Origin of the sequence: Rhizobium oryzicola (genome assembly GCF_030504645.1) — a bacterium.
In the GTDB taxonomy this organism is placed as follows: domain Bacteria; phylum Pseudomonadota; class Alphaproteobacteria; order Rhizobiales; family Rhizobiaceae; genus Neorhizobium; species Neorhizobium oryzicola.
In genome coordinates, this window is sequence record NZ_JAUKWQ010000007.1 from 57,265 (window position 1) to 169,775 (window position 112,511).

114 protein-coding genes (2 of these 114 only partly in view) are annotated in these 112,511 nt (G+C 59.8%); 74 read left to right on the forward strand and 40 right to left on the reverse strand.

The features are described from left to right. The 3 genes from Q2T52_RS19120 to Q2T52_RS19130 all read right to left on the reverse strand — a co-directional run. Positions 1-537: the 5' end (the start) of a CmpA/NrtA family ABC transporter substrate-binding protein gene (locus tag Q2T52_RS19120; RefSeq protein ID WP_302078430.1), read on the reverse strand. 753 nt of this gene lie to the left of the window's left edge; only the first 537 of its 1,290 coding nucleotides appear in the window; it begins with the start codon at positions 535-537; its stop codon lies beyond the left edge, outside the window. A 358-nt stretch (positions 538-895) separates the two neighbouring features. Next, entirely contained in the window at positions 896-2,182 is a 1,287-nt protein-coding gene (locus Q2T52_RS19125) for a CmpA/NrtA family ABC transporter substrate-binding protein (RefSeq protein WP_436799558.1), read from the reverse strand. A gap of 28 nt (positions 2,183-2,210) precedes the next feature. After that, on the reverse strand, positions 2,211-2,798 hold the full coding sequence (locus tag Q2T52_RS19130; RefSeq protein WP_302078432.1) for an ANTAR domain-containing response regulator: 588 nt from the start codon (positions 2,796-2,798) through the stop codon (positions 2,211-2,213). A gap of 186 nt (positions 2,799-2,984) precedes the next feature. Between Q2T52_RS19130 and Q2T52_RS19135 the strand changes: the two genes are divergently transcribed. From Q2T52_RS19135 to Q2T52_RS19155, 5 genes are all read left to right on the forward strand, one after another. Further along, on the forward strand, positions 2,985-4,013 hold the full coding sequence (locus Q2T52_RS19135; protein WP_302078569.1) for a LacI family DNA-binding transcriptional regulator: 1,029 nt from the start codon (positions 2,985-2,987) through the stop codon (positions 4,011-4,013). After that, complete coding sequence (locus Q2T52_RS19140; RefSeq protein ID WP_302078433.1) at positions 4,010-4,339, forward strand: hypothetical protein; 330 nt, start codon at positions 4,010-4,012, stop codon at positions 4,337-4,339. The genes Q2T52_RS19135 and Q2T52_RS19140 overlap by 4 nt, the downstream gene beginning before the upstream one ends. A 2-nt stretch (positions 4,340-4,341) precedes the next feature. Next, the gene (locus Q2T52_RS19145; RefSeq protein WP_302078434.1) at positions 4,342-5,265 is read left to right on the forward strand and encodes a nucleoside hydrolase; all 924 of its coding nucleotides are present in this window, start codon (positions 4,342-4,344) and stop codon (positions 5,263-5,265) included. Further along, positions 5,262-7,046 carry an adenine deaminase gene (locus tag Q2T52_RS19150; protein WP_302078435.1) on the forward strand — a complete coding sequence of 595 codons (1,785 nt, stop codon included), beginning with the start codon at positions 5,262-5,264 and terminating at the stop codon, positions 7,044-7,046. The genes Q2T52_RS19145 and Q2T52_RS19150 overlap by 4 nt, the downstream gene beginning before the upstream one ends. 120 nt (positions 7,047-7,166) lie before the next feature. Then, positions 7,167-7,532 (forward strand): hypothetical protein, encoded by a 366-nt coding sequence (locus Q2T52_RS19155; RefSeq protein WP_302078436.1) that lies wholly within the window; start codon positions 7,167-7,169, stop codon positions 7,530-7,532. On the opposite strand, the gene Q2T52_RS19160 is transcribed toward Q2T52_RS19155, so the two are convergent. Beyond that, positions 7,529-8,281: a response regulator gene (locus tag Q2T52_RS19160; protein ID WP_302078437.1), complete on the reverse strand. Its 753-nt coding sequence runs from the start codon at positions 8,279-8,281 to the stop codon at positions 7,529-7,531. The two genes, Q2T52_RS19155 and Q2T52_RS19160, sit on opposite strands and share 4 nt — an antisense overlap. A gap of 123 nt (positions 8,282-8,404) precedes the next feature. On the opposite strand from Q2T52_RS19160, the gene Q2T52_RS19165 reads away from it, so the two are divergent. Both Q2T52_RS19165 and Q2T52_RS19170 read left to right on the forward strand, forming a co-directional pair. Beyond that, the gene (locus tag Q2T52_RS19165) at positions 8,405-9,157 is read left to right on the forward strand and encodes a helix-turn-helix domain-containing protein (protein ID WP_302078438.1); all 753 of its coding nucleotides are present in this window, start codon (positions 8,405-8,407) and stop codon (positions 9,155-9,157) included. Positions 9,158-9,188: 31 nt separating this feature from the next. Next, on the forward strand, positions 9,189-11,102 hold the full coding sequence (locus Q2T52_RS19170) for a hybrid sensor histidine kinase/response regulator (RefSeq protein ID WP_302078439.1): 1,914 nt from the start codon (positions 9,189-9,191) through the stop codon (positions 11,100-11,102). Between the two features lie 9 nt (positions 11,103-11,111). On the opposite strand, the gene Q2T52_RS19175 is transcribed toward Q2T52_RS19170, so the two are convergent. Then, on the reverse strand, positions 11,112-12,893 hold the full coding sequence (locus Q2T52_RS19175; protein WP_302078440.1) for an ABC transporter ATP-binding protein/permease: 1,782 nt from the start codon (positions 12,891-12,893) through the stop codon (positions 11,112-11,114). A 311-nt stretch (positions 12,894-13,204) separates the two neighbouring features. Between Q2T52_RS19175 and Q2T52_RS19180 the strand changes: the two genes are divergently transcribed. From Q2T52_RS19180 to Q2T52_RS19205, 6 genes are all read left to right on the forward strand, one after another. Beyond that, complete coding sequence (locus tag Q2T52_RS19180; protein WP_302078441.1) at positions 13,205-14,833, forward strand: AMP-binding protein; 1,629 nt, start codon at positions 13,205-13,207, stop codon at positions 14,831-14,833. Positions 14,834-14,950: 117 nt separating this feature from the next. After that, complete coding sequence (locus Q2T52_RS19185; RefSeq protein ID WP_302078442.1) at positions 14,951-16,087, forward strand: ABC transporter substrate-binding protein; 1,137 nt, start codon at positions 14,951-14,953, stop codon at positions 16,085-16,087. 9 nt (positions 16,088-16,096) lie between these two features. After that, positions 16,097-17,017, forward strand: a complete 921-nt coding sequence (locus Q2T52_RS19190; RefSeq protein WP_302078443.1) for a branched-chain amino acid ABC transporter permease — start codon at positions 16,097-16,099, stop codon at positions 17,015-17,017. Positions 17,018-17,025: 8 nt separating this feature from the next. Continuing rightward, positions 17,026-18,000, forward strand: a complete 975-nt coding sequence (locus Q2T52_RS19195) for a branched-chain amino acid ABC transporter permease (RefSeq protein ID WP_436799559.1) — start codon at positions 17,026-17,028, stop codon at positions 17,998-18,000. Continuing rightward, entirely contained in the window at positions 17,993-18,742 is a 750-nt protein-coding gene (locus Q2T52_RS19200) for an ABC transporter ATP-binding protein (RefSeq protein WP_302078444.1), read from the forward strand. Before Q2T52_RS19195 ends, Q2T52_RS19200 begins: the two co-directional genes overlap by 8 nt. Beyond that, positions 18,739-19,425 (forward strand): ABC transporter ATP-binding protein, encoded by a 687-nt coding sequence (locus tag Q2T52_RS19205; protein ID WP_302078571.1) that lies wholly within the window; start codon positions 18,739-18,741, stop codon positions 19,423-19,425. Before Q2T52_RS19200 ends, Q2T52_RS19205 begins: the two co-directional genes overlap by 4 nt. Here the strand turns inward: Q2T52_RS19205 and Q2T52_RS19210 are convergent, their stop codons facing one another. Then, on the reverse strand, positions 19,426-20,640 hold the full coding sequence (locus Q2T52_RS19210) for a pyridoxal phosphate-dependent aminotransferase (RefSeq protein ID WP_302078445.1): 1,215 nt from the start codon (positions 20,638-20,640) through the stop codon (positions 19,426-19,428). A 347-nt stretch (positions 20,641-20,987) separates the two neighbouring features. On the opposite strand from Q2T52_RS19210, the gene Q2T52_RS19215 reads away from it, so the two are divergent. From Q2T52_RS19215 to Q2T52_RS19230, 4 genes are all read left to right on the forward strand, one after another. Then, a complete protein-coding gene (locus tag Q2T52_RS19215; RefSeq protein WP_302078572.1) occupies positions 20,988-21,761 on the forward strand; it encodes an ABC transporter ATP-binding protein in 774 nt (257 codons plus the stop codon). 30 nt (positions 21,762-21,791) lie between these two features. Further along, a complete protein-coding gene (locus Q2T52_RS19220) occupies positions 21,792-22,574 on the forward strand; it encodes a transporter substrate-binding domain-containing protein (RefSeq protein ID WP_302078446.1) in 783 nt (260 codons plus the stop codon). An 83-nt stretch (positions 22,575-22,657) separates the two neighbouring features. Beyond that, on the forward strand, positions 22,658-23,386 hold the full coding sequence (locus Q2T52_RS19225; protein ID WP_302078447.1) for an ABC transporter permease: 729 nt from the start codon (positions 22,658-22,660) through the stop codon (positions 23,384-23,386). Next, on the forward strand, positions 23,383-24,201 hold the full coding sequence (locus Q2T52_RS19230) for an ABC transporter permease subunit (RefSeq protein WP_302078448.1): 819 nt from the start codon (positions 23,383-23,385) through the stop codon (positions 24,199-24,201). The genes Q2T52_RS19225 and Q2T52_RS19230 overlap by 4 nt, the downstream gene beginning before the upstream one ends. Before the next feature lie 97 nt (positions 24,202-24,298). Here the strand turns inward: Q2T52_RS19230 and Q2T52_RS19235 are convergent, their stop codons facing one another. Next, a complete protein-coding gene (locus Q2T52_RS19235) occupies positions 24,299-25,660 on the reverse strand; it encodes an LLM class flavin-dependent oxidoreductase (protein WP_302078449.1) in 1,362 nt (453 codons plus the stop codon). Positions 25,661-25,746: 86 nt separating this feature from the next. Between Q2T52_RS19235 and Q2T52_RS19240 the strand changes: the two genes are divergently transcribed. Next, positions 25,747-26,313 (forward strand): helix-turn-helix domain-containing protein, encoded by a 567-nt coding sequence (locus Q2T52_RS19240; protein ID WP_302078450.1) that lies wholly within the window; start codon positions 25,747-25,749, stop codon positions 26,311-26,313. On the opposite strand, the gene Q2T52_RS19245 is transcribed toward Q2T52_RS19240, so the two are convergent. The 4 genes from Q2T52_RS19245 to Q2T52_RS19260 form a co-directional block, all read right to left on the reverse strand. Further along, complete coding sequence (locus Q2T52_RS19245; RefSeq protein WP_302078451.1) at positions 26,314-26,427, reverse strand: DUF2474 domain-containing protein; 114 nt, start codon at positions 26,425-26,427, stop codon at positions 26,314-26,316. Next, complete coding sequence (gene cydB / locus Q2T52_RS19250; protein ID WP_302078452.1) at positions 26,424-27,428, reverse strand: cytochrome d ubiquinol oxidase subunit II; 1,005 nt, start codon at positions 27,426-27,428, stop codon at positions 26,424-26,426. The genes Q2T52_RS19245 and cydB overlap by 4 nt, the downstream gene beginning before the upstream one ends. Continuing rightward, positions 27,418-28,836 carry a cytochrome ubiquinol oxidase subunit I gene (locus tag Q2T52_RS19255; RefSeq protein WP_302078453.1) on the reverse strand — a complete coding sequence of 473 codons (1,419 nt, stop codon included), beginning with the start codon at positions 28,834-28,836 and terminating at the stop codon, positions 27,418-27,420. Before Q2T52_RS19255 ends, cydB begins: the two co-directional genes overlap by 11 nt. A 301-nt stretch (positions 28,837-29,137) precedes the next feature. Beyond that, positions 29,138-29,863: an endonuclease/exonuclease/phosphatase family protein gene (locus Q2T52_RS19260; RefSeq protein WP_302078573.1), complete on the reverse strand. Its 726-nt coding sequence runs from the start codon at positions 29,861-29,863 to the stop codon at positions 29,138-29,140. A 120-nt stretch (positions 29,864-29,983) separates the two neighbouring features. Here Q2T52_RS19260 and Q2T52_RS19265 point away from each other — a divergent pair, with 120 nt between their 5' ends. Beyond that, entirely contained in the window at positions 29,984-30,928 is a 945-nt protein-coding gene (locus Q2T52_RS19265) for a lysylphosphatidylglycerol synthase domain-containing protein (RefSeq protein ID WP_302078455.1), read from the forward strand. Here Q2T52_RS19265 and Q2T52_RS19270 read toward each other — a convergent pair. From Q2T52_RS19270 to Q2T52_RS19280, 3 genes are all read right to left on the reverse strand, one after another. After that, on the reverse strand, positions 30,902-32,404 hold the full coding sequence (locus Q2T52_RS19270; protein ID WP_302078456.1) for a phospholipase D-like domain-containing protein: 1,503 nt from the start codon (positions 32,402-32,404) through the stop codon (positions 30,902-30,904). The genes Q2T52_RS19265 and Q2T52_RS19270 overlap by 27 nt on opposite strands. Before the next feature lie 89 nt (positions 32,405-32,493). Continuing rightward, positions 32,494-32,697, reverse strand: coding sequence for a hypothetical protein (locus Q2T52_RS19275; RefSeq protein ID WP_302078457.1), 204 nt, complete (start codon positions 32,695-32,697; stop codon positions 32,494-32,496). 33 nt (positions 32,698-32,730) lie between these two features. Then, entirely contained in the window at positions 32,731-32,892 is a 162-nt protein-coding gene (locus tag Q2T52_RS19280) for a hypothetical protein (RefSeq protein WP_302078458.1), read from the reverse strand. A 138-nt stretch (positions 32,893-33,030) separates the two neighbouring features. On the opposite strand from Q2T52_RS19280, the gene Q2T52_RS19285 reads away from it, so the two are divergent. Continuing rightward, entirely contained in the window at positions 33,031-33,537 is a 507-nt protein-coding gene (locus Q2T52_RS19285; protein WP_302078459.1) for a ferritin-like domain-containing protein, read from the forward strand. On the opposite strand, the gene Q2T52_RS19290 is transcribed toward Q2T52_RS19285, so the two are convergent. From Q2T52_RS19290 to Q2T52_RS19300, 3 genes are all read right to left on the reverse strand, one after another. Next, a complete protein-coding gene (locus tag Q2T52_RS19290; protein WP_302078460.1) occupies positions 33,538-33,732 on the reverse strand; it encodes a hypothetical protein in 195 nt (64 codons plus the stop codon). A 187-nt stretch (positions 33,733-33,919) separates the two neighbouring features. Continuing rightward, complete coding sequence (locus Q2T52_RS19295) at positions 33,920-34,141, reverse strand: hypothetical protein (protein WP_302078461.1); 222 nt, start codon at positions 34,139-34,141, stop codon at positions 33,920-33,922. 80 nt (positions 34,142-34,221) lie between these two features. After that, on the reverse strand, positions 34,222-35,289 hold the full coding sequence (locus tag Q2T52_RS19300; protein ID WP_302078462.1) for a LacI family transcriptional regulator: 1,068 nt from the start codon (positions 35,287-35,289) through the stop codon (positions 34,222-34,224). A gap of 224 nt (positions 35,290-35,513) precedes the next feature. On the opposite strand from Q2T52_RS19300, the gene Q2T52_RS19305 reads away from it, so the two are divergent. The 4 genes from Q2T52_RS19305 to Q2T52_RS19320 all read left to right on the forward strand — a co-directional run bounded on the left by Q2T52_RS19305 (position 35,514) and on the right by Q2T52_RS19320 (position 40,036). Continuing rightward, on the forward strand, positions 35,514-36,770 hold the full coding sequence (locus tag Q2T52_RS19305) for an ABC transporter substrate-binding protein (protein ID WP_302078463.1): 1,257 nt from the start codon (positions 35,514-35,516) through the stop codon (positions 36,768-36,770). An 81-nt stretch (positions 36,771-36,851) separates the two neighbouring features. Beyond that, positions 36,852-37,079, forward strand: a complete 228-nt coding sequence (locus Q2T52_RS19310) for a hypothetical protein (RefSeq protein WP_302078464.1) — start codon at positions 36,852-36,854, stop codon at positions 37,077-37,079. Between the two features lie 166 nt (positions 37,080-37,245). After that, complete coding sequence (locus Q2T52_RS19315) at positions 37,246-38,937, forward strand: sensor histidine kinase (protein ID WP_302078465.1); 1,692 nt, start codon at positions 37,246-37,248, stop codon at positions 38,935-38,937. Positions 38,938-38,974: 37 nt separating this feature from the next. Beyond that, positions 38,975-40,036, forward strand: a complete 1,062-nt coding sequence (locus Q2T52_RS19320; protein WP_302078466.1) for a DNA topoisomerase IB — start codon at positions 38,975-38,977, stop codon at positions 40,034-40,036. A gap of 63 nt (positions 40,037-40,099) precedes the next feature. Here the strand turns inward: Q2T52_RS19320 and Q2T52_RS19325 are convergent, their stop codons facing one another. The 3 genes from Q2T52_RS19325 to ku (Q2T52_RS19335) all read right to left on the reverse strand — a co-directional run bounded on the left by Q2T52_RS19325 (position 40,100) and on the right by ku (Q2T52_RS19335) (position 42,058). Continuing rightward, the gene (locus tag Q2T52_RS19325; protein WP_302078467.1) at positions 40,100-40,660 is read right to left on the reverse strand and encodes a type 1 glutamine amidotransferase domain-containing protein; all 561 of its coding nucleotides are present in this window, start codon (positions 40,658-40,660) and stop codon (positions 40,100-40,102) included. A gap of 41 nt (positions 40,661-40,701) precedes the next feature. Beyond that, the gene (locus Q2T52_RS19330) at positions 40,702-40,899 is read right to left on the reverse strand and encodes a hypothetical protein (protein WP_302078468.1); all 198 of its coding nucleotides are present in this window, start codon (positions 40,897-40,899) and stop codon (positions 40,702-40,704) included. 358 nt (positions 40,900-41,257) lie between these two features. After that, positions 41,258-42,058 (reverse strand): non-homologous end joining protein Ku, encoded by an 801-nt coding sequence (ku, locus tag Q2T52_RS19335; protein WP_302078469.1) that lies wholly within the window; start codon positions 42,056-42,058, stop codon positions 41,258-41,260. 135 nt (positions 42,059-42,193) lie between these two features. Here ku (Q2T52_RS19335) and Q2T52_RS19340 point away from each other — a divergent pair, with 135 nt between their 5' ends. Together Q2T52_RS19340 and Q2T52_RS19345 are read left to right on the forward strand one after the other, a co-directional pair. Further along, the gene (locus tag Q2T52_RS19340; protein ID WP_302078470.1) at positions 42,194-42,580 is read left to right on the forward strand and encodes a hypothetical protein; all 387 of its coding nucleotides are present in this window, start codon (positions 42,194-42,196) and stop codon (positions 42,578-42,580) included. A gap of 159 nt (positions 42,581-42,739) precedes the next feature. Beyond that, positions 42,740-42,916, forward strand: a complete 177-nt coding sequence (locus tag Q2T52_RS19345) for a hypothetical protein (protein ID WP_302078471.1) — start codon at positions 42,740-42,742, stop codon at positions 42,914-42,916. Here the strand turns inward: Q2T52_RS19345 and Q2T52_RS19350 are convergent. Beyond that, positions 42,913-43,245 (reverse strand): hypothetical protein, encoded by a 333-nt coding sequence (locus Q2T52_RS19350; protein WP_302078472.1) that lies wholly within the window; start codon positions 43,243-43,245, stop codon positions 42,913-42,915. The two genes, Q2T52_RS19345 and Q2T52_RS19350, sit on opposite strands and share 4 nt — an antisense overlap. A 139-nt stretch (positions 43,246-43,384) precedes the next feature. Between Q2T52_RS19350 and Q2T52_RS19355 the strand changes: the two genes are divergently transcribed. The 5 genes from Q2T52_RS19355 to glgA all read left to right on the forward strand — a co-directional run bounded on the left by Q2T52_RS19355 (position 43,385) and on the right by glgA (position 47,379). Further along, the gene (locus Q2T52_RS19355; protein ID WP_302078473.1) at positions 43,385-43,969 is read left to right on the forward strand and encodes a cysteine hydrolase family protein; all 585 of its coding nucleotides are present in this window, start codon (positions 43,385-43,387) and stop codon (positions 43,967-43,969) included. A 57-nt stretch (positions 43,970-44,026) separates the two neighbouring features. Continuing rightward, positions 44,027-44,221, forward strand: coding sequence for a hypothetical protein (locus Q2T52_RS19360; protein ID WP_302078474.1), 195 nt, complete (start codon positions 44,027-44,029; stop codon positions 44,219-44,221). A gap of 91 nt (positions 44,222-44,312) precedes the next feature. Beyond that, positions 44,313-44,810 (forward strand): YciE/YciF ferroxidase family protein, encoded by a 498-nt coding sequence (locus Q2T52_RS19365; protein ID WP_302078475.1) that lies wholly within the window; start codon positions 44,313-44,315, stop codon positions 44,808-44,810. A 489-nt stretch (positions 44,811-45,299) separates the two neighbouring features. Further along, entirely contained in the window at positions 45,300-45,629 is a 330-nt protein-coding gene (locus tag Q2T52_RS19370; RefSeq protein WP_302078477.1) for a DUF2934 domain-containing protein, read from the forward strand. Between the two features lie 277 nt (positions 45,630-45,906). Next, positions 45,907-47,379: a glycogen synthase GlgA gene (gene glgA / locus Q2T52_RS19375; RefSeq protein ID WP_302078574.1), complete on the forward strand. Its 1,473-nt coding sequence runs from the start codon at positions 45,907-45,909 to the stop codon at positions 47,377-47,379. 143 nt (positions 47,380-47,522) lie between these two features. Here glgA and glgX read toward each other — a convergent pair whose 3' ends face one another. The 3 genes from glgX to Q2T52_RS19390 form a co-directional block, all read right to left on the reverse strand. Then, a complete protein-coding gene (gene glgX, locus Q2T52_RS19380) occupies positions 47,523-49,604 on the reverse strand; it encodes a glycogen debranching protein GlgX (RefSeq protein WP_302078478.1) in 2,082 nt (693 codons plus the stop codon). An 85-nt stretch (positions 49,605-49,689) separates the two neighbouring features. Further along, positions 49,690-49,896, reverse strand: a complete 207-nt coding sequence (locus tag Q2T52_RS19385; RefSeq protein ID WP_302078479.1) for a hypothetical protein — start codon at positions 49,894-49,896, stop codon at positions 49,690-49,692. A gap of 14 nt (positions 49,897-49,910) precedes the next feature. Then, positions 49,911-50,165 carry a hypothetical protein gene (locus tag Q2T52_RS19390; RefSeq protein WP_302078480.1) on the reverse strand — a complete coding sequence of 85 codons (255 nt, stop codon included), beginning with the start codon at positions 50,163-50,165 and terminating at the stop codon, positions 49,911-49,913. Positions 50,166-50,276: 111 nt separating this feature from the next. Here Q2T52_RS19390 and Q2T52_RS19395 point away from each other — a divergent pair, with 111 nt between their 5' ends. Next, on the forward strand, positions 50,277-50,546 hold the full coding sequence (locus Q2T52_RS19395; RefSeq protein ID WP_302078481.1) for a hypothetical protein: 270 nt from the start codon (positions 50,277-50,279) through the stop codon (positions 50,544-50,546). Positions 50,547-50,552: 6 nt separating this feature from the next. On the opposite strand, the gene ligD is transcribed toward Q2T52_RS19395, so the two are convergent. Both ligD and ku (Q2T52_RS19405) read right to left on the reverse strand, forming a co-directional pair. Then, positions 50,553-53,078, reverse strand: a complete 2,526-nt coding sequence (ligD, locus tag Q2T52_RS19400) for a DNA ligase D (RefSeq protein WP_302078482.1) — start codon at positions 53,076-53,078, stop codon at positions 50,553-50,555. Positions 53,079-53,081: 3 nt separating this feature from the next. Then, positions 53,082-53,975, reverse strand: a complete 894-nt coding sequence (gene ku, locus Q2T52_RS19405; RefSeq protein ID WP_302078575.1) for a non-homologous end joining protein Ku — start codon at positions 53,973-53,975, stop codon at positions 53,082-53,084. 183 nt (positions 53,976-54,158) lie between these two features. Between ku (Q2T52_RS19405) and Q2T52_RS19410 the strand changes: the two genes are divergently transcribed. Further along, positions 54,159-54,662, forward strand: coding sequence for a sigma-70 family RNA polymerase sigma factor (locus tag Q2T52_RS19410; protein WP_302078483.1), 504 nt, complete (start codon positions 54,159-54,161; stop codon positions 54,660-54,662). Between the two features lie 152 nt (positions 54,663-54,814). Further along, positions 54,815-57,172, forward strand: coding sequence for a glucose/quinate/shikimate family membrane-bound PQQ-dependent dehydrogenase (locus Q2T52_RS19415; RefSeq protein ID WP_302078484.1), 2,358 nt, complete (start codon positions 54,815-54,817; stop codon positions 57,170-57,172). A 72-nt stretch (positions 57,173-57,244) separates the two neighbouring features. Here the strand turns inward: Q2T52_RS19415 and Q2T52_RS19420 are convergent, their stop codons facing one another. Together Q2T52_RS19420 and Q2T52_RS19425 are read right to left on the reverse strand one after the other, a co-directional pair. Further along, complete coding sequence (locus tag Q2T52_RS19420; RefSeq protein WP_302078485.1) at positions 57,245-57,520, reverse strand: BON domain-containing protein; 276 nt, start codon at positions 57,518-57,520, stop codon at positions 57,245-57,247. A gap of 64 nt (positions 57,521-57,584) precedes the next feature. Continuing rightward, positions 57,585-59,147 (reverse strand): PAS domain-containing hybrid sensor histidine kinase/response regulator family protein, encoded by a 1,563-nt coding sequence (locus Q2T52_RS19425; protein ID WP_302078486.1) that lies wholly within the window; start codon positions 59,145-59,147, stop codon positions 57,585-57,587. 330 nt (positions 59,148-59,477) lie between these two features. On the opposite strand from Q2T52_RS19425, the gene cysP reads away from it, so the two are divergent. The 4 genes from cysP (at position 59,478) to Q2T52_RS19445 (ending at position 63,264) form a co-directional block, all read left to right on the forward strand. Next, positions 59,478-60,464, forward strand: coding sequence for a thiosulfate ABC transporter substrate-binding protein CysP (gene cysP / locus Q2T52_RS19430; RefSeq protein WP_302078487.1), 987 nt, complete (start codon positions 59,478-59,480; stop codon positions 60,462-60,464). A gap of 72 nt (positions 60,465-60,536) precedes the next feature. After that, complete coding sequence (gene cysT / locus Q2T52_RS19435; protein WP_302078488.1) at positions 60,537-61,358, forward strand: sulfate ABC transporter permease subunit CysT; 822 nt, start codon at positions 60,537-60,539, stop codon at positions 61,356-61,358. Positions 61,359-61,360: 2 nt separating this feature from the next. Then, entirely contained in the window at positions 61,361-62,239 is an 879-nt protein-coding gene (cysW, locus tag Q2T52_RS19440; RefSeq protein WP_302078489.1) for a sulfate ABC transporter permease subunit CysW, read from the forward strand. Positions 62,240-62,244: 5 nt separating this feature from the next. Further along, positions 62,245-63,264 carry a sulfate/molybdate ABC transporter ATP-binding protein gene (locus tag Q2T52_RS19445; protein ID WP_302078490.1) on the forward strand — a complete coding sequence of 340 codons (1,020 nt, stop codon included), beginning with the start codon at positions 62,245-62,247 and terminating at the stop codon, positions 63,262-63,264. A gap of 275 nt (positions 63,265-63,539) precedes the next feature. Here the strand turns inward: Q2T52_RS19445 and Q2T52_RS19450 are convergent, their stop codons facing one another. Together Q2T52_RS19450 and Q2T52_RS19455 are read right to left on the reverse strand one after the other, a co-directional pair. Further along, entirely contained in the window at positions 63,540-64,976 is a 1,437-nt protein-coding gene (locus tag Q2T52_RS19450; RefSeq protein WP_302078491.1) for an NAD-dependent succinate-semialdehyde dehydrogenase, read from the reverse strand. A 197-nt stretch (positions 64,977-65,173) separates the two neighbouring features. Next, positions 65,174-66,361, reverse strand: coding sequence for an acyl-CoA dehydrogenase (locus Q2T52_RS19455; RefSeq protein ID WP_302078492.1), 1,188 nt, complete (start codon positions 66,359-66,361; stop codon positions 65,174-65,176). A gap of 98 nt (positions 66,362-66,459) precedes the next feature. On the opposite strand from Q2T52_RS19455, the gene Q2T52_RS19460 reads away from it, so the two are divergent. The 16 genes from Q2T52_RS19460 (at position 66,460) to Q2T52_RS19535 (ending at position 81,951) form a co-directional block, all read left to right on the forward strand. After that, the gene (locus Q2T52_RS19460) at positions 66,460-67,377 is read left to right on the forward strand and encodes a LysR family transcriptional regulator (protein ID WP_302078493.1); all 918 of its coding nucleotides are present in this window, start codon (positions 66,460-66,462) and stop codon (positions 67,375-67,377) included. Between the two features lie 12 nt (positions 67,378-67,389). Next, positions 67,390-68,067 carry a phosphoribosyltransferase gene (locus Q2T52_RS19465; protein ID WP_302078494.1) on the forward strand — a complete coding sequence of 226 codons (678 nt, stop codon included), beginning with the start codon at positions 67,390-67,392 and terminating at the stop codon, positions 68,065-68,067. An 88-nt stretch (positions 68,068-68,155) separates the two neighbouring features. Next, positions 68,156-69,202: a dipeptidase gene (locus tag Q2T52_RS19470; protein ID WP_302078495.1), complete on the forward strand. Its 1,047-nt coding sequence runs from the start codon at positions 68,156-68,158 to the stop codon at positions 69,200-69,202. 54 nt (positions 69,203-69,256) lie between these two features. Continuing rightward, the gene (locus tag Q2T52_RS19475; protein ID WP_302078496.1) at positions 69,257-70,897 is read left to right on the forward strand and encodes an ABC transporter substrate-binding protein; all 1,641 of its coding nucleotides are present in this window, start codon (positions 69,257-69,259) and stop codon (positions 70,895-70,897) included. Positions 70,898-70,908: 11 nt separating this feature from the next. After that, a complete protein-coding gene (locus Q2T52_RS19480) occupies positions 70,909-71,976 on the forward strand; it encodes an ABC transporter permease (protein WP_302078497.1) in 1,068 nt (355 codons plus the stop codon). Beyond that, positions 71,973-72,899, forward strand: coding sequence for an ABC transporter permease (locus Q2T52_RS19485; protein ID WP_302078498.1), 927 nt, complete (start codon positions 71,973-71,975; stop codon positions 72,897-72,899). Before Q2T52_RS19480 ends, Q2T52_RS19485 begins: the two co-directional genes overlap by 4 nt. Next, positions 72,896-73,729, forward strand: a complete 834-nt coding sequence (locus Q2T52_RS19490) for an ABC transporter ATP-binding protein (protein WP_302078500.1) — start codon at positions 72,896-72,898, stop codon at positions 73,727-73,729. The genes Q2T52_RS19485 and Q2T52_RS19490 overlap by 4 nt, the downstream gene beginning before the upstream one ends. Further along, positions 73,726-74,478, forward strand: a complete 753-nt coding sequence (locus tag Q2T52_RS19495; protein ID WP_302078502.1) for an ABC transporter ATP-binding protein — start codon at positions 73,726-73,728, stop codon at positions 74,476-74,478. The genes Q2T52_RS19490 and Q2T52_RS19495 overlap by 4 nt, the downstream gene beginning before the upstream one ends. Before the next feature lie 34 nt (positions 74,479-74,512). Continuing rightward, a complete protein-coding gene (locus Q2T52_RS19500) occupies positions 74,513-75,442 on the forward strand; it encodes a LysR family transcriptional regulator (protein ID WP_302078503.1) in 930 nt (309 codons plus the stop codon). 125 nt (positions 75,443-75,567) lie between these two features. Next, the gene (locus tag Q2T52_RS19505; RefSeq protein WP_302078504.1) at positions 75,568-77,103 is read left to right on the forward strand and encodes an ABC transporter substrate-binding protein; all 1,536 of its coding nucleotides are present in this window, start codon (positions 75,568-75,570) and stop codon (positions 77,101-77,103) included. A gap of 220 nt (positions 77,104-77,323) precedes the next feature. Then, positions 77,324-78,274, forward strand: a complete 951-nt coding sequence (locus tag Q2T52_RS19510) for an ABC transporter permease (protein ID WP_302078505.1) — start codon at positions 77,324-77,326, stop codon at positions 78,272-78,274. Beyond that, positions 78,271-79,092 (forward strand): ABC transporter permease, encoded by an 822-nt coding sequence (locus Q2T52_RS19515; protein ID WP_302078506.1) that lies wholly within the window; start codon positions 78,271-78,273, stop codon positions 79,090-79,092. Before Q2T52_RS19510 ends, Q2T52_RS19515 begins: the two co-directional genes overlap by 4 nt. A 15-nt stretch (positions 79,093-79,107) precedes the next feature. Continuing rightward, positions 79,108-80,505: an amidase gene (locus Q2T52_RS19520; protein WP_302078507.1), complete on the forward strand. Its 1,398-nt coding sequence runs from the start codon at positions 79,108-79,110 to the stop codon at positions 80,503-80,505. A 132-nt stretch (positions 80,506-80,637) separates the two neighbouring features. Beyond that, a complete protein-coding gene (locus Q2T52_RS19525) occupies positions 80,638-80,964 on the forward strand; it encodes an ElaB/YgaM/YqjD family protein (RefSeq protein WP_302078508.1) in 327 nt (108 codons plus the stop codon). 1 nt (position 80,965) lies between these two features. Continuing rightward, the gene (locus Q2T52_RS19530; RefSeq protein ID WP_302078509.1) at positions 80,966-81,406 is read left to right on the forward strand and encodes a hypothetical protein; all 441 of its coding nucleotides are present in this window, start codon (positions 80,966-80,968) and stop codon (positions 81,404-81,406) included. 32 nt (positions 81,407-81,438) lie between these two features. After that, the gene (locus Q2T52_RS19535; protein WP_302078510.1) at positions 81,439-81,951 is read left to right on the forward strand and encodes a Dps family protein; all 513 of its coding nucleotides are present in this window, start codon (positions 81,439-81,441) and stop codon (positions 81,949-81,951) included. 33 nt (positions 81,952-81,984) lie between these two features. Here Q2T52_RS19535 and Q2T52_RS19540 read toward each other — a convergent pair whose 3' ends face one another. Next, on the reverse strand, positions 81,985-82,743 hold the full coding sequence (locus Q2T52_RS19540; RefSeq protein ID WP_302078511.1) for a Crp/Fnr family transcriptional regulator: 759 nt from the start codon (positions 82,741-82,743) through the stop codon (positions 81,985-81,987). 152 nt (positions 82,744-82,895) lie between these two features. Here Q2T52_RS19540 and Q2T52_RS19545 point away from each other — a divergent pair, with 152 nt between their 5' ends. Beyond that, positions 82,896-83,240 (forward strand): hypothetical protein, encoded by a 345-nt coding sequence (locus Q2T52_RS19545; RefSeq protein WP_302078512.1) that lies wholly within the window; start codon positions 82,896-82,898, stop codon positions 83,238-83,240. Between the two features lie 18 nt (positions 83,241-83,258). Here the strand turns inward: Q2T52_RS19545 and Q2T52_RS19550 are convergent, their stop codons facing one another. Together Q2T52_RS19550 and Q2T52_RS26915 are read right to left on the reverse strand one after the other, a co-directional pair. After that, positions 83,259-83,825: an RNA polymerase sigma factor gene (locus tag Q2T52_RS19550; protein ID WP_302078513.1), complete on the reverse strand. Its 567-nt coding sequence runs from the start codon at positions 83,823-83,825 to the stop codon at positions 83,259-83,261. After that, on the reverse strand, positions 83,822-84,151 hold the full coding sequence (locus Q2T52_RS26915) for a NepR family anti-sigma factor (protein ID WP_436799560.1): 330 nt from the start codon (positions 84,149-84,151) through the stop codon (positions 83,822-83,824). Before Q2T52_RS26915 ends, Q2T52_RS19550 begins: the two co-directional genes overlap by 4 nt. A 22-nt stretch (positions 84,152-84,173) precedes the next feature. Here Q2T52_RS26915 and Q2T52_RS19560 point away from each other — a divergent pair, with 22 nt between their 5' ends. Next, positions 84,174-84,968: a response regulator gene (locus Q2T52_RS19560; RefSeq protein WP_302078514.1), complete on the forward strand. Its 795-nt coding sequence runs from the start codon at positions 84,174-84,176 to the stop codon at positions 84,966-84,968. 320 nt (positions 84,969-85,288) lie between these two features. Further along, a complete protein-coding gene (locus Q2T52_RS19565; protein ID WP_302078515.1) occupies positions 85,289-86,236 on the forward strand; it encodes an HWE histidine kinase domain-containing protein in 948 nt (315 codons plus the stop codon). Positions 86,237-86,497: 261 nt separating this feature from the next. Here the strand turns inward: Q2T52_RS19565 and Q2T52_RS19570 are convergent, their stop codons facing one another. The 4 genes from Q2T52_RS19570 to Q2T52_RS19585 form a co-directional block, all read right to left on the reverse strand. Further along, the gene (locus Q2T52_RS19570; RefSeq protein WP_302078516.1) at positions 86,498-87,418 is read right to left on the reverse strand and encodes an ABC transporter permease; all 921 of its coding nucleotides are present in this window, start codon (positions 87,416-87,418) and stop codon (positions 86,498-86,500) included. After that, entirely contained in the window at positions 87,411-88,421 is a 1,011-nt protein-coding gene (locus tag Q2T52_RS19575; RefSeq protein WP_302078517.1) for an ABC transporter permease, read from the reverse strand. The genes Q2T52_RS19570 and Q2T52_RS19575 overlap by 8 nt, the downstream gene beginning before the upstream one ends. A gap of 73 nt (positions 88,422-88,494) precedes the next feature. Continuing rightward, positions 88,495-90,207: a peptide ABC transporter substrate-binding protein gene (locus tag Q2T52_RS19580; protein ID WP_302078518.1), complete on the reverse strand. Its 1,713-nt coding sequence runs from the start codon at positions 90,205-90,207 to the stop codon at positions 88,495-88,497. Positions 90,208-90,227: 20 nt separating this feature from the next. Continuing rightward, complete coding sequence (locus Q2T52_RS19585) at positions 90,228-91,937, reverse strand: peptide ABC transporter substrate-binding protein (protein ID WP_302078519.1); 1,710 nt, start codon at positions 91,935-91,937, stop codon at positions 90,228-90,230. 309 nt (positions 91,938-92,246) lie between these two features. On the opposite strand from Q2T52_RS19585, the gene Q2T52_RS19590 reads away from it, so the two are divergent. From Q2T52_RS19590 to Q2T52_RS19645, 12 genes are all read left to right on the forward strand, one after another. After that, a complete protein-coding gene (locus tag Q2T52_RS19590) occupies positions 92,247-93,410 on the forward strand; it encodes a M20 aminoacylase family protein (RefSeq protein ID WP_302078520.1) in 1,164 nt (387 codons plus the stop codon). Between the two features lie 34 nt (positions 93,411-93,444). Further along, positions 93,445-95,292 (forward strand): ABC transporter ATP-binding protein, encoded by a 1,848-nt coding sequence (locus tag Q2T52_RS19595; RefSeq protein ID WP_302078521.1) that lies wholly within the window; start codon positions 93,445-93,447, stop codon positions 95,290-95,292. A gap of 111 nt (positions 95,293-95,403) precedes the next feature. After that, the gene (locus tag Q2T52_RS19600; RefSeq protein WP_302078522.1) at positions 95,404-96,357 is read left to right on the forward strand and encodes a sugar-binding transcriptional regulator; all 954 of its coding nucleotides are present in this window, start codon (positions 95,404-95,406) and stop codon (positions 96,355-96,357) included. A gap of 144 nt (positions 96,358-96,501) precedes the next feature. Beyond that, positions 96,502-97,821, forward strand: coding sequence for an ABC transporter substrate-binding protein (locus tag Q2T52_RS19605; RefSeq protein WP_302078523.1), 1,320 nt, complete (start codon positions 96,502-96,504; stop codon positions 97,819-97,821). A gap of 264 nt (positions 97,822-98,085) precedes the next feature. Beyond that, a complete protein-coding gene (locus tag Q2T52_RS19610) occupies positions 98,086-98,958 on the forward strand; it encodes a carbohydrate ABC transporter permease (protein ID WP_302078524.1) in 873 nt (290 codons plus the stop codon). Positions 98,959-98,965: 7 nt separating this feature from the next. Then, complete coding sequence (locus Q2T52_RS19615) at positions 98,966-99,796, forward strand: carbohydrate ABC transporter permease (RefSeq protein ID WP_302078525.1); 831 nt, start codon at positions 98,966-98,968, stop codon at positions 99,794-99,796. Between the two features lie 27 nt (positions 99,797-99,823). Next, complete coding sequence (locus tag Q2T52_RS19620; RefSeq protein ID WP_302078526.1) at positions 99,824-100,822, forward strand: ABC transporter ATP-binding protein; 999 nt, start codon at positions 99,824-99,826, stop codon at positions 100,820-100,822. Beyond that, on the forward strand, positions 100,819-101,595 hold the full coding sequence (locus tag Q2T52_RS19625; protein ID WP_302078527.1) for an L-iditol 2-dehydrogenase: 777 nt from the start codon (positions 100,819-100,821) through the stop codon (positions 101,593-101,595). Before Q2T52_RS19620 ends, Q2T52_RS19625 begins: the two co-directional genes overlap by 4 nt. Before the next feature lie 254 nt (positions 101,596-101,849). Then, entirely contained in the window at positions 101,850-103,325 is a 1,476-nt protein-coding gene (locus tag Q2T52_RS19630; protein WP_302078528.1) for a mannitol dehydrogenase family protein, read from the forward strand. A gap of 12 nt (positions 103,326-103,337) precedes the next feature. Beyond that, entirely contained in the window at positions 103,338-104,045 is a 708-nt protein-coding gene (locus Q2T52_RS19635) for an HAD family hydrolase (protein WP_302078529.1), read from the forward strand. Positions 104,046-104,064: 19 nt separating this feature from the next. Continuing rightward, positions 104,065-105,645, forward strand: coding sequence for an FGGY-family carbohydrate kinase (locus Q2T52_RS19640; RefSeq protein WP_302078530.1), 1,581 nt, complete (start codon positions 104,065-104,067; stop codon positions 105,643-105,645). A 77-nt stretch (positions 105,646-105,722) separates the two neighbouring features. Then, complete coding sequence (locus Q2T52_RS19645) at positions 105,723-106,469, forward strand: sulfate transporter family protein (protein ID WP_302078531.1); 747 nt, start codon at positions 105,723-105,725, stop codon at positions 106,467-106,469. On the opposite strand, the gene nth is transcribed toward Q2T52_RS19645, so the two are convergent. Beyond that, positions 106,422-107,210 (reverse strand): endonuclease III, encoded by a 789-nt coding sequence (gene nth, locus Q2T52_RS19650; RefSeq protein ID WP_302078532.1) that lies wholly within the window; start codon positions 107,208-107,210, stop codon positions 106,422-106,424. The two genes, Q2T52_RS19645 and nth, sit on opposite strands and share 48 nt — an antisense overlap. Positions 107,211-107,233: 23 nt before the next feature. Between nth and Q2T52_RS19655 the strand changes: the two genes are divergently transcribed. From Q2T52_RS19655 to Q2T52_RS19670, 4 genes are all read left to right on the forward strand, one after another. After that, entirely contained in the window at positions 107,234-107,728 is a 495-nt protein-coding gene (locus tag Q2T52_RS19655) for a DUF2244 domain-containing protein (RefSeq protein WP_302078533.1), read from the forward strand. A gap of 68 nt (positions 107,729-107,796) precedes the next feature. Further along, entirely contained in the window at positions 107,797-108,681 is an 885-nt protein-coding gene (locus Q2T52_RS19660) for a bifunctional helix-turn-helix domain-containing protein/methylated-DNA--[protein]-cysteine S-methyltransferase (protein ID WP_302078534.1), read from the forward strand. Between the two features lie 63 nt (positions 108,682-108,744). Continuing rightward, positions 108,745-109,044 carry a type II toxin-antitoxin system ParD family antitoxin gene (locus Q2T52_RS19665; protein ID WP_302078535.1) on the forward strand — a complete coding sequence of 100 codons (300 nt, stop codon included), beginning with the start codon at positions 108,745-108,747 and terminating at the stop codon, positions 109,042-109,044. Next, the gene (locus tag Q2T52_RS19670) at positions 109,044-109,412 is read left to right on the forward strand and encodes a type II toxin-antitoxin system RelE/ParE family toxin (protein WP_302078536.1); all 369 of its coding nucleotides are present in this window, start codon (positions 109,044-109,046) and stop codon (positions 109,410-109,412) included. Before Q2T52_RS19665 ends, Q2T52_RS19670 begins: the two co-directional genes overlap by 1 nt. Before the next feature lie 9 nt (positions 109,413-109,421). Here the strand turns inward: Q2T52_RS19670 and Q2T52_RS19675 are convergent, their stop codons facing one another. Next, positions 109,422-110,402, reverse strand: a complete 981-nt coding sequence (locus tag Q2T52_RS19675; protein WP_302078537.1) for a sugar-binding transcriptional regulator — start codon at positions 110,400-110,402, stop codon at positions 109,422-109,424. A gap of 174 nt (positions 110,403-110,576) precedes the next feature. Here Q2T52_RS19675 and tal point away from each other — a divergent pair, with 174 nt between their 5' ends. Further along, a complete protein-coding gene (gene tal, locus Q2T52_RS19680) occupies positions 110,577-111,536 on the forward strand; it encodes a transaldolase (RefSeq protein ID WP_302078539.1) in 960 nt (319 codons plus the stop codon). Positions 111,537-111,604: 68 nt separating this feature from the next. On the opposite strand, the gene Q2T52_RS19685 is transcribed toward tal, so the two are convergent. Continuing rightward, positions 111,605-112,511, reverse strand: the 3' portion of a protein-coding gene (locus Q2T52_RS19685) for an MFS transporter (RefSeq protein WP_302078540.1). It continues 389 nt past the right edge of the window; 907 of the gene's 1,296 nt are visible here — the last part of the coding sequence; its start codon lies beyond the right edge, outside the window; its stop codon occupies positions 111,605-111,607.

A 112,511-nucleotide genomic window follows, 5' to 3' on the forward strand; every position in this document is an offset into this window, starting at 1 on the left:
GGGGAAGGTCATGGCCACCTTGGCGGGTGCGCCTGCCGCCTTCTTCTTGGCAAAAGCTTCCTTCAGCACGCCGGAGTCGAGACCGACCTTCAAGTCGGCATAGGCGGAACCGACGGAGATAGCCTGCGCATCCAGGTTGAGGCGGGCGAGGATGACCATCGGCAGCGGCTGGTTGTTTTGCGTCACCTTGCCGGTCGAGATGAGGTAGGGCATCGGCGTGAGGATATGCGCGCCGTCGATGCCGTTGCCGGCAGAGCCGAGCACGAGGTTGTCGCGCGTCGTGCCCCACGAGGCCTGTTTGACCACCTCGACATCCGGCATGCCATACTTGGCAAACAGGCCCTTTTCCTTGGCGACGATCAGCGGTGCGCTGTCGGTCAGCGCGATGAAGCCGAGAACCGCTTTCGTGGTTTCCGGTCCTGCGCTCTGCGCAAATGCGCCAGAGGGGAATGCCGTCTTGACCGCACCCAGAAGGGCGGCCGTTCCTGTCGTCTTCAGCAGGCTTCGGCGGGTGATGCTCGTGTCCGTCTTCGTCATGCGGATGTTCCCCTTTTTGTGTCGGTCGGTTCGCTTGGGAGAAATTTGGGCACAAAAAAACGCCGCTCGGAGTTCGCGCCTGCAGGACATCCGATTTCGGAATCCGGGCAGCAAAAACCTTGCGACGTCGTTGTCGGTCAGATCGCCTTCTTGGCGGTCATCATATGCCGATCGCCGTTGATCAGCATGTATTTATGGAAGCAAGCTGCGTGCCAGTTTCGATATTCACGCGCTAGGCTATTGATACATAAAAGTATTTTGCCTGGGTATATAGGTCTGCTTATCTTTTGCAGCCTGTCCTGGCTGCTCAAGATTTGTGCTGCAGCGCAAAATTCGTGTCCTTCCGTTGAGCAGTCGCTCACGTGTCTGTATCTGCTGAGGAAGCCCGTTGGGCCAAATGGCTGCGCACCGGGAAGGCGTTGGCATAATCTTCAATGGCGGCCGGATTGAAGATGAAGCCGTCCATGAAGGCGTCGGTTTCGAGGGAGCCTTCGACGCGGAAGTCGTCCTGTCCAACGCTATCGGGCAAGCCTATCGCGTTGCGGTAAAGGTCCGGACGGTAGGCGGCTGCTGCGGAAGCTTGCCCCTTGTCGCTGAAGCCCGTCTGGCCCCAGCGGATCATCTGGGCATAGATCCAGAGCGCCTGGCTGGGCCTTGGATAGTTGGCCATGTCACCATGAAAGGTGAAATAGCGGTCGATCACGCGGCGATGGCCTTGGGCATCGAGACTGAATTCGCCTGCAAGCACATGCCTGATGATATCGACGGGTGCGCCGATGAAGCGATCCGTGGCGAGGACTTCTGCCAGGCCGTCATGATTGGCGGGATCGTCACACCAGCGGGCGGCCGCATCCAGCGCGACGATCAGGCGTGAGACGGTTTCCGGATGTGCCTCGGCCCATTCCGGCCGCATGCCAATGACCTTTTCCGGCGCCGACGGCCAGATGTCCTGCTTGGCGGCGACGATGCGCCCAACGCCGCGTTCGGACGCCACCATGTTCCAGGGCGCGCCCACGCAGAAGCCGTCGATGGCACCGGCGGCGAGCGCATCTGATGTCAGCGGCGGCGGCACCACGACCATCTTCACGTCCCTGTCCGGGTCTATACCGCCGGCGGCCAGCCAGTAGCGGAATTCGTAGTTGTGGGAGGAGAAGGGATAGGTCATGCCGAATGTCGGCGGCATTTCGCCAGCGTCTCGCATTTCGGCAAGAACGGCCGCCAGCGCCTTGGCATTGTCCAGCGCACTCGCCTGATCCGAAAGGGACGCGACCTCTTGCATGCGCCCGAACAGCCGAGTCGAGAGCGTGATCGCGTTGCCGCCCTTTCCCAGCGAAAAGGGGGTAATGGTGGGGGAGGGGTTGGAGCCGAGGCCGAGCATGGAGGCAACCGGCATGGGGGAGAGCATGTGGGCAATATCAAACTGGCGGAAGGCCAGCCGATCCCGGACATTCGCCCAGGAGACATCCTTGACCAGTTCCAGCGTGAGGCCTTCCTTGCGGGCAAAGCCGAATTCTGCCGCTGCGATGAGAACGGAGGCGTCGACCAGCGGAATGAAGCCGGCGCGCAGCACGCGACTGCCTTCCTGCGTCACAAGGGCAGGGGCACCGAGGCTTCCGTTTCTCTGGGTGATCGACATCATCCCCACTCCACTCTGTTCTTGCCGGGTTGCGCCATCACATCAGCAACCCCGCCGCCGTCACCACGCTCTGGGCGATCTCCGACATCTTCTTCTTCTCGTTCATGGCCGTCTGGCGCAGCAGTGCGAAGGCATCTTCTTCCGATAGGCCGCGCATCTTCATCAAAATACCCTTGGCGCGCTCGATGACCTTGCGCTCTTCCAAAGCCGAGCGTGCATCCGCCAGTTCCCGTTGCAGGCGGCTGAAGGCGTTGAAGCGCGAGACGGCCATGTCGAGGATCGGCTTGACGCGCTCTTTCTTCAGTCCATCGACGATGTAGGCAGAAACGCCTGCCTCGACCGCCGCCTCGATCGAGGCGGTGTCGGAGCGGTCCACGAACATGGCGATCGGACGGCTAACCGTGCGGGTCAGCTGGAACAGGTGTTCCATCATGTCGCGGTTCGGATTTTCCAGATCTATGATGATGACATCGGGCTTCAGAGTCTCGATGATGCGCGCCACCCCATTGACCTCATGGATCACGGTCACGCGGTCATGGCCTGCCTCACGCAATCCTTCCTCGATGATCGAGGCGCGGATGGCGTTCTCATCAATGACAAGAATGGTGAGGTTCGGCTGCAGCATGTTCTATGTGATGACGCAGAAGCGGACGCAAGGCAAGGTCTTCAGCCTAATTTTCATGCATCCATATTTTACGCATAAATTATAATCATATTGCCTGTTTAGGCTGCATTGCGAGATGGATCGGTTCTCTGGACAAGGTCGAAAAACGCGGCTAGAACGCTTAAACGATTAATCATGTCCGCCACGATGAAAAGCCCCAAGCCCAAACTGGCCGTTATTGCCCAGACGCTCGGCGTCTCGGTTGCGACCGTGTCCAATGCCCTTTCGGGCAAGGGGCGCGTGTCCCCTGAAGTTGCCGAGCAGATCCGTTCGACGGCGAGCGCCCTTGGCTATGTGCCGAGTGTTGCGGGACGAGCCTTGCGCACCGGGCGCAGCGGCGTTTTGGGGCTTGTTCTGCCTGATATTGCCAATCCGCTTTTCCCGCAGATCGCACAGGCAATGGAGCATGCTGCTGCCAGCGCCGGTTACGGCGTGCTGATCGGTGACTCGCGCGGTGACGTGGAAATGCAGACGCAGGCGATTGACCGACTGATCGAGCGGGGCGTGGAAGGCCTTATCGTCATCCCCCGCCGCGGCACGCGGATTCTGGACGTCGGTTGTCCGGTCGCGGTGGTCGATACCCCGTCGACACCCGGCAACACGGTCGCGTCCGATCATTGGGATGGCGGGCGACAGATGGGTAGCTATCTTTCGTCGCTTGGACATCGTCGCATCGTGATTGTCGGCGGCAGCCCGCTGTCGAACGTGCAGGCCGATCGCGTCGGTGGTTTGAAAGCTGGCTTCGGGGCTTCGGTGCAGGTGGATTTGCTCTGGATCGAAAAGCTGGAGGCGGAGAAGGGGCAGGGTTGCTCGCTTGGTCTTGCGGAACAGGTCGAGCAAGGTGTGACAGCCTTTGCGGCCTTGTCCGATCTGACAGCGCTTCGGGTGCTGACCGAGTTGCAGAGGCATGGCATCAACGTACCCGATCAGGCAAGCGTCACAGGCTTCGATGATCTGGTGTGGGCGTCGGTGGTTACGCCGGGCCTCACGACGATGCGTATGGATATGGCGCGCGTCGCCCATCTCGCGGTCGGCGCTCTGGTGGATGCCATTGCGACAGTTCCCCGCTTTCCGGGCGGGCAACTTGGAACCGTTGTGGCAGAACAGGAGCGCGTGCCGATGGAACTGGTTGTTCGCCAGTCTTCCGGCCAAGTGCAGCGAGGTGGTGGCGCATGATGTTGGCCATCATTGATTGCAGCGGAGCCTCACCTCTTCCGTCAAAAGAGCAGGTCTCATCACGCAAATGTTTGCAAGGCTTTGCAAGCTGCCGTATTTCTGCCGCTGTTGGCGCCTTTTTGGAAAGCCTCTTTCGCATTTCCAGTGCCCATGTCCGCCGGATGTTTCCCGCGGTTTTCCTTTCTATTCCGGAACAGTCCCACAAGCGGCGGGACTGTGCTGGCAGCCGCGTGCGGTTTTCCCCGGTTCAGGTCCTTTCGGGGGAGCCGTGCGCGGCGCATTCTTTATTTGAAGGCATTAACAACATGTCGAAAAGGGCGTTTTGACCATGGGCGCCTGGATCGATACAGATGTCGGCTTTGATGACATTGCCGCAGTGCTTGTCATGCAGCATCGCGCTGGCGGCATTGATGGCATGTCGCTGGTGTTCGGCAACGCCCCCATGGCGCAGGTCGAGAAGAACGTTGCTGGTGCTGCATCCGCTTTCAACTGGACCTTTCCGATTCACCGGGGACGCGCGTCTCCGGTGCTAGGCCGTCTCGAAACGGCCCAGAGCATCCTCGGCGATCACGGCATGCCAACGGCGGGTCTTCACCTGCCGGAGGTTCCCGTGGTCCTGCACGTCGAGGATGCTTTCCATTCCCTCTGCCAATGGCTGGAGACCGGCACGAACCGTCGCATCCTGGCGCTTGGCCCGCTGACCAATCTGGCGGCAGTCGCCCTTGCCCGGCCGGATCTGTTGCCGGGCATCGGTGAGATCGTCTGGATGGGTGGGGGCGTGACGACCGGCAACCACACCGCCTCCGCGGAATTCAACGCCTTTGCCGATCCGGAAGCGGCGGCAATCGTTTTTGCCCACGATCTCCCCATCCGCATGGTGGATCTCGATCTCTGCCGCAAGGTGTTGGCATGGCCCGCTGATGTAGCGCCGATCCGCTCAGCCGGCGGGCGCAATGCCGCTTTGATCGCAGATCTGCTGGAAGGCTTCATCAACATCGCCATTGAGCGAGGCCGACCCGCCATGGCGCTTTATGATGCGATCGCGGCGGTGGCGTTCGTGCAGCCTGATCTCGTCACCTGGCGCGAGGCTCGTATTGATATCGAGCTTGCCGGTACCTTCACACGCGGGCGAACCGTGGTGGAGCAGCGCTCCGGCCGCGCACCGTTCAATGCGGCATTTGCCGCCGATATCGATGTCGAGGCTGCACGCGCCATGATCCTCGACGTTCTCAAAGAGGAAGCTTCGCGTTGACACGCCCCTTTGAACTTTTCGACCTCAATCTACCGGAACTGCGCCGTCGCGCCGTACAGGCGGCACGCGGGGAAGCGCCCTTCGATGTTCTCGTGGTGGGTGGAACCGTTGTCGATGTGATCACCGGCGAGTTGCGCGCTGCCGATATTGGTCTCGTTGGTCCGCTGATTGCCAGTGTGCACCAGCCCGGCACCCGATCGGATGCGGCAAGCACGATCAACGCGCGCGGTAGCTTCGTGTCTCCGGGCCTTATCGATACGCATATGCATATCGAAAGTTCCATGGTGACGCCCCAGGCCTATGCGCAGGCGGTCGTACCGCGCGGCGTCACGACGGTCGTTTGGGATCCGCATGAGTTCGGTAATGTCTGCGGCATGGCAGGTGTCGCCTGGGCGGCGGATGCCGTGATCGATCTTCCGCTGCGCGTCATCCTGCTGGCGCCGTCCTCGGTTCCTTCGGCGCCGGGTCTCGAACGCGCCGGCGCCGATTTCGGGCCGGATGCGCTCGAAAAACTGCTGGCCCGTCCCGACATCGCCGGCATTGCCGAGATGATGAACATGCGCGGCATCATTGAAGGCGATGCGCGGATGGAAGGTATCATCCAGGCGGGGCTTTCCACGGAAAAGCTGATTTGCGGGCATGCGCGGGGTCTGAGTGGATCCGATCTACAGGCTTTCATTACCGCCGGGGTGACCTCCGACCACGAACTGGTCTCGGGCGCAGACCTCATGGAAAAGCTGCGGGCGGGGCTGACCATCGAACTGCGCGGCTCGCATGACCATCTGCTGCCTGAGTTCGTTGAGGCGCTCAACACGTTGGGCCACCTGCCGCAGACGGTGACGTTGTGCACGGACGATGTCTTCCCGGATGATCTCTATGACAAGGGCGGGTTGGACGATGTCGTGCGCCGTCTCGTGCGCTACGGGATGAAACCGGAATGGGCGCTTCAGGCCGCGACCGTTAACGGTGCGCGGCGTTTGGGTCGGCAGGATCTTGGCGTCATTGCGCCGGGTCGCCGTGCGGATTTGGTGCTGTTTGAGGATCTTCAGGAGTTTGCTGCCCGCCGTGTCATCGTGTCCGGCCGCGAGGTCGCTGCCGGTGGTGCTCTGCTTTCGCCGCCGTCTCCGGCAGAGGCAAGCCCGCTTCTGGATACGATGCGGATCGACCCATTGTCGGCCGATGACTTCCGCGTTGTCTCGTCTGGGCAGCGGGTTCGTCTTGCCACCATCGACAGGCCTCGCTTCACCCAATGGGGCGACATCGAAGCCGATGTGCGCGATGGGTTTGTTGTTCGGCCGGAGGCCGCGACGCTCATTGCCGTTGCCCATCGTCATGGCCTGGCAGATGCAAAGCCGAAGGTTGGCTTCCTCACCGGCTGGGGTGTCTGGAAGGGTGCCTTCGCGACCACCGTTTCCCACGACAGTCATAACCTGACCGTCTTCGGTCAGGATCCTCATGATATGGCCTTGGCGGCAAATGCGGTGATTGCCGCAGGTGGCGGCCTGGCTGTTGCCGCGGATGGTGAGGTGAAGGCGGTGCTGCCGCTTCCTCTCGCAGGCCTCGTATCACCGGCTGGTCTGGCGGAAATCGCGTCCGGCTTTGCCGCGATCCGGTCGTTGATGGATGAGCTTGTCACCTGGCAGCCGCCCTATCTGGTGTTCAAGGCCTGCTTTGGCGCAACGCTTGCCTGCAATGCAGGTCCTCACCAGACGGATATGGGCATTGCCGATGTTGTGACCGGCCGCTTGCTGGAAACGCCGGTACTTTCTGTTCTCGAATGATGCCGTTCTTGATCCTGCGCAAGGCCGGACGCTAAAGCCTATGCTAATAATATGGTTGAGCCTGGGCAGGGAAGGGATCCCGCAGGCATCGTGGAGGGAGTTTTCCCTTGGAGGACAACCATGGACGCCGCTTATACTGTCAGCGAACTCTCTGCTTCGCAGGTTGATCGTGCATTTCCTTTGGCGAGTGCGGCGGATCTTGCCGGTAACATTGATGACTGGCGTCTCTTCTGCCTGGACAGGTTGGGGCAGGTGGATACGGCCGAAGAAGGCGAGCAGGTTCTGGTCTGCCTGAACCCGCTCGGTTATCTCAAGGGCCTCTACGTCATCCGCACCCGAAAGACACATGATGGCACTGTGCTGGAGGTGCCGTTACATGTGGTTGCCAGCGTTGTCGATGAAGAAGGTGTGCGCATGGCCTTCCAGCAGAAACTGGATCTGATGGCGGCCGACAAGGGCTGTCCGCGGGTCGAGTTCGGTGGTTAGTCGGCACCGGCAGCGGATTTTGCTGCGCTGGAGTCGCCGGTGAAGATATAGCCCACCCCGCGCACGGAGCGAATGAAGGTCGGGTGCGCCGGATCCGGCTCGATCTTCTTTCGCAGTCGCGCGATCTGCGCATCGATCGAACGGTCATAGGCTTCGAACTGTCGGCCGCGCGTCTGGTCCATCAACATTTCGCGGGTCAAAACGCGGCCGGAATTGCGCACCATCACTGCCAGCATGTCGAATTCGCCGGTGGTTAATTCCACTTCCTGCTCGCCGGGGTTCAAAAGGCGTCGACGGCTGATCTCCAGTTTCCAGCCATCAAACTCCAGAACCTGGCCGACGTCCTGGGCGACCGGTTCAACTGGCTTGCGGCGGCGCAGTATGCTGCGCACGCGCGCCAGCACTTCGCGCAGATGGAAAGGTTTCGGAATGTAATCATCCGCACCGACTTCGAGGCCGATGATGCGGTCCAGCACGTCATCGCGTCCTGTGAGCATGACAATCGGCACATCGGAACCGGCACGGATTTCCCGCGCAAGCGAAAGCCCGTCCTCGCTGTTGGGCAGAACAAGATCGAGCAAAATGAGGTCGATCACATTATCGGAAAGCGCCTTGCGCATGGCCTGGCCATCGCTTGCACCAATGACAACAAAGCCTTCATCCTCGAAATAGCGGGTCACCATCTGACGGATACGCGAATCATCATCGACAATGAGAATACGCTCGGCCCGCTTTTCAGGTCTGGACATACTATTATCCGGCTAATTTTGCTTGTTACAAACCGTTACATAATTCAACCCTCCGTAACACGCGCGGCATCCTTCTGTCACCGCTCGCAGCGAAAACTCCCTCAGCAAGAGAGAGGGACTCACATGCTTTCCACTGTTAACCACGCTCATTCAGCCTTTGCCGCAGTCGCCGGCATGAAGCCGCAACTGTCCACGCTTGATGAAGTTTTCGCGAGCGTTCCGCGGGAGAGCCTGGAAGTGGGCGAAGGCCTGTTCTGGCAAGGTGATCGCGCCCAGCACGTCTTTGAAGTGACGGAAGGTGTTCTGCGCATTTTCAAGATCATCGGCGATGGCCGCCGGGTCATCACCGGTTTTCTGTATGCGGGCGATATGGTGGGACTGTCGCTCAAGGATATCTACATCTACAGCGCCGAAGCGGTCACGCCGGTCAAGGTTCGCCGCCTCACCAGAAAGGCTTTTCAGGACGCGATCGAGAACGCGCCGGAGCTTCGCCCGCAACTCTTCGCTCTTCTGTGCGATGAAATGGCTGCCGCCCAGGACCAGATGGTGCTTCTGTCGCGCAAGAGTGCCGAGGAGCGCGTCTGCAGCTTTCTGATGCTGATTGCGCGCCGGATGCATGGCGCGCAGCAGATCGGCCGAATCATCCAGTTGCCCATGAGCCGTCAGGACATGGCCGACTATCTGGGGCTGACGATCGAAACGGTATCGCGCACCATCACCCGCCTGATCTCGCGCGGCGTCATCACCCCCAATGGTCGTCACGCATTTGATATCGCAAAGCCCGGAAAACTGCTTGCGCTGTGCGGTGACGGCGATAGTTATGAGGATCTTTGCGAAGGCTCCCTGAAAACGCGACAGGCTGTCTGGCCGCATTAATTGATTTCATCACGTGGGCTATGAGGGCCGAATGGGCGAAACCAACGAGCTGAGTGCAACACTGTCTGGACTTCAGGGCTTTTTGGGCCTGCTCGCGCCTCTGAATATCATTGTGCATGATGGGCTCGGGCGTATCGGCCATTGGAGTGCCGGCTCGGCGGAGCTGTTCGGTTGGTCCAAGTCCGAGGCGATCGGCCAGAACGTGATGCGCTTGCTGTTGGTGGACGCGCCGTCCTTGAACGAAATTCTGGCTTCGGTGGATCGAAACGGCGCCTGGAAGGGCAATCTCGATTATCGTCACAAGGACGGTCACACAATTTCGGTGTTGAGCCGCTGGGTGCCTGCAGGGTTGACGCCCGATGGCGTGCCGCTCATCTTGCAGGTCAACGAGGATTTCCGCGCGGCGCAGACGGTGCAGGAGCATCTGGCTGTGCGCGAGGCGCATTTCCGCTCCATCCTGCAGACGGTGCCAGAAGCGATGGTCGTCATCGATGAGCGTGGTACCATCACCTCCTTCAGCTCGACGGCCGAAGATCTCTTTGGTTACGAATCCTCCGAAGTCGAAGGTCATAATGTCCGCATTCTCATGCCGACGCCGGACCGCGAGAACCACGATCGTTACATCACCAATTACCTGACGACCGGCCAGCGGCGCATCATCGGCCTTGGCCGCGTGGTCAAGGGGCTTCGCAAGGACGGCTCCACCTTTCCCATGGAGCTGGCGGTTGGTGAAGCGATCTCCAACGGTCAGCGCATCTTTACCGGCTTCATCCGGGATCTCACCAGCCGTCACAAGATCGAGGAAGAGCTTCGCCAATCTCAGAAGATGGAAGCGATCGGCCAGCTGACCGGCGGCCTTGCGCATGACTTCAACAACCTGCTCACCATCATCAGCGGCAATCTCGAGATGATGGAAGCGAAGATCCATGATCCGAAGGTTCTGACGCTATTGCAGGAGGCGCAGGGCGCCACGGACGATGGTGCAAAGCTGACCGGGCAATTGCTGGCTTTTGGACGTCGCCAGCCGCTCAATCCCCGCATGACCGATCTCGGGCAGATGGTGTCGAACTTTTCCGAACTCATCCGCCGCACGATTGGCGATCGGGTTGAGCTTCGCACGGTCATTCGCGGCGGCGGGAACGAGGCGCTGGTCGACGGGCCACAGTTGCAGAATGCGCTGCTGAACCTGACGCTCAATGCGCGAGATGCCATGCCGGATGGTGGGCAGCTTTCGATCGAGGTCAGCCGCGTTCATCTCGATTTTGATTACGCGCAGATGTACCCGCAGGTGCGCGCCGGCAATTACGTGCTGGTCTCAGTCACGGATACCGGCAGCGGCATGACGGAAGAAGTGAAGCAGCGGGCTTTCGAACCTTTCTTCACCACGAAGACCATGGGGGCCGGCACCGGCCTTGGCCTCAGCATGGTATATGGCTTTGTGCGCCAGTCCGGCGGACATATCCAGATCTACAGCGAGGAAGGGCAGGGCACGAGCATTCGCCTCTTCCTGCCAGCCGCATCGGCCGCGACAGGAACGGTCGGTTCTTCGTCAGACCAGACGTCGGCGATCCCATCGATCCCGGGCGGCACCGAAACCATCCTGGTGGTGGAAGATGATCCGCGGGTCCGTCGCGTCGCCGTCGCTCGCCTCGAGAGCGCAGGTTACACCGTATTGGAAGCAGGCAATGCGGCCGAGGCGCTGATCGCCTTGGACCGTCATCCCGAAGTGGCACTGCTGTTTACCGATATCGCCATGCCCGGCATGCCGGGGGATCAGTTGGCCAAGGAAGTGCGCCGTCGACGGCCCGACATTAAGGTATTGTTCACGTCCGGCTATGCCGAGCCTGAAATCGCCGGCAAGGAACTGGCGGAAGATGGGTTATGGCTGAAGAAGCCTTATACGGCCCGTGAACTTGCCGCCCATCTGCGCCAGTTGCTGGACTGACAATTCTTATCAGTGCGGTTCTGCCGAAGGCGTCAGAGCCTGCAGGTGGATGGCGCGCGGCGAGATCGACAGGAAGACTTCGGACCGGCCGATGTAGATGATGGCCGCATCCGTGAAGCCATTCAGGAGCTTCAGGATTTCATGCTGGGTCTGTGGGTCCAGCGTTTCGAGCGCATCGTCCAGCACGATCCATTTGGGCGCGATCAGAATTGCGTTGGCAAGACGCAGGCGCATCTGGTCTTCTTCGTCCAGGGTGCGTTCCCAGCGGTCACGCGCGGAAAGCTTTTCGATGAGGCCATGCAGTTCCACGCGGTCGAGCGCTTCGATCATCTGCTCTTGCGAATAATCATCCGGCGAATTGGGATAGGCCAGCACCTCGCGCAATGTCGCATCCGGCAGATACCCCTTCTGGGCAATGAACAGCATGTCCGAGAGACCGGGAAGGCGGATCTCCCCCTTGCCCCAGGGCCAGAGCCCTGCCAGCGCGAGGAACAGCAGATGGCGGTTGGCGCGCGGATCGCCATTGACCATCACGCGCTCGCCCTGCGTGATTTGCGTTTCGCCGGTCAGGATCACGCCGCGCTCGGCACCGGTCGAGGCCGTACCCGGTCGCAGTTCGATGTCGCGAAGAACGATGCTGCCGCCTTCACTGTGAGAAATGGAAAGCGAACTTCCGGGAATATCCGTGAGGTCGTCCATCTGCAGCAGGGCGCGACGGAAGACGGAGACGCGGTAAAGCGCTGCCTTCCAGTCGGCAATCGGGCGGAAGTTGTCGATATACCAACGCAGTGCCGTGTTGACCTGGTTGAAGGCTCCGACCGCCATCATCAGGCCGCCGAAGGTGAGGTAGCCGCCGAAATAGGCGGGCGCCGCGATCAGGATCGGTGCAATGGTGGTCAGCCAGCCGAAACCTGAGGAGACCCAGGTGAGATTGGTCATGGCGAGCGCAAGGCGGCGCAGGATGATGAGAACCGCCGTGACGGATTGCTGGATGCGTCGCCGCTCGTTTTCCTCGCCATTGGTCAGCGTGATCGGCATCAGGTTTTCGTTGGCATGCATCAGCGCGAAGCGAAGCTCGGCTTCCTTGGAATAGCGCTCCGTGTTGAGGCGCGGCATGCGTCGGCCGACGAAATTGCTGAGCGCTGAGGCGCTGCCCGCATAGATGAGGGCAGCCCAGACCATGTAGCCGGGGATGACCACTTCCATGCCCCAGAGCCGAAGTGCGAAATCAGACGAGATGGCCCAAAGCACGCCGACGAAGCTGATGAGCAGGATCGTGGCGTTGACGAGACCGATGCTGAGATTGGTGGTGATCTCCGCCAGATTGCGGGCGTCTTCATGCAGGCGCTGATCCGGGTTGACGCCGAGCGGGCTGGAATTCGCCAGCTTCAGGGCGCGGCGGGGGCGCATCCACTGGTCGACCAGATCGCGGGTGAGACCATCGCGCATGTTGAGCGAGGTCATCTGGTTCAACCAGGCCTGGATGACATTGAGCACCAGCAGTGAACCGGCGATGACGGCAAACACCTTCAACTGCTCGAAGAAGGCGGGAAGGTTGCGTTGCTCCAGCGCATTGTAGAAGGGCGTGTTCCATTGGTTCAGGCGGTACTGCATGTAGACGGTCAAGAGGATGATCGTCAGCAGGGCTGCGGCCAGGCACAGAAGCCTCGTGCGTACATGCGAAGACCAGAAGGCCGAGCCCATCATTTTCAGCTGGGCGAAGAAACTGAAGTCAGCCGTTTCGGTCTCGAACTCCGACGTCTTGTCTGCTGTCTGTGCCGGCTCTGCCATTCACCATTCATCCGCATTCGTAACTCTGGCCACCATCCAAAAGATGGCAACTTCAGGTTCTACATTCAAAATCTAAAGCCTTGCCTTCCGCAACGCATCTTGGCGTGAAGAATTCGCGCATTTCCCGCAGACACGGTGAAAAAGGTGACAATCACGGCTTTCCCAGAATTATTACAAACTTAAAATTTCTGTCTTGCCAGACGGTGCAGCTGGTGCAATTCTCCTCATTACAAGGAGCGGCAACAGCTCCAGAAAATGTCCTTGTCGGGGAGGAAACCGGCAAGCGGCGTTCACATGAAGGGAACAGAGAAATGCTGGGACCGACGGGTCATCTGGACACGTTCACGCGTGACAATCTTCCGCCTTTTGACGAATGGCCGGAGCTTCTTCTCGACGGCTTCGACTATCCCGAATACCTCAATGCCGCTGTCGAACTCACGGACCGCATGGTGGAGAAGGGGTTCGGGGACCGCATTGCGCTGATCGGCAATGGCCGTCGCCGGACCTACAAGGAACTCGCCGACTGGACCAACCGCATCGCCCGCGCGCTGACCGAGGATTACGGGTTGAAGCCCGGTAATCGCGTGCTGATCCGCTCCGCCAACAATCCCGCCATGGTCGCCTGCTGGCTGGCGGCGACGAAGGCCGGTGCCGTCGTGGTCAATACCATGCCGATGCTGAGGGCCGGCGAGCTGGCGAAGACCATCGACAAGGCCGAGATCTCGATGGCGCTTTGCGATACGCGCCTGATGGATGAGCTTGTGGCCACCGCAAAGGAAAGCGCTTTCCTCACCCAGGTGATCGGTTTTGACGGCACCGCCAACCACGATGCGGAACTGGATCGTGCGGCGCTCAACAAGCCCGTGCAATTCGAGGCAGTGCGTACGGGCCGCGATGACGTTGCATTGCTGGGCTTCACGTCCGGTTCGACCGGCATTGCCAAGGCGACCATGCATTTCCATCGCGACCTGCTGATCATCGCGGATGCCTATGCCAAGGAAGTGCTCGCTGTCACACCTGACGATGTCTTCGTCGGCTCACCGCCATTGGCCTTCACCTTCGGCCTCGGCGGGCTGGCGATCTTCCCGCTTCGCTTCGGTGCCGCCGCCACGCTTCTGGAACATGCAACGCCGCCGAAGATGATGGAGATCATCGAGACCTACAAGGCGACGATCTGCTTTACCGCCCCCACCGCCTATCGCGCGATGCTGGCGGCTATGGATCAGGGCAAAGCGGATCTCTCCTCGCTGCGGATCGCCGTCTCTGCCGGTGAAACGCTTCCCGGTCCCGTCTTCGAGGAATGGACGACGAAGACCGGCAAGCCGATCCTCGATGGCATCGGCGCGACCGAGATGCTGCACATCTTCATCTCCAACCGTCTGGGTGAAGCCAAGCCATACTGCACAGGCCGCCCGCTGACGGGCTACAAGGCCAGGATCGTAGACGAGGCAATGAACGAAGTGCCTGTCGGTACTGTCGGGCGGCTGGCAGTCAAGGGACCGATCGGCTGCCGCTATCTCGCCGATCACAGGCAGAAGGACTATGTCCGCGATGGCTGGAACCTGACGGGCGACAGCTTCATCCAGGATGAGGACGGTTATTTCCATTTTGCCGCGCGTTCAGACGACATGATTATCTCCGCCGGCTACAACATTGCCGGGCCGGAAGTGGAGGCAGCGCTTCTAAAACACGAGGCGGTGCTGGAATGCGCCGTGATCGGCGTGCCGGATGAGGAGCGTGGCCACATCGTGCAGGCACATGTGGTGCTGGCCGATAGTTCGCAGGCCTGCGATGCGCTGGCCAAGCTTCTGCAGGAGCATGTGAAATCGGTCATCGCGCCCTACAAATATCCACGTTCGATCATCTTCACGGATGCGCTTCCTAAGACGGAATCCGGCAAGATCCAGCGGTTCAGGCTGAAGCAGCCGACGGCTGCTTGATTTTCGAACATCCACCTCTGGATGTTTCGCATTGCTTATGAAAGGGTGGCCAAAAACAAGAAGCCACCCGGCAGACATAACAACAGGAACAGCAGCTTAACGAACGGGAGAGTACGGATGAAAGCGATTTTGAAAGCCGCCACCATGGCGCTGGCGCTGGGAAGCTCGACGCTTGCCATGGCGGAACCGATCAAGGTGGGCCTCATCACCACGCTGTCCGGCGGCGGTGCGGGCCTTGGCGTCGATACGCGCGACGGCTTCATGCTGGCGATCAAGCAGTCCGGCAACAAGGACATCACTGTCGTCACCGAAGACGATGCGCAGAAGCCGGAACTGGCCGTGCAGATTGCCGACAAGATGATCCAGAGCGACAACGTGGATATCCTGACCGGTATCGTCTGGTCGAACCTTTTGATGGCCGTGGTGCCGGGCGCTGTTGCCCAGGGAAAGCTCTACATTTCCACCAACGCTGCCCCTGCAGCTTTGGCCGGTGAAAAGTGCGATCCGCTCTATTTCAACGCCGCCTACCAGAATGACAATCTTCATGAGGCCATGGGCGAATATGCTAACAAGGTCTACAAGAAGATGTTCATCATGGCCCCCAACTATCCGGCGGGCAAGGATTCGCTGACCGGCTTCAAGCGCTATTACAAGGGCGAGCTTGCCAAGGAAGTCTACACGCAGGTGGGCCAGACCGATTATGCCGCCGAAATCGCGCAGATCCGCGCCTCCGGCGCTGATGGGGTCTTCGTCTTCTTACCCGGCGGCATGGGCATTTCCTTCATGAAGCAATATGCCCAGTCGGGCGTGAAGATCCCGGTCATCGGTCCCGGCTTCTCCTTCAGTCAGGATGTTCTGCCGGCCATCGGTGATGCAGCACTCGGTGTGAAGGCCTCCGGCCAGTGGTCGAAGGATCTGGACAACGAGGCGAACAAGAAGTTCGTGGCCGGTTTCCAGAAGGAATATAACCGCCTGCCTTCGCTCTATGCGCTGCAGGCCTATGATGCGGCCCAGCTGATCCTGTCGGCATCCTCCAAGGCCAGCATCAAGGATGTGAAGGCTTTCGCGGCCGCTCTCAACAAGGCCGACATCCAGTCGCCGCGCGGCAAGTTCAAGTTCAACAACAACCGTCACCCCATCCAGGACATTTATGTGACGGAAGTGGTGAAGGAGAACGGCACGCTGACCAACAAGATCGTGGAGAAGGTCTTCACCGATCACGGCGATGCCTATGCCAAGGACTGCAAGAAGTAAGGCCCATTCGTGACCTTCTCTCTCGTTCTCGAGCAATTGCTGAACGGCGTTCAGCTCGGTGTGATGCTGTTTCTGATGGCAGCCGGGCTGACGCTCATCTTCGGCGTCATGGGCCTGATCAATCTGGCCCATGGTTCGCTCTACATGGTGGGCGCCTTTGCCTGCGCGGTCGTGGCGGCAGCCACCGGTTCCTTCTGGCTCGGCCTTGCCGCGAGCCTCGCCTTTGCAGCTGCCGCCGGCGCGCTGATGGAAGTCGTGGTCATTCGCAGGCTTTACGGCCGTGATCACCTGGACCAGGTGCTGGCCACCTTCGCGCTGATCCTGATCTTCTCCGAGGGGACGCGCTGGGTCTTCGGATCCTTTCCGCTCTACCTCGATATTCCGCAATTGCTGCAGGGCGCGGTGCCGCTGCCCGGTGGTACGGCCTATCCGCTCTATCGTCTGGCAATCATCGTAACCGGCGGGCTTGTGGCGATCGGGCTCACGCTTTTGATCTCGCGGACGAGGCTCGGCATGCGCATCCGTGCGGGCGAAAGCGACCGTGAAATGATTGCCGCACTCGGTGTCGATATCCGCACGCTCTACACGCTCGTCTTTGCGCTGGGGTCCGCCCTTGCGGGGCTGGCCGGCGCCATGGTCGGTGCGTTGCAATCGGTGCAGGTCGGCATGGGTGAGCCGATCCTGATCCTCGCTTTCGTGGTGATCGTGATCGGCGGCATCGGTTCGATCAAGGGGGCCTTGATTGGCGCGCTGCTGGTTGGCGTGGTCGATACGATGGGCCGTTTCCTGCTGCCGCAGATCGTCGGGCTCTTCATGTCCTCCGCGCAGGCTGGCCCCGTAGGAGGCGCGATTGCCTCTATGCTGATCTATCTTCTGATGGCGGCGATCCTGGCGATCAAGCCGCGCGGCCTCTTCCCGGCGCAGGCATGAGGATGGCCATGATATCCCGCGAGTTCCTGATCAACGGCGTGCTGGCTCTGCTGCTTTTGGCCGTGCCCTTCATTGCCAGCGCAGTCGGCCAGCCCTTCACCATCACGCTTGCAACCCGCATCGCCATCCTGGCGCTGGCCGCAACCGGCCTCAATATCGCGCTCGGGCTCGGTGGCCTCGTCTCCTTCGGCCATGCCGCCTTCTTCGGTGTCGGCGGCTATGTGGCGGGCATTCTGTCGTCGCATGCCTTTTCCGGCGATCCCATGATCTTCGGCTTCGAAGGTAGCAAGCAGATGCTGCTGATCTGGCTGACGGCGGCCATCGTGGCCGGGCTGCTGGGCCTGTTGATCGGCGTCATCAGCCTGCGCACCTCGGGTGTGTACTTCATCATGATCACACTCGCCTTCGCGCAGATGGTCTATTACTTCGCCATCTCGTGGCCTGCCTATGGTGGCGAAGACGGTTTGTCGATCGTGGTGCGCAACCAGTTTCCCGGTGTCAACACCATGCGGCCGCTTACCTTCTTCGGCGTGGCCTATGGCGCCCTGATCGTCGGGCTCGGTCTGTTTGCCATGATCCGGGATTCGCGTTTCGGGGCGGCGCTGCAGGCGGTGCGCCAGAACGAGGTGCGCGTGGCCTCTGTCGGCATTTCGCCGCTGCCCATCCGGCTCACCGCCTTTGTGCTTTCCGCCATGATGACAGCGCTGGCGGGCTGCCTCTATGCCGATCTCAACCGTTTCGTCAGCCCGTCAATGCTATCCTGGCACATGTCCGGTGAGTTGATCGTACTGATCATTCTGGGCGGTACGGGGCGCCTGTTTGGGCCGGTGGCGGGTGCCATGCTCTATGTGGTGATCGAATCTGCTCTCGGGGGTATCACCGAACGCTGGCAGTTCTTCCTCGGACTCATCCTGCTCGCCACGGTTCTGTTTGCCCGTGGCGGCGTGATCGGCCTTCTGGCCGGAAAGGCGCGCCATGGCTGAGCCGGTTCTTGATATCAAGGGTTTGCGGAAAAACTTCGGGGCGCTGAAGGCGACGGACGATGTGAGTATATCGCTCTATCCGGGTGAGATCCATGCGTTGATCGGCCCGAACGGGGCGGGCAAATCCACGCTCATTCACCAGATCTGCGGCACGCTCAGGCAGGATCAGGGATCGATCCGTCTGGCAGGAAAGGAGATCGGTAATCTCGGCGTGGCCGAGCGGGCGCGCAAAGGGCTGGGGCGAACCTTCCAGATCTCCTCGCTCGCAGTTGAATTCTCGGCGCTACGCAATGTCATGCTGGCGGTGCAGGCGCGACAGGGTTCCAGCTTCCGCTTCCTGCGACCGGTTCGGAGCGACCGCAACCTCGTGGACGAAGCCATGGATCGCCTTTCCCGTGTCGGGCTTGCGGAGCGGGCGCATATTCCCGCCGGTGAGCTTTCCCATGGCGAAAAGCGCCAGCTGGAAATCGCCATCGCGCTGGCGCTCGATGTGAAGGCCTTCCTGCTGGATGAACCCATGGCCGGCATGGGGCCCGAGGGTTCCAAGGTGCTGACGGGCTTTCTAGCGAAGCTTCGGCAGGAAGCGCCGATCCTGTTGGTGGAGCATGACATGGATGCGGTCTTCGCACTGGCGGACCGGATTTCCGTGCTGGTGTATGGCCGCATCATTGCGACAGGCACGGTCGAGGAGATCCGCCGCGACCCTGTCGTGCGCACCGCCTATCTGGGGGATCATGCCTGATGCTGCTCGACGTCCATGACATCAGAACCTTTTACGGCAGCGCGCAGGCACTGTTCGGCATCACATTCCAGATTGAGGATGGTGAAGTCGTGGCGCTGATGGGCCGAAACGGCATGGGCAAGTCGACCACGATCAAGTCGATCTGCAACCTGATGCCGCCGAAGGGGGGACGCATCAGCATTGCTGGCACGGCGACCGATCGGCTGCCTCCGCACAAGGTGGCGCGGCTCGGCATCGGGCTCGTGCCGGAGGGACGCCGCTGCTTTCCCAACCTCACAGTGCATGAGAACCTCGTCGCTGCGGCCAGGCCGGGACAATGGACGCTGGCGCGGGTCAACGCCTTGTTTCCGCGCCTGGTAGAGCGGCGGGATCAGCTGGCGCGCTCACTCTCGGGCGGCGAGCAGCAGATGCTGGCGGTGGGGCGGGCGCTGATGACCAATCCGCGCCTGCTGATCCTTGACGAAGCCACCGAAGGTCTGGCGCCCGTCATCCGGCAGGATATCTGGCGGGCGATCCGCACGTTGAAGGCGGAGGGCCTTTCTATCCTCGTGGTAGACAAGACGCTCTCCGAACTCCTGCCCGTTGCAGACCGCTGCGTGGTGCTGGAAAACGGGCAGGTGGCCTGGACAGGGGTGCCGCAGGACCTGACCGCCGATTTGCAGGATCGCTATCTCGGCGTTTGATCAGGCCCGCAGTGCTGCCCGCTCCGCCCTCTGTTCCGGGGGCATGCCAGCAAGCCGGTGGCTGAGGCTTGCCATCCGCTCCACCGCCGTCTGCAGCGTGTCTTTCGGCACGGTCAGCGAGATGCGAATGAAGCCCGCGGCCTGATCCCCGAAGGAAGAGCCTGGCATGACGGCCACCTTTTCCTCCCGCAGCAGTTCCCAGGCAAATTCTTTGCCGCCAAGGCCGGTGCCGGTCACGTCGACCACCACGAACATGCCGCCTTCGGGCATCATCGGCTTCAGCAGGTTGCTGCCGGCGAGGGTTTTCTCCACGATCGCGGCACGGCGCTGATAATTGCCGCGCATGATATCGGCCGTTTCGAACTTTCTGGATAGCGCCAGTGCCGTCATGTCGGCGATAAATGGCTGCACGCCGAACAGCATGGTCTCCGAAACCGGCAGAACCTTTTCACAGAATTCTTCAGGCCCTGCCGCCCAGCCGCTGCGGAAGCCCGGTGCGGCATGCGATTTGGAAATGGAGGAGACAACAATGGTCCGATCGGCCAGTTCCGGCATATCGAAGGGCGAGGCAAAGCCTTCCGCGAAAATCAGCTGCTCATAGACTTCGTCGCAAACGATCCACAGATCATGCTTTCGGCAGATCTCACCGATGGCCGCGATTTCGGCGGCGGTCAGCACCGCACCGGTCGGATTGTGCGGCGTGTTGAGAAGCAGCACCCGCGCTTCCGGCGTGATCGCACGCTCCAGATCGGCGGCTTTGAGGTGGAAACGGTTTTCCGGGCGCAGCGGTACAGGAATCATGTGTGCGCCGGTCGAGGCGATGACGCCTTCGTATGTCGCATAAAGTGGATCGCCCACCAGTACGCCGTCACCTGCTTCTACAAGCCCCATCATCACGGCGTAGAGCGCGCTCTGCGTGCCGGGAAAGCAGAGGAAGTTTCTCTCCGTCACGCCTGGACGGCGCTTTTCATATTTCGCCACCAGCGCCTTCAATACGGAAGGTTCGCCGCGTCCGTTGGAATAGCGGGTTCGGCCCGCATGCATGGAGCGCGAGCATTCCGCCAGCAGCGCTTCGTCTGGGGGAAGATCCGGTTCGCCGATCGTCAGCTCGATAATGGGTTCGCCCGCGGTCTTCATGCGGCGGGCCGCCAGATGCAGGGCCCAGCGGCCGGAGCCGAGGTGGGCGAGGCGATCGGTGATGGAGGCGTAGCGCATAAAATTCTCCCTGTATCGGAACGAGTTCAGAGAAGGGGGATAGCCTCTCCCTGCCGCAGAATTCGCGTTGCACGGGATGTATCCGATGCGGAGGTAAAAGCGAAGCCCGCGTGTGACGGGCCGGGATACTTCTGGGCGTGGCAGCGGAGCGAACCTCTGTTTTCGCGTGCTTTTCTGAGATCCGGTGGCCATCTCACCCTAAGCGCGTACAACAGGCTTGAGTAATCGGTGCACAAGTGCAAAACTAAAATCTAATCTTGCGGCGCCAGCTCCGCGGTATAAAGAAGAAAAGCTGGGGGGACAGTCATCAGTTGATCGAGCGACAAACGTTCGGCAGTGAAGGTAATATGGCGGAAACGGCGCAAGCCATTGAAGTGCGGGATCTCCACAAGCGTTTTGGTCCGCTGGAGGTTCTGAAGGGTGTATCTCTCAGCGCAAAGCAGGGCGATGTCATTGCTCTGATTGGCGGAAGCGGTTCGGGCAAATCAACATTCCTGCGTTGCATCAACATGCTGGAACTGCCAACTGCCGGCAGTGTCACTATTCATGGTGAAACCATTGAACTGAAGAAGGATGGCAATGGCGGACTGATGCCGGCCAATCGCCGTCAGGTTCAGCGCATCCGCACCAAGCTTGGCATGGTCTTCCAGAGCTTCAACCTCTGGCAACACATGACGGTTCTTCAGAACGTCATCGAAGTGCCGGTGCATGTTCTCGGCCAGCCGCGCGATCAGGCGATTGAAGTGGCTGAAGCCTTGCTGCGCCGCGTTGGTCTTTACGAAAAGCGGGATGCCTACCCGGCCTTCCTGTCCGGCGGGCAGCAGCAGCGTGCGGCCATCGCCAGGGCGCTGGCCATCCAGCCGCTTGTCATGCTGTTCGACGAGCCTACGTCTGCACTCGACCCGGAGCTTGTCGGCGAGGTTCTCTCCGTCATTGGCGACCTTGCGCGCGAGAAGCGCACTATGATCCTGGTGACACATGAAATGAAATTCGCACGACAGGTGGCAAGCCATGTGGTCTATCTGCATGGCGGTGTCATCGAGGAACAGGGGCCGCCGGAGCAGATTTTCGGCGATCCGCAATCGGAGCGGCTGAAAAAGTTCATCAGCTCCATTCACTAAAAACAATCAGTATTATCGAAAGGGGAAATCATGACCAACATTCTGAAGACGGCCGCGATTGCGCTCGCTCTTGGCGTCGCTGCCATCACCCATGCTGCCGCCGAGGACATCAAGATCGGCGTCGATTCCGGCCCATATCCGCCGTTTAGTTCGCCGGATGCCAGCGGCAAGTGGGTTGGCTGGGAAATCGAAATGATGGACGCATTCTGTGCCGAAGCAAAGCTGACCTGCACGCTGTCGCCGATCGCGTTTGATGGCCTGATCCCGGCCCTGAACGCCAAGAAGATCGATGCCATCATGAGCTCGATGTCGATCACCGACGAGCGCAAAAAGGCCATCGATTTCTCGGACAAGTACTACAACACACCGACCGCGATCATCGGCCCGAAGGGTGTGAAGTTCGAGCCGACGGCTGAAGGCCTGAAGGGCAAGGTCATCGGCGTTCAGGTCTCGACCATCCACGCGGCCTATGTCCAGAAGTACTTCGCCAAGTCCGTTGCCGAGGTCAAGGAATACCAGACGCAGGATGAGGCCAACAACGACCTCGCAGCCGGTCGTCTCGACGCGATCCAGGCCGACCTCGTGACCTTGAACGACTTCTTGAAGACCGATCAGGGCAAGGCCTGCTGCGAACTGAAGGGCAATGTGCAGGATGATCCGGCCATTCTCGGCTCGGGCGTCGGCGTCGGCGTTCGCAAGGAAGACACGGCGCTGAAGGATAAGTTCAACGCTGCGATCAAGGCTGTGCGTGCCAACGGCACCTACGACAAGATCTCGAAGAAGTATTTCGACTTCAACATCTACGGCAAGTAAGACAGTCTCGGCTGTCGCCGCCGGACCCCTGGTCATTCAGAGGTCCGGCGTTTTCTGTGCCAGCCGCACGGAGCTGATCCCGCATGGGTCCCACCAGTTTTGATTTGAACCTTCTGTCCCTCTGGTCTCCGGGCTGGGGCGGTGTGTTGCTGGCCGGCCTGATGCGCTCGCTGGAAGTGGCCGTGGGCGGTTTTCTGCTTGGGCTTTTGATCGGCATCGGCGGCGCTTCGGCCAAGCTGTGGGGCGGCAAGGTGCTGCGTGATCTGCTCGAGGTCTATACGACCGTCGTGCGAGGTGTGCCGGAACTCATCCTGATCCTCATCCTCTATTATGCCGGCACCGATGCGGTAAACAAGCTGATGCTGGTGCTTGGGCTTCCTTCGGTGGATATCAGCGGTCTTGCCGCCGGCATCTTCGTGATCGGCGTAGTGCAGGGCGCCTATTCGACGGAGGTGCTGCGCGGGGCCATCAAGGCCATCCCGGCGGGACAGCTGGAGGCCGCGCGCGCCTATGGCATGTCGCCGCTCCTATCGCTTCGCCGCATCACATTGCCCGCCATGCTGCCCTATGCCATTCCGGGTCTGTCTAACCTTTGGCTAATCGCCACGAAGGATACGGCCCTGCTGGCCGTAGTCGGATTCAGCGAGCTGACGCTCGTCACCCGCCAGGCTGCTGGTACAACCAAGGCCTATATGATGTTCTTCCTGGCGGCCGGTGTGCTCTATCTGCTCGTCACGCTGCTCTCCAATGTCATTCTCGGCGCGATTGAAAAGCGGGCTAGACGCGGCTTGTCCCGGGAGCAGGCAGCATGAAGGACGAAGCAACGCTCGTGCCGATGACTTATGCTCCCCCGAAGGCACGCAGCCTGTTGGAGCCGCATCGCATTGCGCTGGCAGCCGTCTTTCTGGCCATTCTGGTTTCTGCCGCCTATTTCATGCGATGGGACTGGCTGCCGCGCTATCAGGACCGGCTGATCTCCGGCCTGTGGACAACCATGCTGATGCTGATTTCCACATCGGTTGTCGGCTTTGTGTTTGCGGTGCCGCTTGGGCTTGTCCAGGTGACGGGGCCAAAGCCTTTGGCCTGGTTGGCCAACGCATTCTGCACCCTCATTCGCGGCACACCGCTGCTTCTACAGTTGTGGTTGCTTTATTACGGTCTGGGCTCGCTCTTCGCGCAATATCCGGAAATCCGCAGCTCCTGGGCCTGGCCCTATCTGCGACAGGCCTGGCCCTACGGCTTTGCCGCGCTGACGATCTCGTTTGCGGCTTATGAGGGTGAAGTCATGCGAGGCGCCTTTTCCGGTGTGCCCAAGGGCGAGCTGGAAGCGGCGCGCGCCTATGGCATGGGCCGCTGGACGGCGTTCCGGCGGATCTGGTTTCCGCGCGCCGTCTATCGCACGCTGCCGACGCTGACGGGCGAAACGGTGCTGCAACTGAAATCGACGCCGCTGGTTGCGACAGTCACGGTCATGGACCTCTATTCCGTCATCACCAAGGTCCGGCAGGATACGTTGCTGACCTATGAGCCGCTGCTGCTGCTGGCGCTGATCTATCTCTGCCTGACGGGTATTCTGGTTCTGGCTTTCCGGCTGCTCGAAAACCGCATCCCGAGCAGGGGCAATTAAAGCATGGCGCGCAAAAGTGTGTAGCGGTTTTGCGGTAACGATATGCGTTAAAACAAGAACTTAAAGCACGTTACACGAGGCTAAGCCGCAACGTGCTTTAGGGTTCGCCAAACCGATGCCTCTTCGCGATATGGCGGTTCGGTAGACGCGATGCGCCAAAGAGTTTGTCCCGCAGGGTTCCTGGCTCATAGGCAGTCTTGTAGAGCCCTCGCTCCTGCAGGATGGGGATGACCAGCCCGATGATGTCTTCGAAGCATTCGGGTACAACGGTGCGGGAAAGGTTGAAACCGTCAATGCTGGCATTTTCCACCCATGCCGCCAGCTGATCGGCGATCTGCTCCGCCGACCCCACCATGGGCGCTTGCCGGCTACCGAGCACCATCTGGTCGAGGAGCTTGCGTTTCGTCCATTGCGGACCGGCGCTGCGGGTCATGGCCTCGACATTGGAGATAATGGCGCTACTTTTGCCGGTCTCGATCGGTTCATCCAGATCGTACCGAGCAAAATCGATACCGAGGGAAGCCGCGGCATGCACGAGTGCCGCCTCTGAACTGACATGGCGCCGGTAGTCCTCGAATTTTTCCCACGCTTCTTTCTCTGTGCGGCCTGTGACGATGGTTGCGCCCAGGAAAACCTTGATGTCATCGGCCTGCCTGCCGCAGCCAATGGCGCGGCTGCGGATATCGTCCACGATAGCCTTCACCCCGTCCAGCTTCTGGCCGTTGACGAAGACACATTCGGCGTGGGTTGCCGCAAACTCCCGGCCACGGGTCGAGGAACCGGCCTGGTAGAGCACCGGCGTGCGCTGCGGCGATGGTTCGCAGAGATGCATGGCATCCAGCCTATACTGCTTGCCGGCATGTTGGATCTTTTGAACCCTGGCCGGATCGGCATAAACACCCGTCGCCCGGTCGAAGCGGACGGCATCATCCGCCCAGCTGCCCTCCCAGAGCGCATAGACAATATCCATGTATTCGTCGGCCAGATCGTAGCGATCGTCATGGGCCGCCTGTGCATTGAGGCCAATGGCTTTGGCCGCACTATCAAGATAGCCGGTGACGATGTTCCAGCCGATGCGACCGCCGGTCAAATGATCAAGGGTCGAGATGCGGCGGGCAAAGAGAAAGGGCGGTTCGTAAGTGAGGTTGGCGGTAATGCCGAAGCCGAGATGTTGCGTGACGGCGGCCATGGCGGGCACCAGCAGCATCGGATCATTGACGGGAACCTGCACCGCGCCTTTCAGTGCCGCATCCGCACTGCCGCCATAGACGTCGTTGATGCCGACGACGTCAGCCAGAAAAATGCCGTCGAACAATCCGGCTTCCAGCCGCCTGGCGTAATCCATCCAGTAGGTAAGCTCACCATAGCGGTGCGACTGGTCACGGGGATGAGTCCAAAGCCCTTGCTGAATATGCCCGACGCAGTTCATATCGAAGGCATTGAAGTGGATTTTTCGCATGGCGCCCCTCACGGTCTGCGTGACGATCCCGTTTCTTATTGGTCTCATTTCGTCTACTATAGGAGACGAAAGAGGAGGGTTGCAAGATGGAGCCTCGCGAAGTCGATACGGCGCAGGCGATCGCTGATCGCATCAGGATCGAGCGCGAAAGCCGGGGCTGGTCCCTGTCGGATCTCGCCGAGCGTTCGAACGTGTCGAAGGCGATGATCAGCAAGATCGAGCGCTGCGAGGCAAGCCCGACGGCGACGGTGCTGGGCCGATTGTCGGGTGCCTTCGGCCTGCCGCTTTCGACGTTACTTGCCTTGGCGGAGCGGGCGGATGAGCGTCTCTTGAAGCTCGATCATCAGCCGGTATGGACGGACCCGGAAACCGGTTACACGCGCCGCGCGGTCTCGCCGCCGAATGGTGGAATGCTCGACCTCATCGAGGTCATGCTGCCGCCCGGCGTTCGCATTCCCTATCCGGCCTCGGCCTTCGCCTTCCAGCGCCAGCAGATCTGGATGCTGGAAGGTCTGCTGCATTTTCACGAGGGCGATACATTGCATATTCTGGAGCCAGGTGATTGCCTGGAGCTTGGGCCGCCCGCGCCTTGCGCCTTCAAGAACGCGGGCAAGGTGCCCGCGCGCTATCTTGTCGTGCTGGCGAAACGCTGATCAGGCCTTCAGCCAAAACTTGATGATCATGGCGACCAGCCCGACGGCCAGTACGCCTGAGATCCAGAGGCCGACGAACCAACCGAGTTGCCTTGCTTTCTCTGCGATCCTCAATGGTAACCCTCCTCCGGATCCATCTTGCCGCGGAAGACCCAATAGGCATACCCCGTGTAGGCGAGGATGATGGGTACGAGGATCGCTGCCCCCACCAGCAGAAAGCCGAGGCTCTCGTCAGGCGCCGCCGCGTCCCAAATGGTGACCGAAGTGGGCACGATATAGGGGTAGAAGCTGATGCCGATGCCCGCATAGGCAAGAATGAAGATGGCCAGCGCCGACAGGAAAGGCTGGGAGTCATGGCGGATTCTCAGGCCCCGGAACAGCGAGTAGAAGCACAGCACCACCAGCAGCGGAACGATGACGCTGAAGACGGCGGTCGGAAAGGTAAACCAGCGATCGACATAGAGCGGCTTCAGGAAGGGCGTCCAAAGGCTGAAGATGCCGATGGCAACTAGCGTTGCCGCGCCCGCACCATAGGCGAAGCGGCGGGCATTTTGGGCGATATGTCCGGAGGTGCGCATCACCAGCCACGTTGAGCCCAGAAGCCCATAGCCGATGACGAGGGCAATCCCGGTTGCGATGGAAAATGGCGTCAGCCAGTCCCACCAGCCACCCGCATAGGCACGGTTGGCAACGGGAATGCCCTGCACCAGCGCACCGAGCGCGATGCCTTGTGCAAAGGCCGCAACAGTGGAACCGCCGGCAAAGGCCCAATCCCAAACCCACTTGGCACGCTTGGTGCGCCAGCGATATTCGAAGGCGACACCCCGAAAAATGAGGCCAAGCAGCATGGCGATCAGCGGCGCGTAAAGCGCCGGTAGGATGGTGGCATAGGCGAGCGGAAAGACGGCGAGCAGACCGCCGCCGCCCAGCACCAGCCAGGTTTCATTGCCATCCCAGACCGGTGCAACGGAATTCATCATCGTGTCCCGCTCCTCCTCCTCCCGAAAGAAGGGAAAGAGGATGCCGACGCCGAGGTCGAAGCCGTCAAGGACGACGTAGGCGAGGACCGCAAAGGCGATGAGGGCGGCCCAGATGAAGGGAAGATCAAGCGCCATGGTGAGCACCTCCGTGCTGGGCAGCCAGATGGGGAGCGGGGGTAATGCCTGCGGAACGGATCGGACCATCGCCGAGATGTGCATCCGCATCGCGCGGCAGGCGCTTCATCAGACGCAGGATGTAGAAAGTGCCAGCGCCGAAGACGAGGAAGTAGACCACGACGAAGGCCAGTAGTGAGGTTGCCACGGCGGGGGCCGCAATCGCCGAGCGGGATTCGGCCGTCAACAGATGACCGTAAACCGTATAGGGCTGTCGGCCCACCTCCGTCGTGACCCATCCGGCCAGCACCGCCACGAAGCCTGCTGGCCCCATGGCGAGGGCAAATCGGTGCAGCCAGGAGCTCTGGTAAAGCGTGCCATGCCAGCGGCTATAGAGGCTCCAGATGCCAAGGGCGAGCATGGCAAAGCCTAGCCCCACCATGATGCGGAACGACCAGAAGATGATCTCGACGGGCGGCTGCTTGTCCTCCGGTATCGTATCGAGGCCCGCCAGCGGCGCATTAAGATCGTGTTTCAGGATTAGACTTGAAGCCTTCGGGATCTCGATCGCGTAGTCCACACGTTTTTCCTGCGTGTTGGGAATGCCGAACAGGATCAGCGGCGCGCCATCCGGATGGCTTTGGAAGTGGCCTTCCATCGCCATCACCTTGGCGGGCTGATGTTCCAGCGTGTTGAGGCCATGCTGGTCGCCCGCCAGGATCTGCAAGGGTGCGACGACAGCAATCATGCCCATGGCCATGGAAAACATTGTGCCGGCTCTCAGCGGCGCGGTACGCCGCAGAAGGTGATAGGCACCGACGCCACCGACCACGAGCGCCGTCGTGAGATAGGCTGCCAGCACCATATGCACGAAGCGGTAGGGGAAAGACGGGTTGAAGATCACCTGCCACCAGTCCACCGGGATGAACTGGCCCTTGTCGTTCATGGCAAAGCCGGCTGGAGTCTGCATCCAGGAATTGGTTGCTAGGATCCAGGTCGCCGAAATCAGCGTGCCGAAGGCCACCATCAGAGTGGCAAAGAAGTGCAGGCCGGGCCCGACGCGCTTCCGGCCAAACAGCATGACGCCCAGGAAACCAGCTTCCAGGAAGAATGCCGAAAGCACCTCGTAGCCCATCAGCGGCCCAATGACCGGTCCCGCCTTGTCCGAAAACACACTCCAATTGGTCCCGAACTGATAGGCCATGACGATGCCGGAGACGACGCCCATGCCGAAGGCAACGGCAAAGATCGTCTTCCAGAAGTCGAACAGCTCCAGATAGACCGGCTTCTTCGTCCACAAATACAAGCCCTCTAGCACTGCCAGATAGCTGGCAAGGCCAATCGAGAAGGCTGGAAAGATGATGTGGAACGAGACGGTGAAAGCAAACTGCATACGCGCCAGGACCGTAGCGTCCAGATGCTCAAACATGGCTTCCTTCCTTTGCCCGGGGGGGCTTTTACAAAGTGGCTCGTCAACAGTTGTCGCAGGCTTGATGCACTGCAGCAACGGACGGCTTGCCGCATGAGCCAACCTGTCGCGCCTCCAAGGGTTGCAAAGAAAAGGCGCTTCCCGGGGGAGAGCGCCGAATGGGGGAGGTTCTATGACATCGTCCACCAGCGCATCAGCGCCCGCGACGGTTTCTCAACGTGGACACGCGCCAAATGTTCCACGTCTTGCGATCGAATGCTTGTACGAACCACTGGAACAATCTGACGGGTTGGTTGCGTGTTCAGAACGCCACTTCGGCCAGCAATGGCAGGTGATCGGAGGCGAGGCGCGCCAGGGGCGTTCGAACTGCTTCCACAGACCGTAGGCGAAGGCTTTCCGATACGAAAATGTGGTCCAGCCGCAGCAGGGGCCACCGCGATGGAAACGTGGCACCAGCCAGCTCGCCCAGATCCTGCACGACATCCTTCATGTGGCGTTTCACCATGCGGTAAGGCGCTGATGAGGGGATCGAGTTGAAGTCGCCAATCAACAGGCTCTTGCCCTTGCGGATTTCAGAGTTGCCCAGCCAGCTCCTGCCGAGCAGTTCGCGCATCTGGCGTACGCGATCTCGCCGTGTCAGGCCCAGATGCGTATTGACAATGTGCAGCCGTTCACCATGCGCTTCCACATCTGCCCACAAGGCGCCGCGCGGCTCGCCCACGGATGTGAGTCCGCCGGCCTGCCTCAGCTGCAAAGGCAGGGCGGTCAGGATTGCATCGCCATACTGCTCTTCGGCCACGCGCAACGCCGGGTGAAAGTGGAAGTCCATACGCAGGTGGTTGGCGATCGCCTGCGCCTGATCGATGCCGCCGCTTCGGCGTCTGCCGACATCAAGTTCCTGCAGGCCGATGATATCGGCACCCGTCTCCGCAATCACGTCGGCAATGCGCGCCGGATCCCGCTTGCGATCGGTGCCCACGCAACTGTGAACATTGTAGCTGAGGATACGGATGGTCCGGGAGGGCAAGGAGGGCGTATTTGGTGAGGGTTCGGTCATGCCGCAGGGAACCCCTTTCCCCGGCGTTTCGTTCCCCATGTCGGAAGAGGCTCTCGTCTTCTTCTCCCATCAGGATGCGAAAGGCTGCCCGTGACACGACACCTGTTCAGGATCATCATCGCGCTCTTGATCGCCGTGGCGGCGGTGCTCGTTTATCGAAGCCTCAGCCGTTACAGCTGGGGGGACATCACGGCCTCAATGGCGATGCTGCCGGTTCTGCGGATCGTTACGGGCGCCCTTTTTGTCATCGCCTCCTATCTGTGCCTGGCGATGTTCGACTGGCTGGCGCTGCGTTATGTGGGCCATCCGCAACCCTTCCGCCGGGCGCTGGTCGCTTCCTTTTCAGCCCTTTCGATCGGCCATAATGTTGGCGGTGCTGCGCTCTCGAGCGGTGCGGTCCGGTACCGCTTCTATGCGCGCTGGGGTCTTACGGGCGACGAGGTTGCCAAGGTCATTCTGTTCTGCGGTGCGACTGTGCTGCTTGGGCTTAGTACACTTGCCGGGATTGTGCTGCTGCTAATGCCGCCAACGGGGCAGAACCTCCTGGATCTGACGGAAGCCCAGCGCTTCTGGCTGGGGCTTGCCTTTCTTGTTTACCCGGTTGCCTATCTCATTTGCTCGGTCTGGGGTCGTCCGCCGCTGAAATTCCGCAGTTTCCGCATGGAGATGCCAACGCCACTGATGTGTGTCGCACAGGTTGCCATCGGCACGCTGAATTTTGCCTTCGTCGCGGCGGCTCTCAATCAGTTGCTGCTGACCTTCACTCAAGCGGGGTATCTGCAGGTGGCCTCGGCCTATGTCACCGCAACCGTTGCCGGCATGCTGAGCCACGTGCCGGGCGGTCTTGGGGTGCTGGAAGCAACCATGCTGATGCTGCTGCCGGAGTCGGATTCCATCGGCGCCTTGGTTGCCTTCCGGGTGTTGTATTATTTCGTGCCGCTCTGCCTTGGCCTGCCGATCTTCCTGATCAGCGAGGCCTATTTCCGTCATCAGCAGCGGGAGGGTGGCTCAGAGCCAGCTCCGCGCCAGGCGTGACAGCGCCCAGCGGGTTCCGACGCGCACCTGCTGGAATGGCCAGAAGGGGCGGCGCGGATCAACGATCGCCGTACCGGGCAGGGACTCCGTTTCACCGCGCAGCACGTCGATCGAGAAGGCGCGAAGCCCCCTTGGCTTTCGGTTGAAGCGCTCGATGGTGCGGATCAACGAGCCGGTCTCAGTGATGCTTGCAGTAATTTCTGCCGGGTCAGCATCCAGGTGCTCGGCAATCAGCTCATCTCTGAGGGCAAGGACTGCCTGACGTCCCGCGTCGTCCGTAGGTTCAAAAGCCAGATCCGATTCCGTATCGAGACCTTCGGAGCGATTGTTGAGATTGGATGATCCGACGCGAATGAAGCGGTCATCAATGATGACCAGCTTGGAATGCACGATGATTTCGTGCTCCTTGCCATCCTTATCCTGGGTCACCGAGTAGAAGACGCGCAGACGACCGTATCGATCGGCGCGCTTCAGGTGACGGATCAAGCGGTCGCGATTGTTGCCCATCATAACCTTTTCCAGGAAGCCGTGCGACTCGCGGGTGACCAGCACCACGATCTCGGGTCCATTCGGTTCCTTCAAGCGCTTGGCAAGCGTACGGGCTATGCCAAAAGAGGCAAGGTACTGGGATTCCAGATAGATGTGACGGTGGGCAGCACGCAAGGCATCATGGGTGAGGCGGATCGCCTCGCGCCGACCTTTGCGGCCCTTCCAGCGCCACGGTTCCGTCAGCGCAAGGCCCACCGGGCAGTCGGTGAGGCTGGGCTTTAGATCCTCTGGCCAAAGTTCATGCCATATGCCTATCGAAGAAGCGGTGAGGTTTTCGCCAAGCGCCGCTTTCCAGCGCTTGCGGCAGGCGTCACCCACAAGCATTGCGGCTTCACCGGCCACGATGGCCTGCATATCATGCACGGGGCCATAGCAATTGCCATCGGGCGAACAACGCAACGGGTTGGGGATTGCGTGGCTGCGGTCATCCCAGCGACGGGCGGTCAGGTCTATGCCGCCAAGGAAGGCCACCGCATCATCCACGCATACCATTTTCTGGTGATGGCTTGCCCGCAAGGGATGGCGAAAATCGAAATGCAGGTGGATGCGAGGATGATCCAGCACACCGGATTTCTGAAACAGCCTGAGGCTCTTGCCGGAATAGACGGGGCCCATGCCCCAGACGAGGATGCGGACGGAAAGGTTATCGTGTGCGTCCACCCTAGCACGCAGAATTTCGCCCAGCGTCGGGCTCCCCTCATCTTGCGGTCGCAGCCGGATATCCGGATTAAAGTCCCATCCTACAATGAAGATGGACTGCGTTGCCTTTTTCAGCACTTGTTCGAGGCGCGTAAAATATTCGGCTCCATCAATCAGGAAGGCAGCCTGAGCCGCCCGTCCTCCGCGCCAGGCATTATAGCCGGGGCTGATGATGGCATTGGTTTCGACTGATCGCTTCCACATCGGATTGCGCAAGGACAGATCCACGTCGGTATTCCCCTAAACACAGTTTTCTCCGCACAAACGCAATCAACCCCGCCGGAGTTCCGGCAGGGGCATGACGCGACGCGCAGGCGCTATTGCTGGATTGCGTGCGGCGATGGTTGTGGGGTGTTTCCCTTGTCCTGATCGGTCACCAGCACGCCGATGGCACCTGCCAGCAGAATGGCGGTCGCGGCGGCAATCAGCTTGCCCATGCCACTTTTGCCGGGATTCCCAGGACCGGCCTTCATGTCGCGCCGCTCGGAATGCGCATGGTGATCAAAGAAGCTGGAAAGCATGGTTGCATCTCCTTCTTCCCAATTTGTGCGTTATCAATAGCCCATATGCATGGGCGGCTCCTGGGTTTCGTCCGGATTGGGCAGGGGTGTCTCATCCGGCAAGCGATCCGGATCGGGCTCCTGGATCGGCGGCTCCGGCCTCCAGACAGGTGCCGGCATGGGCGGCTGCTCGCTCGGTTCTCTGGGGTCTGGCATGGCGTTCTCCATCATGTCTCGTTCCAGCAACACATGCGCCCAGAGATCGTTCCATCACGGTTTTCAGAGGAGCTGATCGGGAACGGCCGCGACCCTTGCGCGTTCATCTTCGATATTCAACCACCAGGGAGGCTGCCGATGACCCATATGCAGGATCACTTCCTGATCTGGCTGCGCGACGCCCATGCCATGGAGAACCAGGCGATCGCCATGATCCGTGCGCAGATAAAGCGGATCGAAAACTATCCCGATTTCAGGGCAAGGCTAGAGCGGCATCTGGCCGAGACAGAAGATCAGGCGGCCAGGCTCAAGGCGCTACTTGATCGCTATCCTGGTGGCGCTTCAACGGTGAAGGATCTGGCCGCGCGGATCGCGGCAACCACGCAAGGCGTGGGTGGATTGTTGGCAGGAGATGAAATTATCAAGGCCGCCAAGGCGACCTATGCCTTCGAGCATGCGGAGATTGCCCATTACCGCGTTCTTGCTGCCGCGGCCGACGAGCTTGGTGATACAGAAGCGAAGACGGTCTTTGAGGAAATCATGGAGCAGGAACGCGCCATGGCAGACTGGCTCGATCATCACTTGGATATTCTGACGCGCATCTATCTGATGCGCGACGAGCGAGACTTGCAGGCGAAACGATAGTCAGATGCTGATGCGGCTATCCAGTTCTTCCCGGTTCCGGGCTCCGTCTTCGTAAAGCTCGATGATCTGGGAAGCGAGGTCGGTTGCTGCGCGACTATTGATATCGATGCGTTTGTCATGCCGGACGGAGTCGAAATAGCTCTGGAGGAAATCCAGATCCTGCGGTTCTAGGGTTAAGGGTGCGGTCTGTCTCATGTTTCGGCCTCCTTGCACATAAGGCGGCGAAAGCGCGTCAGGCGTTAAACCCGGTCTTCCAGCCGTCGGCGCCTTGAAAGTCTAAGCCGACGATGAAAGCAGCCTACGCTTCATCCAAGACAATGCAACCCGGGATGGGTCGAGAGGGCAAAAGTTGATGCCCTCTCAAGATGTCGTGAGAAAATTGTCAAACCTCATCATCGAGATGATTGGCTTCGTGATCCTGCAATTGCTCCGTCTGGATTGCCTTGCTGTCCAGGCCACGCTCGCGTGAGTGCTGGGCCTTGTCGCGGTTTGAAAGCACGAAGTTTTCGGGGATCTTGTCGCGCTCGATGTCGGTCATTGCACCGGTGCCGGTGCCTTTGCCCTGACTGCCGGGACCCATATGTTTCGAGTTGGCATTGGCCATGGGGCATCCTCCTTGTTCTTCCGTTACGGATGTAGAACTCGGTTGAAGGGCGGAATGATCCGGATGTGACGAGAAATGTGCTACGGAGTGGGCACGACAACCTGCTGGAGATGCTGAAGCTGGCTCATGGAGGTTTCGCCGTTGATCTGCTTCAACAGCAGTTCGCCCATTAGCCGTCCGGCCTCTGACAGATCTTCGTAGATCGTTTCCACGCGCGGCCTTACCTGGTCGAACAGGCCGGAGGTCTGCTTGGTAATGATGCGAACATCCTTTTGCAGAGCCAGGTTTCGGTCGTGAGCAGCTGCCATCACTGCCAGTGCCGTAACTTCGCCGCCACAGATGACGCCATCCGGCGGATCGGCTTCGCCGAACCGGTGGTAAAAACAATTGCGGATCTCATCTGACTGGCTGTCGATCGTGATCGTATCGGGGATCTCGTAAGCCAGACCCTCCTCGCGGATAGCCGTCATGAAGCCATGGCGCATGTGGTGCGCGAAGGTGAACTGCCAGGGAGGAAGAATGATTGCCAGCTTGCGGCAACCTGCGGAAATCAGCGTTCGGGCTGCGCGGTAAGCGAAGGTGTAGTTGTCGTAATCCACGTAAGGATGAGGGGTCGCCAGCTCCGTTCGTCCATGGCAGATGAAGGGAACACCGGATTGGCTCAGCAGCTTCACCCGCTCGTCTAGCGGCTCGGTTCGGCTGAAGATGATGCCGTCTGCCGTGCGGTTGCGCAGGATGTACTGCACCGGCTCAATCTGCGGAATGTCGGAAAAATGCGGCGTAATGGTCAGGTGGTAAGGCGTGTTTCGGAGCGCCTCCGTCAAACCGCTGATCATTGACGTCGCGTAGCCCAGAATTTCCTCATGCGGGTCCAGGATCAGGCTGATGACATGGGTGCGTCCCGTCTTCAGGCGAAGCGCAGCGCGGTCCGGCTGATAGCCGATCTGCTGCGCGACCTCAGCAACCCGCACGCGTGTTTCGAGTGCGATCTGCGGTGCCCCCGCCAAGGCACGGGAGACGGTCGTGACCGCAAGCCCGGTCATCTCCGCGATCGTCTTCAACGTCGGCCTGCCACCATTGCCCAGCAGATCAGGCGCCGCTGTCGTCGTCCGCGGCTTGCGCTTTCGCTCCACGCCGTTGCCGGCCATTCGCATTCTCCCCGTTCCGGATCACTCCGGCTCCCCCGTGATGCATATCAAGCAAGAGACGCGAGTGGAACATGACAGGCACACGTCGGGCTTCTTTTTATTGCATAACGGATTGTTTGTTATGTTTTTAACATGGGCACCCGCAAAGGTTGACTCTGTCTCAATTTGTATCGTTATAAGTCAACTTGTCCGTGGAGGAGTTCGGACGCAAAGGGAGCAATGCGATGGGACTTCGTTCAACCAGGATCCTTGCGTCAAGCGGTATCATGCTCGCGCTTCTGGCCGGCGTCGTCAGGGCTGCCGATAGTGTTGAAGTTCTCCATTGGTGGACCTCCGGCAGCGAAGCCGCCGCGCTCAATGCACTGAAGACGGATCTTCAAAAACAAGGCGTGACCTGGAAGGACATGGCCGTGGCTGGCGGTTCGGGCGTGCAGGCGATGACCGCGCTAAGGGCGCGCGTGACATCCGGTGATCCCCCGACTGCTGTGCAGATGCTCGGTTTCGATATTCGCGACTGGGCCGAAATGGGTGTTGTCGCCAATCTCGATGACTTGGCCAAGAAGCGAGGCTGGGACAAGGTTATTCCGTCCGCTCTGCAGGACTTTGCAAAATATGACGGACATTGGATTGCGGCGCCCGTCAACATCCATTCCACCAACTGGCTCTGGATCAACAAGGCGGCGCTCGACAGGGCCGGTGGCAAGCCCCCCGAAACCTTCGACCAGTTGATCGCCATGCTGGATAATTTCAGGTCCCAGGGCATTATTCCGTTGGCTCATGGAGGCCAGCCCTGGCAGGACGGCACGCTCTGGGAGGCTGTCGTTCTCTCTATCGGAGGTGTCAACTTCTACAAGAAGGCGATACTGGAACTCGATCCGGCGGCGCTGAGTGGCACCACAATGCGCAAGGTCTTCGACAGCATGACCAAGTTGAAGTCTTACCTCGATCCCGGTTTTTCGGGGCGTGACTGGAACGTCAGTACGTCCCTCGTGATCGACGGTAAGGCCGGCGCGCAGGAAATGGGAGACTGGGCCAAAGGCGAGTTCATCCGGGCAGCGAAGAAACCCGGTCAGGATTTTGTGTGCATTCGCTTCCCTGGCACCCAAGGCAGTGTTCTCTTCAACGCCGACCAATTCGTCATGTTCAATGTGGGCGATCGACAGCGCGATGCGCAGTTGAAGATGGCCGCGGCCGTTGAGGAACCCTCGTTTCAGATTGCGTTCAATACGGTCAAAGGTTCTGTTCCTGCACGCACCGATGTTCCGGGCGATCAGTTTGACGACTGTGCCCGAAAAGGCATGAAGGATGTTGCCGAGGCTGCCGCGAAGGGCACGTTGCTGGGTTCGCTCGCGCATGGCTATGCTCAACCATCTGGCATCAAGGGCGCCATCCTTGACGTCGTGACCCAGCAACTGAGCGGACAGATTTCCACCAATGAAGCGTTGAAGCGCTTGCCCGAAGCCATTGCTGCGGCAAGGTGATCGCTACGGCCATATCTCTCCACGGAACCAACCTCGGAACCAGAGGTTCGGTTACAGAGCTTCAATCCGATGGAGGTGAAGATGGCGGACAAATCAGTCACCGACAAAACGGCGATCCAAGGGGATGCCCAGGGCCAGTTTGCGAAGAGCCAGGCCGTGAGGGACGCAAGTGGCGTGGCCAGTGCAAAGCCGACGGTGATCACCGGTTCCGAAGATGCCACGAAACACAAGTTGCCGCCCGGGAAGAAGGCGGAGCCGGAGTGGTCCACGCATTACGATGAGGGCCATCGTCCCATTCAGAAGGGTTAGCCGCTTCCTTCAACTTTCTAATGTAGCTGAGCCCTATCCAACCTTGGTTCTTGATGCGAACTCGTTTAGAACAAAGTCATGTTCGCGATGGGACCAGGGAGATGAAGATGCGGCCATCATGCTGTGGATTTCGACTGACTGTCCCTAAGGGTTCGCTGCGCACCCTATGAGGCTTCCCAGGCTTTTCCCAACGGCATCGATCGGCGGCTATCTGCTGGCCTTGGCTGCGGTCATCGCATTGCCGATGATCGTTTTCGTCGTTTTCCTGATGTTGCGGTTGGAAGCTCAGCAGCGCAGTGCGCTTTATAACGACACACAGGAAGATGCGCGGCTGATTGCGCGTGGCGTGGAGCGCGAGCTTCGCGACATGTCGACGACGCTGAGATTGATCGCGACCTCACCCGAACTCAGAACCGGTGATCTACAGGATTTCCATGAACGCACAAAGGACAGCCTGAGGGATCAGGGGCTCTACCTCATCCTGATCCGCGATAATGGCGAACTGATCCTGAACACGCGTGTTCCTTTCGGACAGACGTTAGGCACGACCGGTAACCTGGCCAGCTTTGCGTCGGTGCTGGCATCGAACCGTCTGGAAGTGTCGGATGTGTTCATCGGCAATGTCAGCAAGAAATGGGTCTTCAACGTCGCCATGGCTCTTCCGCCGGAGTTGAGGCAGTCGGCCGGTGCCGTCATGGTCCTCACACAGAACGCCGACGAGTTGAGCAAGGTAGTCAACAAGGAAGGCCTTGCAAGGGGATGGTCCGTTGCGGTGCTGGATCAGTCGAACAAAGTCGTCAGTTCCACCGCCGCCAATGCCGGTGATCCGAGTCCGTTGCCGCAGGATATGCTGTCGCTGATGACGGATGCCAGCGGCACCATCGAGGATGTCAGCGGCACCTCCCGGCAGATGTATGGCTATGCGCGGCTTCAGGATTGGAGTTGGCGCGTTGTCATATGGGGGCCGATTGCCAATGCCCAGACGACACTTATCAGCACCTGGCGTTATCTGGTTGGCGGAAGCCTCGTTCTATTTGCCGGTTCACTCTTGCTTGCCTATCTGGTGGCGCGGCAATTGCGCATCCCCATCCGCCAGATCGCAGGCATGGCCGAGAAGATAGGCAAGGGCGAGATCGTCTCGCCGATCGAGACGCGGATTCGTGAGGCGAACCAGATCGCCATTGCATTGTCCAATGCTTCGTTCGATCGAAGCGAAGCAGAGGATAGGGTTCATCTCATCATGCATGAGCTGGTGCATCGCACGAAGAACATCATGACGCTGATCCAGGCCATGATGCGCCAGATTGCACGCAACACCAGCTCTGTCGACGAGTTTCAAAGTGCGGTTGGCCATCGCTTGCAGGGCCTTGGGAAATCGATCGAGCTGTTGGCGCAGGAGCAGTGGGCGGGCGTCAGCATGTCCCGAGTCGTGGAGCAGCATCTGGACACATTCGGCGAGACGAAATCGCGGGTCCGTGTGTCCGGCGATGAGTTTATCCTGCGGGCGGAAGCCGTCCAGAATCTGGGTTTGGTATTGCATGAGCTTGCCACCAACTCGGTCAAGTATGGCGCCTTGTCAGTTCCCGAAGGCTCAGTTTCCTTAAGCTGGGCTCCGGTTGTGGGCCCGACGGAAACGCCGCTGCTGCAGCTCCGCTGGGAAGAGACGGACGGGCCTGCAACGCACGCACCTTCCACAACCGGGTTTGGCACTACGATCATCAAGCGGCACGCAGCGGCTTCGTTCAATGGTCAGGTGGATGTGGATTATCTTCCACAGGGCTTCCGTTGGACACTAACGGGTCCTCGCTCAACCTTTGAACGTGCTGCAACAGAGCTTCATAAAGAGCAAAGCGCGTAAGCCGGAACGAACGGGCTTCATTTCCGTTTGAGGTGACATGGATGTCACCAGAACTCTCGAAACGGAAATTGCCGCTCTTGAAGCGGTGGGGCTCATCTATGTCAGCGATGCAGAGCCGGGTATTCGCCGCCTGCGGAAAGGCAAGGGATTCTGTTATCGTCTCCCTGATGGGACCCTGGTCTGCGACGGGCCGGAAAAGCAGCGCATACAGTCGCTCGGTCTGCCGCCGGCCTATGAGAATGTCTGGATCTGCCTTGACCCGAACGGGCATTTGCAGGCAACGGGCTTCGATGCGCGGGGCCGTAAGCAATACCGATATCATACCGCCTGGCAGCAGTTTCGGAGCGAATTGAAATACGATCAATTGGTGCGCTTCGGGCATGCACTGCCGCGCATCCGGCGTCGTGTAGAGCGGGATCTGGCACTTGGGCTGGATCGCCCCGACGCCGTGCTGGCAGCGCTTGTGGCGCTGATGGATGCGACGCATCTTCGTGTCGGCAATCGTGCCTATGCCAAGGAAAACCGTACCTACGGCGCCACGACCCTCTTGAAGCGCCACATGACGCTTTCCGCTGACAGTGTTGTTCTCAAATTCACCGCCAAGGGCGGCAAGCGCGTGCGCCACACCATCCGTCATCCACGGCTGCAACGCATCTTCGAAGAGATTGCCGACCTGCCCGGTCGCCAACTGTTCTCATTTCCGGATGAAGACGGGCAGCCGCATCCGGTCGATTCCGGTCGCCTGAATGCCTATCTCGCGAAGCTGGCTGGCTTGCCGGTTTCGGCCAAGACATTCCGCACATGGGGTGGCAGTCTTGCGGCCTTCAATGCGGCCTGGCTGGCACACAAGGCGGGAGAAAAAGTGCGGATCAAGCTGTTGACGCATGCTGCTTCGGAGCGCCTGCAAAATACGCCCGCTGTTTGTCGCAACAGCTATATCCATCCCAGCATCCTTTCGCTGGCGGAGGATGTATCGCCCCTGCAGGAAATGTTTGGGAAATCCCAGCGCATGGATGCGCAGCTTCGCGGCTTGCGCGCCGAAGAACGGCGCCTGCTTTCTTTCCTCACGGATGCCGCCGAGAAAGCAGCGTCCACCTGAAACCAAAAGGCCGCCCCAAAGTTGAAGCGGCCTTTCTCTTGTCTCTTTGAAGATCACATCAGATCAGGCAGCACGGCGTTCGTGGCGACCTTCCTGCACTTCCTCCACGATCTTGGCGACGAACGCCTGCAGATCCTTTGGCGAGCGGGAGGTGATGATGCCCTTGTCGGTCACCACTTCCTTGTCCACCCAGGTGGCGCCAGCATTCTTCACGTCGGTGCGGATGGAGTGATAGGAGGTTGCGGTACGGCCGCGAAGGGCGTCCGCTTCCACCAGAAGCCAGGGACCATGGCAGATCGCAGCAACCGTTTTGCCGCTGGCGATGAAATCCTTCACCACCTGAACGGCCTTTTCGTCCGTCCGCAGGATGTCAGGGTTGATCTGACCGCCGGGAATGACCAGTGCATCGAAGTCATCCAGGCGAACATCCGCTACGGTGAGATCGACGGGCACGGTATCGCCCCAGTCCTTCTCATCCCAACTCTTGATTTCGCCGGCCTTCAGGGAAGCGATTTTGACTGTCGCACCCTTCTTGCGAAGTTCCTCCAAGGGTATACGCAGTTCAGAGCGTTCATAGCCATCGGTGGCCAGGATCAGGATTCGTGCCGATGAAATATCTGTCATCGTTCTGTTGTCCTTTCTTTCTGGTTTGGGTAAGTGGCCGCCTACAGGCGGCCGGTCGAGAGGTCGCGCCCGTTAATCGAAGCGGGTACGCTCATTTCCTCTCGGGGTGCCCTCGGCAAAGGCAGTCGCACCGCGTCTGGAACGACGACGTGCATGTCGTGCTTGCCGAAGGATTTCTGGTCCGTTCGCGCCTTAAAAGGCGTCAGGAACGCTTTCAGCCTGGTGATGACGCTTTTCATGTGTCTCTCCCATCGCCTTGTTGGAGGCATAGATGCATGCATGTAGGGTTAACCGATGGGCTGAAGATTGGTTCCGCAGAAAGCTGGACTGCAAGCGTCAGCCCGCGGAGGCGAACGAAGCCGCGAGGCAGCTGCGCAGCGTTTCCCCGATCTCAGACGGGGATGATAAACATGTAGCAAACAGCGATCGCGACGACCACACTTGCAGCTTCAACCCATTCACGCGGCATTTGCTCTCTCCCTGTTCCACAGCTCCAAAACGCAGGTGTTTCGCGCTTGGTTCCACAGAATTGCCACAGGTATGAATGCTATGGTCATAAAGCGGCAGAAGGATGACAGTTGCTGCGCAACAACGCGCCTATCGCGATTTTCTTTCCCGCTCCAAACTGCTGCGCAACGCGCTCATGATGTCGATGACGTTGTCGTGCTTTTGGGCGCTTGAAGGTTTCGGTGCCTTCTTTGTTTTACGCGATTTCTTGCGATCATTGATAATATCAAGAAGCCGGTCTTGAACTGGATCTTCGGCCATGGCCGGTTGCCATTCTTCCGTGCGCTCGCGGATGAGACGCTTCATAAGCGAGAGATATTCTTTCTCCGGCGTTTGCGCGCGTGCACTTTGATAATAAGGCGAATCGTCACGAACCTCATCGCCGTAGCGAACCGTCCAGACGACGATGCCCTTGTCACGCGGTACCAGCAGAACGGCGCGCTCCCGCCTGTACATGACAAGCCGGGCAATGCCGGCAGTGTCGGTGACCGCCATGGCTTCCCGGATGACAGAAAAGGCTTCCTGGCTGACCTGATCATCGGGTGTCAGAAAATGTGGGCGGTCGTACCAGATCCATCCGATTGAGGAGGTCGGCACGAAGGTCTCGATGTCGATCGTCCGGGTGCTCTCAAGGCCTACATCCTCGATTTCGTCATCCTCCAGGAGAACATAGTCGTCCTCGCCGCGCTCATATCCCTTGATCTGGTCATCCTCATCAACCGGCTTGCCCGTTACGGCATCCACGTATTGGCTGACCACGCGGTTATGGGTCTTGGCGTTGAGATTATGAAAACGGACCTTGCCGTTTTCGGACACCGCCGGCGTCATGGAGACGCGGCAGGTCACCAGTGACAGCTTGAGGTAGCCTTTCCAGAATGCGCGAGGTGCCATGCGATCTCTCCGTTCGTGTGCGGAGAAACCCGAAGGCCCGACCTTCGGTTCCTTTGGTGGCTTTTGACGCGCTGGAACAAAGCTCCGATCTTGCCGTTTTTCAAGCTGATGACATCAAGCGAAAGGATGGACACAATGACGATCGTCGGGACACAGGTGATCGCGGAAGGCAGTGGCCAGTCCGGTTACACGGTAGAATTCGTCAGCGAGCAGGGCGATGTGGTTTCCGTCAGCCTGCGGGGTCAGGATGGCGCGGTCAATCGTAACAATGCGGTTGCCAAGGCCAAGGTTTTTCTGGAGGACCTGGTGCGGGCCGGAACCTTGCCGGACGAACTGGTGGACGGCGAAAACCAGGATGGTCGCGCTGCCACCATGGCTTCACGGCATCCGGCAGCTGGAAGAGGCGAGCCGCAAAGCCAGGAAGACATGTTGAACGAAGGGCTTGAAGATACCTTCCCGGCCAGCGATCCGGTTTCCTCCACCATCACCTCCATTCCGGGCAAGGCGCCGGAACGCCATTGAAATCAGCGGCAATAAGGACACGCCCCGCGGCGGTGTTGCCGCAGGGCACAATCTTTCCACGCGCGCCCATTGACAAAGGCGCGCTTTGGACGCTTTCAAGTATATTCGAATTTACTGCCGTAGGCTCTGACGGCGAGTGCGGAAGACCTAGAGGTCCGGATGAGGAACGATCACGACAAAGCACCCGATCCACGCACCGTGCTGGGAAGCAAGGTGAATGAGAAGGTCGTTCATCTTCTTTCGGAAATCGAAAAGGAGCCCGTTCCGGACAGGCTCCTTGACTTGGCGCTTCAGTTGCAGAAGGCGCTGAACGAGAAGCTGGACGGCGGCCGCTAATCCACCTGCATGGGCAAAATGTTGTCCACCCGCACCTGTCCTTCGATCACGCCACGCGGTCCGTCGGTCGTGAAGCGGCCGGTATGGTCTTCGATCACGGTGTAGAGCTTTTCGCTTCGGAAGGCGCTTGCCATGATGGTCGAGTTGCCCTCGGCAGGGGACGCGTCGATTTCCATAAAATCCAGTTCTGCTTCGCTTGCCACAAGGCGGGCATCGCCTGCGGTTCTTGCCCGCACGATCACTTCGCCCTGATGTGGCCTGGTCTGCCACTGTGGATCATCCAGCGGCGCGCTTGGGACCAGGCGATAGATCTTTAATTGTTCCGACATGATTTCCTCCAGCTGTGTCCGATGCCCAACGGACTGACTACCGACTGCGTTCCCGCGGAACTTTGAATCGCGGCCGCGGTTCGCGCGGTCATTCTCGATGGAGGCTGGCTCGATGGAGGCTGGCTTAATGGAGGTTGGAATGAGCGACACAGGCATCTGCCGACATTTGTGCGTGGATATGCAGCGGCTTTTTGGCGAGGAAACGCCCTGGCATATCCCCTGGATGGACCGCGTGCGAGAACCTGTTGCTGCCATTGCCCGGGCGCATCCGGCCGAGACCATCTTTACCCGCTTTGTACCGCCGCGTGTCCCCGATGAGGCCAGCGGCATGTGGCGCGACTATTTCGAGAAGTGGTCGAACATGACCCGCAGCGCCTTGGGCGAGGAGATGGTCGATCTCCTGCCTGAACTGCGCGCGCTCGTGCCTCCGGCCAAAGTCTTCGATAAGCCGATCTATTCCCCCTGGCTGGATGGCAAGTTGCACCGCCGCCTTCAGGAAGAGCAGGTGACCACCCTTGTCATCTCGGGTGGCGAGACGGATGTGTGCGTGCTGGCTGCCGTGATGGGCGCTATCGACCTCGGCTACCGTATCATTCTGGCGAAGGATGCAATCTGCAGCGTTTCGGATGAAACCCATGACAAGTCGTTGGCGCTCTACGCCAGCCGTTTTTCCGTGCAGCTATCCCTGAAGACTACCGAAGACATCCTGCGCTGGTGGGGCTGAGTGCGGAACATTGGGTTTTGCCCGCGGTTGGATCTCTTATCAGGAAGGAGACCTCTCATGAAACACGATACGCCAAAGCAGGGCAGGGCCGGCGAAACCTCGCAGTGGCCGCGTTGGGAAGGGCCGGCTACAACGCGTCCTAGAGGCTTTCTACAGGGGGAGGCAAACATTTACGCCGATGATCCCGAAGGAGAGAAGAAGCGCACCGCGAGCGACTATCCCTCCCCGGAAGACCTGAAGGATGATCCTTGAGGTTGAAGAAACAGCCGGAACATTTCCCCCGCCTGCAAGTTTTGAACGGGCAATCACCTGACAACCAGCAATTCAACAAACGGAGAGAAACATGGCCGGGAAGACCTTGGAAGACCTGTTCCACGAAACGCTGAAGGACATCTATTACGCCGAGCGCCAGATCGTGAAGGCGCTGCCGAAAATGGCTCGTGGCGCCCAGAGTGACAAGCTGAAGCAGGCTTTCGAAAAGCACAAGGAAGAAACCCAGGGCCAGATCGAGCGCCTGCAGCAGATCTTCGAACTGCTGGGCAAGCGCGCCCGCGGCAAAACCTGCCCGGCGATTGATGGCATTCTCGAGGAAGGAGAGGAAATCCTCGAAGAGTTCAAGGGCTCGCCGGCTCTCGATGCTGGTCTTCTGGCGGCTGCCCAGGCGGTCGAGCATTACGAAATCAGCCGTTACGGTACCCTTCGCTCCTGGGCAAAGCAGCTCGGTATGGATGAAGCGGTGACGCTGATCGAGGCGACGCTGCAGGAAGAAAGCAAGACCGACGAACTGCTGACAGGTTTGGCGGAATCCACCGTCAATTCTGCCGCTCAGAAAGCAGCTTGATAAAGCAAAAGCGCGACCCGAAAGGGTCGCGCAGCAATCATGCCGACAATTTGGCCCGCCGATGGCGGGCCGCCTCATTATGGGTTACCATGTTTGAGGCTGTGGGTGCGGCGCAACGGGCGTCAACTTGCCGTTGACTTCCATGCGCCGGAAGACTGGCCGGCGAAGCGTTTCGATTTCTCGTTTTGCGTGTGCGGACGCTGCCTTCCAGCACAGCTCATAACTTGGATAGGATGCCGATGGTGCCCCCTCCAAAACATAGATCCAGCCGGTATCATGAGGGATGATATCAAAACATTTATCCATGGTGTGGTCCTCCTTCCCGATCCCGCATAACGAGTAGCAGAGGAAGAAGTTCCTGCAAATATGAAAAATCCCTCAAAAAGCTAGGGGTTGAATAATTGGTGGCGGACGCTCAGAATTTTTAAGTGAGTCGGGGAACATTTCGGGTGAGGTAGCGTTTCAGCATTTGGGCGAACGGAGACGAAGATGGCGGAATCCGAAAATTGGATCAGACAGCGTGCCTATGCGTTGTGGGAAGAAGAAGGCTACCCCCACGGCAAGGACGCCGTACACTGGGAGCGGGCAAAGCAGGAATATTTGCTGTTTGGCAAGCCTGCCCAAAGCGCGAACAAGGGCGAGAAAGAAACTCCCACCAGTCGCCGCAAGGCGAGTAAGCCAGCCGCGGCGGCAATCGTAGAACCGGCGGCGAAACCTGCTCGCGCCAAGGCTGCCGCAGCGAAAAAGTCTGCAGTGGTGGAGGAGCCGGCGAAACCGGTGCCGAAGCGGCGGCCTAAGAAAGCGGAAGCCACAGGCTAGCGCATTCCCGACAACTGATTGATCTGAAGCGTCGCAACTCATCGGTTGCGGCGACAACCTTTTGTTGTTTCTGGAAACTTATGCGTACACATTTTCTTCACAGCGTCTTTTGCCTCACCGCATGGAACGGCCCCGGCACTGAATGTGTTTCCCGGGATGTAGGCCGCACGGAAAGGACAGGGCAATGATGAATGCCCCTTTTGCTTACGAAGATCGACGGGAGCGTCGGACTGCTCGTGATCGCCCGGCGGCTGGCCGAAGAAGAGATATGACGCATATGAAAATCCTGTCGGTTACATCCGAGCTCTTTCCTCTTATCAAGACGGGCGGGCTCGCGGATGTTACCGGTTCTCTCCCCAAAGCCCTTCTTTCCAGCGGTATTGAAACAACCTCCCTCCTGCCGGGTTACCCGGTCGTCATGCAGAGCGTCGCAAACGCGTTGCCCCTGCTGGTCTTTGAAGATCTCCTCGGCGAGCGTGCCACGCTGTTGCATACGCAGCTCGATGACCTCAATCTATTCATTCTCGATGCGCCGGCGCTGTTCGATCGTCCAGGTGGCCCCTATGTAGATCAGCATGGCAATGACCACCCGGATAATTGGAAGCGCTTTGCGGTGCTTTCCCTGGCGGCTGCGGAAATCGCCAAAGGTGCCCTGCCGGGGTGGGTGCCTGACATCGTCCATACCCATGATTGGCAGGCGGCGCTAACCTCGGTCTATATGCGGCAGATGGGATGTGACGTGCCTGTCGTCATTACCATTCACAACCTCGCCTTCCAGGGCCAGTATGCGGCAAGCCTCTTGCCGTTGATCGGTCTGCCGGCCAGCGTCTACACCACCGACTGTCTCGAGTATTTCGGGGATATCAGCTACCTCAAGGGCGGCCTCCAGACGGCGGATGCGATCACCACCGTCAGCCCCACCTATGCCCGCGAAATTCTGACCCCGCGCTTCGGCATGGGACTGGATGGCGTCTTGAACGAGCGCGTCATGGCGCTTCGCGGGATCGTCAACGGCATCGATCTCGACATCTGGGACCCCTCTACGGATCCCTATCTCCCACGCACCTATGATGCCACAAGCCTCAAGCGCAAGCGCCAGAACCGCGCCGTGCTGCTGGAGCGCTTCGGTCTCGATCAGCATGATGATGGTCCCGTCTTCTCTGCCGTCAGCCGCCTGACCTGGCAAAAGGGCATGGACATGTTTGCCGATGCGGCCGATGAAATCATCTTCAACGGCGGCAAGGTCATCGTGTTCGGTCAGGGCGATCACGACATCGAAGATGCGCTGAAGCGCACGGCCGCGCGCTTCCCGGGCCGCATGGCGGTGCATATCGGCTACGACGAGCCGACGGCGCACCTGATCCATGGCGGGTCCGATGCCATCGTGCAGCCGTCGCGGTTTGAGCCTTGTGGGCTCACTCAGCTTTACGCGCTTCGCTATGGCTGCGTGCCGGTCGTCTCACGCACCGGCGGTCTATCCGAGACAATCATTGACGCCAATGACGCGGCGATGTCCGCGCGCGTTGCGACCGGCTTCCAGTTCCACCCGGTCAACACGGACGGCCTCCGGCTGGCCCTTCGCCGTGCGCTCGACACCTATTCCGATACGCGCAACTGGGCGCGCCTGCAGAACCAGGGCATGAAGACCCGCTTCTCTTGGGAGCGCAGCGCCGAGAAGTATGCGGCGATCTATAGCAGTCTGGTTTCGAAGCGCGCTCAGCCGGAACGTCTGGAGCGTGCGATTTACTGATATCCCCGTTTCCCCGGGAGAGGAGAGTGGCCGGTGGCGGTTTTCGCCCCGGCCATTTTTATGTGGCTGATTGGCATCTCATACAGAAAAGGCCGCTCGCCTTTGAAGACGAGCGGCCTTGGATTGTTGCCCCTGCCTATATGTCAGCCGCGGCGGAAGACGGCGAGGCTTCGGCCTTCCAGTTCGAAATCCTCGTCCTGGTCGATTTCCTGGCCACGAATTGTCGGGTCTGCCGTGGTCAGTTCCAGGATCCACTTGCCCTTGTTGAGCGGCGGGATCTTGAAGGGAACGGTGCCTTCGAACGGGTTGAACAGCAGCAGGACATCAGACCAGATGCCCTTCTGGCCTTCGAGGTCGCGGCGGCCGAGATGCAGGCCGAGTGTCGTGCCTTCCAGCCATTGCTCGGGTTTCTGATAGCCACCGCCGGCATTGAACCAGTTCACTTCCATGCCGTCGCGCCAGTTTTCGCGGCGGAAGATCGGTTGGCTGTGACGCAGCGCGATGATCTGCTTGGTGAAGTTGCGCAGCGCCTCGTTGGTTTCCGGCAGATCTTCCCACTGCACCCAGGAGATTTCGCTGTCCTGGCAATAGCCGTTGTTGTTGCCCATCTGGCTGCGGCCAAACTCGTCGCCAGCCAGAAGCATCGGGGTACCGTGCGAGAGGAAGAGCGTGGCGAGGAAGTTGCGCTTCTGGCGTTCGCGAACGGCATTGATGCCTTCATCCTCCGTCGGCCCTTCCGCACCGTAGTTATAGCTGCGGTTGTCATTGTGGCCGTCGTTGTTGTCTTCACCGTTCGCCTCGTTGTGCTTCTCGTTGTAGGAGACGAGGTCGTTCAGCGTGAAGCCGTCATGGGCCGCCAGGAAGTTGACGCTGGCCCAGGGGCGACGGCCGCGAAGATCGTAGATATCGCCGGAGCCGAGGAGACGGGCCGCGAAATCCGGCGCGGTGTTCTGGTCCCCCTTCCAGTATTCGCGGGTGGTGTCGCGATACTTGTCATTCCATTCGGCCCAGCCAGGCGGGAAGCCGCCGACCTGATAACCTCCGGGGCCGATATCCCAGGGCTCGCCGATCAGCTTCACCTTCGAAAGCGTCGGGCACTGGGTGATCGCATCGAAGAAGCCGCCGCGCTGGTCGAAGCCTTCCGGCTCGCGACCGAGGATGGTGCCCAGATCGAAACGGAAGCCATCGACGTGCATGTGGTCCACCCAGTAGCGCAGCGAATCCATCACCATCTGCAGGACGCGCGGATGCGAGGTGTTCACCGTGTTTCCGGTGCCCGTATCGTTGATGTAGTAGCGGTGTTTGTCGGGAATGGTGCGGTAGTAGGAAAAGTTGTCGATACCCTTGAAGGAGAGGGTGGGGCCCAGCTCATTGCCTTCGGCCGTGTGGTTGTAAACTACGTCGAGAATGACCTCGATGCCCGCGTCATGGAAGGCGCGCACCATGTCGCGCACGCCCTGAATGCCACGCGGGCCGTAATAGCGCGAGGCCGGCGCGAAGAAGCCGATGGTGTTATAGCCCCAGAAATTGTGCAGGCCCTTGTCGAGGAGGTGCTGGTCATCCGGAAATTCGTGGATCGGCATCAGTTCCACGGAGGTGATGCCGAGGCTCTTGATATAGTCCACGGTCGCCTTGTGACCCATGCCTTCGAAGGTGCCGCGCAGATCCTGCGGGATGGCCGGATTGAGCTTGGTGAAGCCCTTCACATGCGTTTCATAGACGATGGTTTGCCCCCAGGGGATGTTGGGCCGGTTGTCCGGCGTCCAGTCGAATTCCCTGGGATCAATGACACGGCACTTCGGTGTGAACGGCGCGCTGTCGCGCTCGTCGAAGGTCAGGTCCTTGTCATCGTGATAGATGTCATAGGCGAAATGCGCGTCGTTCCAATCGAACTTGCCGACGAGTTCGCGCGCGTAAGGGTCGATCAGCAGTTTGTTTGGATTGAACCGGTGGCCGTTTTCCGGGTCGAACGGCCCGTGAACGCGGTAGCCGTAGAGCTGACCGGGCTTCACATCCGGCAAATATCCGTGCCAGATCTCGTTGGTGTATTCCGGCAGTTCAATCCTAGCGATTTCCGTCTTGCCGGAGCTGTCGAACAGGCAGAGCTCCACGCGCTCTGCATGGGCAGAAAAGATTGCGAAATTGGTTCCCTGGCCATCAAAGTTCGCGCCGAGTTCCTGCCAGGAACCGGCCTCGACCTTGAGCTTTTGTGATTGCATATCCATGCCGCACCCTCTCTTGATGTCGCTACAAGAAGGCGCGACAGGCAGAAACGTTCCGCCTGTTGCAAAATTCGCTGAAAAGCTTCTGCTATCGATTGATATTGCCCGGCGGCTTTACCGGATTGTCACTGCCCGTGCCCGATTCCGGCGAGGGCTTGCTTTCGGTCGGTGCCGTTGCCTTGCCCTGAACGGCCTGCGGTGGCCCTTCCTGAATGGGGTCTTTTTGGTTGTTATTGTTCTGGTCGCTGCAGGCCGCAAGCAACAGCACCGGGATAACGACGAGAAGGCGTTTCATGGCTTTGCCTCCCATCAGCTGTTTCGGCGGCGGGCATCCAACGCCACGACCTTTTCGATGGCCGCAATGTCCTCTGCCGATGCGGTCGGGATGGGATCGCTCGCGATCGCTTCAAGCACTTCCGGCGACAGCGCGCCGTTGCGGATGACATATTCCAGGGCTTCGCGTGTGTCGCGTTCTGCTTTGAGCTGAGCATAAAGTGCAAGGATCAAGCGATCCCGTACATCGCGGCCCGGCAGTGCCGGACCCGTATTGGCAAATCCAGCCATGGGTTCCTCCGGTTGTTATCTTTGCTTTGACGTAACTTCACCCGCAGCGGGATGGTTCCCATTTTGCCCCCCGCGCCTATGTCATTGTCATTGTTGGTAAGGGTGAAGATGATGATCGAATTGAGTAATCAGGAACTGGAAGGGCGGCTGAACGCACATCGCGAGCTGATGATCGATCTGCTTGCCGCCTTCATGGGCGGCCAAAACCGGATGGACGAGTTTCTTCGGCGCCTGAGTGAAGACGCGAGCTTCAAGGATCACGAAGAAGATCCCGGCATCGTCCCCTCCGAAGGGATCGCCATCCAGAACGCGGCGGCATCCGAAATCCGATCCATTCTGGAGGCGGCAAGGGCCCGCTGTCGGGCGGTTGATCACACCTGATAGGCTCTAGCGGCGGCGTTTGGGCTTGGCTGTCTCGATCGGCGCTTCGGCCTTGCGGAAATCTGCCCAAGGGTCGGACGTGATCTGGGCAAGCCGCGCCGCGGCGTTGTTGACGTTGAAGTGGGCGGGACCAATTCCTGGTCCCAGTTCCTCCCAGGAGAGTGGCATGGAAACAGGAGCGCCGGGACGCGCTCGGGTGGAATAGGGCGCAACGGCGGTAGCACCGCGTCCATTGCGCAGGTAGTCGATGAGGATCTTGCCGCGCCGCTTGGATTTGGTGACTGTAGAGACATAACGGTCCGGGCTATCCACCGCCATGGCGTCGGCAAGTGCCTTCATGGCTGCTTTCACCTCCGGCCATTCGGCCTTCGGCTTGACCGGTGCCACAACATGCAGGCCCTTGCCGCCTGACGTTTTGACGAAGCCGGTGAGACCCATCGCCTGGAAACGTTCGCGGACTTCGCGTGCCGCGTCGATCACGGCTTCCCAGCCTGTGCCTTCGCCGGGGTCGAGGTCCATGATGACCATGTCGGGCTTCTCCCAGTCGTTGAGCGTGGAGCCCCAGGGATGGATTTCCAGCGTCGCGCCTTGGACTAGGCCAAGAAGTCCGTCGAAGTCCTCGATTGCAATACTGAGATCCTGATCCTTTTCCTGCGGGTCCTTCACCAGCCGTGCATTCTTCGTCATGCCGCGCCAGGCGTGCTTCTGGAAGAAGAGAGGCTTGGTAATACCGTCCGGTCCGCGCAGGAGCGAGAGTGGACGGTGAACAACGAAAGGCGCCATCAGCCGCCAGACCTGAGAATAATAGTCCGCCAGGCCTTCCTTCGTCACGCCGGCATCCGGCCAGTAGACCCGGTCTGGATGGGTGAGCTTGACGTTGCGCACCGAGGGTTCCGCCTTCGGTTCCGCGGATGCGCTGGTCTGGCCTTCGCGCACGATTTCCTCCGCCGGTTTGTCTTCCCTGAGGCCTCTGAATGCAGCATGCCGTAGATGCGCGTCGGCCGTCCAGCCGCGAAACTCCACCTCGGCCACCAGTTCCGGTTTGACGAAGACAACATCCCGGCGCTCCTCACTCGTCAGCTTGTGCGGGAAAGGGCTTTTGTCGATGCGCATTGCGTGCAGTATTCGGAACAAAGCGATGGCCGTTGCGGCGCTGTAACCCGTTCCGACCCTGCCGGCATGTTGAAGCTCGCCATCCTCGAAATAGGCCATCACCAGAGAGCCGATCGCCTTGTTGGAGACCGAGGAAGGGGCATAGCCCGCGATGATGAACTCCTGTCGAGCCGAGCATTTTGATTTGACCCAGTCGCGGCCTCGGCCGGGCACATAGGGTGCGGTCGCGACCTTGGAGACGATGCCTTCGAGGCTGAGGCGGCAGGCATGCTTCAGCACCAGCCCGCCTTCATCGGTAAAATGCTCGCTGTAGTGAAGTGCTTTGCCTGCATCCGCAAGCAGGTTCGACAAGGCTTCCTTACGCGAGAGAAGAGGTGAGCGGGTGAGATCCTGCCCATCGAGATAGAGGAGGTCGAAGGCGTAGAAAGTAAAGCGGTCGTCCCGGTCCTCGCTGAGGTCCTGCTGCAGCAGCGAAAAATCGGTCGCGCCCGAGCCGCCTTCGACCGCCACCTCGCCATCCAGAATGGCAGCTTCGACGGGAAGCGCCTTCAGCGCCGCAACGATGTCGGCGCCGAAGCGGTCGGTCCAGTCCAGGCCGGTGCGGGTCAAAAGCCGAACCTTTCCCTTGTCGATGCGGGCTTGCAGCCTGTAGCCGTCCAGCTTGATCTCGTGCAGCCAGCGTTTGCCGGTGGGCGCTGTCTTTACCAGGGTTGCCAGTTGCGGCTCGATGAAGTCGGGCATGGGCGCGGGCTTCGCACCCTTCACATTCGTCTCGGTCTTTGCCTTCGCGACAGGCTTTGGGGATTTTGCGGTGCGCTTGCTTGATGCGGTGGGTCTGGATTGCCATTCCGGCTCATCGCTATTCTTCAAGGCGCTGATGTCACGGCCCGTCTTGGCGGAAAGCGGCATCTCCTCCAGAATGTCGGGATCATCCTCGCTGCGGGCAAACTCGTCCTCGCCCTTGATCAACAGCCAGTTTTCGCGTTTCTCGCCATGATCGGCCATCCGCACCAGATGCCAGCGGCCACCAAGCTTTTCACCCTCGAGCGTAAATTCCATGTGGCCCTTCTTGTAGGCCTTGTGCATGTCGCCGATCGGCTGCCACGTGCCGCGATCCCAGACGATCACGTTGCCGGCGCCATAATTCCCCTCGGGGATGTTGCCTTCGAAATCGCCGTAGTCGAGCGGATGATCCTCCACATGCACGGCAAGCCGCTTGTCGCCGGGCACAAGGCTTGGCCCTTTGGCAACGGCCCAGCTTTTCAGAACGCCATCCATCTCCAGTCGGAAATCATAGTGAAGACGGCGGGCCGCATGCTTCTGGATCACGAAGCTGTTGCCACCCTTCTTGCCGGCCCGCCCACGTGGCTCCGGGGATACGCCGAAATTGCGCTTTTGATGATAAGTCTCGAGCGCCATGGGTCAGCTCGCTTTCTTGGTGGCGGTGGTGGAACGGGTGGACTTGGCCGCAACCCGGGACTTGCTCTTGGATGCCGCAGATCGGGATTTGGTTTTCGGCGGTGCCTTGCCGCCATCGCCGCCGACGCCGGCGCTGAGACGAAGGGCATCCAGCAGGCTGGCAACCTTGGTCTCCTTCGGAGGCGGCGCCTTGCGGATCTTGCGGCCTTCGATCTTCGCCTTGATCAGTTCGGCCAGCGCTTCCTCGTAGCGGTCGTGGAACTCTTCCGGCTCGAAGCGTCCCTTCTTGGTGCCAATAATGTGCTTGGCGAGATCCAGCATTTCTCCCTGGATCTTGAATTCCGGGATGTCGGCAAACACCTCGTCGGATGAACGGACTTCGTAATCATAGTTCAGCGTGCTGGCGATCAGCCCCTCGTCATGCGGGCGGATGAGAAGCGTTCGTAGTCGACGAAACAGAACGGTACGGGCAATGGCGGCCGTGTTGCTGTCCTTCAAACCACGGCGGATGAGCTCAAAAACCTCTGCGGCATGCTTGTCCGTCGGAGCAAGATAATAAGGACGGTCGAGAAACAACGTGTCGACTTCGCCGCAGGGAATGAATGTTTCGAGATCGAGTGTCTTGTCCGCCTCGGGCACGGCGGCCTTCACCTCGTCCGGGTCCAGAACGACATATTCGCCGTTACCGATTTCATAGCCCTTGACGATGTCATCGTTTTCCACGGGGCGTCCGGTATCGCTGTCGACCATCTGGCGATGAACGCGATGCCCTGTGCGCCTGTTGATGATGTGAAAGCTGACGCGATCTGCCGTGGAGGCGGCCGTGTAAAGCGCTACCGCACAGCTGAGATCTCCGACCGTCAGATAGCCTTTCCAGTTTGCTCGTGGTGCCACAATCGCCTCCGCTTTATTCCGCGCGAGTCAACACCATGCCGCGTGCCTTTGTTCCCGCGTTGAATGCGGCGAAAAATTGCAGAGACAATCGCAAGTCGTCACATTTAAGCGGAACCAAATATATTCAGCCCGCGTTTCGGACCGACATTTTCACCATCGACATTGGAATTGAAGAGGTGTGCAACGGTGCCTGAATCGCAATTCAGTCGTGACCCTGCGCGTGCAGACATTGTCAGGCTCATCCCCGCTCTGCGCGCATTCGCCCGTACGTTTTGTCGCAATCCTTCCGATGCCGACGATCTGGTGCAGGAAACCTTGATGAAGGCGCTGGCTAATCTCGACAAGTTCGAGCCGGGAACGAAGCTCAAGTCATGGCTCTTCACCATCATGCGCAACACGTTTTACACTCGTGCCAAGGTTCTGGGGCGGGAGGCCCCGGGGCTGGAGGAGGCCGTGTCTGGCGATAGCCCGATGGAGGCGACGCAGGAGATGACGGCCCGGGTGAAGGAGGTGCAGCGAGCACTGGCAAAGCTTCCGCCCCATTATCGGGAGGTTCTGACACTGGTAGCGATCCTGGGCGAGAGCTATGAGGCGGCGGCGGAGATCTGTGATTGCGCTGTCGGTACCGTCAAAAGCCGTCTGAACCGTGCACGCCACCAGATCCTGCAGGAGCTCGGCGAAGAGGCTTAGATCACCTCCAATTTTCTTGTTCCAGACTCCATGGAACTTTTTCCGCCTCTCGAAGTTGACGCGCCGGGGGAGGGCCCCGACCTCGCCGGTCTCCACGTCTTGATATCCCTTCATTGATGCTTGGTGGCGGGCAAAATCATGGGATTTTCGATATGCCAGTGACTATTACAGCGATCCTGTTCGCTTTGATCGGGATCGCGCTTGCTATTGGCGGCGGCCAGCTTCTGATGCTGGGCGGCAGCCCCTATTACATTGTGACAGGCATTGCCTTTCTCGTTACGGCCGTGCTGCTGTTCTTGAGACGGGGCATTGCCGTTCACCTCTATGCCCTCATTGTTGTCTGCTCCCTTGTGTGGGCCCTTTGGGAAGTGGGCTTCGATTGGTGGCAGCTTGGGCCGCGCGGGGGCCTGATCATCGTTCTCGGTTTCTGGCTGCTGACGCCGTGGATCCGGCGCCCGCTCGGTTTTGCCAGCCCCACGACGGGATTTCGCTACAAGGCAAGCGCTGGCCCGCTCGCCGCAGCTGTCGGCGTTGCGGTTTTGATTGCAGTCATCTCTATGCTCATCGATAGCCATGATATGTCCGGCAAGCTGCCGGAAGATCAGGTGGCGGCAGCACCTGCCATGGGCGGCAATGTTCCGCCCGGTGAATGGCATCAATATGGGCGCACGCCCTTTGGCCAGCGCTATTCTCCGCTCGACCAGGTGAACGTGAAAAACGTCGCAAACCTGACCGAAGTCTGGCGCTATCAGACGGGCGATGTGAAGCAACCCGGTGACGTTGGCGAGACGACTTACCAGGTCACGCCTCTCAAGGTTGGCAATACGCTTTACCTCTGCACGCCCCATAACTGGGCCATCGCGCTTGATGCCACCACGGGGAAGCAGAAGTGGAAATATGATCCCAATGTCGGGCTGAACCCGGATCGCCAGCACCAGACATGCCGCGGCGTGTCCTACTACGCCGATCCGGCCGTGCAGGCCAATGCCCAAACCAATGCACAGTGCGCAACTCGCGTTTACCTGCCCACCTCCGATGCCCGGCTGATTGCACTCGACGCGCAGACGGGACAGGTCTGCACCACGTTTGCGGACAAAGGTGTGCTGCATCTCGAACAGGGCATGCCGTATAATCCCGCCGGCTATTACTACTCCACCTCTCCGCCTGTCATTGCCGCGGGCAAGATCATCATTGGTGGAGCGGTCAACGACAACTACTCCACCAAGGAACAGTCTGGCGTTATTCGCGCCTTCGACGTTAACACCGGTGCTCTCGTCTGGAACTGGGATTCCGGCAATCCTATGCGGACGCAGCCACTGCCGCCCGGCCAGACCTACACGGCCAATTCGCCGAACAGCTGGTCGGTGTTGAGTGCAGATGAGCAGCTCGGTCTGGTCTATGTGCCGCTTGGCAATCAGGTGCCCGATCAGCTCGGCATGAACCGTTCCCCGAGCGTCGAGAAATATTCGTCATCCATCGTGGCGCTGGATATCAACAGCGGTGCGGATCGCTGGGTGCAGCAGTTCGTGCATCACGATCTGTGGGACATGGACGTACCGGCTCAGCCTGTGCTTCTGGATATCAAGCGTCCGGATGGCAATGTCGTCCCGGCCCTGGTTGGTCCCACAAAGCAGGGAGACATCTACGTTCTGGATCGTCGCAATGGCCAGCCGATTATTCCCATCAAGGAAGAACCGGCACCGAGCGGTACGATCCCTGAGGATTTCTCCTCCCCCACACAGCCCACATCCGACCTCAGCTTCAAGCCGCAGCCGCTGCAGGAACGCAACATGTGGGGCATCACCATGTTCGACCAGATGGTATGCCGCATCAAGTTCCACAGCCTGCGCTATGAAGGCCGCTACACGCCGCCGTCCCTGCAGGGCTCTATCATCTATCCCGGCAATTTCGGCACCTTCAACTGGGGTAGCGTTGCGGTCGATCCGGAGCGTCAGGTGATGTTCGGCATGCCGACCTATCTGGCCTTTACCTCGCAGCTCGTGCCGCGTGCGGAGGTGCCGCCGAAGGGGCAGGATGAGAAGGGGTCGGAGCAGGGCCTGAACCGCAATGATGGGGCGCCGTATGCTGTCCGCATGGGACCCTTCCTTGGCCCGCTTCAAGTGCCGTGCCAGGCGCCGCCATGGGGCTATGTCACCGGCGTCGATCTGCGCACGGGCAAGACGGCCTACAAGCACAAAAACGGCACGGTCTATGACATGACGCCGCTGCCGCTGCCCTTCAAGATTGGCGTTCCCGGTATCGGAGGACCGATGATCACCAAGGGTGGTGTCGCATTCCTCGGCGCGGCAGTGGATAACTATCTGCGCGCCTACAATCTGACGACCGGGGAGCAGCTTTGGGAAGCGCGTCTGCCGGCCGGTGGTCAGGCAACGCCGATGACCTATGCGGTGGATGATGGACGCCAGTTCGTGGTGATGGTGGCGGGCGGCCACGGCTCCGTGGGCACCAAGCCCGGCGATTACGTGATCGCCTACGCTCTGCCTAAGTGAGGTTCATCACCTTGCAAAAGAATGGCCCGGTCGCTTTCCAAGGGACCGGGCCATTTTTGTAAGTCACGACTTTCAGAAATTTTGCTGGGCGCGGATGTGGTTATGCACCTGTTCAACCCCGTAGACGGATCGTGCCACCTCTTCGGCGCGGGTGACTTCGCCGGGGCGCAGAACAGTCCCTTGAAGCGTGACGGTGGCGCCGGCCACGGTGACGCTCACATCTGTCGCGTCGATGCCACCTGCAACACCCAAGGCTTCCGCCACCAGTGTTTCAAGAGCTGCCTGGGGTGGATTTTCCAGCTCCACCGTAGGTTCCTGTTCATGGAAAGTCTGCTGCTTGAAAACCATGTCTTCCTCCATCTCCTGAGCCGAAACGGCATCATGTGGAGAACGTAGAGGAGGGCGGTTTTGTTCAGATGCGGCGTATCGAGGTCGCGATCGCATCTTCCAGCTGTTGCTGGCTGAAGGGTTTCGGCAAGCGCGGAAGACGATTGTCGCCTCCGACCGGTAGTTCCGCATAGCCGGTAGCCAGCAGGACAGGAAGCCCTGGCCTTGCGGCGGCAATGCGCCCGGCCAGCTCCGATCCCGTCATCTTCGGCATGGAGTGATCGGTAATCACGAGATCGATGGCGCGGTTGCTGCGAATGACAGCCAATGCCTCGTCACCATTATAGGCTTCGATGACGGTGTGGCCGAGATCTTCCAGCATCAGCGAGGTGTTCATCAGCACCAGCGCATCGTCATCGACGGCGAGAATGGTCAGCGAGCGGCTGCTGCGTGCGGGTTGGCGTTCTGAAACGGCGGCACCCGCGATCGCTGCCTCCGGTGCCGCAGAAGGTTCGACGGCGGGCAGGCGAAGGGTCACGGTTGTGCCCTTGCCCGGTTCGCTCTGCAGGAATAGCTCTCCACCCGATTGCTCCGTTAGGCCTTGGACCATGGACAGCCCGAGCCCCGTGCCCTTGCCAATACCTTTCGTGGTGAAGAAGGGGGTTGTGGCGCGGACCATCGTAGCCTCGTCCATACCTTCACCGGTATCCTTGACGAAAATATCCACATAAGGCCCTGCGCGCAGGCGCCCCTGCGGTTCATTCAAGTGTTGCCGGCGGGCTCCGATGATGATCCGGCCTCCGTCAGGCATGGCGTCGCGGGCGTTAACGACAAGGTTCAGCAACGCTGTTTCCAGATGATTGGAATCGGTCATGGCCTGTGGCAAGTCGCTGTCCAATTGGGTCTCGATCGTCGTTTTGGCTGTCAGCGAACGCTGCACGAGGTCGAGCATGCCCTGAACGAGTTCCGTCAGATCGATCGGCTTGACATCCAGATCCTGTCGTCGGGAAAAGGCAAGCAGTCGCTGGGTGAGGGCCGCCCCTCGTTCAGCCCCGCGCAATGCGTTCGTGATCAGCGGTGTGATCTGTGGGTCCTGGGGCAGGCGCTTCTTGAGAATCTCCAGGCTTCCCATGATCGCCATCAGCAGATTGTTGAAATCATGGGCTATGCCGCCGGTGAGCTGGCCGATTGCTTCCATCTTCTGCGCTTGGAAAAGCTCCTCGCGCGCGCGTGCCAGTTCCAACTGCGTCTCCCGCTTTTCCGTGATGTCGCGCGTGACTTTTGCGAAGCCGATCAGTTCGCCGCTCTGGCCACGAATGGCATCAATGACCACATTGGCCCAGAAGCGTGTGCCATCCTTGCGGACGCGCCAGCCTTCCTTTTCGAAGCGCCCCTCGCGCTCTGCAATCCCCATGCCGCGCTCAGGATCACCCGCGGCTCGATCCTCTTCCGTGTAGAAGATGGAAAAGTGCTTGCCGAGAATTTCAGAGGTTTCGTAGCCCTTGAAACGGGCGGCCCCCGGGTTCCAGGTGGCCACGAAGCCGCGCGGATCAATCATGTAGATGGCATAATCGGTAATTGAGTCGATCAGTAGCTGGTGACGGGAAATCGCCTCCAGCTCGGCCCTTGGGCCATCCGTCATCTTCATTCCACCCTCGTCACAAACGGCACAGCTGTGCGAGGGATAAAACGATAACCGCAGGGAAAGGTTCCTGCGTTCACTAAAAAATTCCCAAAACCCACTACGAAGCCAGAGAGGATTGGATCATGTTGCGGGTGAAAAAATCATCCTCTCTTCAGAAGTGGCGCCCTGCCGTCCTGGAGGGAGGAAAGCCACCTTGGAATATGCTCCCGCAATGAGCCAATAACTGAGGCAGAATTTCTCTAAGATCAAGGAGATGCGGGCCTTTGATGCCTCGTTGATGCCAGTCGCGTTCTCTATTGTGCGGCACACTTTTGATTGCACCGGGGGATTTCCATGAAGCGCCTTCTCATTCTCGGCACGGCCCTGGCCGCGCTGGTTGCCGCGCCCGTTCTTGCCGACCAGCCAAACAAGCTGCTGAACGCTTCCTACGACGTGGCACGCGAACTGTTTGCGGCAGAGAACGAAGCCTTCATCAAGCTGCATCCGGGCGTCACCATCGACCAGTCGCATGCCGGTACATCCAAGCAGGCGCGCGCCATCGTGGAGGGTCTGGAAGCCGATGTGGTGACCTTCAACCAGGTGACGGATATCGACTTCCTGGTGAAGCAGAACTTCGTGTCGAAGGACTGGCAGAAGAATTTTCCGAACAGCGCTTCGCCCTTCTACTCCTTCCCGTCCTTCCTGGTCCGGGCCGGCAATCCGAAGAACATCAAGGACTGGAACGATCTCGTTCGTGACGATGTGAAGGTGGTCTTCCCCAATCCGAAGACGTCGGGCAATTCCCGCTACACCTATCTGGCCGCCACCGCTTACGCCCGCGAGGTGTTCAAGGGCGACGAGGAAAAGGTGCAGGCCTTCGTGAAGAAGATCTTCGATAACGTGCCGGTTTTCGATACGGGAGGCCGTGCTGCCACGACCACCTTCGTGGAGCGCGAGACCGGTGACGTGCTGATCACCTTCGAGGCGGAGACGCGAGGCATCGTCAAGCAATACGGTGCCGACAAGGTGCAGAGCGTCATTCCGTCCGTCTCGCTGCTTTCGGAATTCCCGGTGGCCGTGGTGGACAAGGTGACGAAGAAGCACGGCACCGAGCAGCTCGCGAAGTCCTATCTGGATTTTCTCTATAGCGAGGAAGGCCAGCGGATTGCGGCACAGTTCGGCCACCGCGTGAACAACGAGAAGATTGCAGCGGAGTTCAAGGGCGAGTTCCCCGCCATCCGTCTCGTCAAGGTAGACGATGTGTTTGGTGGTTGGGACAAGATCCAGAAGGAGCATTTCGCCTCCGGCGGCACGCTCGACAAGCTCTACGGCAACCGGTAATTCCGATCTGACGAGCTCTGAGACCCGGTGGTTTATGACCGCCGGGTTTATCCATGAAAACAGGAAGGCATTGTGAGACGCAATATCCTGCCCGGACTGCGCCTGTCGCTTGGAATTACCCTGTTCTATGTCGGCCTGATCGTGGTGTTGCCTCTGGCGGCGCTGGTGGTGAAGGCGGCAAGCCTGGGTCCAGCGGAGTATTGGCTGATCGTCTCGTCGTCGCGGGCGCTGGCGAGCTACCGGGTGACCGCGCTCTCGGCGCTTGTCGCAACCGTCTTCAACCTGTTCTTCGGCCTTGCACTGGCATGGGTGCTGACGCGCTATCGTTTCCCCGGCCGCCGGATCGTCGACGCCATGGTGGACCTGCCGTTCGCACTGCCGACGGCGGTGGCTGGCATTTCCCTCACCGCTCTGTTTTCCAGCAATGGCTGGTTCGGCTCTCTTCTGTCCGAGGCTGGCATCAAAGTGGCCTATACGCCCATCGGCATCATGATCGCCATGTGCTTCACCAGCCTTCCCTTCATCGTGCGCACCGTGCAACCCGTGCTGGAGGATCTCGATCCGGCGCTGGAAGAGGCGGCGCAATCGCTCGGTGGCTCCGACTGGACGATCTTTCGCAAGGTCATTCTGCCCTTGCTGACGCCGGCGCTGTTGGCGGGCCTGTCGCTGTCCTTTGCCCGGTCGCTCGGAGAATTCGGGGCGATCATCTTCATTGCCGGCAACCAGCCGATGTCGACCGAGATCACGGCGCTTTTGATCTTCATCCGGCTGGAGGAATATGATTATCAGGCTGCAGCCGCGATTGCCTCGGTGCTGCTGCTGACGGCGTTTGCGATGCTTGCCGTAACCAACTGGCTGCAGGCACGCGCACTGCGCTACACGCTGAAGGGTTGAGCATGGCACACACAGCCTCCCGCAAACCACCCCGCGTCGGCGATAGTCCGATCTTTCGTCGCAGCCTGATCGGCGTTGTGCTGATCCTCGGTGCCCTTCTCATTGTGGCGCCTTTGCTGGTCATCGGTCATGAGGCCTTCAAGCAGGGCTGGAAGGTCTATATCGATACGCTGAGCCATCCAGATACCCGCCACGCCATCATGCTGACTGTCATCACCGCGCTGATCGCCGTGCCGGTTAATACGGCCTTCGGCGTCGCTGCGGCCTGGGCCATCACCAAGTTCGATTTCCGGGGCAAGCGCCTGCTGCTTGTCGTGATCGAGATCCCGTTTTCCGTCTCGCCGATTGTTGCCGGTGTCGCCTATCTCTTCGTCTATGGCCTGCAGGGCCTGTTCGGCCCGTGGCTGGACGATCATGATATCAAGATCCTGTTTGCGCTGCCGGGCATCATCCTGGCCTCGATGTTCGTGACCGCTCCCTTCGTGGCGCGGGAACTGATCCCGTTGATGCAGGCGCAGGGGCGCGATCTGGAAGAGGCTGCGACGTCTCTCGGTGCTTCGGGCTGGCGCACCTTTTTCTCGGTCACCATTCCGAACGTGAAATGGGCGCTGCTCTATGGCGTGGTGCTCTGCAATGCGCGTGTGATGGGCGAGTTCGGCGCGGTGTCTGTTGTGTCCGGCAATATCCGCGGCCAGACCAATACGCTGCCGCTGCACATCGAACTGCTCTACCATGATTATCAGGCGGCGGGCGCCTTTGCCTCCGCCTCCATTCTGGCGCTGCTCGCCGTCTTCACCATCATTGCCAAGGTGGCGCTGGAGCGCCGCGGTGCCGGACGCCGCAAGACGCTCTCTGATGCTGCCGCCCCGACAGGACCGTGAACCCGATGAAAATCCGTCTCGACAACGTCATCAAGACCTTCGACACCTTCCGTGCTGTGCATGGGGTTTCGCTGGAGGTGGAAAGCGGCGAACTGATCGCACTGCTCGGGCCGTCCGGCTCAGGCAAGACAACCATCCTGCGCATGGTGGCGGGGCTGGAATATGCCGATGGCGGCCATATCTATTTCGGCGACCAGGATGCAACGGATATTCCGGTCCGCGATCGTGGCGTTGGCTTCGTGTTCCAGCACTACGCGCTGTTTCCGCATATGACGGTCGCTGAGAACATCGGCTTCGGCATGAGTGTTTCCAAGGTGAAGCGCGAGAAGGCGGCCATTGCCGAGCGCGTCAACCAGTTGCTGAAGCTGGTGAGGCTGGAAGGACTGGGCGATCGATTCCCGGCGCAGATTTCTGGCGGGCAGCGGCAGCGCGTGGCGCTCGCGCGTGCCCTTGCCGTCGATCCCAAGGTGCTTTTGCTGGATGAGCCTTTCGGGGCCCTGGATGCGAATGTGCGCCATGATCTGCGCCGCTGGCTCAGGGAGATCCATCAGGAACTCGGTATCACCACCATCTTCGTGACCCACGACCAGGAGGAGGCGCTGGACCTTGCGGATCGCGTCGTCATCCTGAAGGAGGGTCAAATCGTCCAGCAGGGCACACCTCAGGAGGTTTGTCGCGAACCGAAGGATGCTTTTGTGCTGAAATTCCTGGGCGATGCGAACCGGCTGGCCGGTGAAGTCAGCGGCGGCATTGCGCGTGCCGGTGGCGCTGAGATTGCCGCCGGTGGCGCGTCCGATGGACCGGCCGAGATCTATGCCCGCCCGCGTGATCTGGATTGGTCGGCCGAAGGGCCGGGCGTTTCCGCAACCGTTTCCCGCGTTCTGGACCGGCCCGGCGAGCGCCGGGTGATCGCGACGGCCGTGACCGGCGAGCCGCTGGAATTGGATGTCGATCCCGAACGGGAGATCGCAGCGGGCGACACGGGCTTCGTGACCTTTCGGCGCGCCAAGGTGTTTGCGCTATGATAGTGTGCGCTAAGTCCCCCTCTGGCTGCCGCCATCTCCCCCATAAGGGGGGAGACACTTTGCGGCAACCGCCCTGGCCTCGATCAGCCTCGGCGGGTCGGCTGGGTTAAAGCCCTCCCCCTTGTGGGGAGGGTTGGGAGGGGACTGCCTTTAAATGCAATACACTTGCCCTTGCCGGGTGAGATGGCGGCAGCCAGAGGGGTGTTAGATCTCCATCAAACCAAAAAAGGCGCCGGTTGCCCGACGCCTCTCACTATCAAATTTATGCGAAACGCTTAGCTCATCTGGCTGACGAAGCGGGTTTCCAGATAGGCTTCGACAGCTTCGGAGCCGCCTTCGGTGCCATAGCCGGAATCCTTGATGCCGCCGAATGGCACTTCCGGGATAGCAAAACCATTATGGTTGATGGTCAGCATGCCTGCTTCCAGCCGCTGGCCCAGTGCATGGGCGGTCTTGACCGATGAGGTGAAGGCATAGGACGCAAGGCCGAACGGCAGACGGTTCGATTCTTCCAGCGCCTCATCCAGAGTGGAGAACCGGTTGACGATGGCGATCGGGCCGAAGGGCTCCTCGTTCATCATCTTGGCTGAGGTGGGAACGTCGGTCAGCACCGTCGGCTCGAAGAAGTGACCCTTGTTGCCGATGCGCTTGCCGCCGGTTTTGAGAACGGCGCCCTTGGAGACGGCATCATTGATCATGTCTTCCATGGCCGGGATACGGCGCTCGTTGGCAAGCGGACCCATGGTGACATCGGCTTCAAGGCCGTTCCCGACCTTGATGCTTTCCGCGTATTTCACGATGCCGTCGATGAACTTGTCTGCGACGCCGTTCTGGATCAGGAAGCGGGTCGGTGCAACGCACACCTGGCCGGCATTGCGGAACTTGGCAGCTGCCGATACCTCGATGGCCTTTTCCAAGTCGGCGTCGTCGAACACCACGACCGGCGCGTGGCCGCCAAGTTCCATCGTGGCACGCTTCATGTGCTTGCCGGCGAGTGCTGCGAGATGCTTGCCGACCGGGGTCGAGCCGGTGAACGAGATCTTGCGGATGACAGGATGCGGGATGAGATATTCGGAAATTTCTGCCGGAACGCCATAAACCAGATTGACGACGCCTGCCGGGATGCCGGCATCGGCGAAGACGCGGATCAGTTCAGCCGGCGATGCTGGCGTTTCTTCCGGTGCCTTGATGATGATGGAGCAGCCGACCGAAACCGCGGCGGAAAGCTTGCGGACGATCTGGTTGATCGGGAAGTTCCACGGCGTGAAGGCGGCAACGGGGCCGACCGGCAGCTTGATTGCCATGTTCGAGACACCGCCGAAGCGAGCGGGAATGATTTGGCCATAGGTGCGGCGAGCTTCTTCAGCAAACCAGTCTATCGTGTCGGCCGCATTATTGATTTCGCCCTTCGACTGGGCGATCGGCTTGCCCTGCTCGCGAGTCATCAGCCAGGCGATGTAGTCGATACGCTCGCGCAGTAGGTCGGCGGCCTTGCGCATGATCTTCGAACGTTCGAAGGCAGAGGTATCGCTCCAGATCTTGAAGCCCTTGTCGGCAGCCTCCAGCGCCAGGTCCAGGTCAGCTTTTTCCGCATAGGCAATCTTGCCGATGATCTCCTGGGTAGCCGGATCTTCCACGGGAATGGTTTTTCCGCCGATGGCGTCGCGCCATTCGCCGGCGATGAACAGCTTTACGTCCGGATAGGTATGCATAGGGACCTCGTTTCAGTCAGGAAATCGCAAAGGGGCGGGCTTTTTCGGCCTGCGATGCGAGCAGGAATATAACGGCACTCACGTAGGATAATTGGGGCCGACAATCAACGTTCCGATCAATAAGTATGACTAAATAAAAATGACGGCAGGAGAGCCTACCGTCATAATTTCGTTTTATCGAGAGACCCTGCTTCTGTTCAGAAGAAGGCCTGAATGCCGGTCTGGGCACGCCCCAGGATCAGCGCATGGATGTCATGCGTGCCCTCGTAGGTGTTGACCGTCTCCAGGTTCTGCGCATGGCGCATGACGTGGTATTCGATCTGGATGCCATTGCCGCCATGCATGTCACGGGCCTGGCGTGCGATATCCAGCGCCTTGCCGCAATTGTTGCGCTTGACGATGGAGATCATTTCCGGTGCCATCCGGTGCTCGTCCATCAGCCGGCCAACGCGAAGCGAGCCCTGCAGGCCGAGCGCGATTTCCGTCTGCATGTCCGCCAGCTTCTTCTGGAAAAGCTGGGTGCCGGCCAGCGGCTTGCCGAACTGCTTGCGATCAAGGCCGTACTGGCGCGCACGGAACCAGCAGTCTTCCGCAGCACCCAGCACACCCCAGGAAATGCCGTAGCGGGCGCGGTTGAGGCAGCCGAAAGGACCCTTGAGGCCGGACACGTTGGGCAGAATTGCATCCTCGGAGACTTCGACGCCATCCATGACGATTTCGCCGGTGATGGAAGCCCGCAGTGAAAGCTTGCCGCCGATCTTCGGGGTGGAAAGCCCCTTCATGCCCTTTTCCAGCACGAAGCCACGGATCTCGTTGTTGTGCGCTTCGGACTTCGCCCAGACCACGAAAACATCGGCGATTGGCGCGTTGGAGATCCACATCTTGGAGCCGCGCAGACGATAGCCGCCTTCAATCTTCTCGGCACGCGTCTTCATGCCGCCCGGATCGGAACCGGCATCCGGCTCGGTCAGGCCGAAGCAGCCGATCAGTTCGCCCGAGACAAGACCCGGCAGATACTTCTTCTTCTGCTCATCCGAGCCGTAGGCGAAGATGGGGTAGATCACCAGCGAGGACTGCACGCTCATCATCGAGCGATACCCTGAGTCGATGCGCTCCACTTCGCGGGCGACAAGGCCATAAGCCACGTAAGAGGCATTGGCCGCGCCATACTCTTCCGGCAGTGTCACGCCGAGCAGGCCGGTCTGGCCCATCAGGCGGAAGAGTTCAGGCTCGGAACTCTCGTTGAGATAAGCCTCCTGAACGCGGGGAAGCAGTTCGTCCTTGGCAAACGCTGCCGCCGTTTCGCGGATCATACGTTCGTCTTCAGTCAACTGGTCGTCCAGCAGAAAGGGATCTTCCCATGCGAATACGGTCTTGGCGCTCACCTGACACCTCCATTTGAAGCTTGAAGCAGCTATCGAACATTGTGGGTTGCTCGTCCAGCGTCGTTTACTCACGCGGCTATGATCTATAGGAATGGCGTATGCACAATTTAAGCCGTCGCCTGCTTCCGTCCACCAGTGCGCTTGCCGCCTTCGAATCGGTTGCGCGGCTGGGTAGTTTCTCCGGGGCGGCAGACGAGCTTTCGCTGACGCAAGGGGCGATTAGCCGCCAGATTTCCGGGCTGGAAGAGCAATTGGGCATCCTTCTGTTTGAGCGCTCCAGCAAGGGTGTCAGCCTCACGGAACCGGGACGCGCCTATGCGAAAGCGATTGGTGCTGCACTTTCCCAGATCCGCGCCGCGTCCCTGCAGGTCATGACCAAACGGCATGGCGATACGCTGAACCTTGCCATGTTGCCGACCTTCGGAACACGCTGGCTCTTGCCGCGCATTCCGCGCTTCGTGGCCAAGCACCCGGAGATTACGCTCAATTTTGCCACGCGCATCGGCATCTTCGACTTCGAGCGCGACGGGATCGATTTCGCCATTCATATCGGCCAGCCTGATTGGCCGGGGGCCGAATGCACCTTCCTGATGGACGAAATGGTTGCTCCCGTTGCCTGTCCATCTTTTCTGGCCGCCAATCCTATATCCGCACCTGCCGATCTCCTGGCTCTGCCCTTGCTGCATATGGCCTCGCGCCCGGGCGCCTGGGCGCAGTTCTTCGAAAGTCAGGGCGTGACAGGGGCGCCGGGTGAGGGCATGCGGTTCGAGCAGTTCGCCAACGTGGCGCAGGCCTGCGGTGCGGGCTTGGGCGTTGCCTTGATGCCTCTCTTCCTGATCGAGGCAGAGCTGCGGTCTGGCGAACTTGTGCAGGCGCTGTCGCTGCAGGTGCGCAGCCCCAGTTCCTATTACGCCGTGGCGCCCATCACCAAGATGGAATTCCGCCCCGTGGCGTTGTTCCGCGCCTGGCTTCTGGAAGAGGTCGGGCGCTGGCGCGACGAACCCTATTACGCATAGCAGGAGACGAGTATGCTGCCGCACGAATTCTGGCAGGAGCTGCATGCTCCGGGTAGTTTTGATCGGAGCGGTCCGTTCTCCGGTTTTTATCCGGCGGAGCTGGATGACCGGCGACAGTTGCGGCTCCCGATCCGCCCCCTCTCCGACGGGCAGCACGCGCTCGCCTCGCTGATCATCAATCAGGCGAGCTTCGCGGTATTGGACGCGTTAGCCGAAAGGCTCGCGGCCAAGCTCGAGCGTCTGGGTGCGGATGTTATCGTGGGCCTGCCGACGCTGGGGCTCACTTTGGCAGCGGCGGTGGCGCAGAAGCTTGGGCATGCGCGCTATGTGCCGCTCGGGACATCGCGCAAGTTCTGGTACGAGGATGCGCTATCCGTGCCGCTCTCCTCCATCACCACACCGGAGCAAGCCAAGCGCCTCTACATCGATCCGCGCATGTTGCCGCTCATTCAAGGCAAGCGCGTCCTGCTCATCGATGACGTCATCTCCAGCGGCACGTCCATTCTTTCCGGCCTTGCGCTTTTGAAGGCGGTCGATGTCCAGCCGGTCGGAATCGGCGCGGCCATGTTGCAGTCAAACCGCTGGCAGGCGGGGTTTGAGGCGGCTGGTATCGATTGGCAGACCCTCGTCCATGGGGTTTTCCACACGCCGATGCTTGAGAAATCGGGCGATGGGCAATGGCAGGCGTGACGCGTCATTTTCGCCCTTGCGGCCTGTTTGAAGATCGTCCTAGGATCGATGCTGATTTATTTTCAAATGCTAAATGCGGGTAATCGCAATGGAATTGGTGTTCGACGGTCACAATGACGTGCTTTTGCGCCTTTGGCGAAACAAGCGCGGCGGAGCCGATCCGGTGGCCGAATTCAAAAAGGGCATCAGCGATGGCCATATCGATGGGCCGCGTGCCAAGGCCGGCGGCTTGGCTGGCGGGCTGTGCGCCATCTACATCCCCTCCGGCGACCTGATCCTGAAGGAGCCGGATGCCAATGGCCATTATGAGACGCCGCTGGCAGCTCCGCTGGAGCGCGCGCCGTCTCTCGACATCGCTTTGGAAAAGTTCGCGATCGCTCTCGAACTGGATCGGGCCGGCGCCTGGTGCATCTGCCGCACGGTGCCCGAAATTCGTGCTGCTATGGCGGATGGCATCTTTGCGGCAGTGATGCACCTCGAAGGCTGCGAGCCGATCGACCGGGATCTCTCGGCGCTTTACGTGTTCCATGCTGCGGGTCTTCGTTCGTTGGGTCCCGTCTGGAGCCGCCACAACATTTTCGGCCACGGCGTGCCCTTCGCTTATCCCATGTCGCCGGATACGGCGCCCGGCCTGACGGAAGCTGGCTTTGATCTGGTAAAGGCCTGTGATCAGCTCGGCATCGTGATCGATCTTGCGCATATTACGGAAAAAGGCTTCTGGGATGTTGCCAAGGCCTCGACCAAGCCGCTGGTCGCCAGCCACTCCAACGTTCACAATCTGACGCAGGTTGCCCGCAACCTGACTGACAAGCAGCTGGATGCGATTGCCGAGCGCAACGGCATTGTCGGCCTGAACTATGCGGTGACCATGCTGCGGCCGGATGCCCGCGATGATGCGGCAACCTCGCTCGACCTGATGGTGCGCCATATCGATTACCTCGTGGACCGTATGGGGATCGATTGCGTCGGTCTCGGTTCTGACTTCGATGGCGCCACCGTGCCCCAAGATATCAGGGATGCGGCAGGCAATCAGAAACTGGTTGCAGCCCTGAAACGAGCCGGATACGGTGATGAAGACCTAATTAAGATCTGCCGCAACAACTGGTTGAGGATATTCGACGCCACCTGGCCTTGAGATGTAGATGTTCGGCAAAACCAATCCAAAAACAAGCATGAAGGGGAACCTCCGATGATCCATTCTGTCCAAAAGTACGCCCGCATTCTGTCCGCCAGCGCGGCACTTTCTCTGCTGGCGCTGGCCGCACCGCAGGCCTTTGCTGCAACGCCGGCCGACACGCTGGTTGAAGGCTTTGCCATCGACGACATCATCACGCTCGATCCGGGTGAGGCTTTCGAGCTGTCGACCGCGGAAGTCACCGCCAACACCTACAGCAAGCTGGTGGCGCTCGATCCGAGTGATACGTCGAAGGTGGTGGGCGAACTGGCAGCCAGCTGGACGGTCTCCGATGACGGCCTGACCTATACGTTCAAGCTGAAGCCGGGCCTCAAGTTTGCGTCCGGCAACCCGATCACGGCAGCTGACGTTGCCTTTTCCTTCGAGCGTGCCGTCAAGCTCGACAAGTCGCCGGCCTTCCTGCTGACCCAGTTCGGCCTGAAGGGCGACAACGTCACCGACAAGGCCAAGGCGGTTGATGACGCAACTTTCGCGCTGACGGTCGACAAGCCCTATGCCCCGACCTTCGTGCTGAACGTGTTGACGGCGACCGTTGCTTCCGTCGTCGACAAGAAGGTCGTCATGGCAAAGGCCAAGCCGGTGACGCCAACGGCTGAATACAAGTACGACACAGATTTCGGTAATGACTTCCTGAAGACCGGCTATGCCGGTTCCGGCCCGTACAAGGCGGTGACCTGGAAGGCGAATGAAGCGGTCGTTCTGGAAGCCAACCCCAATTATTTCGGCGAAAAGCCGAAGCTGAAGCGCGTCATCTACCGCAACATGAAGGAAAGTGCGTCGCAGCGTCTGGCCCTGGAAAACGGTGATATCGATGTCGCGCGTAACCTGGAGCCGAACGACCTGAAGGCAATCGCTTCCAAGTCGAACCTGGCCCAGACCTCTGCGCCGAAGGGCACACTCTATTACTTCAGCCTCAACCAGAAGAACCCGAACCTGGCAAAGCCGGAAGTTGTCGAAGCCTTCAAATATCTGGTGGATTACGATGCGATCGGCGCGACGTTGATCAACGGCATCGGCAAGATCCACCAGAGCTTCCTGCCCGAGGGACAGCTCGGCGCGCTTTCCGACAACCCCTACAAGCTGGATGTCGCCAAGGCCAAGGAACTGCTTGCCAAGGCTGGCCTGAAGGACGGCTTCAAGGTGACCATGGATGTGCGCAACACGCAGCCGGTGACCGGCATTGCCGAAGCCGTGCAGCAGACGCTGGCTCAGGCCGGCATCAAGCTGGAAATTATTCCGGGCGATGGCAAGCAGACGCTGACGAAGTATCGCGCCCGCCAGCACGACATCTATATCGGCCAGTGGGGTTCGGACTATTTCGACCCGAACTCGAACGCCGAAACCTTCACTTCGAACCCGGACAATTCTGATGCGGGCAAGAACAAGACGCTGGCTTGGCGCAATGCTTGGGATGTGCCGGAGCTGACGAAGCAGACGCAGGCAGCGCTCCTGGAGAAGGACAGCGCCAAGCGCGCCGCCATCTACCAGGATCTGCAGAAGCAGGTTCTGGCCAAGAGCCCCTTCGTTGTGATCTTCCAGCAGGTTGAAGTGGCGGGCTATTCGTCCAAGCTGAAGGGCTTCAAGCTTGGCCCGAGCTTCGACACCAACTTCGTCTACACGGTCTCGAAGGACTAAGGACCAGTTCCTTGACGCTTCCCGACACAAGCGGAGCGACGCGACGAAGGTCGCGTCGGAACTCCCGCCGGTTTGGGGCGGTGCTGCGTTTCGCGGTCACCACCCTGACCACTTTCCTCGGCCTTCTGGCCGTGACCTTTTTCATTGGCCGCGTCATCCCGATCGATCCCGCGCTTGCCATCGTGGGCGATCGTGCGCCTGCGCATGTGGTGGAGCGGGTTCGCGAGGAACTGGGCCTGAACCTTCCGCTCTGGAAGCAGTTTTTCATTTATCTGCGCCAGGTGCTGACGGGTGATTTCGGCGTGTCCGTCCTCACCACCAATCCGGTCATGGAGGACATCAAGCGAGTGTTTCCGGCGACGCTGGAACTTGCCAGTGTCGGTACGCTGATCGGCGCGTTTTTCGGAGTTCCACTCGGTGTGCTTGCCGCGGTGCGTCGCGGTAGTCTGGCAGACCAGATCGTGCGCGTGATCGGCCTGATCGGTTACTCCGTGCCCGTTTTCTGGCTGGCACTGCTGTCGCTGCTGTTTTTCTATGCGCGGCTGCATTGGGTCGCCTATCCCGGCCGCATCGACATTGCCTATGAATACACCTTCACCTCCACGACCGGCCTTTTCCTGCTCGATGCCATCATGCAGGGCGAGTGGGAAATCCTCTGGGACCTGTTCCGCCACATCATCCTTCCGGCCTCGCTGCTCGGCTATTTCTCGCTTGCCTATATCAGCCGCATGACGCGCTCGTTCATGCTCAACGAGCTGGCGCAGGAATATGTGGTGGCGGCGCGTGCCAAAGGTCTTTCCGAGGCCCGCATCATCTGGTTCCACGCGCTGCGCAATGCCGCCGTGCCGCTGGTGACGGTGATTGCCCTTTCCTATGCGGGCCTGCTCGAAGGCTCCGTGCTGACGGAAACCATCTTCTCCTGGCCGGGCATCGGCCTCTACATCACCAATTCGCTGCAGAACGCCGACATCAACGCCGTGCTTGGTGGCACGCTGGTCATCGGCGCCGTGTTCGTGACCATCAACCTGTTGTCCGATCTTCTCTACCGGACGCTCGATCCCAGGACGCGCAGCCGATGAGCACTGAAACATTGAAACCCTACAGCCGCGCCTGGCTGCTCTCCGACCGCCCGACCTCGCGCCAGCAGGCGCGCATGGGCCGTGCCTACGTGATCTGGCGGCGTTTTTCGGAAAACCGGCTGGCGCTGCTTGGCCTGTTCATCATCATTGCGCTTATCGTCATTGCCGCATTGGCGGATGTGCTGTCACCGCATAACCCCGTCGTCGGCGACCTCATGCGCGCCCGGCTGCTGCCGCCGGGAACGGAGGGCTTCCTGCTGGGCACCGATGACCAGGGCCGCGATATCCTCTCCCGCCTGATCCATGGCTCGCGGCTGACGCTGCTGGTGGTGGTGCTCGTCGCGATCATCGCTGCACCGATTGGCCTCGTGGTCGGCACTGTTGCAGGCTATGCCGGTGGCTGGGTGGATGCGGTGCTGATGCGCATTACGGATATCTTCCTCGCCTTTCCGAAGCTCGTGCTGGCGCTGGCACTGGTGGCGGCGCTTGGTCCCGGCATTGAAAACGCCATTCTGGCAATTGCCGTCACCTCCTGGCCGCCCTATGCCCGTATTGCCCGCGCGGAGACACTGACCTTCCGCAATTCGGAATTCATCTCGGCCGTGAAGCTGATGGGTGCGTCGCCCTTCCGCATCGTGCTGCGCCACGTCATGCCGCTCTGCATGTCATCACTGATCGTGCGTGTGACGCTTGATATGGCCGGCATCATCCTGACCGCTGCAGGTCTTGGCTTCCTCGGCCTTGGTGCGCAGCCGCCGCTGCCGGAATGGGGTGCAATGATTGCATCTGGCCGCCGCTTCATTCTCGACCAGTGGTGGGTGGCTGCCATGCCCGGCATTGCGATCCTGATCGTCAGCCTCGGCTTCAACCTGCTGGGTGATGGGCTACGCGACGCACTCGATCCGAAGGAGGCAGGCCAATGAGTACGCTTCTGACGGTGGATGATCTCAAGGTTTCCTTCCCCACCCGTACCGGCGAAATCAATGCCGTGCGCGGCGTGTCCTTTACGCTCGGCCGCGAGCGGCTGGGTATCGTTGGCGAGTCCGGTTCCGGCAAATCGCAGACGGGCAGGGCGATCATGGGGCTCACCCCCGGCCACGCGAAGATCACGGCCAAGACCTTGAACTTCGACGGCATTGATCTCTTGCACGCGTCTCCCAGGCAGCGGCGAGATCTGCGCGGCAAGCGCATCGCCATGATCCTGCAGGATCCGAAATATTCGCTGAACCCCGTGATGACGATCGGGCGACAGATCATCGAGACGTTGCAGACCCACGAAAAGGTTAGCTGGAAGCAGGGGCGCCAGCGGGCGCTCGATATGCTCGAAGCCGTGCAGATCCGCGACCCCGAACGCGTCTTTGACCTCTATCCGCATGAAGTTTCCGGCGGCATGGGCCAGCGCGTGATGATTGCCATGATGCTGGTCTGCGGCCCGGAACTGCTGATTGCGGATGAGCCGACATCGGCGCTGGACGTGACGGTGCAGCTCGATGTGCTCGGCATTCTCGACAAGCTCGTGGCCGAACGCGGCATGGGGCTGATCTTCGTCAGCCACGACCTGCGGCTCGTCTCTTCCTTCTGCGACCGCGTGATCGTCATGTATGCGGGTCGCATCGTGGAGGAACTGCCGTCCGCGGATCTGGCCTCTGCCAAGCATCCCTATACGCAGGGGCTTCTCAACTGCCTGCCGCGGATCGGTTCGGACAGGCATCCGCTTCCCGTGCTGGAGCGCAAGGCGGAGTGGGCACAATGACGGCGACGGCACTTTCTGTTTCCGACATGGTCGTGACCTTTGACGAGTTCGTGGCGCTGAACCATGTCAGCCTCGATGTGCGGGAAGGCGAATCCTTCGGCATCGTAGGCGAATCCGGTTCCGGCAAGTCGACCCTTCTGCGCGCGGTGGCCGGATTGAATGTCTTCGAAAGCGGGCGCCTGACAGTGGCCGGGCGCAGCTATTCCGGCGCCAAGCGTGATCGGGACTTCTACCGCACCGTCCAAATGGTCTTCCAGGACCCCTATGGTTCGCTGCACCCGCGCCAGACGGTCGACCGCCTGCTGCTGGAGCCGCTCGCCATCCACGGCTTTACCGATGTCGATGTCCGCATCGCCCGCGCGCTGGACGAGGTGGGGCTGGGTTCCGGCTTCCGTTTCCGCTATTCACACCAGTTGTCGGGCGGACAGCGCCAGCGCATCGCCATTGCCCGCGCGCTCATCCTGGAGCCGAAGATCCTGTTGCTCGATGAGCCGACCTCGGCGCTCGATGCTTCGATCCAGGCGGAAATCCTGAACCTTCTGGAGCAGGCGCGGCGGGAGCGTGGTCTCACCTTCGTGATGGTTAGCCACGATCTCGGCGTCATCAGCCATATGTGCGACCGGCTGGCTGTCATGCGCAAGGGTGAGGTGGTGGAAACCTTTGCGGCCGATGCTCTGGAAAAGCGGGAGTTTTCCGCCGATTATACTCGGCAATTGCTGGTGGCCAGCGAAGGGTTCCGACGCGGCTGACGCTTTGTTCCTTGTTCGATGCAATGGAAACCCGATGCAGCTTCGTGCCCTGATGTATTTCGATGAGCTCGTGCGCACCAATTCGATGCGCGCGGCGGCGGAGAATTTGAACGTCGCGCCGACTGCGATCAGCCGCCAGATCGAAAACCTCGAGCATTATTTCGGCGCTCCGCTGGTGGAGCGCAGCAATCGCGGCATCAAGCTGACGGCAGCGGGTGAGCTGTTGGCAGCCCGTGCCGGCAAGACGCTGCGCGAGCTGGAGCATGTGCAGCAGCTGATTGATGATCTTGAAGGGCTGAAACGCGGCAAGGTGGTGATCTATGCCAACGGCGCAACGGTCGCAAACCTGCTTGCGCCGGTGCTGGCCCAGTTCAGCCTGAAATATCCGAAGCTGCGGTTCGAAGTGGCGATCACCAGTGCACGGCAGGCGATTGATGCGCTCGCCAATGCCGAGGCCGATCTTGTGGTCACGCTGTTCGCGCCCAAGATGCCGGGCGTGAAGGTGCGTCTGCGTTCTGAAATCACCTATGATCTCATTGTTGCCGCCTCGCATTCGGCGGCAGCCTTGAAGGAAATTTCGGTGAAGGAGATCGCCGATCTGCCGCTTGCCCTGCCAGACAAGAATTTTGGCGCACGCCAGGCCTTCGAGGAACAGTTCGCGCGGGAAAAGCTGGAGCTTGATCCGGTCTTCGTGACCGGCTCGCTGGAAATGCTCAAGGAACTGGTGCTGCGCGAGGCAGCCGTCACCTTTCTGCCTGCTCTCACGGTTCAGCGGGAGGTGGAACTGGGCCTGCTGGCTGCGGTGCCTATCGCCGGGGGCAAGGGCGTGCACACAGCGATCGAACTCTGCGTCGCACCAGATCGCCAATTATCTTTTGCAGCTGCCAGGCTTGTCGATTTTATCGAGGCCTTCATGCAGGGCGCAGAGGCTGCGAAGACTCGCCGCAAGAAAAACTCCGTGTAGCGATTTCGGCTACACAGAGCACACAAAATTCGCCATTGTGTGTGCAGTCATGAAATGACATCATTTTCTCATAATCCGGGTCGCGGCACACATCATCCGCCGTGACCGACCCAAGGGGACGACTGATGATGGGACACTCGATGCTTGCCGTCTCGACGGCTCTGACGCGCCGTGCTGCCTTAGGCCTGGCACTTGTCGGCGGTTTGATGCTTGCCACGCAGCAACATGCCGAGGCGGCTGCGAAGGCAACCGCGACGATTGGCATGGCCATCGAACCGACGGGCCTTGATCCGACTATTGCCGCACCGGTCGCCATCGGTCAGGTCACCTGGCAGAACATCTTTGAAGGCCTGACCACGGTCGACAAGAATGGTAAGGTGCAGCCCCAGCTGGCCGAAAGCTGGACAATTTCGCCTGACGGCCTGACCTACACATTCAAGCTGCGCCAGGGCGTGAAGTTCCATGATGGCGAAGCCTTCGACTCGTCGGTTGCCAAGTTTGCGATCGACCGTGCCCGCGGCGCGGATTCGGTCAACCCGCAGAAGCGTTACTTCGCCTCCATCGACACAGTCGAAACGCCTGATGCTTCGACGCTGGTGCTGAAGCTGAAACAGCCGGCCGGCAGCCTGCTCTACTGGCTGGGCTGGCCGTCATCCGTCATCGTGGCCCCGAAGTCCGCCGAGAATAACAAGACGACGCCTGTTGGCACCGGCCCGTTCAAGTTCGTGAGCTGGGCCAAGGGCACCAAGGTCGATCTGGCCCGTAACGCCGACTACTGGAACAAGGCGGGCGCAGCGAAGCTTGAGACAGCAACCTTCCGCTTTATTGGGGACGCCCAGGCGCAGGCTGCTGCCCTGAAGGCGGGTGACGTCGATGCCTTCCCGGAATTCGGCGCGCCTGAGTTGATGGCGAGTTTCGCCGGCGATAACCGTCTGGCGACCGTCATCGGCAACACCGAGTTGAAGGTGGTTGCCGGCATGAACAATGCCAAGAAGCCTTTCGACGACAAGCGCGTGCGCCAGGCCCTGATGATGGCGGTGGATCGCCAGGCTGTGGTGGATGGCGCCTGGTCGGGTCTCGGTACGCCGATCGGTAGCCATTACACACCCAACGATCGTGGCTTCAAGGACCTGACCGGCGTCTACCCGCATGATGCGGAAAAGGCCAAGAAGCTTCTGGCGGAGGCCGGTTATCCGAACGGTTTGACCTTCACTATCAAGGCGCCGCAGATGGCCTATGCACAGCGCTCGGCGCAGATGTTGCAGGCGCTGTTTGCCGATATCGGTGTGACGCTGAACATCGAAACCACGGAATTTCCGGCCAAGTGGGTGGCGGATGTGTTCAAGGCCGGCAACTACGACATGACCATCGTGGCCCATGCCGAGGCCATGGACATCGATATCTACGCACGCGACCCCTACTACTTCAACTACAAGAACCCGGCCTTCAATGACATTCTGAAGAAGGTTGAAGCCACCTCTGACCCGAAGGAGCAGGAGGCGCTTTACGGCCAGGCGCAGACCATTCTCGCCCAGGACGTGCCGGCTCTCTTCCTGTTCGTGATGCCGAAGCTCGGTGTGTGGGACAAGAAGTTGAAGGGGCTTTGGGAAAACGAGCCCATTCCGTCCAACGTGCTCTCCGAGGTGCAGTGGGCGGAGTAGAGTTTTTCCCCTCCCCAACCCCTCCCCACAAGGGGGAGGGGCTTAACCCGCGGCGCTCGCTGTTCTTACCGATTGCGTGGAATGGTGCCCCTTGGTTTCTCCCCCCTTGTGGGGGAGATGGCGGCAGCCAGAGGGGGTATTCGTCTCAATCCCAATTCTCGTTGCATGCCGGTGTTCGGCACTTCATCCTTCGCTCGACAGGAGCCCGAAGGGACAGGACATGATTGCGCTTATTTCCCGCCGGCTTGCCGGTCTCATCGTCACGCTGCTGCTGGTTTCGGCGCTGATCTTCGCCGTGATGGGCCTGCTGCCGGGCGATCCGGCTTCCATCATCCTCGGCACCTCCGCCAGCCCCGATACGCTGGCCGCGCTGCAGAAGGAGATGGGCCTCGATCAGCCTCTGATCGTCCGTTACTTCGGCTGGCTATTCGGTGTCCTGAAAGGCGATTTCGGGCGGTCCTATACCTATGGCGTGCCGGTGGCAGGCTTGATTGCCGAGCGTCTGGTGGTTACCGTGCCGCTCGCGCTGATGGCGATCGTGATTTCCGTTGTGATTGCCATTCCGCTTGGCGTTCAGGCCGCACGGCATCAGAACGGTCCCGTTGATTGGATCGCGGGTCTTGTTTCCCATATCAGCATTGCCGTGCCTGCCTTCTGGGTCGGTCTGCTTCTGATCATCCTGTTTTCCACGATGCTCGGCTGGATGCCTGCGGGCGGCTTTCCGGGCTGGAGCGCCGGGTTGGGTCCGGCCTTTCGTGCGCTGTTGCTGCCTGCCATTGCGCTGGCCCTCCCACAGGCGGGTGTGTTGACCCGCGTCACCCGCTCGGCGGTGCTGGAAGTGATGAATGAGGATTATGTGCGCACGGCCCTTTCCAAAGGCCTGCCGCAGGGCAGGGCGCTCTGGCAGCATGCCTTTCCCAATGCGCTGATCCCCGTCGTCACCATTCTCGGGCTGCAGTTCACCTTTCTGATTGCCGGGGCCGTGCTGGTGGAGAACGTCTTCAACCTGCCAGGTCTCGGGCAACTCGCCTATAAGGCGCTGTCGCAGCGTGATGTTGTGGTCATGCAGATGGTGGTTTTGTTCTTTTCCGCGCTCGTCATCACCATGAACTTCATTGTCGATCTCGCCTATCTCGTGATCGATCCTCGACTGCGGGCAGGTATGCGATGATCCGCTCTCTTCTTCGGCGCCCCACGCTTCTCATCGGCCTCGTCGTTACGCTGCTGCTGTTTGCGATTGCGATCACCTCGCTGTTCTGGACGCCGCTGCCGCCGACCAAGATGCAGATTGCCCAGAAGCTGAAGCCACCTTTTTCGGCGGGTCTCCTGGGTACGGATCAGTTCGGGCGTGACCTTGCCTCCATGCTGATGGTCGGCGCGTGGAATTCGCTCTCCACCTCTCTGCTGGCGGTTGCTTTGGGTGCCACCCTCGGCACGGCTGTCGGCGTGCTGGTTGCAGCGGTGCGTGGACTGACCGAGATGGTGGTGATGCGCGTCTGCGATATCATCTTCGCGATCCCGCCGATCCTCAGCGCCATGATGCTGGGTGCCTTTATCGGCTCGGGCCGGTTCACCGCCATCATCGCAATTGCCGTCTTCATGGTACCGGTCTTTGCCCGCCTGACGCTGGGTGCGGCCCTGCAGATCTGGTCTCGCGAATATGTTTCGGCTGCCATCGGCATGGGCCGAAGCCGCACGCGGATCACGCTCGTCCATATCCTGCCGAATATTTCCAACCAGATCATCGTGCAGGTGACGATCCAGCTCGGCCTCGCCATCCTGACGGAGGCTGGGCTTTCCTTCCTCGGGCTCGGCATGCCGCCACCGGCGCCCACCTGGGGGCGCATGCTCTCCGATGCGCAGACCTTTCTGGGCGCTGCTCCCTGGATGGCGCTGATGCCGGGACTCGCCATCGCGCTGGCGGTTCTGGGCCTCAACATGCTGGGCGATGGTCTGCGCGACCTGCTCGATCCCCGTGATAAAACCTGACGAAAAGATCCTCCCATGAACGAACTACTGACGCTGACCATCCGGCAGATCCGGGACCTCTATGCCAAGAAGGCGCTTTCTCCTTCGGAATACTGGCTTGCCGTGGAAAAGCAGGTTGATGCCTTCGAGCCGCATGTGAAGGCGCTCTACCTCTACAATCCCGAAAGCGCGCGTGCACAGGCCGCCGCTTCCACCGAGCGCTGGGCGAAGGGGGAGACGCTCGGCATTCTCGACGGTATTCCGATTACGCTCAAGGAACTGATTGCGACCAAGGGCGAGCCTGTGCCGCTTGGCACAAAGGCGGTGCCGCTCGTTCCTGCCGCCGAGGATGCGCCGATTGCCGCCCGTTGCCGCGAGGAAGGGGCGGTGATCTTTGCGAAAACGACCTGCCCGGATTACGGCATGCTGTCATCGGGTCTTTCCAGCTTTCATCCGCTCAGCCGCAATCCTTGGGATCTTTCGCAAAATCCTGGAGGCTCCAGTGCAGGCTCGTCCGCGGCCGGTGCCGCCTCCTTCGGTCCCCTGCATATCGGAACGGATATCGGCGGATCGATCCGCCTGCCCGCTGGTTGGACTGGCCTCTTCGGCCTGAAGCCCAGCAATGGACGCATTCCGATCGATCCCTATTACTTCGGTCGCTGCGCCGGGCCGATGACGCGATGTGTCGAAGATGCCGCCTATTCCATGGGCCCGTTGTCCAGGCCGGACTGGCGCGATGCCACATCTCTTCCACCGGAAGAGATCGATTGGCTCGATCTCGGCATCGATGTGCGTGGCCTGAAGATCGGTCTGATGATGGAAGCCGGGATCGGCCTCGATGTCGAGGAGGAGGTACAGGCGGCAGTTCTGGCGGCTGCCCGTCTCTTCGAACAGGCTGGAGCCGAAATCATTCCGGTTGCGCCGGTTCTGACGCGAGCCATGCTCGATGGCCTCGACAATTTCTGGCGCGCCCGTTTCTGGGGCGATATCGCCACAATGCCGGAAGAACAGAGCGCACAGATCCTTCCCTATATCTATGAATGGGCGAAGGGCGGCTCCGAGATCACTGGGGCAGAGGCCGTCAAGGGCTTCAACCAGACCTATGAGATGCGCAAGGCCTGTGCACGCTTGTTCTCACAGGTGGATGTCGTTCTCTCGCCGACCAATCCGATCGTCTCCTATCCGGCGGAATGGGCATCCCCCACCAATGACCCGACCAAGCCTTTCGAGCATATCGGCTTTACCGTGCCGTGGAACATGTCGGAGCAGCCGGCGGCTTCCATCAATTGCGGCTTCTCGAAAAGCGGTATGCCGATCGGCATGCAGGTTGTCGGGCCGCGGTTCGCGGACATGACCGTTATGCGGCTTTGCAAGGTCTTTGAGGATTGGACGGGCGGCATCAAGGCCTGGCCGGAGGCGCCATCGACCTTCTAACGCTTGATGTTCCTCAAAGCGGAGGGCGGCAACACATTCTATGGAACAAAATCGGGCGAGCGTCGTTGACCGGACGAATGAGCTGCGGGTCAGGGCGCCCGCGCCGGATGTTTGCCTCTCAAGGAGAATGTGATGTCGATGAATTCACCGAACGAATTTGCTCGCCCTGGCTCGCAGGCGGATATCGAACAGCAGCTGCAGCAGTTGCGCGAGGATATCGCAGCTCTGGCGCGCTCCGTCGCCGCTGCCGGAACCAATACGGCGGAAGACCTGAAGCAGAAGGCCCGCAAGACGGCCGCTGATGCGACGGATGAAGCGGCGCATCTACTTGGTGCAGCTCGTTCGCAGGCGAAATCGATCGAGCGCGACCTGGAACGCCAGATCCGCACCAATCCCCTGCAAGCCGTGGCAATTGCCGCTGGCGTCGGCTTCCTCTTCGCGCTCCTGTCGCGTCGCTAACATGGGTGGATTGGCGCCTCTTCTGGCGTCGCTGCTGGCGGTGGATCTGAAGTCCACCGCAAAGCGATTGCGGCGAAACACAATCCTTTATGCACTGGCTGGCCTCTTTCTGCTGACCGCCTATGGTGCCGGTGTCGGCGCGCTGGCGATCTGGCTGATGCGGGTGATGAACCCTGCTGCCGCGCTCGGCGTCGTGGCCGCTGCGGCTGTGACGCTCGCCTTGGTCATCTTCATTATCGTGATGCTGCAGAACCGGGCCGAAGAACGCCGTCGGCGCGAAGCGGCCAGCGGCAGCCGTGCCCTGATGCTGACGGCAGCCATGTCCGCGCTGCCGGTGCTCATGAAATCGCGGCCTTTGATGGCCGCTTCCGTTGCCGGGGGACTGGCACTTCTGGCCCTGCGTTTGCTGGGCGGCGGCGACGACAACCAGCCTGACGCATAAGGCGTCGGGCTATCCCTGAAAAGGAGACCACGATGGCAAAAGCCTCAGCCGTACTTCAGCCTCGCTCACATGACGAGGATATCAATATCGGCCTGGAGAAGGCCTATCGCAACAAGATGGCGGAGAGCCTGTCGCAGATTCTGGCGGCAACCTATCGCCTGACGATCAAGAGCCATGTCTATCATTGGAATGTCGTCGGCCCATTGTTCAAGCCGTTGCACGACCTAACCGAAGAGCATTACGGCCTGCTGTTCGAAGCTGCCGATATCATTGCAGAGCGCATCCGGGCACTCGGCCATCTGGCCCCTGCGACATTGGGCGAAGCCGCCGATTTCGCTCCGAAGGCCAATGATGTCGGCAAACTCACGGCGGTGGATATGGTCAATGATCTCGTGAGTGATCATGAGAAGGCGGTACGTACCATGCGTCAGGCGGCCGAAGAAGCCGATGATGCCGGCGACGTTGTCACTGCCGATATGCTGACAGATCGACTGACCTTCCACGAGAAGGCACTTTGGATGCTGCGCGCCATCATCGCCGAATAAATCGACGACCTCCTGATAGCATCAAGGCCTGCGTCAAATGAAAGGACGCGGGCCTTCTTTCGTTGGGCGCCAGCCAGCGAGATCGAACAACCGCCGCTGGTCCAGCACTTCACAACCTCGATCCAGCCAGCGTACCATGCCCATGTCCGCCAGCTTGCGCAGCGTCTTGTTGGTATGAACCAGCGAAAGGCCAAGTGTGTCGGCCACGTGCTGCTGCGTGAGCGGCAGGATGTTTGGTCCACCTTCTACGAACACGCCCGTCATTTCGGCGCGCGTGTCGAGGAAGGCCAACAGATATGCTGCTCTCTCCAGCGCGGTGCGTCTGCCAATGCTCAGCAGATGTTCATCCAGCATGGATTCCTCGCGCGACGCGATCCAGGTCAGATCATAGGCCAGGGACGGATGATCCCGAAACAGGGTCGTCAGCTTGTCGCGCTCGAAAGTACATAGCGTAAGGCGAGTCAGTGCCTCGACCGAATGCATCATCTCAGCCATGAGGTTGCCCTGCAGTCCTACCAGGTCGCCCGGCAGTACATAATTGAGGATCTGGCGGCGCCCGTCTTCAAGGATCTTGTAGCGATAACCCCAGCCGGTCAGCACGGTATACAGCTGCGGATGGCGTTCCCCTTCCGAAATCACCGTCGCGCCCGGATCCACGGACAGTTCGCCGATTTTGAACGACTGGACGAAGCCCAGTTCCTCCTGGGTGAAATTGCGAAAATGGGGGCGACGTCCGATGGGACAGAGATCGCAGGGGATGCGCGGCGGGATAAGGGACTTCGTCGTGACCATGGCGGGGAATCAGCAAGATGATGATGAACCCGACTATATGTTCCATTTCATATCGATGTTGTGTCTTTTTTAAATGACCCCATCTCCGGAAGGTGATCTACCGCCCAAAGCCGGGCCGCGAAGCATGCCTGGACTGAAACAGGAAAGAGCGGTTGCAGGTTCTTGTCGTCGATGGCGAATTTTTAGTGGCCTTGGAAGCGGAGCAGGTTCTGGCCGATAGCCTGGGCCTGAAGGTGGAAATCGCGATGCCGCGCATCAGCGCTTCCACCATTCGCGAAAGGCGCCACGACATTGTCATCGTGGATGCCGCACTTGTTCTGGACAATCGCCGCGACCTTGCCAGCGCTTTACGTGGCTCCGACGCGGCGATCATCTTCTGGTCATTTGACAACGAGCATCTTCATGGCCTGCCGAGCTGGGACGGCATTCCTGTCATTTCCAAACCGTTTGATGATGAGATTTTGGTGGGAGTGGTTCGAAACGTCGCTGCGCGCTAGCGACATTTCCACCCGGCATTAACTGCCGAATGCGCGTGCTGTAATAGCGGCATCGCCTGGATCGGGGCCGAAGTCGCCCTCGCCGGAAACACCCAAAAGTTCCTGCAGACGTGTGCGAGCCCGGCTTACGCGACTTTTGATCGTCCCGACGGCGCAGCCGCAGATCGTCGCCGCTTCCTCATAGGCAAAGCCGGCAGCGCCTACCAGGATAATTGCTTCCCTCTGGTCATCCGGCAACGTGTCCAGCGCCTTGCGGAAATCCTGCAGATCAAGCCGACCATATTGTTCCGGGTGAACGGCGAACCGCTCGCTGAACAGGCCATCCGTGTCCTGGACTTCGCGACCACGCTTGCGCATCTGGCTGTAGAACTCATTACGCAGGATCGTGAACAACCATGCCCGCATGTTCGTTCCAGCAGTGAAGCTCTTCTGGTTCGCCCACGCTTTCATGATCGTATCTTGCACCAGATCGTCCGCCTTGTCGTGGCGGCCGGTCAGCGAAACGGCGAAAGCGCGAAGATTCGGCAACGCCGCCAGCAGATCGCGTTTGAACGCGCGATCGACGTCTTCGTCTTTGATCGTCATTTCATTTTCACCGATTTTGCGTTTTTCTCTGCTTCCTCAAGACGCTCGAGAAGCTCTAAAAACCGGTCGGGTATGCCTTCTTCCTGAACGGCATCATAGAATTCGCGCAGCTTTCGCGAAATCGACGCGTTAGGCTGCATTGCGCCGGGCCGGGGATTGTTGGAGTGTAATGATGTCATCTTATCTTTTTTTCTGGTCTCGTCGTCACTCATCACGCAGGCAGCCTGTTGCGATATCGTCCGGGGAAAATGCGTGAGCCAAAAAAAAGTTCCCAATCCGCGGAACTTTTTTTTGCTCTTTTCGTTGATATCACGTTCATTGCCCACTGGGCATCAGGGGAGAATTTGTATGTCACTCACCACACGCGTTGCGTCCCACCTGCCATACTTGCGCCGTTACGCTCGCGCGGTAACCGGCTCGCAAACATCGGGAGACGCATATGTCGCTGCGGTCCTCGAAGCGCTGATCGCCGATGTTTCCATCTTTCCGGAAACCTCGAAGGACCGCGTCTCGCTCTACAAACTGTTCGTTGCGATTTTTGGTTCCACGGCCATCGAGATTCGTCCGATCGAATCTCCTTTTGCATGGGAACAGAGAGCGGTAGCCAATCTTGCAAACCTTCCTTCGCAGGCGCGTCACGCCTTCCTGTTGATCTCCGTTGAGGGGTTCACCATTGAAGAAACGGCGGAGATTCTAGATGTCGAGGTTGATCAGGCAACCCGCCTGCTGGACGAGGCCTCCAAGGAGATTTCTCGGCAGGTAGCCACCGACATCATGATCATCGAAGATGAGCCGCTGATTGCGCTTGATATCGAGCAGATGGTTCAGGATCTGGGCCACCGCGTCACCGGCATCGCCCGTACTCATCGCGAGGCCGTCGAGCTGTTTCATTCCTCCCATCCCAAGATGGTTCTGGCTGACATTCAGTTGGCCGACGGCAGCTCCGGCATCGATGCCGTCAATGAGATCCTCAAGACCTCCAGCGTCCCGGTTATCTTCATTACTGCCTTCCCGGAGCGTTTGCTGACGGGTGAGCGGCCAGAGCCGGCCTTCCTCGTGACCAAGCCTTTCAACCCGGACATGGTGAAGGCGCTGATCAGCCAGGCTCTCTTCTTCAACGAAGCGGTCAAGGCTGCTGCCTGAGATCGGGCGTGGCGGCTGATTGTGGGGAACGTTTCTCAAGTTGCTGCGTTTGAGCCGCGGCAATTCATGGCTGGAAGGCCAGGATCGGAAGCGTAAGCAAATCCTGTTTTCGCGGCCTGCCATACATCAGGTTAAATCATAGAACGTCGGGTTGTTCCGACGGGGGCAACGCCCTATAACCTTGCGGGATATTGCCGGGGCATCTATCGAGATGGCCCGGTCATCAATGGGATCTGAGGAACGGCAAAGTGGGATTGTTGTCACATCAGCTGACATGGCAGCAGGCTGGTGAGAGTGATGACAAGTTGCGCGAGTTTTTTATGCCCGCCCTCGTCGATCTCGGCGCCAGCGTGATCATACAGGATCTCGAACGCAACTATCTCTTCGTAACCAATCTGCCGCAGGCCTGGTCTTCCGGCCTAGGCGACAAGCCGAGCGACAAGAGCCTTTTCGGCGACGAGATTGCCGAGAAGTTGCGCGTGCTGAAGGATGGGATCACCCGTCATGGGCAGAAGAGTCATCTGGAGATCACCGTCAATTCCGAGGAAATATTCGAGTTCCGCGTTCAGGCGGTTGCTCTGACATCCGGAGCTATCCATCTCGTTACGACCATTGTCGACCGCTCGGAAGAGCGGCATCGCGAGCGCCTGTTGCGGGCGTTGCTGCGTGAGGTGAGCCACCGGTCCAAGAACCTTCTCGCTATCATTCAGAGCATTGCGCTGCAGACCGCACGTTATTCCGTGACGCTGGACATGTTCCTCAACAAGTTCCGCGGGCGCCTTTACTCTCTGTCGCAATCGCAGGATCTGATCACCGACTCCAGCTGGCGCGGCGCCTATTTCTTTGAACTGGTGCAGCAGCAGACAGAGAAGTACCTGCCTGAAAACGCCCATCTGGTTCGTGTCAGCGGCGACAACGTTCTGCTTACGCCAAATGCGTCCCTTCATCTCGGCCTTGCTTTGCATGAGTTGATCGTCAATGCGGTCAGCCATGGATCGCTGATCAAGAACGGCCGCGCTGTCGCTGTCACCTGCAACAAGGTTCAGGCCAACGGCCAGGATTCATTGGAAGTGCGTTGGGACGAAGGCCTTGCGCCGCAGGGCCGTTTTGGCGATGCCGCTGAAGAGGATAATCTGAAGGCGCATTTTGGCAGTACGGTTCTGGAGCGCGTGGTGCCTGCCTCTGTGAACGGGAAGGCGCGCTATGTGATTTCCAAGGATCGCATTAGCTACAGCCTTGTATTTCCCATCGAAAACATGACCGACTGACCCCAATACCAGTTACCCGAAGACATAAAAAAACGGTCTCGGTTTCCAGGGAAACCGAGACCGTTGGTCTCTTCGAGGGGGATGAAGAGTTATCTGGAAGCTTCGAAGGGCGGGGGACGGGGGCGCTTCCAGATACATCAACAACGTACGCTGATGATCTTGGTTCCACCCTGTTCCCAAAAAAATGAAAATTTTTCCCGACGCTCTCTGTGAAAGCGCCGAGGAACAAGCGCGATTGTGATATCGCGCTTCCCGTGGCGATTACCGCGACAGTGTTCGCGGATCGAGCGCGTCACGGACAGCATCGCCCAGGTAGTTCACGCTAAGAACCGTCAGCGAGATGGCGAGCCCTGGCCAGAATACGCGGGACGGCGTCAGCTGCAGGAAGTTCACGCCATCGAACAATAGGCGCCCCCAGGTGGGAAAGTCCGAGGGGAAGCCGAGACCAAGGAAGCTGAGAGCCGATTCCGTGATGATAGCGGATGCGATGCCCAGCGTTGCCGATACCATGATGGAACTGAGAACATTGGGCAGAATATGCCGCAGGATGATGCGGTGCTCATACATGCCGCTGCTCTTTGCCGCGACGATGAATTCCTGGTTCTTCACCGCCAGAACATCGCCGCGCACGATGCGGGCAGTGTGCATCCAGCTGGTGATGCCAATCACGAAGACGATCAGGATGAAGATGCCAGTTTCCGGGCCGAAGGCTGCACGCAACGTGTCACGAAACAGCATGATGATAACGAGCAAGAGGGGCAGCAGCGGCAGGGCCAGGAAAAGGTCGGTCAGTCGCATCAAAAGCCCGTCGATCCGACGGAAATATCCCGCAAGCACGCCAACGAACGTTCCCAGAAACAGGGATAGCAGCATGGCCGTGATGCCGACGGCCAGCGAAATCTGCCCACCAGCCAGAACCTGGGCCAGCATATCATGGCCCAGGTTGTCGGTTCCGAATGGATGGGCGAAGGATGGTCCCTGGTTCTTGGCGCGAATGTCGATCTTGTTCGGATCGATGCGATGGATCAACGGTCCCAGATAGACGGCCAGCACGATCAATACGAAGACGATCAGGCCTGCTACACCACCCTTGTGGGCGCGGAATTTTCGCCAAAATACCGCAAAGGGCGTATCGATGGGCGCCTGTGCGGCGGCGGTCGCGGTCAATGCTGCATCAGTCATAGCGGATTCTCGGGTCAAGAATGCCGTAAAGTACGTCGGCAATCAGATTGAACAGGACGATGAGGACAGCGAAGATGAAGGTTAGTGTCTGCACGAGTGGCAGATCCGCGCCCTGAACCGCAGTGATGAGCAACTGGCCGAGGCCGTTCACCCGGAAGATCTGTTCTGTAATAATTGCGCCGGAGAAGATCGTCGGCACGCCGAGCGCAATAACCGTCACGACAGGGATGAGGCTGTTGCGCAGCACATGCACCAGCAGGACGGCCTTTTCCTTGACGCCCTTGGCACGGGCGGTGCGCACATAATCCTGGCTGAGATTGTCCAGCATGGAGGCACGCACGAAGCGGGCGATCTGAGACGCGTTGTAGAGGGTCAAGACCAGGATTGGCAGGAACATCTGCCGTAGCTGTTCGAGAAAACTGGACCAATCGCGCACCTGCAGGTTCGTGTCGTAGACCGACGGGAACCATTGCAGATAGGAACTGAAGATCACGATCAGCACGACGCCGGTGAAGAAGGTGGGAACCGAGTAGCCGACCATGGTGATGAATGTGCCGATCTGGTCGAAGATCGAATACTGCCGATAGGCGGAGATCACGCCAACCGGGATCGCCAGCAGCGTGCCGAACAGATAGGCGAGACCCACGACCCAGAGCGTCTGCGGCAGACGCTGCACGATGAGGTCGACCACGGGGCTGCGGGTGGCCCAGGACAGCACGCGCATGCGGTTTCCATCACCAATATGCCAGCCTGTCAGCTGTTCGAAGATGTTCAAGGGCTCATTGATGAAGAATTGCTGCAGCCATTTGACATAGCGAACCAGAAAAGGCTGATCGAGGCCCATGGCGGCGCGGATTTGCTCTCGCACTTCCGGCGGGATGGTCAGCGGCAACTCCCCCAGCGGATCATTCGGCGCCAGATCAAGCAGTGCGAATATCACAAAGCTGATGACGAGCAGCGTCGGGACGGCGAAAATCAGCCGCCTTATGGTGTATGTGAACATGACTTAAGTCTCCAGGCGCTCGCGGAGAAGTTAATGCCCGGCCCGTCTCGGAAAGCAGGCCGGTATCGGTTGGTCACTTCTTGCGAGACCAGTCAGCGACGTTCCAAAGCTGGGAGTCCCAGGGGTTCACCAAGGCATCCTTGAGTGTATTCGAAATGGCAGATGGCTCACCACGATTGACGAGCGGCAGAACATAGCCACCATTCACAAGCAGATCATTCAGCGTCTTGATGATCTCGCTTCGCGCTTGAGGTTCGCTGGCATCGCTCAGCTTGTCTATCAGGGCATCGTAGGCCGGGTCACAAATACGGCCAACATTGCCGCCCTGCCAACCATCGACCGGCGAGGGAATGCGGTCGCATTTGAAGTCCGCCAGAAAGTTTGCCGGATCGGTTGTTTCAAAACCCGAAGCATACATCTCGATATCGGCATAGAACTTCTTGTAGGTATCCGGGCTCGCCGGATCGCCGCCGAAATAGACGGAAGCCGGAACATTCCTCAGTTCCGTCGTCACGCCAATCTTGTTCCACCAATCCTTGATCAGTGCCTGCGAGCCCTGACGAACAGAGTTGGTTGATGTCTGAAAAAGGAAGGAGAGCTTGACGCCGCCCTTGGCACGCACGCCATCGGAGCCCTTTTTCCAACCGGCATCGTCCAACAGCTTGTTAGCCGCTGCGATGTCCTGCTTCAGGCACCAGTCAACGCCGCTCGATGCGAGATTGGCAGGGGCGGGAATGACATTGCATGTTGCCTTGCCGCCCGCGCCATAACCGGCTTCCACGAGGATATCCCGATCGATTGCCAGCGACAGCGCCTTGCGGACTGCTGGATCGGAGAGGGCGGGGTGCGGGCCCGCATCTTTGGTCGAGCGCTTTTGCCCCAGAGCCGGATCAGCGCCGAACGGGTTCAGGTGGATGCGCTCAACGGTCGTGCTGAAGGCGGTAGAGATCGTTCCCTTGCCCTTCTTCAGCATGGCATCTAACACTTCCGGCTCGACGACCGTGTTCCAGGCGAAATCGAACTCGCCCGTCTCCAGAACGGCGCGGGCTGCCGCCGCAGCGTCGCCGCCACCTTTCAGAACGATCGTCGAAAATGCCGGCTTGTCTGCAATGCGGTAATTCGGGTTGGCAGCAAATGTAACGACATCGTTCGCCTTGAAATCCTTCACCACAAAGGCGCCGGTTCCAATAGGATTGAAGTTGGCAGCCGTGCACTGGGCAGCCTTTTCGCCCAGGCAATCCTTGAATTGCGCCTTCTGGATGACGGGCGACAGAGCTCCGACAAAAGGAGCATAAGGATAGGACATCGGCTTGGAGAAGCTGATCTTGACCGTCAGGGGATCGACGGCTTCAACCGCTTTCACGCCTTCGAACTTCGCTTTCTGGGCGCAACCGCCGCCGGGAGCCGTGCAATAGGCAAAGGTAAAGGCGACGTCCTCGGCCGTTACGGCGGTGCCATCAGACCATTTCAAGTCTGGCTTGAGCTTCCAGGTTATAGATGTTCGGTCAGCGGCTATACCGCCGTTTTCAAGGCTAGGGATTCCCGCAGCAAGCCGCGGGAACATTTTTCCATCCGGGTCAAAGCCTGCCAGCGGCTCAAGGACCATTGAAGCGGCATAGACCTCCTTGCTTCCGCCCGACAGGTATGGGTTCATGGTGGAAACCGCCTGCCAGAAGAGGATTTTCGCTTCACCATCGCTGCCGCGTCCGGCGTGGGCGGCAGTGCCGCCCGTCGCCAATATGATGGTTGTGACACCTGCCGTCAGCAGGGACTTAATACCCGACATCAAGATATCCCGTGCTCTGATTACTTCTTGCGAGACCAGTCCGCGATGTTCCAGACTTCGCTATCCCAGCCGGTGGACTTGACGCCCACGATCGAGTTGGAGAATGCGGAAGGCTGACCACGATAGACCAACGGGATGTGGACGAAGTCCTCGGTCAGCATGTCGTTGAGCTTCTTGACGAGGGCAGCACGGTCTTCAAGCTTGACGGTCTTGCTGAGTTCGGTTGCCAGCTTGTCGTATTCCGGGTTGCAGTAGCGCGGCATGTTTTCGCCCTGCCAGCCGGTCTTCGGCGACGGGGCCTTGTCGCACATCCACTGGGCCATATAAGGCTCGGGATCGGTGCCATCGAAGTTGTTGGTGTACATTTCCAGGTCGGCATAGAATTTCTGGAACGTGTCCGGGCTTGCCGGGTCGCCACCGAAGAAGACGGAAGCGGAGATGTTGCGAAGTTCGACGGAAACGCCGATCTGCGCCCACATATCCTTCACCAGTGCCTGGGTGGCCTGGCGAACGGAGTTGGTGGAGGTCTGGTAGAGGAAGGAGAGCTTCACGCCGTTCTTGGCGCGGATGCCGTCGCCGCCCTTCTTCCAGCCGGCATCGTCCAGCAGCTTGTTGGCGGCTGCGATATCCTGCTTCAGGCACCAGGCATCGTTCTTGGTGGACACATAGGCGTCAGGCCCCGGAACAATGTTGCAGGTTGCCTTGCCGGCAGCGCCGTAACCCGCTTCAACGATGATGTCGCGGTCAATGGCAAGTGCCAAGGCCTTGCGAACGGCCGGATCAGAGAAGGCCGGATGCGGACCGCCTTCCTTGGTGGAGCGCTTGTCGCCGAGCTTCGGATCGGGATTGGTGAGGTTAATGTTGATACGTTCGACCTGGCTACCGAAAGCGGTCTTGATCGTGCCCTTGCCAGCTTTCAGCATGGTTGCCAGAACTTCCGGCTCAACCTGCATGTTCCACGCGTAGTCATACTCGCCAGTTTCGAGCACAGCACGCGCGGCAGAAGCTGCATCGCCGCCACCTTTCAGCGTAACCGATGCGAAGGATGGCTTTGCCGGATCGCGATAGTTATCATTGACGACGAAGGTGATGACGTCGTTTGGCTTGAATTCCTTGACCTTGAAGGGGCCGGTACCGATCGGACCAAAGTTTGCGGCGGTGCATTCCGGTGCCTTGATGCCAAGGCAATCCTTGAACTGTGCCTTCTGGATGATCGGAGAGAGCGAACCGACGAATGCCGTGTAAGGATAGGGCTTTGCGGCCGTGAAGGTGACCTTCACGGTTGTCGGGTCGACTGCCTCGACGGTCTTCACGCCTTCAAACTTGGCCTTCTGGGCGCAACCTCCGCCATCGGCGGTGCAATACTGCCAGGTGAAGACGACGTCATCAGCGGTAAATGCGGAACCGTCGGACCACTTGAGGCCCGGTTTGATCTTCCAGGTAATCGTCGTCAGATCCTTGGAGATGCCGCCATTCTCCAGTGTTGGAACCTCGACGGCCAGGCGAGGATAGACGTTACCCTTCTCGTCGAAACCGGCCAAGGGCTCGATGACCATAGAGGATGCATACTGCTCCTTGGTGCCGCCCGACAGATAGATGTTCATTGTGGAAACGGCCTGCCAGAAAAGCACTTTCAGATTGCCATCCGAACCACGCTCTGCATGAGCGGCGCTGCCTGCCATTGTCAAAGCCGCTACGGTGCCAGCCAGCAGCATTGTCGTTCTGTTCATTTTTGTCCCCTTATTTTATTTTAGGTTGTGGTTTGTCGCTGGAGTGTCTCGTTTCCAGAGATTGTTCCCGCCGTGCCCTTTTGAGCTATTTCCGGTGAGGAAGTCCGTTAAAATCCTCCTGCTGTGTCTCACGCGCCGGCTGTTGCCTCCCAGGCGGCCGACGAAAGATGACCAAATTTTAAGCTATCTAAGCATAAGCCTATTTTGCGTTCAAGAATGAAAATTGAAGCTTGCAAAAATGGTGCGGTGGGGCTCAATATCGGTTCATTGAGCCAGCTGGAACAACAGAATAGCAACGGGGAACAGTCAATGCCAGTGCTGAATCGCGCCGCAGAAATGCAAGAGGAAGTTGCGGCTTGGAGGCGCCATCTTCATGAAAATCCCGAGCTTCTGTATGACGTGCATGAGACGTCGGCGTTCGTCGCGGAAAAGCTGAAGTCTTTCGGCTGCGATGTCGTCGAAACCGGTATCGGCAAGACCGGCGTCGTCGGGATTATCAAAGGAAATCTGGGAGATGGTTCGACTATCGGTATGCGGGCCGACATGGACGCGCTACCGATCCTGGAGGATTCCGGCAAGCCCTGGTCTTCGAAGAAACCGGGCAAGGCCCATTCCTGCGGCCACGACGGACATACCGCCATGCTGCTCGGTGCTGCAAAATATCTCTGCGAGACGCGCCGCTTCGCCGGTTCCGTCGCCGTGATCTTTCAACCTGCGGAAGAGGGCGGCGGCGGCGGTCTTGCCATGGTGCAGGATGGCATGATGGAGAAATTCGGCATCAAGGAAGTCTACGGCCTCCACAATTCTCCGGGCGTGCCATTGGGTGATTTTGCGCTTCGCAAGGGTGGTTTGATGGCCGCGGCGGACAGTTTCGACATCATCATCAAGGGTAAGGGAAGCCATGCGGCCCAGCCGAATGTATCCATCGATCCGGTTCTGACCTCGGCTCATGTGATTATTGCACTGCAGTCGATTGCCTCGCGTGGCGTCGATCCGCTGAAATCCGTCGTGGTATCGGTCACGACAACTCATGGTGGTGATGCCTACAACGTGATTCCGATGGAGGTCAAGCTGACGGGGACAGTCCGTACGCTTGACCCTGAAGTGCGCGAGTTTGCGGCGAAGCGCCTGGTGGAGATCGCGCAGGGCACAGCCATGGCGCATGGCGCCGTCGCCGAGGTGCATTATCATCGGGGCTATCCGGTGACGGTCAACCACCCGGCCCAGACTGATTTTGCCGCTTCGGTCGCGGCGAATGTATCCGGCGGCAATCGCGTCGATGCCGACGTTGCACCGAAGATGGGAGCGGAAGACTTTTCCTATATGCTCGAAGCCCGGCCCGGAGCCTTCATCTTCCTTGGCATTGGAGAAGGCGCAAATCTTCATCATCCAGCCTATGACTTCAATGACGAAGCGATCCCCTATGGTATCAGCTATTGGGTAACGCTGGCAGAAACCGCGTTGGCGGCTTGAGCGGCCTGGACAAAACAGAACAAGGGGAAGTTTGGTGCTTCTGTCGGCAACACTATCGGAACAGACGGGTGGATCGGTGACACCGGTTCTCTCTGTCGAAAATCTGACCACATCCTTCCGGGTCAACGGCGAATGGAAATCCGTCGTCCGCAACATGAACTTTTCCATCGCGCCCCGAGAGACGGTCGCCATCGTTGGCGAGTCGGGTTCGGGCAAGAGCGTCACGTCACTTTCGATCATGCGACTTCTTCCGAAGGCGTCGAGCAAGATCGAAGGCAAGATCACGCTCGGCGGAAAGGAACTGCTATCGCTTCCTGAGGAGCAGATGCGGCGCGTTCGCGGAAATGACGTGTCGATGATCTTCCAGGAGCCGATGACCTCGCTCAATCCGATCTTTCCGATCGGCAAGCAGATCGCGGAAGCGCTGACGGTTCACCAGGATATTTCGGCTGCCGATGCCAAGGCGGAGGTGATCCGCCTGCTGGAAAAGGTGCGTATCCCGAATGCCAAGGGGCGCTTCGACGAATATCCGCACCAGTTTTCCGGCGGTATGCGCCAGCGCGTGATGATCGCCATGGCGCTCGCTTCGAAGCCGAAGCTGTTGATCGCGGATGAACCGACAACAGCGCTCGATGTGACCATCCAGGGCCAGATCCTTGACCTGATCAAGGTCCTGCAGGAAGAGGAGGGCATGTCCGTTCTCTTTATCACCCACGATATGGGCGTGGTGGCGGAGATCGCCGACCGGACCATCGTCATGTTCCGTGGCGAGCAGGTGGAAACCGGCGCGACGGATGACATCTTTCATCGCGGGCAACATCCCTATACGCGTGCACTTCTTTCAGCCGTGCCGAAGCTCGGCTCCATGAAGGGGTTCGATTTGCCGCAGCGCTTTCCGATCATCGATGTGAAGACGGGAGAGGCGAAGCCGGTCGAAGCCGCCGTCGACACGGTCGACAAGTCGCTGACGCCGATCCTGGATGTGAAGGATCTGACCACCCGTTTCGATATCCGCTCCGGCCTGCTGGGGCGCAAGTCCGGCGCGGTCCATGCGGTGGAGAAGGTCAATTTCCAACTGTTCGCCGGCGAGACCCTGTCGCTGGTGGGTGAATCCGGCTGTGGCAAGTCCACGACCGGTCGTTCCGTAACACGCCTGATCGAGCCAACAAGCGGCGAGGTGACTCTGGACGGTTACAACGTCATGAGCCTCGATCGTCCGACGTTGCGCACAATGCGCCGCTCCGTGCAGATGGTTTTTCAGGATCCGTTCGCCAGCCTCAATCCGCGCATGAGCGTCGGTTCGGCGGTGATGGAGCCGTTCATCGAACACAATCTGGGAAGCCGCCGCGATGCGCGCGACAAGGCTGCCGATCTGCTGACGAAGGTTGGCCTGTCGCCGGATATGATGGGGCGCTACCCACATGAATTCTCGGGCGGTCAGCGTCAGCGTATCGCCATTGCCCGGGCGCTGATGCTGGACCCGAAGGTGATCGTGGCTGACGAAGCCGTTTCGGCTTTGGACGTTTCCATTAAGGCGCAGGTCTGCAATCTTCTGCTCGATCTGCAGCAAAGCCTGAATCTGGCCTACCTGTTCATCAGCCATGACATGGCTGTCGTGGAGCGCGTCAGCCACCGAGTAGCGGTGATGTATCTGGGTGAAATCGTCGAAATCGGACCCCGCGTAGCCGTCTTCGATAACCCCCACCACCCCTACACGAAAAAGCTGATGGCGGCGGTGCCGGTGCCGGATCCGTCCCGCCGCAACATCAAGCGAAATCTCGCGACCGATGAGATCAAGAGCCCTGTGCGCCCAGCGGACTATGTGCCGCCGGTGCGCCAGTACCGGGAAGTTTCGCCGGGGCACCTGGTGCAGGTGGCTTGAGCAATAGCGGCCCGCGTTAAATGGCGGGCCGCTCCCCTGGTTTCCGCGGTTTGACACGGGCTTGCCAAACATGGCAGCACTTGCACCGGCAAGGAATGACAGGGCGCACTTATGTCGAGAAAGTCTGATTCACAGGGCCGGCTGGATGACGCCGCGCGCGCCGGCTGGCTTTATTATGTGGCTGGCCGAACGCAGGACGAGATCGCCTCCGCTATGGGAATTTCCCGGCAGTCCGCCCAGCGTCTGGTGTCGCTTGCCGTGGCGGAGCGTCTTATCAAGGTTCGGCTTGATCATCCCATTTCTGCCTGCCTGGAACTGGCCGTGCAGTTGGAAGAAAAGTATGGGCTGAAGCAGGTGGAAGTCGTGCCGACCGATCCCGGCGCCGTTTCCTCGACCGTCGGCATTGCCCAGGCCGCCGCAGCCGAAATCGAGCGCTGGCTGAAGAAGACCGATCCCATTATTCTGGCCATCGGCACCGGACGAACGCTGAAGGCAGCCGTCGATCAACTGGCGCCGATGGAGTGCCCGCAGCACCGCATCGTGTCGCTGACCGGCAATATCGGCCCCGACGGGTCGGCCGCCTACTATAACGTGATCTTTTCCATGGCTGATGCCATCAAGGCACGGCATTTCCCCATGCCGCTGCCCGTGCTTTGTTCTTCCGCCGAGGAGCGGCAGGCGCTGCACGCCCAATCGGTCGTCCACAGCACGCTTCAATTGGGTGCCCAGGCCAATGTCACCTTTGTCGGAATCGGCGAACTGGGTGTGGATGCGCCGCTTTGCGTGGATGGTTTCCTGGCCCCGGATGAAATGACACGGTTGATGCAGCTCGGTGCTGCGGGTGAAATCTGCGGCTGGATGTTTGATCGTGATGGTGGGTTATTTGACAATCCGATCAATGAGCGGGTCGCCAGCGTTCCCATTCCTCCGCGTGACACTTCCATTGTTCTTGGCGTAGCCTTGGGAAGCCGCAAGGAAACGGCAATCCGAGCCGCTCTCAGGGGCCAGATGATCAATGGCCTGATCACCGACGAGCTGACAGCTGAGCACCTGCTCGCTGGCTGAGCAAAAAATATTCACCTAGTTTCAATTGGTTAACCGTTCGTCGCTGCATCGCAGCGACGAATCCCGCTTGACATTTTTCCTCCGTTAACGAGTATTTGCCCACGAGCTAGGCGAATGCTCGTTACATTCTTCTGGGAGGAAGATATGACATTGAAGACAGTTCTGCTCGGCGCGGTGTCCGCGCTGGCCTTCTGCGGCATCGCGTCCGCAGAAACACTCACCATTGCCACCGTCAACAACGGCGACATGATCCGCATGCAGAAGCTGACGGATGACTTCAAGGCGAAGAATCCGGGCATCGACGTGCAGTGGGTGACGCTTGAAGAAAACGTTTTGCGTCAGCGTGTGACGACCGATATCGCGACCAAGAGCGGTCAGTACGACATCATGACGATCGGCATCTACGAAGCGCCGATCTGGGGCAAGCAGGGCTGGCTGGCGCCGCTCGACAAGCTTTCCAGCGATGCCGCTTACGATGCCAATGACCTGTTGCCGCCGATCCGCTCGGGCCTGACCGTCAACGGCAAGCTCTATGCCGCACCGTTCTACGGCGAAAGCTCGATGGTGATGTATCGCAAGGACCTGTTCGACAAAGCCGGTTTGAAGATGCCGGATGCGCCGACCTGGGACTTCATTGCCGATGCTGCCCGCAAGATCACCGACAAGGGTTCTGAAACCTACGGCATCTGCCTGCGCGGCAAGGCTGGCTGGGGCGAGAACATGGCCTTCCTGACGGCCACCGCAAACGCCTTTGGCGCGCGCTGGTTCGATGAAAACTGGATGCCGCAGTTCGATCAGCCGGAGTGGAAGAAGACGCTCGACTTCTACGTCAAGCTGATGAAGGACGCTGGCCCTCCCGGTGCCTCCTCCAACGGCTTCAACGAAAACCTGGCGCTCTTCCAGAACGGCAAGTGCGGCATGTGGATCGATGCGACCGTGGCTGCCTCCTTCGTGACGAACCCGAAGGAATCCAAGGTTGCAGACAAGGTCGGCTTTGCGCTGGCCCCCGATACCGGCCTTGGCAAGCGCGGCAACTGGCTGTGGTCCTGGAACCTCGCCATCCCCGCCGGCTCCAAGAAGGTGGAAGCGGCTCAGAAGTTCATCTCCTGGGCAACCAGCAAGGACTATCTGAAGCTGGTGGCCGAGAAGGATGGCTGGGCCAACGTTCCTCCGGGCACGCGCACCTCGCTTTACGCCAATGCGGATTACCAGAAGGCCGCGCCGTTTGCGAAGATGACCATCGACAGCATCAACGCTGCCGACCCGAAGAAGCCCACCGTCAAGCCGGTGCCGTATGAGGGCGTGCAGTATGTGGCGATCCCTGAATTCCAGGGCATTGGCACGGCTGTCGGCCAGCAGTTCTCCGCAGCACTGGCCGGTCAGGTCACCGTTGATCAGGCGCTCCAGAGCGCCCAGCAGTTGACCGAGCGCGAGATGAAGAAGGCCGGTTATCCGAAGAAGTAACTCCCGGGAGGGTGGGTGGCATTTGCCCCTCACCCTAACCCTCTCCCCGCGCGCGGGGAGAGGGGATCAGGAGATCTTGGTCTTGTAAATAAAACCCCTCCCCAACCCCTCCCCACAAGGGGGAGGGACTTAACCCGCAGCACTGTCCGTGTGGTTCATTCGGGGCAGGAGGGTGCTGCGAGGTTCTCCCCCGCTTCAAGGGGGAGATGGCGGCAGCCAGAGGGGAGGTTCTGAATCAGTTCAACGGAACAAGAGGCGGCCAAAATGGCGACGACCCACACCCGTTCGGCAGCAAGGCTGATGATGGCGCCGTCCGTCATCCTGCTGTTTGCCTGGATGATCGTGCCGCTTGCGATGACGATCTATTTCTCGCTGCTGCGCTACAATCTCTTGATGCCCGGTACGGAAGAATTCGCCGGCATCATGAACTACCAGTTCTTCCTGACGGACCCGGCCTTCTTCGACGCCTTGTCGAACACGCTGATCCTGGTCGGCGGGGTTCTCGCCATCACCATCATCGGCGGCATTGCCTTTGCGCTGCTGCTCGACCAGCCGATCTTCGGCCAGGGCATCGTGCGCATTCTGGTGATCGCGCCGTTCTTCGTCATGCCGACGGTCTCCGCGCTGGTGTGGAAGAACATGTTCATGAACCCCGTCAACGGCTTGTTCGGCTGGCTGGCGCGGGCCATGGGCTTTCAGCCGATCGATTTTCTGGCGAGCGTGCCGCTTCTCTCCGTCATCATCATCGTCTCCTGGCAGTGGCTGCCGTTCGCGACGCTGATCATGCTGACCGCCCTGCAGTCCCTGGACGAGGAGCAGAAGGAGGCCGCCGAAATGGATGGCGCCGGCTTTGTGTCCCGTTTCATCTACATCGTGCTGCCGCATATGGCGCGCGCAATCACCGTCGTCATTCTCATCGAGACGATCTTCCTGCTCTCCGTCTTTGCCGAGATCCTTGTGACCACCAATGGCGGGCCGGGCACGCAGAGCACGAACCTCACCTATCTCGTCTATGCGCAGGCGCTTCTGCAGTTCGACATTGGTGGGGCGTCTGCCGGCGGCATTGTGGCCGTGGTGCTCGCCAATATCGTTGCGATCTTCCTCGTGCGCCTCATCGGCAAGAATCTGGAGGGGTGATACCACCATGGCACGCAAGGTTTCCACCCAACGCAAGTTAGTCATGAGCGCCATTGCCTGGACGCTCGGCATCGTCATCTTCTTCCCGATCCTCTGGACCTTCCTGACCAGTTTCAAGACGGAAGGGGAGGCGGTCGCCACACCGCCATCGCTATTCTTCTTCCACTGGACGACGGAGAACTACGCCGAAGTGCAGAGCCGGTCTGATTACTTCCTGCACTTCATGAACTCGGTGACCATCTCGCTCGGCTCCACCATCCTCGGTCTTCTGATCGCCATTCCGGCCGCCTGGGCCATGGCGTTTGCGCCCACCAAGCGCACCAAGGATGTGCTGATGTGGATGCTGTCGACCAAGATGATGCCGCCGGTCGGCGCGCTGATCCCGATCTACCTGCTGTTTCGTGACGGCGGGTTGCTCGATACGCGGATCGGGCTGGTGAGCGTGCTGACGCTGATCAACCTGCCGATCATCGTCTGGATGCTCTACACCTACTTCAAGGAAATTCCGGGCGAGATCCTGGAAGCTGCCCGCATGGATGGCGCCTCCTTGGCGAAGGAAATCATCTATGTGCTGACGCCGATGGCGGTGCCGGGCATTGCCTCCACGCTGCTGCTCAATGTCATCCTGGCCTGGAACGAAGCCTTCTGGACGCTGAACCTCACGACGTCGAACGCAGCACCTCTCACGGCCTTCATTGCCTCCTACTCCAGCCCGGAAGGTCTGTTTTACGCAAAGCTTTCGGCGGCCTCCACCATGGCGATCGCACCGATCCTGATCCTCGGCTGGTTCAGCCAGAAGCAACTCGTGCGTGGCCTCACCTTCGGCGCAGTCAAGTAACGCGACGGTCATTCAAGGAAAACGAAGATGGGAAGTATCACCCTCCGCAATGTCTCCAAGGTCTTCGGTGAAGCGAAGGTCATTCCGTCGATCGATCTCGATATCAATGACGGCGAGTTCGTCGTCTTCGTCGGCCCGTCCGGCTGCGGCAAGTCGACGCTGCTGCGCCTGATTGCGGGGCTGGAGGATGTCTCCGGTGGCGACATCATCATCGACGGCCAGAACGCAACGGATGCTGCGCCAGCCAAACGCGGGCTTGCCATGGTGTTTCAGTCCTATGCGCTTTATCCGCATATGAGCGTGCGCTCCAACATCGCCTTTCCGCTGAAGATGGCGGGTATCGACAAGGCGGAGATCGACCGCAAGGTGGCGGATGCCGCCCGCGTGCTGAACCTCACCGATTATCTGGAGCGCAAACCGCGCCAGCTTTCCGGCGGGCAGCGCCAGCGCGTGGCGATCGGCCGCGCCATCGTGCGCCAGCCGAGTGCCTTCCTGTTCGACGAGCCGCTGTCGAACCTTGATGCGGCGTTGCGCGTCAATATGCGTCTCGAAATCAGCGAACTGCACCAGCAGCTGAAGACCACGATGATCTACGTCACGCACGATCAGGTGGAAGCCATGACCATGGCCGACAAGATCGTCGTGCTCAATCGCGGCAATATCGAGCAGGTGGGCTCGCCGCTCGACCTTTATCGCAAGCCCGCCAACCTCTTCGTTGCCGGTTTCATCGGCTCGCCGCGCATGAACCTGATCACCGGCGCCTATGCCGAGGCAAAGGGCGGAAAGACCGTCGGTATCCGTCCCGAACATATCGGCCTGTCGAAGGATGCCGGCACTTGGGAGGGCACGGTCACCGTGGCGGAGCATCTGGGCTCCGACACCTTCATGCATGTGGATGTGCCGGGTGTGGGCCTGCTGGCGGCGCGAGCGGGCGGCGAGTTCGGCGTGCGCCACGGCGACCGCGTCTACCTGACGCCTGATGAAAGCAAGCTGCATCGCTTCGATGACAAGGGGCTTGCATTATGAGCGGGCGACTTCAGGGCAAATCCGCCATCATCACCGGGTCCGCACGCGGCATCGGCCGCGCCTTTGCGGAAGCCTACGTGCGGGAAGGGGCGAGCGTCGCTATCGCCGACATCAACCTGGAACGTGCGCGCCAGACGGCAAGCGAGATCGGCGAGAAAGCCTATGCGGTCGAGCTGGATGTGACGCGCCAGGAGTCGATCGATGCGGCGGTGCGGGCCGTGGAGGAACGCACCGGCGGCATCGACATCCTCATCAACAATGCGGCGCTGTTTGATATGGCGCCGATCGTGGAGATTACTCGGAAAAGCTACGACACGCTCTTTTCCATCAACGTCGCCGGTTCGCTGTTCATGCTGCAGGCGGTTGCAAAATCCATGATCGCACGGGGCCAGGGCGGCAAGATCATCAACATGGCAAGCCAGGCTGGTCGTCGCGGCGAGGCGCTGGTGGCGATCTACTGCGCCACCAAAGCGGCGATCATCTCACTCACCCAGTCGGCTGGCCTCGATCTCATCAAGCACGGCATCAACGTGAACGCCATCGCGCCCGGCGTTGTTGATGGCGAGCACTGGGACGGCGTCGATGCGCTGTTTGCAAAGTACGAGAACCGTCCGCGCGGTGAGAAGAAGAGACTGGTCGGCGAGGCCGTTCCCTTCGGCCGCATGGGCACCGCTGAAGACCTCACCGGCATGGCCGTTTTTCTCGCCTCTCCCGAAGCCGATTACATCGTCGCCCAGACATACAATGTCGACGGCGGCAACTGGATGAGTTGAGGGGGACATGCGATTTCTCTGCCCGCCATCACTCGAAAATGGGTTTGCCGTAAGAACCCCCTCATCCGCCCTTCGGGCACCTTCTCCCCAAGGGGAGAAGGGACATACGGCAAGGTCTCCGTTCTCCTCTCCCCTCGGGGAGAGGTCCACCAAGCGCAGCGGAGGCGGGGTGAGGGGGCGAAGATATCTTCCGCGGCGGTTGGGTTTCGGCGCCCCGTTCCCCGATTTAATTTCATTTTCCAGGACGTGACATCATGACTGTCAAACTGTCTCTTTCCACCCTGAGTGATGCCGCGAAGACGGCCACCATTCCCGCTTATGATCCGCAAAAGCTTTCCGGCGGTATCGTCCATTTCGGCGTCGGCAATTTCCACCGCGCCCATCAGGCGATCTATCTGGATGATCTCTTCAACACCGGCGCGGATCACGACTGGGCCATCATCGGCGCGGGCATCCTCCCCTCCGATCAGGCCATGCGCGACAAGCTGGCGGCGCAGGATTTTCTGACCACGGTCGTGGAGCAGGACAACAACAAGACGGCGGCGCGCGTGACGGCGCCAATGGTGGACATCCTGCCGGTTGGGGATGCCTCTGCGATCATTGCTGCCCTTGCCGATCCGAAAATCCGTATCGTATCCATGACGATCACCGAGGGCGGCTACTTCATCGACGCGGAGGGCCATTTCAACCCGAACCATCCGGCCATCCAGGCGGATGCCGCATCGCCCGATCAACCGAAGACCGTCTTCGGCCTGATCCTCGCTGGCCTGAAGGCACGGCGTGACAAGGAAATCCAGCCCTTCACCGTCATGTCCTGCGACAATATCCCCGGCAACGGCCATGTCACGGAGAACACCGTCTGCGGTCTGGCAAAGCTGTCCGACCCGGCCTTTGCAGCCTGGGTGCATGAGAATGTCGCTTTCCCGAACTCGATGGTGGACCGCATTACGCCGGCGACCGGCAAGCGGGAGATCGACCTCCTGGCAACTGAGTTCGGGATTGACGACAACTGGCCGGTCTTCTGCGAAGAATTCAAGCAGTGGGTGATGGAAGACAAGTTCCCGGCAGGCCGCCCCGCGCTGGAAAAGGTCGGCGTGCAGTTCGTGCCCGACGTTGCGCCCTATGAGCTCATGAAGATCCGCATCCTGAATGGCGGGCATGCGGCGATTGCCTATCCGGCAGCGCTGCTGGATATTCATTTCGTTCACGAGGCGATGGAGCATCCGCTGATCCGCGCCTTCCTCGCCAAGCTGGAAAAGGAAGAGATCATCCCGATCGTGCCGCCGGTTCCGAATACCAGCCTGGAGGATTACTACCAGCTGATCGAGCGGCGTTTCCTCAATCCGAAGATCGGCGACACGATTCCGCGTCTGGCGCAGGATGGCTCGAACCGGCAGCCGAAATTCATCCTGCCCTCGACGGTCGATCGGCTTCGGCAGGGGCAGGACATCAAGGGCCTGTCGCTGGTCTCTGCCCTGTGGTGCCGTTATTTCGCTGGTACCAGCGACAGCGGTAAACCCATCACCTTCAACGATGCCAGCGCCGAAAAACTTCACGCTGCCGCGTTGCAGGCCAAGGACGATCCGGCGGCATTCCTGGGCTTCGATGAAATCTTCGGTGCGGTTTCAGGCTCGCAACATTTCAGGGATCGCTTTGCGCATGCGCTTCAGACATTGTGGCGCGAGGGCACGGCGCGTACGCTCCAGCTCTATCTGGACGATGCTTTATAGGGCAGGAAAGACGTGAAGGATCCGCTGGTCATCTTCGATTGCGACGGCGTGCTGGTTGATAGCGAGCCCCTGTCCATTCGCGTGTTGATCGATGCACTACGCAAGCACGGCCTGGAAATGGATGAGGCGGAGGCCTATCAGCGTTTTCTGGGTCGCAGCCTTTCCAACATGATCTCGGTGCTGGATACAGATTTCGGCATTGATGCGGACCATCAGTTTCTCGAGGCGATGCGGGTCGATCTCTATGATCGTTTCCGCCGTGAGCTTGCGCCAATTAAGGGCATTGGCCAAGCGCTCAAGGCCATGCCTTGGCGGCGTTGCGTGGCTTCCTCCAGCCAGCCGGAACGCATCCGGTTATCGCTCGGTCTGACCGGGCTTCTCGATCTGCTTGAACCACATATCTTCAGTGCGTCCATGGTGGAAAACGGCAAACCCGCGCCGGACCTTTTCCTGCACGCGGCGCGGGAAATGGGCGCCGACCCAATCGATTGCATCGTGATCGAGGATAGTCCCGCCGGCATCGAGGCGGCAAAGCGGGCAGGCATGTCCGTGTTTGCCTTTACCGGCGGCTCTCATGCCGATCGGCCGGAATATCGGGAACATATTCTGGCGCTTGAACCGGATCTCGAATTTGACGCAATGGCGGATTTGATCCACCTTGTCGGCAATTACGTGGAGAGAGACGGTCGTCCTTCGGTCCAGACTGAGACGCGGCTGTAAGGGATGGAAAGCGAAACGGATGCGTGACCACTTCGTCGCGGTCGATGTCGGGACGACCAGCGCGCGCGCAGGGATTTTCACATCTGATGGCCGTTTGCTGGCCAAGGTTCGGTTTCCCATCCGCATGCAACGTGGGCCGGGCCAGCATGCCGAACATTCCTCCGAGGATATCTGGTCTGCGACCTGTCAAGCGGTGAAATCCGCTTCGGAAGAGGCGGGTATCGGCGCAGAACAGGTGGCGGCCATCGGCTTTGATGCCACCTGCTCGCTGGTCGTTCGCGACCTGGAGGGCGGCCCTCTTTCCATATCTGTCGTTGGCGACGATGAATTCGACACCGTGGTGTGGCTCGATCACCGCGCCATCGAACAGGCGGACCGCCTGAGTGCGACCGGCCACCCCGTTCTCCAATATTCCGGCGGTTCGCTGTCGCCGGAAATGCAGATCCCCAAGCTGATGTGGCTGAAGGAAAACATGCCTGATCGCTGGGCACGGATCGGCTACCTCTTCGATCTTGCGGACTTTCTGACCTGGCGCTCCACTGGCTCTACCGCCCGTTCGCAATGCACGCTGACGGCCAAATGGAATTTTCTGGCGCATGAGCGGGAGGGCTGGAATGGGGATTTCCTGCGGCAGGCGGGCCTTGAGGATCTGCTTGAACGCGGAAATCTTCCGCCCCGTGCCCAGCCTGTTGGCGCTGCGATTGGTCCTCTTACACCGTCTGCTGCTGCAGAACTGGGGCTGGATACCGGTTGCCTCGTCGCGCCCGGTCTGATCGACGCCTATGCGGGTGCACTTGGGGCTCTGGGTGCCGCGGCGAACACGGGCGAATTGGGTCGCAATCTCGCCCTGATCGGCGGCACCTCCAGCTGTCTTGTCGCCTTTTCGCAAGCGCCGCTTCCAGGCCGCAGTCTCTGGGGGCCTTATTTCGAAGCGGGCTATCCGGGCCATTGGCTGGTAGAGGGGAGCCAATCTGCCACGGGAGCGCTTCTCGATCATGTGGTGCGCATGCATGCCGCCGGTGGCGAGCCGACCTCGGATCTGCATGACCGCATTGTACGGCGCATCGGCGAATTGCGATCCATCGAAGGCAGCCGCTTTGGGGATGAGATCCACATCCTGCCGGATTTCCACGGCAACCGCTCGCCCCTGGCTGATCCAAGGGCAACGGGCGTCATCAGCGGGTTGACGCTGGATACGTCGTTTGACGGTCTCTGCCGTGTCTACTGGCGTACTTGCGTCGCCATCATGCTCGGGCTGCGCCACATTCTGGAGACCATGCAGGGCTATGGCTATGTCACTGACACGCTGCATCTGGCGGGCGGGCATGTGAACAATCCGCTGCTGGTGGAACTCTGCGCCGACGTCACCCATTGCCGGGTGCGGGTGCCGGCCACCCGCGATGCCGTGCTGCTGGGCTCTGCCATGGTGGCCGCGGTGTCGGCCGGTCTGTATGCCGATCTGGCGCAGGCGGGGGCGGCAATGGACCAGGGCGGGCGTGTGCAGATGCCTGATGCCACGCGGCGGGCGGGCTATGATCGCGACTACCGGCGCTTCCTCGCCATGCATCGGCATAGGGCCGAGCTTGAGGCTATCCTGTAAGGCTTTCGGCCCGCTTGTAGGAGATCGGCCTGCCACCTACATCAGGGGTCAACACAGCTTGCGGAGCCACGCCCGACATGATTTTCGATGCCGCCCGTCTTTCGCTTGCCAATCTTCTGGCACCGGAAACCCGCTCGGTCTTCTGGAAGGTGCTGGGGCTGACCGTCCTCGTTCTGATCGGCCTCTGGTTCGCGCTACGCGGCGTCTTCATCGGCTATGTCTGGCCCTATTTTGCAGAACTGCTGCCAACCGTGCCGGACTGGGCGGGCTGGCTCACCTTCGTCTTTGCACTGCTCGCCTGCATTGGTCTGGCGCTCGGGCTTGCGTTACTGATCGCGCCGGTGACAGCGCTGATTGCGGGCCTGTTTCTGGATGATGTGGCAGAGGTGATCGAGAAGCGCGATTACGCTTCCGATCCTGCAGGTGCTGCCATGCCAATCGGGCAGGCCATGCTCGGTTCCATCCAGTTTCTCGGGGTGGTGATCGTCGGCAACATCGTCGCGCTGTTGCTGCTCTTCATTCCCGGCGTCAACCTGATCGCCTTCTTCATGGTCAACGGCTATCTGCTGGGACGGGAATTCTTCGAATTCGCCGCAACGCGTTTCCGCTCGCCGCAGGAGGCAAGGCAGTTTCGCGAGAAACACCGTGCGACCGTGTTCATGGCGGGCCTGCTGATTGCCGGCTTCCTGGCAATCCCGATCCTCAACCTGTTGACGCCGCTGTTTGCTGCGGGCCTGATGGTGCATCTGCACAAGGCGCTGACAAGGCGCGACCCGTCATTCGCTCTCGTGCAAGGCCTCCGCCCCAATCATCTGCGCGGGTAATTCGACCAGCAGTGCGGGAACGTCGTTGGTCTTGGCGGGATAGCGACAGAGATCGGCAATCACGCATCGCTCGCATTCCGGCTTGCGGGCTTTGCAGGTGTAGCGCCCGTGCAGTATCAGCCAATGATGCGCATGGAAAAGGTACTGCTTCGGGATGACCCGCAGCAGATTGTCTTCAACTGCATCCGGCGTCGCGCCCGGCGCCATCTTGATGCGGTTGGCGATGCGAAACACATGCGTATCGACTGCCAGCGTCGGAATGCCGAAGGCCATGGACATGACAACATTCGCCGTCTTGCGGCCGACGCCCGGCAGGCGCATCAGCTCCTCGCGGGTCTTCGGGACCTCTCCACCGAACTCATCCAGCAGCAGTTTCGACAGCGCGATGACGTTCTTCGCCTTGTTGCGATAAAGCCCGATCGTCTTGATGTGCTGGATCAGCCCTTCCTCGCCGAGGTCGAGCATCTTTTGCGGCGTACCGGCGATCTTGAACAGGTCGCGGGTGGCGCGGTTGACGCCGACATCGGTTGCCTGTGCGGAAAGCGCCACGGCGACGACCAGCGTGAACGGGTTCACATGCTCCAGCTCACCCTTGGGTTCCGGCCGCTGAATGCTGAAGCGACGGAAGATTTCTTCCAGTTCCGCCTTGCTATAGGCGCTACGGGCATGCCTGCGGCTTCTCGCCGCGCCATTTGACTTTTGCGAAGTTTGCATGTGGGATTGTGTCTTGGAAGTTGCCATATCGTTTCTATGACAGGTGCAGCATGGAAGGCAACGCTGAGATGATCAATGAGCAGCCCGTTTTTGCGGCGGAGCTGACGCCCTATCGCTCGCTGGGGCGAAAGGGTTTTCGCGTGCTGCTGTTGCTGACCGGTGGCATCTGCCTGCTCTACGGCGCCTTCTTCATGGCGACAGGCGCCTGGCCCATCGGCTTTTTTTTCGGGCTCGATTTCGTTCTCCTCTACGGCGCCTTCTGGCTGAATTACCGGGCGGCCCGCGCCCGCGAGGAAGTCACGATCTCGCGCACCCATGTCTCCATCCGCAAGTTCTCGCCCGCCGGGCGCATGGTGGAGCATCGCTTCAATCCGTTCTGGACCCGGTTTCGGGTGCGCCGCCACCAGGAATTCGGCATCACCTCCATGATCGTCACGGGGCAGGGGCGCTGGACGGATGTCGGCTCCTTCCTCAATCCCGATGACCGGGAGAGCTTTGCCAAGGCGTTTCGCGGGGCGCTGGCGACGGTGAAACAACGGATCTGAGGCTGCAAGAAACGGGTGGCATCCTCTCTACGGCCATGGGATGCTCTCTTCATTGAGAGGATGAGCCCATGAATGCCTTTGCGCCGACACCGGAATGCGTCACCGATATCACGCCCTCAGGCGAGGATTACGCCATCGTCAAACAGGTGATCGAGCTGATCACCTTGGATTATCGCGACCAGCCATCGCTGGAGAATATCGCCGATGAGCTTGGCCAGTCGCCCACGCAATTGCAGAAGGTGTTCACCCGGTGGGCGGGGCTTTCGCCGAAAGCCTTCTTGCAGGCCGTGACGCTCGATCACGCCAAGCGCCTGCTGGGCCATGAGCAATTGCCTTTGCTGGAAACCTCCTATGAAGTCGGCCTCTCGGGGCCGGGCCGTCTGCATGATCTCTTCGTCACCCATGAGGCGATGAGCCCCGGCGAATGGAAGGCAAAGGGAGGAGGCCTCACCATTCGCTACGGGTTTCATCCGTCGCCCTTTGGGCTGGCGCTGGTCATGGCGACCGATCGCGGGCTGGCGGGCTTGGCCTTTGCCGATGACGAGGGCGGGCGGGATGCCTGTTTCGAGGATATGGCGAAGCGTTGGCCAAATGCGGAGTATGTCCCGGATCAGGCCGCGACCGCGCCCTATATCGCCCGCGTTTTCGATCCGGACCGCTGGCATCGGGAAGAACCTCTTCGCGTCGTGCTGATCGGGTCGGATTTCCAGGTCAGGGTCTGGCAGAGCTTGTTGAAGATCCCGTTCGGCAAGGCGGTCACCTATTCGGATGTGGCGCGTGATATCGGTCAGCCGACGGCAAGCCGCGCAGTGGGCGCGGCGATCGGGCGAAACCCGATCTCTTTCGTGGTGCCCTGCCACCGCGCGCTGGGCAAAAGCGGCGCACTCACCGGCTATCACTGGGGCCTCACCCGCAAGCGCGCCATTCTGGGCTGGGAAGCGGGAAGGGCGTGAGGCGTGGATATGGCATAATATGCCAATAGGTGTTATGATGGCGTCTCGTTTGGAGAAACCACCATGCCCACGCGCAATGTTGTTTTGACGGATCATCATCAGGACATGATTGACCGACTGGTGAAATCCGGTCGCTATCAGAATGCCAGCGAAGTACTGCGTGAAGGCCTGCGACTGGTCGAGCAGCGTGAGGAAGTCGAGGCCGCGAAGTTGAAAGCCTTGCGCGAGGCAGCCGCGATAGGCTTCGCTGATCTTGATGAAGGTCGCTTTTCAGATGTATCCGGTAGCGATCTGGAGAACCACATCGAACGCCTTGGTGTGCAGGCGATGGCACAGGTGCGTCGCTCCGGTTCTGATCGCTGATGGTCAACATTCGGCTTTCATCCACGGCTGAAAGCGACATTATCCATATTCTCGCGCAGACCTACGAGATGTTCGGGCATGACGCACAAGCTCGTTATCAGCTTCTTCTTGTCACTGCCCTGCGCGATCTTGGGGAGAATTGCCGGCGTCACGGTGTGCTCTCGCGTCCGGAATTGAGCACCGGCATCTTCAGCTATCATCTTCGCCATAGCCGCAATCGAGCCCGTCATGAGACAGGCATCGTCCGCAGGCCGAGGCACCTGATTCTTTTCCGACAGGTGAACGATTCAATGATTGGCGTTGGCCGCGTATTGCATGATGTGATGGAGCTTGCTCGCCATCTGCCCGCCGACTTTGGCAGCGAATAATCGCGTCGCTCAGCTGGCTGAAAGCCTCAACAACTCCCGCGCAGCGCCTTCATCCGTAATCAGCGTATTGCAGCCGATCCGCTTGATCGTGGCGCGGATCGCCTCTGCACGATGCGCGCCGCCGGAAGAGAGCACGATGTGTTTTGCCTTCTTCAGGGTATCGAGATCGACGGACATCACCCGTTCATTGATGGGATGCTGAACGGAGCGCCCTTCGGCATCGAGAAAGTTGAACATGGTGTCGCAGACGCAGCCGGCGGCGATCAGGTCATCCAGCTCCTGCTTGGAGATGAACCCTTCCGACAGCGATGTCGAATGGGGGCCGATATCGCCGCAGGAGACGATGGCGAGATCGAGATTATCGGCGAGATCATAGATCGCCTTCAGCCCGCATTGCTCGATCAGCGCGCGTTTTGTGGCAACGGAATCCACCAGCAGAGGCGCCAGGAACATGTAACATTCGGCACCCAACTGGCTCGCCAGCCGCCAGGTGTAATCGATCGGGTTCGTCTGGTGGACGGCGACGATCCCGCCCAGTAGTGAGACGACCTTGCAGTTTTCCCGGCGTGGCGGACGGAAGCCGGCAAGCGAGGCGGTCATGGTGCGGCCCCAGCCGACGCCGATCGTGGCGTTGTCGCTGACGACCTCCGTCAGGAATTGTCCAAGTGCGAGACCGACCGCGGAGGCGATGGCTTCCGCGCTTGTATCGCGAGGTGCCGGCACCACGATCGCTTCATCCAAGCCAAACTGCCGCTCCAGCTTTACAGCCAGTTCCACGCAGTCATCGATACCTTCACTGATCCAGATCTGCACCTCGGACCGTTTCAACGCCTCATCCAGCATACGGATGACTGTGGAGCGACTGATGCCGAGACGATCGGCGACATCCTTCTGGGTCAGGCCCTGATTGTAATAGAGCCAGGCCGCCCGCAGCCTCAAAGACGCGGCTTCCGAATAGGCCAGATGTGTTTCGCGTCGAAGCTTTGCCAAGGCGAATGAACCATGTCCCTGTTGCGGTGTTGGGCAAGAGTATCCGCATGGATGAAACAAATGTCAAATGTGATCAGCAAATGTCCTTGACATTCGCGCGGGCGCGCGCAGATATGATTGGTAACGGAGGATGAACTCATCCTTCCCCTGAGATCAAAACCCTGAGGAATTCCGATGGCCTCCAAGCTCGAACAATTGCGTTCCATGACCACGGTGGTTGCCGATACCGGTGACATCGAAGCCGTTGCGCGCCTGAAGCCGGTGGATTGCACCACCAACCCGACGATCGTCCTGAAGGCGCTCGGCACGCCGGCCTTTGCCGATCGCGTCAAGGAAGCCGTAACCTGGGGCAAAAGCCAGAACGGGAGCGAGGATGCCGTGATCGCGGCGATTGCCGATCGTCTCGCAATCTCGGTTGGTGCGGCTCTTTCGGAACTCGTTCCGGGCCGTGTTTCAACGGAAGTCGATGCCGACCTGTCCTTCGATACGGATGCCTCCATTGCCAAGGCGCATGGTATTATTGCTGCCTACAAGGAGCGTGGCATCGAACGCGACCGCATCCTGATCAAGTTGGCTTCCACCTGGGAAGGCATCAAGGCGGCGGAAGTGCTGCAGAAGGAAGGCATCGATTGCAACCTGACGCTGCTCTTCTCCAAGGCTCAGGCCGTTGCTTGCGCCGATGCGAAGGCCTTCCTGATCTCGCCCTTCGTCGGCCGCATCCTCGACTGGTACAAGAAGTCGACGGGTGAGGACTACACCTCCGAGACGGATCCGGGCGTCATCTCGGTGCGCCAGATCTACAACTACTACAAGGCCAATGATATCAAGACGATCGTCATGGGCGCCTCGTTCCGCAATGCGGGTGAAATCGAAGCGCTGGCCGGTTGTGACCGCCTGACGATCAGCCCGGCTCTACTGGACGAATTGGACAAGGCCGAGGGCACGCTGGAGCGGAAGCTTTCGCCCGACAATATCAAGGAAGATCCGTATCAGCCGATCGACGAGAAGACGTTCCGCTGGATGCTGAACGAGGATGCGATGGCGACCGAGAAGTTGTCCGAAGGCATCCGGGCCTTCGCCAAGGACCTGGTGGCGCTGCGCACCATGGTCAAGAAGGAACTGGCCGCCGCCTGACCTCCAGCAGGTGTGAAGACCATGAAAGGCCCGACTGTGTCTCACGGTCGGGCCTTTCTGTTTGCGGGTCATGCCGCCTGTGGTACTGCCGTCGCAGAGCCCGGTTTGCGCAGCAACAGGACGGAGAGTGCGGCGATCAGGCACATCACGCCGGCGATCTGGAGCGCTGGCATATAGGTGTCGAAGTCGCTCCTCAGAGCGCCTGCGCCGAAGGCTGCGGTGGCAGCCCCCAACTGGTGGCCGGTAAACACCCAGCCGAAAATCATGCCTGCTTTTTCGCGCCCGAAGTTCTCGGCGGCGAGCTTCACCGTTGGCGGAACGGTCGCAACCCAGTCTAGCCCGTAGAAGATGGCGAAGATGGAGAGTTCGTAGATGCTGAAGCCGGACAGGGAGAGATAGATCAGCGACAGACCCCGCAGGCCATAGAACCAGAACAGAAGCCAGCGGTTATCGAACCGGTCGGAAAGCCAGCCCGCAGAAATCGTGCCGATGAAATCGAAAACGCCGATGACGGCAAGCGTGCCAGCTGCCGTGACGGCGGCCATGCCGAAATCGCCGCAGATCGAAACCCAGTGCGTCTGGATCAAGCCGTTTGTGGACAGGCCGCAGACAAAGAAGGTGCCGAACAGAACCCAGAAGGTGGGATTGCCAGAGGCATCGCGAAGCGTGGCAATGGGCGCATAGAGCGTCGCGAGCAGCTTGTGGTCCTGTTTCGGCGGTTTGGAGACAACGGTATCGCCAAAGGCCGGCAGGCCAAGATCGGCAGGGTGATCACGCATGAGAAGGGCGACTAGGCCCATGGCGGCAGCAATGATGCAGACGACGAAGGTGAGTGCCGCCCGCCAGCCATAGGCTTCCGTCAGGCTTGCCAGAAGCGGCAGGAAGACCAGTTGGCCGGTGGCGTTGCTGGCCGTCATCATGCCGACGACAAGACCGCGGCGCTTGGAAAACCAGCGGGTTGCGACAGTCGCGCCC

Bases quoted from the DNA above. Each gene is read 5' to 3' on its own strand.
- Q2T52_RS19130 (WP_302078432.1), bottom strand. From the start codon at position 2,798: ATGCTGCAGCCGAACCTCACCATTCTTGTCATTGATGAGAACGCCATC.
- Q2T52_RS19135 (WP_302078569.1), top strand. From the start codon at position 2,985: ATGAAAAGCCCCAAGCCCAAACTGGCCGTTATTGCCCAGACGCTCGGC.
- Q2T52_RS19140 (WP_302078433.1), top strand. From the start codon at position 4,010: ATGATGTTGGCCATCATTGATTGCAGCGGAGCCTCACCTCTTCCGTCA.
- Q2T52_RS19145 (WP_302078434.1), top strand. From the start codon at position 4,342: ATGGGCGCCTGGATCGATACAGATGTCGGCTTTGATGACATTGCCGCA.
- Q2T52_RS19155 (WP_302078436.1), top strand. From the start codon at position 7,167: ATGGACGCCGCTTATACTGTCAGCGAACTCTCTGCTTCGCAGGTTGAT.
- Q2T52_RS19160 (WP_302078437.1), bottom strand. From the start codon at position 8,281: ATGTCCAGACCTGAAAAGCGGGCCGAGCGTATTCTCATTGTCGATGAT.
- Q2T52_RS19165 (WP_302078438.1), top strand. From the start codon at position 8,405: ATGCTTTCCACTGTTAACCACGCTCATTCAGCCTTTGCCGCAGTCGCC.
- Q2T52_RS19170 (WP_302078439.1), top strand. From the start codon at position 9,189: ATGGGCGAAACCAACGAGCTGAGTGCAACACTGTCTGGACTTCAGGGC.
- Q2T52_RS19175 (WP_302078440.1), bottom strand. From the start codon at position 12,893: ATGGCAGAGCCGGCACAGACAGCAGACAAGACGTCGGAGTTCGAGACC.
- Q2T52_RS19180 (WP_302078441.1), top strand. From the start codon at position 13,205: ATGCTGGGACCGACGGGTCATCTGGACACGTTCACGCGTGACAATCTT.
- Q2T52_RS19185 (WP_302078442.1), top strand. From the start codon at position 14,951: ATGAAAGCGATTTTGAAAGCCGCCACCATGGCGCTGGCGCTGGGAAGC.
- Q2T52_RS19195 (WP_436799559.1), top strand. From the start codon at position 17,026: ATGATATCCCGCGAGTTCCTGATCAACGGCGTGCTGGCTCTGCTGCTT.
- Q2T52_RS19200 (WP_302078444.1), top strand. From the start codon at position 17,993: ATGGCTGAGCCGGTTCTTGATATCAAGGGTTTGCGGAAAAACTTCGGG.
- Q2T52_RS19210 (WP_302078445.1), bottom strand. From the start codon at position 20,640: ATGCGCTACGCCTCCATCACCGATCGCCTCGCCCACCTCGGCTCCGGC.
- Q2T52_RS19215 (WP_302078572.1), top strand. From the start codon at position 20,988: ATGGCGGAAACGGCGCAAGCCATTGAAGTGCGGGATCTCCACAAGCGT.
- Q2T52_RS19220 (WP_302078446.1), top strand. From the start codon at position 21,792: ATGACCAACATTCTGAAGACGGCCGCGATTGCGCTCGCTCTTGGCGTC.
- Q2T52_RS19225 (WP_302078447.1), top strand. From the start codon at position 22,658: ATGGGTCCCACCAGTTTTGATTTGAACCTTCTGTCCCTCTGGTCTCCG.
- Q2T52_RS19230 (WP_302078448.1), top strand. From the start codon at position 23,383: ATGAAGGACGAAGCAACGCTCGTGCCGATGACTTATGCTCCCCCGAAG.
- Q2T52_RS19235 (WP_302078449.1), bottom strand. From the start codon at position 25,660: ATGCGAAAAATCCACTTCAATGCCTTCGATATGAACTGCGTCGGGCAT.
- Q2T52_RS19240 (WP_302078450.1), top strand. From the start codon at position 25,747: ATGGAGCCTCGCGAAGTCGATACGGCGCAGGCGATCGCTGATCGCATC.
- cydB (WP_302078452.1), bottom strand. From the start codon at position 27,428: ATGGCGCTTGATCTTCCCTTCATCTGGGCCGCCCTCATCGCCTTTGCG.
- Q2T52_RS19255 (WP_302078453.1), bottom strand. From the start codon at position 28,836: ATGTTTGAGCATCTGGACGCTACGGTCCTGGCGCGTATGCAGTTTGCT.
- Q2T52_RS19275 (WP_302078457.1), bottom strand. From the start codon at position 32,697: ATGCTTTCCAGCTTCTTTGATCACCATGCGCATTCCGAGCGGCGCGAC.
- Q2T52_RS19280 (WP_302078458.1), bottom strand. From the start codon at position 32,892: ATGCCAGACCCCAGAGAACCGAGCGAGCAGCCGCCCATGCCGGCACCT.
- Q2T52_RS19285 (WP_302078459.1), top strand. From the start codon at position 33,031: ATGACCCATATGCAGGATCACTTCCTGATCTGGCTGCGCGACGCCCAT.
- Q2T52_RS19290 (WP_302078460.1), bottom strand. From the start codon at position 33,732: ATGAGACAGACCGCACCCTTAACCCTAGAACCGCAGGATCTGGATTTC.
- Q2T52_RS19295 (WP_302078461.1), bottom strand. From the start codon at position 34,141: ATGGCCAATGCCAACTCGAAACATATGGGTCCCGGCAGTCAGGGCAAA.
- Q2T52_RS19300 (WP_302078462.1), bottom strand. From the start codon at position 35,289: ATGGCCGGCAACGGCGTGGAGCGAAAGCGCAAGCCGCGGACGACGACA.
- Q2T52_RS19305 (WP_302078463.1), top strand. From the start codon at position 35,514: ATGGGACTTCGTTCAACCAGGATCCTTGCGTCAAGCGGTATCATGCTC.
- Q2T52_RS19310 (WP_302078464.1), top strand. From the start codon at position 36,852: ATGGCGGACAAATCAGTCACCGACAAAACGGCGATCCAAGGGGATGCC.
- Q2T52_RS19315 (WP_302078465.1), top strand. From the start codon at position 37,246: ATGAGGCTTCCCAGGCTTTTCCCAACGGCATCGATCGGCGGCTATCTG.
- Q2T52_RS19320 (WP_302078466.1), top strand. From the start codon at position 38,975: ATGGATGTCACCAGAACTCTCGAAACGGAAATTGCCGCTCTTGAAGCG.
- Q2T52_RS19325 (WP_302078467.1), bottom strand. From the start codon at position 40,660: ATGACAGATATTTCATCGGCACGAATCCTGATCCTGGCCACCGATGGC.
- Q2T52_RS19330 (WP_302078468.1), bottom strand. From the start codon at position 40,899: ATGAAAAGCGTCATCACCAGGCTGAAAGCGTTCCTGACGCCTTTTAAG.
- ku (WP_302078469.1), bottom strand. From the start codon at position 42,058: ATGGCACCTCGCGCATTCTGGAAAGGCTACCTCAAGCTGTCACTGGTG.
- Q2T52_RS19340 (WP_302078470.1), top strand. From the start codon at position 42,194: ATGACGATCGTCGGGACACAGGTGATCGCGGAAGGCAGTGGCCAGTCC.
- Q2T52_RS19345 (WP_302078471.1), top strand. From the start codon at position 42,740: ATGAGGAACGATCACGACAAAGCACCCGATCCACGCACCGTGCTGGGA.
- Q2T52_RS19350 (WP_302078472.1), bottom strand. From the start codon at position 43,245: ATGTCGGAACAATTAAAGATCTATCGCCTGGTCCCAAGCGCGCCGCTG.
- Q2T52_RS19355 (WP_302078473.1), top strand. From the start codon at position 43,385: ATGAGCGACACAGGCATCTGCCGACATTTGTGCGTGGATATGCAGCGG.
- Q2T52_RS19360 (WP_302078474.1), top strand. From the start codon at position 44,027: ATGAAACACGATACGCCAAAGCAGGGCAGGGCCGGCGAAACCTCGCAG.
- Q2T52_RS19365 (WP_302078475.1), top strand. From the start codon at position 44,313: ATGGCCGGGAAGACCTTGGAAGACCTGTTCCACGAAACGCTGAAGGAC.
- Q2T52_RS19370 (WP_302078477.1), top strand. From the start codon at position 45,300: ATGGCGGAATCCGAAAATTGGATCAGACAGCGTGCCTATGCGTTGTGG.
- glgA (WP_302078574.1), top strand. From the start codon at position 45,907: ATGAAAATCCTGTCGGTTACATCCGAGCTCTTTCCTCTTATCAAGACG.
- glgX (WP_302078478.1), bottom strand. From the start codon at position 49,604: ATGGATATGCAATCACAAAAGCTCAAGGTCGAGGCCGGTTCCTGGCAG.
- Q2T52_RS19385 (WP_302078479.1), bottom strand. From the start codon at position 49,896: ATGAAACGCCTTCTCGTCGTTATCCCGGTGCTGTTGCTTGCGGCCTGC.
- Q2T52_RS19390 (WP_302078480.1), bottom strand. From the start codon at position 50,165: ATGGCTGGATTTGCCAATACGGGTCCGGCACTGCCGGGCCGCGATGTA.
- Q2T52_RS19395 (WP_302078481.1), top strand. From the start codon at position 50,277: ATGATCGAATTGAGTAATCAGGAACTGGAAGGGCGGCTGAACGCACAT.
- ligD (WP_302078482.1), bottom strand. From the start codon at position 53,078: ATGGCGCTCGAGACTTATCATCAAAAGCGCAATTTCGGCGTATCCCCG.
- Q2T52_RS19415 (WP_302078484.1), top strand. From the start codon at position 54,815: ATGCCAGTGACTATTACAGCGATCCTGTTCGCTTTGATCGGGATCGCG.
- Q2T52_RS19420 (WP_302078485.1), bottom strand. From the start codon at position 57,520: ATGGTTTTCAAGCAGCAGACTTTCCATGAACAGGAACCTACGGTGGAG.
- Q2T52_RS19425 (WP_302078486.1), bottom strand. From the start codon at position 59,147: ATGAAGATGACGGATGGCCCAAGGGCCGAGCTGGAGGCGATTTCCCGT.
- cysP (WP_302078487.1), top strand. From the start codon at position 59,478: ATGAAGCGCCTTCTCATTCTCGGCACGGCCCTGGCCGCGCTGGTTGCC.
- cysW (WP_302078489.1), top strand. From the start codon at position 61,361: ATGGCACACACAGCCTCCCGCAAACCACCCCGCGTCGGCGATAGTCCG.
- Q2T52_RS19445 (WP_302078490.1), top strand. From the start codon at position 62,245: ATGAAAATCCGTCTCGACAACGTCATCAAGACCTTCGACACCTTCCGT.
- Q2T52_RS19450 (WP_302078491.1), bottom strand. From the start codon at position 64,976: ATGCATACCTATCCGGACGTAAAGCTGTTCATCGCCGGCGAATGGCGC.
- Q2T52_RS19460 (WP_302078493.1), top strand. From the start codon at position 66,460: ATGCACAATTTAAGCCGTCGCCTGCTTCCGTCCACCAGTGCGCTTGCC.
- Q2T52_RS19465 (WP_302078494.1), top strand. From the start codon at position 67,390: ATGCTGCCGCACGAATTCTGGCAGGAGCTGCATGCTCCGGGTAGTTTT.
- Q2T52_RS19470 (WP_302078495.1), top strand. From the start codon at position 68,156: ATGGAATTGGTGTTCGACGGTCACAATGACGTGCTTTTGCGCCTTTGG.
- Q2T52_RS19475 (WP_302078496.1), top strand. From the start codon at position 69,257: ATGATCCATTCTGTCCAAAAGTACGCCCGCATTCTGTCCGCCAGCGCG.
- Q2T52_RS19485 (WP_302078498.1), top strand. From the start codon at position 71,973: ATGAGCACTGAAACATTGAAACCCTACAGCCGCGCCTGGCTGCTCTCC.
- Q2T52_RS19490 (WP_302078500.1), top strand. From the start codon at position 72,896: ATGAGTACGCTTCTGACGGTGGATGATCTCAAGGTTTCCTTCCCCACC.
- Q2T52_RS19495 (WP_302078502.1), top strand. From the start codon at position 73,726: ATGACGGCGACGGCACTTTCTGTTTCCGACATGGTCGTGACCTTTGAC.
- Q2T52_RS19500 (WP_302078503.1), top strand. From the start codon at position 74,513: ATGCAGCTTCGTGCCCTGATGTATTTCGATGAGCTCGTGCGCACCAAT.
- Q2T52_RS19505 (WP_302078504.1), top strand. From the start codon at position 75,568: ATGATGGGACACTCGATGCTTGCCGTCTCGACGGCTCTGACGCGCCGT.
- Q2T52_RS19510 (WP_302078505.1), top strand. From the start codon at position 77,324: ATGATTGCGCTTATTTCCCGCCGGCTTGCCGGTCTCATCGTCACGCTG.
- Q2T52_RS19515 (WP_302078506.1), top strand. From the start codon at position 78,271: ATGATCCGCTCTCTTCTTCGGCGCCCCACGCTTCTCATCGGCCTCGTC.
- Q2T52_RS19520 (WP_302078507.1), top strand. From the start codon at position 79,108: ATGAACGAACTACTGACGCTGACCATCCGGCAGATCCGGGACCTCTAT.
- Q2T52_RS19525 (WP_302078508.1), top strand. From the start codon at position 80,638: ATGTCGATGAATTCACCGAACGAATTTGCTCGCCCTGGCTCGCAGGCG.
- Q2T52_RS19530 (WP_302078509.1), top strand. From the start codon at position 80,966: ATGGGTGGATTGGCGCCTCTTCTGGCGTCGCTGCTGGCGGTGGATCTG.
- Q2T52_RS19535 (WP_302078510.1), top strand. From the start codon at position 81,439: ATGGCAAAAGCCTCAGCCGTACTTCAGCCTCGCTCACATGACGAGGAT.
- Q2T52_RS19540 (WP_302078511.1), bottom strand. From the start codon at position 82,743: ATGGTCACGACGAAGTCCCTTATCCCGCCGCGCATCCCCTGCGATCTC.
- Q2T52_RS19550 (WP_302078513.1), bottom strand. From the start codon at position 83,825: ATGACGATCAAAGACGAAGACGTCGATCGCGCGTTCAAACGCGATCTG.
- Q2T52_RS19560 (WP_302078514.1), top strand. From the start codon at position 84,174: ATGTCACTCACCACACGCGTTGCGTCCCACCTGCCATACTTGCGCCGT.
- Q2T52_RS19565 (WP_302078515.1), top strand. From the start codon at position 85,289: ATGCCCGCCCTCGTCGATCTCGGCGCCAGCGTGATCATACAGGATCTC.
- Q2T52_RS19570 (WP_302078516.1), bottom strand. From the start codon at position 87,418: ATGACTGATGCAGCATTGACCGCGACCGCCGCCGCACAGGCGCCCATC.
- Q2T52_RS19575 (WP_302078517.1), bottom strand. From the start codon at position 88,421: ATGTTCACATACACCATAAGGCGGCTGATTTTCGCCGTCCCGACGCTG.
- Q2T52_RS19580 (WP_302078518.1), bottom strand. From the start codon at position 90,207: ATGTCGGGTATTAAGTCCCTGCTGACGGCAGGTGTCACAACCATCATA.
- Q2T52_RS19585 (WP_302078519.1), bottom strand. From the start codon at position 91,937: ATGAACAGAACGACAATGCTGCTGGCTGGCACCGTAGCGGCTTTGACA.
- Q2T52_RS19590 (WP_302078520.1), top strand. From the start codon at position 92,247: ATGCCAGTGCTGAATCGCGCCGCAGAAATGCAAGAGGAAGTTGCGGCT.
- Q2T52_RS19600 (WP_302078522.1), top strand. From the start codon at position 95,404: ATGTCGAGAAAGTCTGATTCACAGGGCCGGCTGGATGACGCCGCGCGC.
- Q2T52_RS19605 (WP_302078523.1), top strand. From the start codon at position 96,502: ATGACATTGAAGACAGTTCTGCTCGGCGCGGTGTCCGCGCTGGCCTTC.
- Q2T52_RS19610 (WP_302078524.1), top strand. From the start codon at position 98,086: ATGGCGACGACCCACACCCGTTCGGCAGCAAGGCTGATGATGGCGCCG.
- Q2T52_RS19615 (WP_302078525.1), top strand. From the start codon at position 98,966: ATGGCACGCAAGGTTTCCACCCAACGCAAGTTAGTCATGAGCGCCATT.
- Q2T52_RS19620 (WP_302078526.1), top strand. From the start codon at position 99,824: ATGGGAAGTATCACCCTCCGCAATGTCTCCAAGGTCTTCGGTGAAGCG.
- Q2T52_RS19625 (WP_302078527.1), top strand. From the start codon at position 100,819: ATGAGCGGGCGACTTCAGGGCAAATCCGCCATCATCACCGGGTCCGCA.
- Q2T52_RS19630 (WP_302078528.1), top strand. From the start codon at position 101,850: ATGACTGTCAAACTGTCTCTTTCCACCCTGAGTGATGCCGCGAAGACG.
- Q2T52_RS19640 (WP_302078530.1), top strand. From the start codon at position 104,065: ATGCGTGACCACTTCGTCGCGGTCGATGTCGGGACGACCAGCGCGCGC.
- Q2T52_RS19645 (WP_302078531.1), top strand. From the start codon at position 105,723: ATGATTTTCGATGCCGCCCGTCTTTCGCTTGCCAATCTTCTGGCACCG.
- nth (WP_302078532.1), bottom strand. From the start codon at position 107,210: ATGGCAACTTCCAAGACACAATCCCACATGCAAACTTCGCAAAAGTCA.
- Q2T52_RS19655 (WP_302078533.1), top strand. From the start codon at position 107,234: ATGGAAGGCAACGCTGAGATGATCAATGAGCAGCCCGTTTTTGCGGCG.
- Q2T52_RS19660 (WP_302078534.1), top strand. From the start codon at position 107,797: ATGAATGCCTTTGCGCCGACACCGGAATGCGTCACCGATATCACGCCC.
- Q2T52_RS19665 (WP_302078535.1), top strand. From the start codon at position 108,745: ATGCCCACGCGCAATGTTGTTTTGACGGATCATCATCAGGACATGATT.
- Q2T52_RS19670 (WP_302078536.1), top strand. From the start codon at position 109,044: ATGGTCAACATTCGGCTTTCATCCACGGCTGAAAGCGACATTATCCAT.
- tal (WP_302078539.1), top strand. From the start codon at position 110,577: ATGGCCTCCAAGCTCGAACAATTGCGTTCCATGACCACGGTGGTTGCC.